Genomic DNA, 115,260 nt, shown 5'->3' with positions numbered 1-115,260 from the left:
CACAGGTCAAGGGTTGCGCTCGTTGCGGGACTTAACCCAACATCTCACGACACGAGCTGACGACAACCATGCACCACCTGTCTCCTCTGCCCCGAAGGGAAGGTACATCTCTGCACCCGTCAGAGGGATGTCAAACCCTGGTAAGGTTCTTCGCGTTGCTTCGAATTAAACCACATGCTCCACTGCTTGTGCGGGCCCCCGTCAATTCCTTTGAGTTTCAGTCTTGCGACCGTACTCCCCAGGCGGAGTGCTTATTGGGTTTCCTTCGGCACTGAGGTGTATCCCCCCAACACCTAGCACTCATCGTTTACGGCGTGGACTACCAGGGTATCTAATCCTGTTTGCTCCCCACGCTTTCGTGCCTCAGCGTCAGTCACTGTCCAGCAAGGCGCCTTCGCCACTGGTATTCCTCCACATATCTACGCATTTCACCGCTACACGTGGAATTCCCCTTGCCTCTCCAGCACTCAAGTCATACAGTTTCCAAAGCCATCCCATGGTTGAGCCATGGACTTTCACTCCAGACTTACACAACCGCCTACGCACGCTTTACGCCCAGTGATTCCGGACAACGCTTGCCCCCTACGTATTACCGCGGCTGCTGGCACGTAGTTTGCCGGGGCTTCCTCACTCGGTACCGTCTCCTAAGGAGCTTTCCACTCTCCTTATCGCTCTCCCCGAGCAACAGAGCTTTACAACCCGAAGGCCTTCTTCGCTCACGCGGCGTTGCTCCGTCAGGCTTTCGCCCATTGCGGAAGATTCCCTACTGCTGCCTCCCGTAGGAGTCTGGGCCGTGTCTCAGTCCCAGTGTGGCCGGTCACCCTCTCAGGTCGGCTACGCATCGTCGCCTTGGTGAGCCGTTACCTCACCAACTAGCTAATGCGCCGCGGGCTCCTCTTTCAGCGCTGCATTTGCAGCTTTCCTCACAAGAAGATGCCTCCTCGTGACCTATCCGGCATTAGCACCCGTTTCCGAGTGTTATTCCGGTCTGAAAGGCAGATTGCCCACGTGTTACTCACCCGTCCGCCGCTGACATCCGAAGATGTCCGCACGACTTGCATGTATTAGGCACGCCGCCAGCGTTCGTCCTGAGCCAGGATCAAACTCTCAATGAAATCTCACTATCCCGCATACGCGAGACAGATGAACTGGCGTGGTGTGTGTTTAGTTTTCAAGGAGCGACGCTGCCGTTCGAGGCAGCCCAATCAATATATCACATCTCACACTTCATCGTCAACCGGTAAGTTTTGCATCGCTCACTCTCTGGCGAGCTCAGCATCTTGACCGACTGGCCACCGGGCGTTGCCGTAGGGCGCCGTCCGCAGCGGCATCGACTACTATACTACGCAGGACGTTGGTTGTCCACTAGAAGATGTTGGTGATCCAACTCATCTTTGAGGAACCCCACAACGCGTAGTTTGGCAAGATGAGCGCCGCCATCACAGCGGCGAAAAGCATAGTAACACCCTTCGCCGCCTGTGTCAAGCGGTCGATCCTTTGTGCCAAGGCACTCGCGTCGCCGTTCGTCATTACAGAGAGCCGGTGCCTGTCTCTTGTTCTGGCTCCACCCCAATAATCAATGACACATCGTGCTCGCGACCATCGTCGGCAAGCACCAAGTAATCCGTGGCCAGACTCTGTCCATCCAAAGTCCATAGACCAGCCGCCACATGCGCCTCAACGCCCGCCTCACACCGCACCCGAATTCGGTACGTCGCACTATGGTATCGATACGCGATTGTAAACTCATCCCACTCAGGCGGCACACAAGGGCGTATATACAGCCGATCCGCCCGGCGAACAACCCCCAAGATAGCCTCCAGGCCAGCTTGATACATCCAACCGGCCGCCCCCGTGTACCACGACCACCCCGCGCGCCCCGGATGCGGGCTTGCGGTGTAGATATCGGCCGTCATGACATATGGCTCGTTGCCGTATGTTTCGACCTCACGCCTGGTCTTCGTGTGGTGGATTGGATTAAGCATCGTAAACAACTCGTACGCCTTATCGCTTCGACCCAACCTCGCCCAGGCAACAATGCTCCAGATTACGCCATGGGTATATTGGCCGCCATTCTCGCGAATGCCAGGCGGGTATCCCTGGATATAACCTGGACTCGGATCTGTCGTATCAAACGCCGGGGTCAAAAGTCGCGCAACCTGCAAGCTCCTATCGACCAATTCGCGGTCGAACGACCGCATCGCTCGCTGTTGACGCTCTGGCGGCGCCGCACCTGAGATGACAGACCAAGATTGGGCGATGGCATCGATTCTGCATTCCCTGTCCACGATGGATCCGAGCCACCTGCCAGCATCGGTGAAAGCTCGGCGATACCACACGCCATCCCACGCGTGTTCGTTGACATTGTGGGCCAATTGATCGCGCGCGTTCCGCAGGCGCGAGCGAATATCCGCGGTAAACACAGGGTCGTGCAAATCGAGCATGCGGTTGATCACGTCGATCAAAAACCACGCAAGCCATACACTTTCTCCGCGTCCCTTGGCACCGACACGACTGAGTCCATCATTCCAGTCGCCGATGCCGATGAGCGGCAACCCATGTTCACCAAAGCGCAGTGCCCGCAGGACGGCACGCAGACAGTGTTCGGCAATCGTACCTGACGTATCACCGACCACCGTGTCCTCATACCGTTCCAACTCATCTTCGGCGAGCGGTCGACTCGTGAGAAACGGAACGCGCACGGCGAGGATGGAATTGTCCCCGGTGTGCTCCACATAACGCGAGACCGCATACGGTAGCCACAGCAAATCGTCCGCAAACTTCGTGCGAATTCCTTTACCCGTTTCTTCGTGCCACCAATGTTGCACGTCGCCCGCTTCATACTGATGGCCAGCATTAAGAACGATTTGCGCCCGCAGATACGACGGATCCGCATGTAGGAGGGATAAGGCGTCTTGCAATTGGTCGCGAAAGCCGAATGCGCCTCCCGCTTGGTAAAACGCCGTGCGCGCCCATAAGCGGCACGCCAGAGCTTGGTACAAGAGCCACCCGTTCATCAGAATGTCAAACGATCTATCCGGCGTCGCCACTTGCACTTTACCCAATGTCTCCTGCCAAAGCGCCGCTGTTTCCGCAAAGGCCTCTGCACACGCCAGCGGATCGCGATATGTCCGCACCAGGTTACGCACCTCGTCCACTGATTCCGCGCAGCCTAAAAGAACGATAATCGTCGCTTCGCCTCCAGGCTGTATTTCGATCTCGCGCTTAACAACGCCGCAGGCATTGGGTACGGCGCCACCCTTCGCCGAGAAGTGTCGTTCAACGAGGCCGGCGGGGCGTGCAAACGAACCGGCGTCCCCAAAGAACCTGTCGCGATCGGCCGTCCACTCCGGTTCGCCTAAGTGTTCACCCGCCATATGCAGGAACGCGATCGCGCTGCGAAATGCCTCTTGGTACGTGTTGCGGGCGACAAGTGTCGCACTTTCCTCGTCCCAATCACTGACCACGAACGAAGTCTGCCCCTCGCGTGTTACGCCCAGCACCCATTCCGCATAGTAGCTGATGGCCAGTCGCCTCGTTTGTTTGCTTGTGTTACGCACCACGAGGCGCATCAATTTGACTGGATCGCTTGTTGGAACGCCAATATCAAACGTCCATTCAATACTATCGGCTGTAGCAGCAAATCTCGTCCCACCAAAGCGGTGCGTCACCGTATATGTAAGCTGATTGCCCGCTGGCTTTGGCGTTGCGGACAGCAGCTGCCCTGTGTCGAGATCGCGAATGTACAGACACTCTCCGGGCGGGTCCAACACGGGATCGTTATTCCATGGCGTCAACTTACACTCGCGGCTATTGCGCCACCAGGTGTAGCCTGTCCCCAGTTCCGTGATCAAGCATCCGAAGTGAGGATTGGCGATCACGTTCGTCCATGGACGCACCAAATGCGCCCCTGGCTGTACGCGGATTTGGTAGGCCGTGCCGCCGTCGACAAACGCGCCATACCCGTTCGCAAATTCGCCGTCGACATGGTGTGACAACTCCTTGCGCCGTTCGCGCAAAGACAGCGGTTTTCCGTCCAGGCGTTCCGTTTTTCCATCCGGCACGAGTTCGCGCAACTGCGCCGCCACGCTCGGTCCGCCTGCGCGCAGCCAAACCCTGACCACGGCAGCCAATAGCGTACGCTCTGCGCTCGACAACTGCTCCGACTTCAAAAATGCTACCCGCGTAAGTGGCGCGATGCCGCGGCGAGCGAGTGCATCGCGAATTTGATCGACCAACGCATCATGATAGCCACCTTTCGTCTCGTCGATCACGGCGAGATCGACCGCTATACCTTGTCTGCACAAATACTGGTGCATGCGAGCCACGAGGACGACAAACGACAAATCGGCAGGCGATGTAAAGCTGACCGCCAGAATGGGAACGTCACCGCCTAAGCCGTGAGCCCAGAGGGCTGACTGACCCAACGGATTCGCCTCGATGGCGCGCTTGCGTGCAGCAGGTAATGCGCTTGGCCGCAGCAAGTGTGCCGCAATTCGCTGGGCGTCAATACTCTGCTTGACCGAAAGATGCGCGTGACGCAAGTCGATTTGCGCACGCACCCAGGCGAGTTGGAATGCACGCTCGGCCTGGCGCGCCTCCCGCAACGCCGAGGCCGCAGCAAATGCATGCTCGCGCGCGTTGGCGACACTCGTCAGCGCGTAGAGCACGGCGCTTTCCCCTGGTCCAAGATGCAGGCGACGGCGGATGACGAATGCGGGATCCGCCACCGAGCCGGTCGTCCCAGCGAGCCGCCCGGCGAGCCCTTGCGGTGTGTCGAGCCCATTGCCGCGACCGATGAACGCTGCCCGATCCGTCTCGAACTCATACGGCTCACCCTCGCGTTCCACCGCATACAAGGTATGAACAGCCCACACCTCGTCATCCTTGTCCGAACGACGGCGGCGCTTGGCAAACAAAAAGCCTGTTTGCTCATCGTGTCCGGTCTCGACAAATAGTTTCGCGAAGGCTGGATGAGCCAAATCCGCGGCTGGATCAGCAAGGCACAACTCGACGAACGACGTCACTTCCAAGGTGCGCGGCCGCTCACTCGTATTTTTTAATTCGAGGCGGCGCAATTCGACATCCTGTTCGGGTGCGATCACGACGTCCAGCTTGCTTTCGATGTCTGCGACACAGCGCCGAAATTGCGACTTATCCGGGCGGAAACACACGTCGATGGGACCGCCGATGACAGCCGGATAGGCGGTCGCACTCCAGGCGAGCTCGCTGTCGACATCGTGGATATACATTACCGGTCCGCTCAGTTGCAGATGACGGTCTTCTCGCCAGCGCGTCACGGCGATCCCCCGCCAACGCAAGCTGCTCTCTCCGCGCGCCGTCGTCACGACCGCCAGCGATCCATTTGCCAAAGCGTTGACTTCCCAGCCATCTGCTTCCGTAAGTCGGCGTTCACCATCTTGCAGCGGCTGATCGAAATTCGGCAGGTACACGGAATTGGTTGGCCGTTCCAGCAACGCCACCTTGCGCGGTATCCTCTCCTGCAGAATATAATCGGTTGCTTGTACTTCGGGCACCGCGTGGAACCGCCGGATCATCACATCATCCAGCAATGCGTTTGTGATGGCGAGCATGCCCATGCCTTGGTGATGCGCCATAAAGCTTTGAATCACTTCGAATGTCCGCCCAGGGGGCATGCGCTCTGGCGTAAAATCGACCGCCTCATAGTAGCCGTAGGCGCCTTTTGCACCAAGCTTGGCGAACTGCCGTAAGGATTGCAGGCTTGCCTCAGGCGCTAACGGCAACGCGAGAAGCGCAGCATATGGCGCCACCACCAACTGCCGCTCCAATCCCCTATCCAGTCCCAAACCAGGCACACCAAAGGCCCGATATTGGTAGTTCAATTGATAGTCGAACGCATAATACCCGCTTTCCGATATGCCAAGAGGTACTCTGCGCGCATCTGCGTACGACTGCTGGCGGCGAATGACCCCTTGATAGGTGTACGCCCAAATCGTGTTGCGATCATGCCGCATAATGAGGCTCGGCATGAGGTACTCAAACATGGTTCCCGACCACGACAACAACGTACGCCACCCATTGGCCATCGTCATCGTGCGACTGAGTGTGAACCAATGCGAGACCGGTATCTGCCCTAGCGCGATCGCGACAAAGCTCGCCTGCCGAGCCTCGGATGCGAGCAGGTCGTACAGGATGGACTCTCTTTCGTTGCGATCGACGTGAAAGCCAAGTGCAAAAAGTCGTTCCGCCGGACTGTAGAGCGGGCGAAAATCGGTGTCTTCGACGATCCGCCAAACCGCTTTGCGCAAAGCGTGTAATCGTTCGCGAAAAACGGCTTCCGACTCCGCCCATTCGGCGAGCGCCTGATAGACGACAATCAAGCTTGCCACGAAGTTGCCGGAATCGACGGTCGACACGTAGCGGGGCGGCAAGGGAGCCTTGCTCTGCGTGTCGTACCAGTTGTACAGGTGACCGTGCCACGTCTCCAAAGATGCAATCGCATGTAATGCGGATTCCAGCCGACCGACCATGGTCCCGGTGTCGATGAACTGCAGATCGCGTGCAGCGACGACACACATCAGGTACAGCCCGATGTTGGTGGGCGACGTGCGATGCGCAATGCGCTCGACTGGCTCAAATTGAACGTTATCTGGAGGCAGCCAATTGTCGTCTGCCGTCACGTAGCGCTCATAAAACGACCAGATTTCTTTGGCCAACTCACGCAACTCGTCGGCATGCTCTGCGATGCGCTCTGAACGCTGGTCAATTTGCGGCTTGCGGCTAAGCCAGGCGGCGAGTAGATGCCCGGGAAGCCACGCACACAGCAAAACCACGGCCAATGTCAATCGGCCCAGCGTGGGTTGCCAAAGTGCGGTTACGCAGCAAAGTACCGTCAACCCATACCCGACCGGCGCATACAACAGTGTGTGGCCGCGCCATCGCCCACGCTCCATGTGGGCAGAAGGAACCCACTCGAGCAGCTTGCGACGACTGATACACATGCGATAGAGTGCGCGCGCGACGGCGTCGATGTTCACCGCGGTCGTCCACGGCAACAGTGCAAACTGTACGAGGTTTTGCCCGCAGGTAAACGCCGCTGGCCGCCAATTGGGCGGAGCACTTGTCACGGTTGCCTCCAGTCCGCGAAGAAATGGTGCAAACAGCGATACCAATACGACGCCACCCCATGCCCACGCCGGGCCGGGCAACACGCCTCCAACCGCGAGCCACAACACGGCAAACAAGGCCGGCGGCAGTAAACTACGGCGTGCGTGATCGACAATTTGCCAGCGAGTCAGCCCACACAAATCGACTTTGCGACGCTGGCCACCGCGATCGCGGCAGATGCGACGCAACCAATACAACAGTTGCCAATCGCCACGAATCCAGCGATGCGCACGCCGTTGGTGTGCATACACGGTCGCCGGCTGATCCTCGACGACTTCGATGTCGGCGACGAGTCCAGCGCGCAAAAAGCCGCCTTCCAGAATGTCGTGACTCAGTACGCGATTGTCCGGAATGCGGTCGACAAGCGCGTGGTAAAACGCGTCGACGGCAAACACGCCCTTGCCGACGAACAGTGCTTGACCGAACCAATCCTGATATGGATTTGCCACCGCAAAAGCGTACGGATCGATGCCAGTTTCACCGGACCAAAGGGCGGCAAAACGCGATCTTTGTGTCGACGCATGGCTCACGCTCACCGCCGGTTGCAATACGCCGTAACCCGCTTCGACGCGGGTGCCATCGCGATTGAGTCGAGGGCGGTTGTACGGCAAATGGATGGTACCTACCATGCGGTTGACGACCCCAATGGGTAACTTGGTGTCGAGATCGACCGTAAACACGTAGCGCACAGCTGCGAGTATGGATGTATCGCCCAAAACGGTCGTGAAATTTGTGTCCCGTTTGCCTCGCAACAGCTCAACAAACTCCACAAGCTTGCCGCGCTTGCGCTCCCAACCCATGTACACGCGGTCGACAGGATTCCATGTGCGATCGCGATGGAACAAATAAAAACGATGCTGCCCGTATTCCTTTTGCAACGCCGCAATTCGTTCTATGGCACGTTCCAATAGTTCGCGATCCGTTTCGCACGTCCGCGACGAAGCGTCCGGATAATCGGCGAGGATCGCAAAATGGATATAATCCCCACGGTTGGCCAAGTGGTGCACGAGTAGCTGGTTCACCGCATCGTCGACGTCCTCGACACTCGACCATATGACGGGCATCACGACCATAGTTCGAGCTTCTTCGGGCAGGCCTTCGGAAAAGTCGTATCGCAACAAAGGTACGGGTCGAACACAGCGCACAATGACCTCGTGCACCAATACGACAACCCACTCGCTGACCGGCAACAAGAGTGCCGCAATGACTGCACAAATGGACGCAATAGGCAGCGAGAAGCCGCCTGTCAACCAATTGGATATAACGGCAAGCAGTGCAATGAACAAAACGCCTGCGCCTGCGAGGTAAGACAAGAGTGGCCGTTGCCTTGCTGCTAATTCCGGCAGTCGCCGCGGCTTGATGTGCTGTGCCAATGCGCGGCGAAGCATTGCGAGTCCGTGAGCATCCACGAGATAATGCCCAAAAAACGCTTCTCGATCCGCCAGGCCTTGGCTATTTGCGCGCCCTTCGGCAAGGCGCACGGATGTTTCAGCGATCAGCGCTTCCGGGATGCGAAGTCGTTCCGCCAGGCGTACGACACGATCGCGCAACACATCCTGGCTATTGGCATCTAGGCGAGGATAATCGCCTGTCGGATCGCACATAAAAATCTGATCGACGCGACAAATACGCGAGAAAATGGATCGCCATGCAAGGCGTTCGAGGCGGTGCAAACTTTGCACCAAATTTCCGCAGCGAACCTGCAGTTCAGCTTGTAGCTGATGTTCCAAAGAAACAATGCGTTCCAGACTCTCTGCGTTGTTTTCGATATGTAAGGTCAACCAATCGCGCACGACTTGAATATCTGGTTCCCACTCGCTCAAATGATGCACAAAATGAACAAGCTCGACAGGGGAGAGTGGCCTGCCCCCCGTGCGGCGCTCCAGGAGACGACGAACTTTTTGCTCGTCAGGCCCGGTTTTCCCCACGTCATCCAACAAGCGCTCAATGTCATGACACACTTCATGTCGTCGCCTGACTTCCGCCATACTGGCTGCTAGTCTTTCGATGATTGCGACGCGCAAAGCGTTGGGCAAGGTTGCGCATTCAACGGCTGTCAAAACGGCTACTTCCTGAAAGGCCTGAATGTAGACGACAAAGGTGTGTTCGTCGTAACGCCCATCGACACAATCTAAGTAATCGTCGCACAGAGCCAATACGCGCAGCCGCCCAGCTCCATGTAGATGCGGCAATCGACATAGCGTCTTACGGGGCCATTCGCGCTCCGCTACCTGTGCCTGCATCTCAATGAAAGCGACGTGATCGAGCAGCCAATCTTCAGCGGGTTGCGCACATGCTGAGCGCTTCTGCTCGAGCAAGGATGCGAATGACCGCAGTTGGGCGACGTGACGACGTACGTCTGGCCATAGCTGTGCGCCCTTGTTGCGCGAGCGGTCGATTTCATCGGTCAAGGCAAACTCGTGTGCACGCACTTGCAACTCTGTATCTGTAAGAATCATAAGTCCTCCTGGAGTTGCGGAAAGGATTTGCGGATCGCAAACCGCGACACCGACCCATGTTCAGGTGAGAACACGGACAGCATATGTAAACATTCCCTTTTACAGGCTTGTTTATAAATCCAGCCGGCAAACCCCAAGCTAACGCGTGATCGTGTTAAAATAGGAATAGGTGACATGGACGCCATGGAAAGCGCTTACGATCAAAGGCACCTCGATTCTCTGACGTCTAAGGCAAACTATAGGAGGATAACTAGTGGATCAAGGGATCTTGGGGACGAAAGTCATTGCCCAAATCGGAATTCTCGTACACGACATTGAAGCCACCAGCAAGGCTTATGCCGAGATGCTTGGCGTGGAGGTACCGACCTGGAACTGGACGGATACGGCGGATATAGCGAAGACAGAGTACTTAGGCCAACCGACCGAAGCACGCGCAAAACTCGCATTCTTCAACCTTGGTGGGCTGCAGTTGGAACTCATCGAGCCAGACCACAACCCTAGTACTTGGCGCGAGTGCCTTGACCGCAACGGCGAAGGTCCCCACCATATTGCCTTTTTGGTAAACGGCATGAAGCAGGTTGTCAAGCGTTTGGAAGACCGCGGCATGCCTGTACTTCAACGCGGCGAATACACAGGTGGCCGCTATGCGTACATCGATGCAGAACGCGACTTGAAAGTGATCCTGGAACTGCTAGAGAACGACTGATTGCCAACAGTCTGAACCATGTCGGCTTGCGTCGTATAACGAAGTCCATCAACCTCGTAGAAAGGGCCGTGCGTCAATGTCTTTTGCATATATCAAGGGAATGACGTGGGGATGGGTCGGTCACGCTGATACTTGGGACACACCCGAAGCGGAACACTCGATGCGCGAAATGGCGAAACTCGGGATCAATTGGACGGCCATCGCATTTCAAGGTCTACAGTCCGATCCGCACGCGACCACCATTCGCTTTAACGAGCCGCCGATGGTCAGCGACAAAGAAGTGACCGTCGCCATTGAACGAGCACACGCAATGGGGCTTAAAGTTTGTCTGAAGCCGGTCGTCAACTGCGCGGATGGCACTTGGCGCGCTCATATTGATTTTCCAGACGATGCACAAAGTAACGAGCCGTCGTGGAGCGCTTGGTTCGCCAGTTATAGCGAGTTTATCCTGCACTATGCGCACATTGCGGAGACGACAGCATGTGAGATGTTCTGCATCGGCTGCGAAATGGTGGCGGCGGATCGCAGAGCCAACGAGTGGCGGTCACTCATCGAGCGCGTGCGGGAAGTTTATCACGGCCCCATCACATATAATTGCAATCACCATCAAGAGGAGAAGGTTACTTGGTGGGACGCGGTCGATCTCGTCTCCACGAGCGCCTATTATCCGGAAACCGAGTGGAAAGAGCGAGTTCCTGTCCTGCGCGCATTCGCCCAAAGCGTGGGCAAACCCGTGTTCTTCATGGAAGTTGGCTGTCCAAGCCGCAAAGGCTCGGCACAAAAGCCTTACGATTGGACACATCCAGGCGCTGTCGATCTCGAAGAACAGGCCCAGTTCTATCGGACGATGTTTGACGCCATGGAAAACGAGTCTTGGTTCTATGGATTCATGTTGTGGGATTGGCCAAGTCGCCTCTACCCACGCGAGGAAGCTGCGCACAATCGGGATTACTGCATGTATGGGAAACCTGCCGAAGACATCATCCGGTCGTTTTACGCATCTCGATAAATTTCCAAGCAGGGTTCACCCTGCCCCGTTCGCATGTCGACGGCTCGCCGCTGCTGACGCATGGCGAGCCGCGCCAACGGCGGCCTCCTCACGTTCTTGCGACCACAATAAGCGCATACCAAACCGACGTTCAACTCGCCGAGCCAGGTGTGGGTTATTGCGTAATCCGTTGCCTGCCCCCACAATCCGCCATACTCTGCTTCGTATGTTCTGTGGAAGCGCGGCCCAGTAACCGTACAGTTCCTCGACAACGCCATCCAGCGTCGCGATCATAAAGTCGACAGGCGTGAAGTTATCCGCCGTCAGGTTGTCCATCCGCGCTTTCTCTGCCTCATCGTCTCGCGTGCCATAAAAGGTCGGCCGCAAACGAAGTGTACTCTCCGTTCTTCCCGCTTGTTCCGCAATCGTCAAAGCCTTGTCCATGGCGGCATAAAGCGATGCAGGCGGCTGAAAGCCAAACATATCAATGACTTGGCGAAAATACGACGCCAAAAGCGCATATGCCTGACCTCCGGCCAAAGTGGCACCAACCAGCAGCCCACCCCCGCCAGGAAATGGACGCCATTCCCAGCCCGGAGCGGTTTCCCCGACGTCTACTCGAACAGATAGCTGCGCACCCGTTCCAACATTGATTAACACGCAGTGATCACGATTACCCACCGCGCCGAAATAGCTCGCTTGGTTATCGCCAATCGCCGGGTAGACCGGAATCCCGCGAAAATGACCCAGGGGCCGCCCCACGTTCGAGCATCTGGGCAATATCGAGCAATCGATCCCTGCGCGCTCCAATGCCGCGTCGCGAAACGACAACGCCATCACGTCAAAACCGCCGAGACTCGCCGCCATCGATGGATCGAGAATAGGACTCGCCGTTCTCGTCAGCAGCAAAGCAACGGCATCTGCAAGCGTGCATAGTTTGGCGGCCGTGCGTGGCACTTGCCCCTGCACAACATGATAAAAATGTGTAGCCAACCCATAACCCGTTGGTACAGTTTGTCCCAACGCTGCCGAAAGTGCTGCACTATAAGTCATGCCGTCTCGATAGCTTGCGCCGGCGCGTCCGTCTTGCCACGTGTACAATGGGCTGACCATCTCGCCTTGTTCGTCGACATAGACGATACCGTGCATTTGCCCCGTTATACCGATGGCTTCGATGTCATCATAGCGCGCCACGAGTCGATCGACGATGGCCTCTGCCAGCTTGGCAATACCCCTTGCGTCTTGCAACTTGGCAAATGGCTCGCGGGCAGAGAGAGTAGCTCCATGCACTTGCGTTTCAAGCTCTATAACCCTTTCAAGATCCGAATCCCAGACACAAGCGCCAATCGACGTGGTGCCTAGGTCAAGCCCAATGGTTTTCATCCAACGTGCATCCTTTCCAAGGGATAACATGGCCGAAGTTTGCAGAACGTTAACGTTGATGAGCGTACCACGCCGAAACAGGAGGTGGGTAGATGGCAGACGAAACTCGTAAACCACACGTGGATAGAAAGTCAGGGGATGAAACCAAACTGGCACCGGGACTTGACGGTGTGGAAGGCTTGAATCGCGATGCAACCCGAGCCGAAATTGCACGCGGCGAAGCGACCCGCGTCGTCAAACTAGAATACGACGAATATGATCCGAGCGAGTCATAATGCGGCGTTCCGAAAAGGGGATGCTTCCCCCCTTTTCGGACGCGCACGCAATTCGCAATTAGCGATGAAAGAATGACAGACGTATGCCATCTTCGTCAAATCCGACGGGCCATGGCATGGGGCGTTCGCAACGCGTAGTCATCTCGTAATGGCGTCCGCTCGTGGACGACACGTGGATGCCCTCCATAATTTCAAGTACATGCAAGGCAAGTTCGCCGTTTGCCCGATGCGGCCGCCCTGTTTTGACCGCATGTGCCATGTCGGCAACCGCTAAGCCACGACGGTTCTCCGAAAATCCGAACAAAGGCGCAACCTCGGTCCACTCTTCAGCACCTTGACGACGCACGCGCAAGGCGCCGCCAAAGTAGTTCGGATCAGGCACCGAGAGCGTGCCTTCCGTCCCGTAAATCTCAATTCTCGGCAACTCCGAGTGCCACACGTCAAACGAGGTGACAATCGTCCCGACCGCACCTTGTTCAAACTGCAACAATCCCGTCACATGCGTTGGAGTTGACACGGGAATGCGTTCGCCAAATCGATTTGGGCCAGTGATCACGCGCTCCGCAAACGTCGTCTGCGCAATCCCGGTCAACTGCCGCACGGGCCCCAACAGGTGTACGAGCGCTGTCAAATAGTACGGTCCCATATCGAACATCGGGCCGCCCCCAGGCTGATAAAAGAAGTCAGGGTTGGGATGCCAACGCTCAGGCCCATGGCTCATCATAAATGCCGTCGCGGCTATGGGGCGTCCAATCCAGCCATCGTCAAGCACTTTGCGCGCCGTCTGAAGGTGACTGCCCAAAAACGTGTCCGGAGCCGCACCGATGCGTAGACCACGGCTGTTTGCAAGTTCGACCAAGGCCTTGCCTTCCTCGGTATTCAAGGCCAACGGCTTTTCCGAGTGCACATGCTTGCCTGCAAGCAGGGCCCGACGAGCAATGTCCGCATGGGCGTTTGGGATCGTCAAATTGATGACAATCTCGATCTCGGGATCATTCAACAACTCGTCGACCGAGCACGCCTTCGGCACACCAAACTGAGCCGCTCTGCTTTGCGCGCGCTCCAAATCAATATCGGCACAGGCGACGACGTCCATCCCAAACGTCTGACAATTTTTTAAATAGATTTCACTGATCACGCCACAACCAATCACACCGACTTTAACTTGTGCCATGTTGTCACCGTCCTCATCCTCATTATATCGCTTTCAGCAATCGCTTTCATATGTTTGCACCGGTTTGATCGCGTCAATTGCTCGCCGATCAAACTTTGTGCAACCTCATTGTGACACTCTGATAATCTCCATCCATCAACGGCATGTTCATGCCAACGCGCATGAGCAACTCTCCTAGAAAGACCTCCCCGGTCTCCTCGATTCGATAGTGTGCCGATTCCCGCAGGCCCCGGAGGCGCAAGCGCCTGACTGGCTGCAGCGGATCGGGAAACACGCGAAAATACGCCATATAAGCCTCGTCCTGCTGTGCAGAGACGAACATCCACGCCGCCTCGTTGCCTTCAAAAGGGCTCAGCAGACGATAGAAATCGCCAAACTGCACCAGGCTGCGGATGGACTTGTAGGCTGCCACTTGCTGTTTGGCCAATTCTTTTTCTTCCGCCGTAAACCTAGACAAATCGAGCTCGTAGCCAAAATTCCCAGACATGGCAACATGACCGCGAAACGACAAAGGCGTTAGCCGATGCATCTGATGGTTCGGCACGGCAGAGACGTGCGCGCCCATACTGCTCGCTGGATACACAATACTGGTCCCATATTGAATTTTGAGCCGCGAGACCGCATCCGTGTTGTCGCTCGTCCACGTCTGTGGCATGTAGTACAACATGCCGGGGTCAAATCGCCCGCCACCCGATGCACAACTTTCAAACAAGACGTCGGGAAATGCCGATGTGATGCGTTCGAGTACGTCGTACAACCCCAGCATATAGCGATGTGCCGTTTCACGCTGACGCTCCGGTGGCAAGGCAGCCGACCCAACCTCGGTCATCGGTCTGTTCATGTCCCACTTCACATAGCGGATGGGTGCGCTATGAAGCACATTGGATACCGCCTCGACAATAAAATCACAGACGTCGGGACGCGATAGATCCAAGGTCAACTGATTGCGGCGCTCGGAACGCGGCCGTTCGGCGACGTGCAAACACCAGTCCGGGTGTTGGCGATACAAGTCGCTGTCCGGAGAGACCATTTCGGGTTCCATCCAGATGCCAAATTGCATTCCACAAGCCTCGACGCGCTTTGCGACATCGGCAAGTCCTCCAGGCAACTTGCGCGGATCCGGATACCAGTCACCAAGCGAACAGTTGTCGCTGTCGCGCTTGCCAAACCACCCGTCATCGAGCACAAATAGTTCCACGCCCAATTCACTGCCAGCCTTAGCGATCTCGACCAGCTTGTCGGCGTCAAAGTTGAAGTACGTCGCCTCCCAATTGTTCACAAGCACCGGTCTCGGCTCGTCCCGATAGCGACCTCGAGCAAGGCGCGTTCGGTACAACCGATGATACGTTCGCGACATCTCACCGATCCCTCTGTCAGAATAGACCAACACGACCTCGGGTGTCTGAAACGACGCACCGGGTTCAAGCAACCATGAAAAGTCATCTGGATGGATGCCCATTTGCACACGGACGCTCTGCCGCATCGGTTCAACTTCTGCTTTCGCGAGAAAATTGCCACTATAGACGAGACTGAATCCATACACATCGCCATGTTCCTCGTCCGCGCTCGGAGCAACCAAGGCGATAAACGGATTGTGTTTGTGACCGCTCATACCGGAACGGCTGTACACCGATTGCTCGCCCGGGACAAGCTGTCTGCGCTCGACAAACCGCTCGCGAATCCACGCCCCGGAGAGTTGCAAAAACGCATAATCGGCTCCCGCCATGTCAATGGAGGCAGAAAGCGCGCGATGAAGCTGAAATGACTCATCGCTATCGTTGATGAAAGTGGCCGACCGCGCTATAGCACTGTGCTGTGCAAACGCCGTGTAGCGCAGAAGGACCCGCAAACGAAGCACTGGATCCAGCAGCTCGATTTCTAGCGTCTCCGCCTCTTCATCCGACTCGACGTATGTAGCCGGGAGTCCTGCCAACTTTGGCTTGCCAGGGACAATGCGATGACCCACATAGGTTAAGCAACTGGCGATGCTTCCATCAAAACGCTGCACCACGTAGGCAGGTGAACGATGATCGCCCATTCCGAATGCAGGAAATTCGTGAGGCCATGTCCCGACATCAGCGTTCGCGGGTTGCACGGGCCCTGTTAGCGACCCTCGATGGATCTGCAGAAGACCTCGCAAAGTACCTGCATCTTGAATCTCCTGTCCCCAGTACAAGTGTAGCAAGGTTCCTTCCGACGAAACCGCCATCACGTAACTTGTGCCCTTTGCCTGCACGTGAAAGATACGGCGTTCTTCGTCATAGTGAATGGTCATGCCAGATCCTCCTTGCCGCCGACTCTGTTTCGACTCTTGGTAACCTCGATATTCCGCAAAGGTCCCCTTAAGAAAGCACTTACCAAGACACTGATGCTAGTTTAATACACAAGGGGCTAAATTGTATTGGTGGTTTTTCAAACAAGTTGCCGCCGGAAAGCTCGTTTCGGATAACCAAACAAAGAAGATTTGGATGCCGAGAGGAAATTCCACAGCCAAGTGTCGAATCGTATATCAGACGTGAAAAGGCTTACCCTGGAGGTTGCAGTATTGGCGGACACCCTTAAAGTATGGATTGTCAACGCGTATCGTGGCTCCGAGACAGTCAACTTTCTGCAAGAACAATTGCGCCCCTTTCTGTCTGCTCATCCGTCCATACGAATCGAATGGCGTCTGTTGACGTTTGCCAATGCGCTTACGGAATTCGTTCGAGCCTACAAGCAGGGAACGCCCCCCGATGTATTCGAATTCGGCACAACTTGGTTACCTACGCTCGCGCGATTACATATGTTATCAGCGGTTCCGCACGGCATGATGTCCTCCCGACCGATAGCGCCTTATTTGGCAACGGCCTCCCGGTACGACGAGCGCGTGTACGGCGTCCCCTGGACGGCCGACACCACTTGTTTCATGGCCCGCAAGGATATCATCAAACAGTTTGCCATAGACCCTATGCGTCCACTTAGTTGGGATCAGTTCCGACACATTTGCCGCAAAATTGCGGAAAACCGTCTGTACGGATGCCAGGACGGGCGGGCTCCACGTCCGATTCATTTCTCATGTCGGCCGGAACGCGTGACATTGCACCGCATGTCTCCGTGGCTCTGGTCTGGTGGATTTGAGTTTCCACGGTTGCACGAGAAACCCGTTTCGATTATGACGTCGCCTAGATTGCAAAGCACCTTGGAGTATGTCGATGAACTGATGCACATCAGCGGATCGACGACCGAGGAGGCGCGAATGAGCAACTACGAAGGGAATCTCTCGTTCTTCATGTATGGTCATACCGCCTTCCACATGACAAGCTTGTTTGAGGCGATTCGCAACGTCGTATCCGGTCCCGATCCAGCCGTCAATCATATTCCTACGCAAGTGATTGCGATGCCTTGTGGTCCTTCGGGATCGATTCCATACGGGGGCGGATCCATGCTTGGCGTCTCCTCTGCAACAAAGAACCAAAATGCAGCTTGGGAACTGGTGGCAGCCCTGCAAGCACCGACGCTTGTCGCCGCATGGACGAGTTGGATTTATTCGTTGCCTGCGATCGAGTGTGATTTTTGGGAGCGCTATTTACAATGTCCCGATATTCAAGTGTTGTATGCCAACATGCAACGAGCCCGAACGTATCCTATGCATCCGATGTGGGGATCCCTCGAGCGGCGATTGGCCGTTGGGCTAAGCGAACTCATGTGGCACCTAGTCGAATTCGGAAAAAATACTGAAACCTTTGCCCGTGCGGCACGTATTGACAGCGAAATCAACGAAATTCTCAGTTTGTATTGGGAGGTGGAGATATGAACGTCGAGCGCACGCTTGCCACGATGGGCTATCGCATGGCTGCCCTCCTCTATGACGGAGAAGCATCTGACGAAACGCTGCGGCGGGCGTTCCAAACGATGTGGACTCAATTCCCATATGCTGCTCGCATTCAGCAGGTTAGCTGTTTCATCCGCGATGTCGACGGCATGTATCGCAGCGTCGTCGACGTTCAAAACGGGCAACTATACCTAGAGTCAAACTACATGTCCGAAGACCAAGTTGCATCGGTTCTCGGCGACAATCAGGACATCGTGCGCAGGCATCGAAGCGGCCGTTACGAAATCTGGATTCCTGTGACATCCGACAAGCTGCTTGGCTTTGTGACAATTGCGGCGCAATCCGCTTTGCCTGAGCTGACCCTGGCGGCACTCACTGCGTTCCAGCAGACCATTTCACTTGGCATTCGCCATTATGTCACCTATCGTCCGCTTAAGGAGCGCCTGTCTTTCTTGCAATCATTAACCGACTTATCGCGACTAATCACGGTTTCCGACAACACGGAAGCCATCTTGCTCAACCTGGTTCGAGCTGGAGTCAACCTACTAGGGTTTGACCGTGCCACATTGTTTGTATTTAATGCAGAAGGAACTTCTATTGAACGAACGATCTACGCCGCGGTAGGATCTGCGCCGATGGAATTGCATCAAGCCCCACCCCTGCCTCCGTTTGGCGACGAACCTATGGAACTGCCGAACCTCGAGGCGGTATGGGTACCCATTACAGCGCATGGACAACGGCTGGCGGCCTTACTACTTGACAACGTCTATTCACTGGATAGGCCTCCACAAGATGCACTCCAAGCCGTGATCGAACTCGGAACACAAGTCGGATTGGCCCTGCAGAAGAGCCGACTGATCGAAACATTGAACGAGAAGGCGACCAAGGACGACCTAACCGGGTTGCACCGCGTTGACTACTTTTACGATTCTGCAAATGCTCAATTGGCTCGCCATGCCGATCTCGGCATCCCGTGCAGCCTTATCATGCTCGATATCGACTCATTCAAAGAAATCAATGATTCATATGGCCATCCTGCAGGCGATGCCGTGTTGGTACAAACGGCACAGATCATCCGCCGCACCATTCCGCCTAACGCAATTGCGGGACGCATTGGTGGAGATGAGTTTGTCGTGCTCGCGCCAGGCGCGAGTGCTGTCGTGGGAGAAGCCGTCGGCAAAGCCATTCTCGACGCATTGGCTTCGCCGTCAGGAGTCTTCTTGCCCGGCGACCGTCCTTTGACTGCGTCGATTGGCGTTGCGGTTTCCCCCAGCGATGGCGTGACGGTGAGCGAACTGATTCACGCCGCGGACAAGGCGATGTATCACTCCAAACGATGCGGTAAGGCGCGTGTCAGTGTGGCCAAGAGATAGCGGATCGTTCCCGGGGCTATTTCGCGTGCAATCTGCTATGTAATGCGCTAGGATCAGGTGGGAGCTGAGAGAAACATGCGTAAACTACATCTGGCCATTGCATCATTTGTGACAGCAGCCTTGGCCATCCTCGTCACTGCCGAGCCCACCGCGCGCACGCCTGCTGGTGCATCGTTGACAAACGTATCGCAGCACCTTTCGTCCGTGCGCGTGATGGCAATTGGGGGCTCTATTGCCCACGGGTGGGACGATACCCCTTCCTCAGGAGGATACTTGGCACGAACATTTCGGTCCTTGTCACAGAATCAAACGGCGTATGTGTTTACAAACGAGTCATCTGAAGGCAAAGGACCTTCCTACTATGTGACGCGCATGAACGCACTTTTGGCGAAGGACAAACCGAATCTCGTCGTCATCTCATTTGGCATGCTCAACGACTTATTTGACCACCATCCAATATCGGAGATCAACCAGGACGTGGTGGTAGAAGTTCGCGACGCATTGGCCCACGACGCCCAGGTCGTTCTCGTCACGCCGCCAGTGGTCGGCGCATCCTACGTCGAATTTAAGACGCAAGAAGGCCCGACGCTCACCTCTGAAATTCGGGCCGTCGAAGCGCTGCGCAATCCGAACGTGCATGTCGTCGACTTGTTTTCGCAGATGAAAACCTATCTCCGCGTACATCATCAAACGTGGGAGATGTATGCCGCCGACGGTTGGCATCCAAACGCTGCCGGCCATGCCTTAGCCGCTTCCATCCTAACGGCTGACCTGAAACACGACCGCTGGCTCAATCAAACGCCAATCCCGCCTCAAGCATAATCTCGTAATTTACGAAAGTCCGCTTGCAATCCGTGTACGTCATATGGGTGTTTCATGTCGAAAGCATACGGGGATGGCCCCTCCTGAATGAGATAATCCATGCGACGAGCTCCTTCATCGACAATGGCACGCTCGTCATCAGGATAAGCGTCGTCATCGAACCACCATAACACATCGTAGACGGCTCTCCCGTTAGGCATCTTCTCATACGCGTCTGGCAACTCGCGCATCGCACGGCGATGGAGGTGCGTTTTATACGTAAAATGAAAGACAGACTCGAGATCCCGCCACACAGTCATCGTATACGTTAGGAAACCGCTTTCAACAGGGACGTCGGGTGTCGGTGGGCGATAGCCAGCAGGCATTGCAACGCGCAAAAGGCCTGGTTCCTCCTGAACCTTCGCCAAAAGTGTCTCGCGAATGAACTGATGGTGGTTAGCCAGAAGTGGGGACTGTTCACTGATAAAGCCGACCGTATAGACGCCGAGACGATACCCCATAACTCATTCCTCCCAGATGTCCGGTATTGCCGCCAGTTCGAAGACGCCCCGGCCGCCGCCCTAAGGCGGCGACAGGTTCCAACCATATGACGAAATCCCGCCGATTATGCTCGAAACAGCCTATTGACAGTGTTATTCTGCGAAGCGCTTGATCTCGTCGCGCCAATGATAGATCGGCTGCCAGCCCAGCAATTCTTTAGCCTTGCGATTCGAAAGTAACGTTTCATAACTATCGAGATTGCCCCGTATGTCCTGGACGTCTGGATATGTTGCTTGCAAGAGTTCACGATTGGTCATGTCCATGCTTGACCAATCTGCCGCGATGTTCAATTTTACGGACCCTAGGCCGTCCTTCTCAATGGCGAGCCGATACGCCTTTGCAGCGTCCCGAGCGTCGATGTACGACCATAGAATTGTCTTGCGAATCTCGGGATCCTTTAAAAAGCTTGGAAAGTTTTGATACATATCAGGCGTAATCACGTTGCCCATGCGGAAAGACACCACTTGCATGCCAGTCCGACGATGAAACATGTCTGCTGTCAGCTCATTGACAACCTTCGACAACCCATACGCATCCTGGGGCAGTTGCGGATGGTCTTCGTCAATCGGCAGGTAAGCTGGTGAAAACGGGTGCCTCGCAAAAACCAAACCATACGACGATTCGCTCGATGTGATCACGGCTTTCTGAATACCGAGTGCAGCCGCAGCTTCAAGCACGTTGTATGTGCTTACGACATTCGTTGTAAACGTCGCGGCATCCGGACGAATACCAACGCGCGGAATCGCTGCGACATGCACCAGCGCATCTGTACCCTGCAATACGTCAAATGCTTCCCCAAGGTTTGTCAAATCGGCCAACAGCGTGGGACATAGCGGGTCATCTGGATACCGTGTATCGACGTTGAGTACATCGTATCCGGCTTCCACAAATTCGCGAACGACCCACGGTCCAAGTAGACCACTGCCTCCTGTGACAACGACTTTCATGAGCAGACATCATCCCCTGTTAAGTGGTAAGCAGACCATAGTAAGCATCTTCATTGTACACCCAAGTTGCGAATCGAGCAGCATTCGTGCATCAAAAAGCCGGATTCAGGGGACGATGCCAAACGAGTACACATGACGCTCAAAAAAGCCAGACACGCGGATTTACCATACAGGTTCACAGAGGAGGATGTTCTCGTGGAACATTTCGAGGAGCAATTGACGCGCATTCGCGACCGATCCGAATCCCTAAACGCGGCTTCTCACTTTGTCACGAGCCAAACGGAAGTCAAAGAAAACCTTGTTCGGCTGTTCAACGAAATCGCCAGAACATTGCATGAGACCGACCCGAATCTCGAAGCGAAAGTCATTACGACCAAGGACGTGGAATTGGCAGTCGCCTTTTTGAACTCCCATTTTTATTCGCCACGCTGCAAAGTCACGGCCAAGTACGACGGCGACAACATCGACGTACGGGCGATCGACGAGTTCTGGCAGCAGTCTCCAAACGCAAACGGACTGTGGGGAGATTGGATTGACGAGCAAATCATCTATCAAGGACCGTTTTCTGATGGACAGATCCGCAACGCCATGGAGAAAACAGTTCTTGCTTGGTATAAGCGCCTTAAGGAAAACGGGGATCCTGGCCTGGCGCCGCAATGACGGCGACAGGCCACATCACCGATACGTTCGTGGCGTTCCAGATCGTCGACCCAATCTGACAGTCCGCCACGCCATCATAAAGAATCTTATCCTTCGATGCGAATCACTTGACTGACACGGCCAGCTCGCGGGCCGGCAAAGGACACGGTCAACTCTGTGCCCACTGCCGCCCGGATCAGCCATTCTGCATACCCGCGCTGTTGCGCAGGCGGTGCGTAGCGGCTGCGCACGCCGTATCCATCGAGGTGCCCAACCGACTGCGGCGACGCTCCAGCGATCATTTCGTAAGATCCGCTCAACTCCGCGCGAATCCCTTCAAGAAGCAACTGCTTTCCCTTGTCCGTACTTGACGTCGGCAGAAAACCAGCGTTCGCCGCCTCCGCAACGATCCGATACACACCGTCTTCTACGCACTCGCACGATATGCTTGTGATAGTCAACTTCGCTGTGGAAAGACCCAGTTTCGTCAAAAACGCGCTGACCTTTTGGCATTCTTCCGGCAATAGGCGCAAAGGCGGATTCTGAATGATAAATTTTGGATCAAGCCCACCAATTTCTACAGGTCCGAAATCCGGGTGGTCAAATGGTTTCCAGTCGAAGTATCCATCTGCACCAAATTCCCTTGTCACGTATGCATACACCTTGCGTTCGTCTTCCAGGATCTCTTCGGGCGACAGTGCGAGCAAGGCGCGCATCCCATGTTGGCCGTAACCGCGAGCCCCAGCCCGGCCATCCAAGTCCCAAATTTCAATGGTGAAACTAAGAACGCCGAGGTGGTCGTACATCCAGTCGTCAGCCGCACCAGGCATCAGAACCTTCTCGTGCCCCGTCGCGAATTTTTCGTAGTTCGATCCGGAGAAATATCCGCTCACCTGTTCCCCAATTTTCGCGACCCGCGTAAACAAAGCGCGATCGACTTCTGAAAGAACCGCATCATCACCCGTCGACGGCTGGCGCAAAATGACCCCGCCCGAAGTATGCAGTGCGGCGTAAGCCGAGATGTTAGGATGGCGATGGACGAAATCGGCAAGCGCTCGCAACTCTGGTTCCGAAAGCGGATACGGCCCAGCTCCGCGCTGCCCAGTTTCACCAGCCCAACGAATCGGGAAGTTGCGGTTAAAATCCATACCATGCCGCCGTGCCGCCTTCGCCGTCGGCAACGCAGGCAAGGGACCGGTCTTGGCAGCGCGATCGATCCGCCCCTCCGGAAATACATGGTAGTACTTGCCGCCGAACTCGCCCGGTCGTCGCGGGCGCATGATGCGCGGATCGATCTCGTCGATCGCGTAGCCGCCGTCTTCGGCAGGTACGCGCATCATGAGCACACGGCCGTCCCCGTTCACATCGTCTTCCACGAATCCATCCGGGGTCTGCGAATGGGGATAAAGATGTGGACTGGAGCGAAAACGAGCTGGCGTCGTCAAATACAGTTCGGCCCCGTCCACAGCAATTCGTGGTATGACATACACCGTATGACTGCGAAGCAATTCTGTCGCCTCTGGATGTTGGCCGTATTGTTCAATACACCATTGAATCCAGTACATGGCTACGGCGTTACCAGAAACCTCGCCGGCATGAATATTTGCGTCGACGAGCACCGCTGCCTTGTCGTCGGAGTTGCCAAAAGCCGCATCGGTGAGCGTTACCGCCGCGATATCCCTGCCCTGCCGGCTCTGACCGATGACTTCTACACGCATCAGCTGTGGATTTGCCGCTTCCAGTCGGCGCAATTCAGCCCAGATCTCGTCATGCGTCCAATATCGTGCCTGCATATCCCCATCCTCCTAACCCTTGACAGGACTTAATGGTCGACGCTCGAGCTAAGCCCGTACGACGTCATGTGCAAGGTCAGTCCTGCATTTCGTTCCAGCATCCAGTTGATTGCAAACTCTGTTTGAAACAGCATGACGGCGCGATCGTCCTGGTCCTTGACGATGAGACTGGCATACCTGTCAAACTGCAGTTCATCGATGGGCAGTTCGGTCTCCACCCAACGCGCATAGGCATATGGCAAGCGCAAGAGCTCAACGTCCACCCCGTACTCGGCGCGCATGCGGTGCTGAAAGACTTCGAATTGCAACTGTCCGACTGCCCCCAGGATCATATCCTCTGTGCGGTTGGCCTGACGAAATACCTGAATCGCTCCCTCTTCGGAAAGCTGTGCAACGCCCTTGTGAAACTGTTTGTACTTTAGTGCGTTGGGCACGGAAACGCGGGCAAAATGTTCAGGCGAAAACAGCGGCAACGGTGGAAAGCGAAACGATCCGCGCTCGCAAAGCGTATCCCCAATGCGAAAATTGCCGGGATCGAAAATGCCGATGATGTCTCCGGCGTAGGCTTCGTCGACCGTCTCGCGCTCCTGACCAAAAAACTGTTGCGGCTGGCTCAGGGCGATGCGCTTTCCCGTGCGTACATGTTGCACGCTCATGCCGCGCTCGAAGCGCCCCGAACAAATGCGCACAAACGCCACGCGATCGCGATGTGCGGGATTCATGTTCGCCTGGATTTTGAAGACAAAGCCACTGAACCGTTCGTCCTCGGGGCGTACGACACCTTGGTCCGTCTCACGCGGCCCTGGCGGCGGCGCGAGTTCGAGAAAAGATCGCAAGAACGACTCGACGCCGAAGTTGGCGATCGCGCTGCCGAAATAGACGGGCGTCAGCTTGCCGAGAGCAACCAGGTCGGGATCGAACGGATCGCCGGCGACATCGAGCAACAGCACATCCTCCTGCAGCCGCTGGTGCAAGGACTCGCCTAAGATGGTGGCAACAGCGGGATCGTCCAAATCCGGCATGGCAATCGAAACCATATCGTCTGTGCGACTCGTAAAGCGCTCGAAACGCCCTTCATGACGATGATAAATGCCTTGAAAATCTGGCCCCATGCCAATGGGCCAATTCATCGGACAAGAACGTATCCCCAGCACGCGCTCGATCTCTTCGAGCAACTCAAGCGGCTCCTTGCCTTGGCGGTCGAGCTTGTTAATAAACGTAAAGATGGGAATGCCCCGCATGCGGCACACCTCAAACAACTTGATGGTTTGAGGCTCGACGCCTTTGGCCGCATCAATGAGCATCACGGCGCTATCTGCGGCGGCCAACGTGCGGTAGGTATCCTCACTAAAATCCTCGTGACCGGGTGTGTCGAGAATGTTGACCCGGCAACCTAGATAATCGAACTGCAACACGGTAGATGTCACTGAAATACCGCGCTGTTTTTCGATTTCCATCCAGTCCGACGTCGCGTGCCGGCGTGCCTTTTTACCCTTGACCGCGCCAGCCTCGCGAATGGCACCGCCAAACAACAACAGCTTTTCGGTGAGCGTCGTTTTGCCTGCATCCGGGTGCGAAATGATAGCAAACGTGCGGCGCGTCATGCAGACGGGCGCACTGTGAACATCTGGTTGTGTCATACAGCAACTCCTGTGTGGTTACGGTTTTGTATCAACGGGCGACGCCGTGTTTTCACGCCTACATTCGCGCTGAAACGTCGTGTGAAATAGCCATGGCCAAACAACACGAGCCATGTACCATGCATGATACATACATTGTACAAGAAGGGGGGCGTACGATGGATAGAGAATCGGTCACCCCAAGCAAAAAGCGTGGCAATGGACGAGCGCTGGCGATTGCAGCACTCGTCGCAACGGGAATCAATATTGCCGCCACCATGATCAACACATGGGCAACGGTCGTCAACAACATCGTGACAGCGCAAAATACCAAAGCAACGCTGAAAAACACAAAATCCGGGGGCCGCAACGATCCACCCAAAGCGCCAACAAAGTTGCATTCATCCCGCCGTCGTCAACGAAAACCTAAAACCGGATGAGGCACGTATGGCTCCTCTAAAAACGCAATTTCTTCCTCGGTCAGCTTCACGTCGAGCGCCGCAACAGCGTCTTCCAGATGGTGCATCTTTGTTGCCCCGACGATAGGCGACGTGACAACCGGTTTCGCTAGCACCCAAGCAAGTGCGATCTGTGCACGTGGCAACCCACGTCGTTGCGCCACTTCTCTAACGCGCTCGACGATCCGCTTGTCGGCATTTGCTGTTTGTGCGTACAAGCTCTTGCCAAACTCGTCCGTTTCCGATCGCGCAGTCTTGTCGTCCCAATCTCGCGTCAAGCGTCCACGCGCGAGAGGGCTCCACGGGATTACGCCAACCTTCAAGTCTTCACACAGAGGCAACATTTCGCGCTCCTCTTCCCGATACAAAAGGTTGAGGTAATTCTGCATCGAAACGAACTGGGTCCAGCCGTGTTTCTCGGCCGTATATTGAGCCTTTAAGAACTGCCACGCGTACATCGAAGAAGCGCCGATATAACGAGCCTTACCGGCCTTTACGACGTCGTGCAAAGCTTCCATCGTCTCCTCGATAGGCGTCGTGTAATCCCAGCGATGAATTTGATACAAGTCGACGTAATCCGTCCCGAGCCGACGCAGACTGTGATCGATTTCTGCCAGAATCGCCTTGCGTGACAACCCAGCGCCATTTGGCCCTTGGTGCATACGGCCATGCACCTTCGTCGCAATCACAATTTCATCGCGCCTGGCAAAGTCGCGCAAAGCACGACCAACAATCTCTTCGCTGGTCCCATCCGAATACACGTTAGCGGTATCAAAGAAGTTGATACCCATCTCAATCGCTCGGCGAATAAACGGTCTGCTTTGCTCTTCGTCGAGCACCCAGCGATGGTTGCCGCGTTCCGGCACGCCATAACTCATGCATCCCAAACATATGCGCGAAACTTCGAGCCCTGTGTTGCCAAGCTTCCTGTATTCCACTACCCATGCGCCTCCCTGATTCCTATAACATAAAAGGGCGCCAAGCGCCCTCATATGTGCTGTGATATGAATCCGATTCTATTGAAGGGGTATAGGACGATATCGGCCTCCCCCACAATGGCCGACCGGCTTACATATTTATGTACCCACATCCGGCTGTCGTCAGAAATCGGCCGATTGTCTCCCAACATGAAATAGTGTCCAGGCGGCACTTTGTACGTGCCTGTTTCTGCACCGTTTGATTTGGCAATGTCCGGATTGGTCTGCTGCAACTTCTTGCCGTTGATGTACACCGCGTTTTCCGTCACCGTGACGGTGTCGCCAGGCAATCCAATCACGCGTTTTACGAACAGCTCTTTTGGATCATCCGGCCAATGAAACACAACAACTTCCCCACGGTGTATCGGCCGCAGTTCGGTTGCCAGTTTATTGACGACGACGTACGCAAAGTCGCGCGAACTGGTCGCAGGTATGGTCGGGTACATCGATGCGGACGGGACGCGAGCAGGGCTCACAACCCATTGGCGCAATGCCAATGCCAACGCGACGCCCACCGCAATGGGAATCACAATTCCGGTAAACCAGTTTTGCCTCTTCTTCTGCTCCTCCAACCTGCTGCCACATCCTCGCTTGTTCTTTCACCGGCACGCTGCGGTTATGCAACCATACGGCGGTACATCCAATTATACGATAGATTGTCTGGCTTGACATCCGCATCAATCGACAATCACGCGATACGTATTGCCCCGGACGAGCAAGATGTCATGGCCAGCGAGCGTAAAATGTGCGCCTCGAGGTGCCAACCACGTCAGCCCTTGCGCGGGTGCCGTCAAGGCATCGTGTGACATGATGTACACTTGTCCAGCGTGATCGATGGCAATAGCGGACGGGGCGACGGGATGTTGCAGCGTGACGATGGTGTGCCAACGGCTGCCGTCGTACGATTTCACCGCAAGAGCCTGCCCCCGTCCATCCAGGCTGGCACAGTAAAGGGTGTTCCCGCGGCCAGCAACGATGGCGACATCGGTGGCAATTTGCTTCATAAACCCTGCCCGCCATTGGTACAAGCGATTGGACACATCGCTCAGATACAGGGTAAGCGCAGTCGCGCTGTAATAGGCGCGCCGAATGGCGAGATCGCTAAAACTTCGCTCGTACATATGCTCGTTGGTGTCAAACTGAAATACCGTGTTTCCGGCGTCGCTGGCGTAGATGACAAACACGTCGTTTGTGTATGTGCTAAAGGCAATTTGGCGCAGACTCTGCCCCGCCGGCACATTTAGCTGTGCGATCGCGCGGACGCGCTGATTGAGTACGTCGTCTGTATAAAGAACATTGTCCGCAGTCACCAAAAAAAGCAGCCTATCGCTAATCCAAGTGACGTGCACGATAGGGGCGTGCACCTGCACGCGATCTAGGACATCGCCAGACTGTGCGGCAACCACCTGCAACTGTCCGCCTGTAGTTAAGATGGCAAGCATGTTCCCTGATGGACTCGCAGTCAATGCTCTCGCATTCGGCAGATCAGCCATCTTGACGGCCGGGCGTAAAGGCAGGGTTGGGTATGGCGCTGGCTCGCGCACATCGACCGTCTTCCAAATGACTTCTGCTGGGCGCGCCAGGGCGGCGGCGCGAACGCCAACGATGGCTGCCGCCGCGACGCCAAGCGAAACGATGATGGATAAGGCCGTCTTGGATTTTTGTCGGATCATCGTCTTACCTCACGATGAGCGCCGTACCCACACTGCGCTCTCCCAAAATGTCAGTCGGTTGATTTACAAGTTTGCCATCGAAGACCATGGTCGCGGACGATCCACCGTCGAGATTGGCCGCTGTCACAGCGCCGTAGGCCAGCATGAGATGTTCCATATCGCCAAGGCTTGCACCGATGTCATTCGGCCCTGTCAACTCGCGTCCGTCGGTGACAATCATGATGACCGTGCCATCTGCACGTTGGCCAATGGCGGTGCGCGGCGCATATCCCCAGTCACCGGCACCTTGAATCTGTCCGACACCGTTTTGCACGAGTGTAGGCCCAAACATCAGCGCTTGCGTCACGTTCATGCTCTTTAGTTGCGCCAAGGTGTACGTGCCAGATATGAGTTTGCCGGCCGCGGTAAAGCCAATCACACTCTCGGGGCGCACAGCCGACGAAATGATCTTGCCATCGGAAATGACAATGCCCTGCACCTGTCCCCCAGTACCCTGCCAGTTGGTATCTGTAAACGATCCGCCGTTAATCCCCGCGACAGCGTGGTGGTCATCGACAAACTGCTCGACTGTCTCACCGACGTCTCCCATATATTTTGTCGCGACGATAGAGATAAGCCGTGGATCCGCAACCGTCAACACATATGCGTTGTATGTAGCGAAATGGCGTACATCCAGATGAATACCTTGAGGAACCGCCTTTGGTTTGACCACAATGGGCGCAAAGTTGGGCTTGTCTGGTGGCGGCTCGACGCGCGGCGGCGACGCCACATCCTGAAGGCGTGTGCGCACGACAGGCGGCTGCTTGACATACGCAAAAATCCAAGAGCAAATAGAGGCTAAAACCGCTATATATAGGGCCGCAACTGCAATCGACGCTCGCCGAAAATGGCGCACCCACACCAGTCCTTTATCTCATCCTGCACCTAACATGATCCATGTCCGAAAGGGGTGCCCCTTTCGGACAACTCATTCACCCTTATCTTCGTACAAGATGGGCCTAAGGTCTATTGGAATTTTTGCATTGCGCTTAGCGCAAACGCCGCCCATCACTTTTTGCCTTTTCCCGACTGCGAACGCTGCTTTTCACCTTGCACACGCTCGACATGTTCTTCAATCGGCAGCGTCTTGTTTGCATCATTGTGCACAGGCTTTGGCTGTTTGCCCATAGCTCATCCCTCCCACACGTAGTATCGGAGAATCCCAACAAAAGTATTTGTCTTCTTGTGCATTTGGCGTGCATGACGGCGCAATAGGCTGTATAATCAGAAATTACGGATTGGACTAGGAGGTTTCTACAATGTCTTTCAAACCATCACCGCATCATGAATCACAGGCCAAAACGAGCAACGACGTGCATCACGAACTAAAACGTACGCTGTCCGTGTGGGATCTCATCATCTATGGCATGATTTTCATGGTACCCATCGCCCCTATGGCCATTTATGGACAAGTCGTCCAAACGGCAAATGGCATGGTCGTACTCACCTACTTCATTGGACTTGTCGGCATGATTTTTACCGCATTCAGCTATGCGCGAATGTCCGAGGCGTTTCCTGTCGGCGGATCGGCCTACGCCTATGTTCAGCGCGGCTGGAACCCCATGGTCGGTTTTATGGCAGGGTGGATGATCCTGCTCGACTACATCCTCGTTCCTGCCTTGCTCTACCTTGTAGCCGCATCTTGGCTGACGCAGCTTGTCCCGAGCATTCCGACGACGGTATGGATCGTCGCGTTTGTCCTTTTCAACACCGCAGTCAACTTCTTTGGTGTGCAAATGACAAACCGCGCCAACTGGATCATGCTCGTCATCGAACTGGCCACCTTCGTCCTGTTTTGTGGCGCCGCACTGGTGTATGTAGCCGGGCACAAAGATGGTACTTCATTCACCATGGCACCCGTTTTTCAAAAACAAGGTTTCAGCCTGAGCATGGTCGGCGCCGCGACATCCATCGCCGTGCTCAGTTTTCTTGGCTTCGACGGAATCAGTACGCTTTCTGAGGAGACAAAAGGCGGTCGCAAGACTGTGGGACGTGCCACCATTTGGGCGCTGATTTTCGTCGCCGTTCTGTTCATGATCCTGACGTATCTTGCGGCTGTCGCGTATCCAGATTTTCGCCATTTCCCAAATGCCAACGTCGCGTTTTACTTTATCGCCGAACGCGTGGGCGGTACCTGGTTAAAAATGTTGTGTTTGGTCGTCACCGTGCTTGCCTCCGGTATTGCCAACGCCCTCGCCGCACAAGCCGCCATTTCGCGCTTGTTGTTCAGCATGGGGCGCGATCGCGTGCTACCGCCGGTGCTCGCGAAGATCCATCACAAGTTCCGGACGCCTTACGTGTCAATTCTGCTCGTCGCCGTGGTTTCGCTCATCGTCAGTTCGCTGTCATCCATCGATGCGCTCAGCTCGCTGGTCAATTTCGGCGCCCTTACGACATTCATGGCGCTGAACATCAGTGTCATCATTCACTTCTTCTTCCGCAAGCGCTCAGGTCGTTGGTTTAGCCACCTTGTCATGCCGCTACTTGGCTTCGCGGTCATTTTGTACGTGTGGATCAACTTCTCGCATACGACGTTCTACTTTGGCATCAGCTGGTTCGTGATTGGGCTGATCGTCTTGGCCATCACGACGCGCGGCTTTCGCAAATCGCCAAAGGTGCTGGACATTGAGTGATACCAACTAGGAGGTCTGTCCTGTGGCCAAACACAAACTCGCTAAGTCACATCTTATCTACGCGCTCTCGCCTGATGTAGATCCGGCTTTGCGCGTACAATCCGGTGACACAGTCGAGATCGAAACCTGTGACTGTTTTGAAGATCAAATTCAGGACGAGACACAAGATTTCGGCACGCTCGACTGGAATCGTATCAATCCTGCGACTGGGCCCATCTATATAGAAGGCGCAGAACCTGGAGATTTGCTCGTCGTCGACATCTTGGCCATCGAACTGGCCGAACGTGGCGTGATGACGACTGGCCCCGGGCTTGGCGTGCTTGGCGACGAATTGCAACACAACGCCATTCGCATCATTCCTATTGACAACGGCCAGGCCGTATTTGGCAAAGGCCTGCGCTTACCACTGCGGCCGATGATTGGCGTCATTGGTACGGCGCCCAAGGACAACGCCATACCTTGCGGCACGCCGGGCGATCACGGGGGCAATATGGACTGCACGCGCATTGGACCTGGTGCACGCTTGCTTTTACCCGTCAATGTTCAAGGCGCCCTGTTTGCCTTGGGCGATCTCCACGCCGCCATGGGCGACGGCGAGGTCGGCGTGTCCGGCATCGAGATTGCTGGCAGGGTCACTGTTTCCTTTCACGTGTGGAAGGGCTCCGCGTGGCCTTGCCCGATGCTTATCGACCACGAAGATGTCATGACCATCGCTTCCGCAGAGACGCTTGATGCGGCCGCCGAACGTGCCGTCAAGCAGATGGCTAGTTTGCTCGTTCGCGAGACGGGCATTGCGTCTGCGGATGCTGTCATGCTGATGAGCGCCGCCGCCAATCTGCGCGTGTGCCAAGTTGTCGATCCACTGAAAACTGCACGTGTCGAACTGCCGAAAAACCTTGCAGAGCAACTTGGACTAAAACTCCCCTTGTTCGGATGATGCAAACGCATGCCGGGCCGCTGCGCCCGGCTTTCCTACATTCGTGATTCCGCCGCAAACCCTCCACAGCCTGATCCAACCCAACGACACGAGTCGCACAAGCCTTTGGTAAAAGAATCGCAACAAGGCTACAAAGGAAATCATTGACTGACCCAAGGCGGTTGCCTATGATATAGCCAAAATACTCAATGGGGCGAAGGTGGGCATTTGTGTTGCAGGGTAAACCTGGTGTCTTCCGCTTGCGAAATTTCTGGATACTGCTGATTGGTTCGTTGTTCTCCGTGATGGGAGACAACGCCTATTTCACGATTCTCGGCTGGTTTGTCTTAAGTGTGACTGGCTCGCAATTAGCCCTGGGCACCACCATGACCTTCGCTGCGATACCTAGAATCGTGTTCATGCTGGTCGGCGGCGCCATTGCGGATCGCATCAGCCGCAAACTCATCATGTCGATCTCGCTGTCGTTGCGCGCAGTCGTCTTGTTCCTCTTTGCCCTTCGCCTTGTCACAGGTAGCGCCCATCCGAGTCTGTGGATGATTGAGACGATGGCGACCCTGTTTGGCGTGATCGACTCGTTTTACTATCCTGCAAGTGGTTCGGTGATCCAAGCTGCAGTGGCCGAGCCGTTCGTGCCCCGTGCGACGAGCATTCTACAAACCGTCCAGCAGTCTTGTACCGTGCTTGGCCCCCTGCTTGCCGCCGGCTTGCTGTCCATGCACCGCTATGGACTGATGTTCGTCACGATTGGTGCCTTTTTCGCCTGTGCTTCGTTGGTCGTGACGGCGTTGCGCTTGCGAGCGCTACTGCCGCAAGGCGACGTGCAGAAAAAGGCGGAACAAGCAACAACCACCTCCGTGCTTCGGGATATCGCTGAAGGCTTGCGCTATGTGCTAAGTATCCGGCTGTTACTCATCGTCATGTCCTTGAGCCTATGTATCAACCTGTTGTGCACGGGCCCGCTCAACATCGGCATTCCCGTGCTCATTCGATCTCGCGGTTGGACCGGCACCACCTTTGGTGTGTACGAAGCCGCACTTGGCATCGGTGCTGTTCTGGGTGGGGTATTGGTGTCCGTTTTAAAAGGATTTCGTGGCAGACTTTTGTGGGTTGGCGCCTTTGGCGTGGTCATGGGACTGCTTATCGCCTTGCTCGGCTACATCCCGGCCCGGGTTGGGGGAGTGCTCGATATGGGCGTCATTGGTCTCGCGATCAGCGTGGTGAATATACCATTTCTCGCATTTTTACAAGAATTCGTACCAGGCGACAAACTTGGGCGAACAATGTCCGTGCTTATGCTTGTTGCAAATGGATTTACCCCCATCAGCTACACCTTATCCTCATGGATCCTTCAACAACACGTGCCCGCACCAGCGTTGTTGTTTGGATGCGGTATCGGGATGTCGGTTGTATTTTCACTGCTGTACGGCTCTCGTGAATACAGGCGGATCGATTCAAATACACCTGCGCATGAACCTGATCCCACCCACCCATCCGAAGTTTGACAGGGGGTCAGGCGACAGGAACCGGACCGCATGGGTTCGTCGCCGACCTTACCCTTACCTTTCAAGATCTTGTTTCACTTCGTCAAGCTTTTGTGCAGCCGCCTGATAATGGTCAGTCAACCGCTCCACTGCAATTTGGTTCTCGGATTCCAACGTGACATCGATTGCGTTCTGCGCTCTATCCAAGGCGTTTTCGGCCTGGTCCACCAAGGTATCATTTGGGTATGAAACTGCTTGTTTGACGGCGTTTTCTGCTTTGTTGAGCGAATTCGAAGCATCCGTTAACGCCGTTTGGACATTTTGACTACGTGGACGCTTGGTCATGCGGAGCAACCCCCTTGATTACAATTTCCTCGTTTAGGTTGCCCAAGCACCGTCGGGACATGCCAAAGGAAAGAGACACTCCACGTTTTTAGCAAGGAAAGAGACACTCCACGTTTTTAGCACCGAACGCAAAATTTCATTCCCTACGAACGCAATTGGGTGTTTGAAGCTTTTTTAAGAACCTTGCCCTATATTCCTCATATGGCCAGTAGCTAGCCAAATCTAGTATCAAGGGTGGGATTCGGGTGAAGAAGGTACTTTTAACAACCTTGGCAACCATGACTTTATTTGCAGCGCCGTCCATCGCGTTCGCTGGTACATCGAAAGATGCGCATGCCACCACAACGCATGTAGCTACGCATGCGGCTAAGAAAAAGACGACAGCCGCTAGCAAGGTGAAGCCTGGCAAAGTGAGCTCGAAGAAAAAGGTCACGGTGAACAAGAAAAGCACAACGAGCAAGAAAACAACCGTCCATAAAAAGGCGGCAAGCAAGACAACCAAGGCGAAGTCGTTAAGCAGCAAGGCCTCTAAGAAAAAATAAGGTGTTCGGCACGAGCGAGTGACCCGGTCATTCGCTCTTGTGTTGTCATGGCGATTTTTCGTAGCGATGCCGATATGGTACGGTTAACCTAAAAATCAATTAAGAGAGGTTAGCCATGCACTCTCCGCACACTCTTTTTGCAGAAGCTCGCACCTTTATCGAGCAATGTTACACTGAACTGGGCAAATCCAAGGCCGATCAGGCACTGCGCCTTGAACAAATTGCATCTGAACTTCGTTTTACCGGAACCTATCACCACACGTTTGAAGAATTGGAACATGGCGCACGCATGGCATGGCGCAATAGCAATCGCTGTATTGGTCGTCTATTCTGGAAATCGCTAACGGTTATCGATGCAAGAACAGCCGATACACCTGAAACCGTGTATCGTTCCTTGCTCAAACATATTGAGTACGCGACAAACAACGGAAAAATTAAACCGACCATAACGGTTTTCCGGGCATCTACCGCCAACGACGATGTGCGCATTTGGAATCATCAATTGATTCGATACGCCGGATATGAAACAGGCTCGAATGGTATTGTTGGCGATCCACATTCGGTACCGTTCACTCGCGTCTGTCAGAGATTAGGCTGGACCGGCAGCCAAGGCGCCTACGATGTCCTGCCCATCGTTGTCCAAGTTGGAAACCACGTTCAATGGTTTAGCATCCCGCCGTCATCCATTTTGGAAGTTCCAATTCATCACCCATCGATTCACGACATTGCAAAATTAGGCATGCGATGGTACGCGGTGCCTATCATCAGCGATATGGCTCTCCTGATTGGCGGAATACGGTATAGTGCGGCACCGTTTAACGGCTGGTACATGGGAACGGAAATCGGAGCGCGGAATCTAGCGGATGCGAAACGCTACAACATGCTTCCTGCAGTGGCTGATGTTATGGGACTATCACGAACCTCAGATTCCACTTTGTGGAGAGACAGGGCACTTGTAGAACTAAATCTCGCCGTGCTTCACTCGTTCCGCGAAACAGGAGTCACAATTGTCGATCACCACACAGCAGCACGGCAATTTGCGTATTTTGAACGAACAGAAGTCGATGCGGGTCGACGAGTTACGGGTGACTGGAGTTGGCTGATTCCGCCCTTGTCGCCAGCTACCACGCACATTTTTCACAGCCAATATCACAATGACTTTCAACTTCCGAATTACGTCCGCCAACCGTGTCCATATACGCACCTTTTATAACTGAAAAGAAAAAGGCGGACTCCGTCATGGATCCGCCTCTTGGGTCTTACTTTCGCATCACATCCGCCACGATCTCGTACGAGCGAACACGCGCGGCGTGATCGTAAATTTGCGTTGTGATGATGATTTCATCAGCCTTAGTCGCATCGCGAAAAGCCTCAAGCTTGCGCCGAACCGTATCGGATCCCCCTACTACCGCAAGGCGGCTGCGCGTTTGGATGGCCTGCCATTCCATTGGCGTGCACCAATCCTCGATGTTGTCCACAGGCGGCTTCAATTGTCCCGGACGCCCGCGCAAGAGACTTAATTGTTGCAACTGCGACGAGGTTGCCAGATATTCAGCTTCTTCGTCGGTCGAAGCCGCGACAACCGCAGCCCCAACCATTGCATAAGGTTCGGAAAGCCATTCTGATGGCTGAAAGTGCGTTCGGTAGACATCAAGGGCAACAAACAGGTAATCCGGTGCAAAATGGCTCGCATAGGCGAATGGCAGTCCCAATTCAGCGGCCAGTCGCGCACTGAAATCGCTCGAGCCAAGGAGCCAAATCGGTATGTCGATGCCTTCCCCAGGCACGGCGTGCACGGACCGCGGTTCACCAGCGGGCGGATGGAAGAACGACCGGAGCTCAGCCAACAAATCCGGGAAGTCCGCCCCGTGCCGATCCGGTGTGCGCCGCAACGCGCGAATTGTCGGCGTATCGGTGCCCGGCGCACGACCTAGACCAAGATCGATCCGGCCTGGATACAATGACGCCAGCGTACCGAATTGCTCGGCCACGACGAGCGGTGCGTGATTCGGTAGCATGATGCCACCCGATCCAACGCGAATGTGCTTAGTTCCACCCGCGATGTGAGCGATGACGACGGAGGTCGCCGAACTCGCAATCCCCGGCATGCTGTGATGTTCGGCCACCCAATAACGACGGTAGCCAAGATCTTCTGCACGGCGAGCGAGATCGAGACTGTTGCGAAGCGCATCGGCGGCTGAAGCCCCTTCGACGATAGGCGCGAGATCGAGTACGGAAAGCGCAAGCCCGTCTCGCGCCAGTCCCATATCCTGATTCAATGCCATGACCCTCCCTGCGGGAACGAAACCACGTAAGACGACAATCGTCTCATTATAGCGCGTTCGCAGGGTAAAACCGAAACGTCACTGAGAAACATCACTGAGAGAAACATCCACGGACGCCGGCTGCGCTAATGTAGCGTGATCGTCCCGGTCCAGTACATAGGAGGCGCACACGCCGCCCACCAGTCCCCAGAATGGAGAACCGATGTGCAACACGCTCACGCCGGAAACCGTGATTAAGAATGAAAACAATGCACTCTTCTTGAAGCCGCCGCCAAAGCTCATTTTGAGTGCGTCCGTCAGGACGCTGATCATGGCGATCCCGCCGAGCATTGAGATCGTCGACTGTGGGACGGCGTGCGGTATCGAGGCCGCAATCGGCGCAAACAGGCCAAACACAATTGATAGGATGCCTAGAACAACGGCGGCACTGTATTTCTGATCCGGCTCCCCCGATTCTTCCCCCGTCAACAACGCGGTCATGGGCCCCGCGACGCACGCCGTATGTGCGCCAAACAATCCATTGATGATGGAACCAATGCCACTCCAACGCGTCATGCTATTGACCGGCGGCTGATAACCCTCGCTTTGTAGCACGGCAATGCCTTGTGCATTTTGAATGGCAACCACCGTCAGCACAAGCGGCAGCACGAGTTGAGAGATGGCTCCTCCGTTCCACGCGGGCAAGTAAAGATGCGGCGTCGCCAGCGAAACGGTGGCCCCCGCAAAATGCACCTGACGCGCGACGACAAGTGTCAGCGCGGTAGCGAGGATGGCTGCCAATATGGGTGGGAATTTTTTTGCCAAGCGCGGCGTTAAGTGAAAGACCATGAACACCAGAAGTGGCACGCCGTTGACCAACGGATCTGTGCGAACCGCTTGAAATAAACCAACCCCAAACGGAAGTAAAACGCCAGACACCATCCCCATCATGACCGGCATGGGCAATACGCGCATAAGCCGATCGACCACACCCGTGATGCCAAGGATGAAAATGACGGCGCCCGTGATCAAATATGCGCCAATGACCTGGGAAAACGAGTGATGTGCAAGCGTCTGCCCGACGAGCACCGCTCCCGGGATTGAAAACGCAAAGCCGATCGGTTGACGAAACAACAACGCCTGTAAAAGCGTCAAACAACCCGGAATCACGTAAATGCCAAAAATCCAGGAAGTCGTTTCTGTTTCCTGTAAATGACCTTGCGCCGCGGCTTGGAGCACAATCAATAACGGACCCGTGGCCCCAAACAGCCAAGCGATCAGGCCATTCGTAAAACTCCCTAGCGACAAAGCCTTTGGCAACGCTAAAACATTGCGAAACAAACAACCTCACCTCGTCTGTCAGCAGTTCTGCTCTCAACAGGAGACCAAGAATCAACTTACATCGAGGTTTGCCTATATGTAAAATATACATTGCAAATAAAACGCATATATTTTATGTATGGGGGCGATGTGGTGGATCTGAAAAAGCTCCAGTACTTCGTCGCGATCGTCGAAGAAGGACAGATTACGAGAGCGGCCCAGCGACTCCATATGGCGCAGCCTCCACTTAGCCTGCAGCTACAGGCGTTGGAGCGAGAACTTGGGATACAACTGCTTGCGCGAAACCGCGGCAAGGTCGAACCGACTGAAGCAGGTTGGGCGCTGTATCGGCGTGCGCAGGAGATTTTGCGCTCGGTAGACAGCATGGTCAACGAAGTCAAGGAGCTTGGCGCCGGCGTGCGTGGCAAACTGACAATTGGCACCGTGATGTCCTGTGTGTCGTATTTGCCTGACACCATACGCAAGTTTCAAGCTCGCTATCCGCAGGTGACGTTTGAATTGTGGGAAGGCGATTCATATCAAGTGGAAGAATGGCTGCGAACAGGGGTTATTGAGCTTGGCATCACGCGCCTGCCAGTGCTCTCCGACGTTGAGATCATACACTTGCATACGGAACCCCTGGTCGCCGTACACCCCCCAGGCTGGGGAGCCAAGCACGAGCGCCGCATCGGATTGTCAGAGTTCGCCGACAAACCGCTGCTCGTTTTACACAGCCATGGCGGCAGAGGCATTTATGAGATGTTCATCGAGATGTGCCAGGCACAGGGAGTCCACCCGAACATCATCTGCGAAAGTCCGGATGTGGCGACGCTCCTGACCTTAACCGAAGCAGGCATCGGCGTCGCCATCGTCCCTGCACTGGCCGTGCGTCTGCGGCCAGAAGGCGCTTTGCGTTACGGCGTAATCGAACCGACCATCGAGACCGACACGGCCGTGATCTGGTCAAAACAGCGCGCCCTAACCACGGCCGCAACCCATTTTCAAGAGATGCTCGTAGCGCACGTCACAGGCTCTTGACGCAATTGTCGCGCTGCCATCACCATCGCCTGCAAAGCCGCCAGCGTCTCTGCCTCGCCACGGGTCTTCAGGCCACAATCCGGATTGACCCAGAGTTGCGCCGGATCGATCACGCTGGCCGCCTTGCGCAACAATCCGACCATGTCATGGACATCGGGCACGCGCGGGCTGTGAATGTCGTAGACGCCGGGCCCGATGTCGTTTGTGTACTGAAAGGCTTCAAACGCCTGTAACAATTCCATGTGCGATCTCGACGTTTCAATCGAAATGACATCGGCATCCATGGCTTGAATGGCAGGCATGATATCATGAAACTCGGCGTAACACATATGGGTATGGATTTGCGTCTCGTCTTTCACACCACTGGCCGCGATGTGAAAACATTCGACTGCCCACTCAAGGTAGGCGTCCCAGTCTGCCCGCCGCAAGGGCAAGCCTTCGCGCAAAGCCGGCTCGTCAATCTGAATGACACGAATCCCTGCCGCCTCTAAATCCAACACTTCATCGCGAATGGCGAGTGCAATCTGGCGACACACCTCATGGCGCGGCAAATCGTCGCGGACGAACGACCACTGCAGGATCGTGACAGGACCGGTCAACATCCCCTTGACAGGCCGCTCTGTCAGCGATTGCGCATAACTCGTCCAACGGACAGTCATCGGCTCGGGACGCGCCACGTCGCCGACGATAATAGGAGGTTTCACACAGCGCGATCCATAACTCTGCACCCAACCGTGCCGCGTAAACAAAAACCCGTCCAGCTTTTCGCCAAAGTGCTCTACCATATCGGTACGCTCAAACTCTCCGTGCACAAGCACGTCGAGACCAAGTTCTTCCTGAATGACGATCCAACGCATAATCTCGCCTTGCAAGAACAACTCGTATTCCGCATCTGAAATTTGCCCCTTGCGCCACTTCGCCCGCGTGTCGCGCACAGATTGCGTTTGCGGAAACGAGCCGATGGTTGTCGTCGGAAACGGTGGCAACTGCAGACGCTCCTGTTGCTTGGACTTGCGCTCTGCAAACGACGATGCGCGTGCCAATTGCAAACCGCTCAACTGCGCCATCCGTGTGGCGACAGCCGAATTGCGCAAGCGTGGAGACGCCGTCCGTGCCCTGCGCGCCTCACGACTCAGAGCCAAATGCTCCGCAATCGCATCCTTACCGTCGTTCGCCCCGCGCTTAAGCACCCGCAACTCAGACAGCTTTTGCACAGCAAATGCCAGCCACGACTTCACCTCTGGTTCCATGTCGCTTTCCAATTCCACATCCCAAGGCGCGTGTAACAGGGAACACGACGGCGCGACGTGAACCTGCTCAAGCCCGGCGATAGAAGCGGCCTGCTCAACGAGCACCAGAGCCTCGTGCAAATCGGCCCGCCATATATTGCGACCGTCGATCACGCCGACAGACAGCCGTTTCTCTTGAGGCCAGCCATAGCGCGCCAGCTCCGCCAACTGCTGCGGTGCACGAACGAGATCCAGATGCAGACCCTGTACCGGTAGTGACAAAGCCGTCTCCAAATTGTCAGCGATGGAACCAAAATATGTGGTGAGCAACATGTTGGGCACCGACTGCGCCGCGAGGTACGTATACGCCTCGTGCAAGCTTGACCGCTCGCTATCCGTCAGATCGAGAACCAGGCAGGGCTCGTCGATTTGCACCCACTGTACCCCGGCATCGTGTAGAGCGTTAAGTAGCTCGCCATAAGCAGGTAATAGTTGGGCCATCAGGGACAAGGGCTCCACATTTTGTTCGCGCACCTTGCCAAGGCGCAAAAACGATACAGGACCTAAGAGCACCGGCACGGTCTCGATGCCCAGTTGCCGCGCTTCCAAATACTCGGCCAACGGTTTATTGGCTCGCAGCCTAAAGTTTTGTTGCGCTGAGAATTCAGGAACGAGGTAATGATAATTCGTGTCAAACCACTTGGTCATCTCAAGCGCTGCCACGCCCTCAGCACCGCGCGCCATGGCAAAATACTGCGCGAGCGAGCCATCTGGTAGCCCACGAAAGCGGTCAGGCACGGCGTCGAATAAAACAGCCATGTCGAGAACGTGATCGTAAAGCGAGAAATCGTTGGATGGGATCCAGTCGATGCCCGCCTCCTTCTGCAGTTGCCAGCGCAGGCGCCTGATGTCGGCAGCCGCTTTGCCCAGCTCTGCCTCCGTCGACTTGCCTTGCCAGAACGATTCGAGTGCCCGCTTGAGTTCACGGCGCGGGCCCATGCGCGGAAATCCTAGTGTTGCTGCAATCGCCAAAGTCGTGTCGCCTCCCCAGATGATGTGATGCTAAACTCCCGAGCGCGAGCGGAATCAAAAAGCCCCCACTTCCACACGGGAAGCGGGGGTGCATGGAGACTGGATATATAGGCAAGCGTTGCAGCCGACGTCAACACACACCGGCCAAGCAAACAATCCTGCTTCGTTCCTGCCCCAATCCCAAACCCACGTGGGATACACAGAGCTGCTTCGCCTGGCAGGTCTTCGGACTCGGATGTCATCCGCTGTCGCACAGCCTTCCCCGCATCCAAGCGAGTGGCTCGCGGCCGATAAGCCGCAACGTCAACAGCGTCGTTCCTCACCGCGGCGGGACCGTTCCGGATTCGCACCGGATTCCCTTTTCATTCACCGTCGTAGTGAAACCAAGCGAGCATATCAAGTTGTGGGGCTACTATATCACTGCCTTATTATTTTCGCAATTGCCCAGCTAGACAGAAGCCTCTGCGATCACGCCTGACCTCGATCTTGCTGCTGCAACTGCTGCAGTGCTGCAATGAGTCGATTGGCAATCGGACTACCAAGGCCCGTGCACGGGTCCCAACCGGGCCCCGCCGCATAGACATCCCCTGTGCCGGCGATATCGTTGTTGCCCTGTGTAATGTCGCGAAATGCCTGCGCCGCTTTTGGCAAGCTATATAGCACTGGGTTGAGATAACCCACAGGCTGACCGATGGTCTTGTTTGCAATGGTGACCAGCCCCGCCCACAAGGGTGCCACGGCACTCGTCCCACCAATTGCCGCAGTTTCGCCGTCGACCAATACCTCGTAGCCTGTCGCAGGGTCAGCATCTCCCGCGACGTCCGGCACACCGCGTCCAACCGTGCCGCCGGGGTTTGAAGACGGTGGCACCTGTGCGTTTTGCTGCCAGCTGGGAAGCGCAAATACGCTACTCACGCCGCCCCCGGTGCTGCCACCTTGTGCGCCGTCGTTCCAGACGGTCTCACTCGCAATCTGACCATTTTCCACTACCAAACGCGTCCCCCCGCAAGCCAAGGCATAGGGTGACGATGCGGGAAAATCAACATGGTACAAACCGTCGTTCTCGCCATCTGTGGATCCGCTGTCCCCGGCCGCGACACACACGGTCACACCAAGCGCAGCCGCGTCCTGCAAAGCCCGATTCATCGCCTGGATAGAGGCCGGCGCCCAACCGTTCTCAGGACCGCCCCAACTGATAGAAATCACCATAGGTTTGTTCGTCGTATCGTGAATAGCCGTCGTGATCGCGTTCAAAAACCCAGCGTCCGTATTTGGCGCAAAATAAACAGCGAGCTTTGCACCTGGAGCGACGGCGCCGGCAACCTCGATATCGAGCTCGACTTCGCCGTCCGGGCCATTCGGATCGCCGGTCGGTTGGTTGACTGCTCCATCTACCCCTACCGCAACAAGAGGTGGCGGCGCCATACCAAGTGACGCGAAATACTCGCCGATATTTTGATCTGAATACCCACCGCCAAGCTCAATGATGCCGATACACTGCCCCGTACAATCGACGTTTTCCGGAAAGGCATAGGCCGCTGCAACCTGTGGCGGCGTGTAGGCAACCTGTTCAGTTGCTGTGGCGCGCATCGCCGCCCCCGCAGGTTGTCGCCGAATTCGAAAGTGTGGAGTCGCTTGCGGCCGTGTATCGAGACCAAGTACCGCCGTCACCACGTCAGCGATGTCCATCGGCACATGCACATCGCCGCTGTGTCCCCGATACGAGAACTCAGGATGTTGATACGTGCGAAGATCGATCCGAAACGCCTGATTCACATCGGCTACACGGCCCGTAAGCAATGCCGTGCCAGCTGCGACGTGCACCTTCTCCAGCACCAGCCCGTGCGCATCGGCGAATGCCCGTACCTTCTCGATATCCTGCGAATCGGCGCCGTGGCGAACAGCAAACTCGTCGTGTGTGAGATGCCTGCGTTGGCTGGGCGGCAACGATTGTAATGACTCAATCGTCGCTTCCAGTTGCTCAGGCGAACGCCGCCGCAATACGAGTGTGACGGATACGCGCTCGTCGGGATCCGCTGGCCCGACATCCGTCGCGCCAGCCGCGAGCGGCCGGACATGCCCAGGTAACGGGACAAAGTGGCTGCCTGCCTGCGTTCCTGTGTTTGACACGAATACCTGCTGATCCATACACATCATCTCCAATTCGAGCGAGAGTGTAGAGAGTGCGACGGGTTCACGGTCAGTATAGCATGGATACATTTGGTTGTCCCTGGATCGGGCGAAAAATCCGCTTTTTCTCCATCTTCCCGGGTGTTCGTCACCTATGGCCTTGCAATCAATCGACATACAGTAAAATAAATCCGTGGGAGGTGACATCTCTTGATCCGCAACGCCTGGTATGCCGTGCTGACAGTGGACGAAGTCAGCGCGAGGCCGACGAAAGTGCGGCTCTTCAATCGCGATCTCGTCGTGTTCATGGACCAAACGGGCCATCTTCGGGCCGTGCACGCATACTGCCCACATCGTGGGTGTGATTTATCTCTCGGCTCTATCGTGGACAATCTCCTTACGTGCCCGTATCACGGGTGGAAATTTGACAAAGATGGCGTGTGTAGGCACATACCAGCCAATCATAAGGGCGGGTCCATCCCGCGTTCCGCCCACCTGCAAACATTTACTGCCCGCGAGGCAGCCGGTTTGGTTTGGGTCTCGCTCGCTGCGCCGGATGGTGCCGCATCTATACCAGGCCCAGCCGCCGCACCCGAATTGTCTGACCCAAACTGGCATTGGCTGTCGTTTCACACCGTGTGGAAGGCCAACATGTGCCGCGTTGCAGAGAGCGTATTAGACATCTCACACTTGCCGTTCGTGCATCCCGAAACGACAGGTGAAGACGTGTCGCCCATTGTCGATGGACCAGAATATGTCATGCAAGAAAAGAATATTCGAATTTACCCACGCCCCTTCACACATCCAATGGAACCGCCAAATCCCGAACACTTGGCGGACGACAACGACCTCCGGACGGAAATCGAAATGTGGTTTCCAAACCAGTGGATCATTCGGACGCCTATTGGCCTTGAGCGCCGGATGTCCACCTATTTGACGTTTACGCCGATAGATGCTGAAACGACCGTCATTTGGGGACAAATTGGGCGCAACTTTGACAGCGACTCCGACTTTCTGGACGTGTTTCATCTGGAGCACACACAGTTTGTCATGCACCAAGATCAAATTATTGTAGAGAGCCTGCGGCCTGTGCTGCCGCCAAAATTAAAAGAAGAAGCACATGTGCCGTCTGATGGGCCGGCTATTCGTTACCGCCACCTTTGGCTACAAGCAATCGCACAAGAAGCGGCGACCTAAGCCGCCGCTTCTGCACCGATTTCATGTGTCGTCGTGCTCCTGATGGGGATCGAGCTTCGCCAAGCGGAACTGTGGGAACAAGTCTAACTTGCGATACAACATGTATGGCGGTGATACGGGATTTTCAATAGACGGAATTTCCAATTGGGATCCGACATCGGCTCGATAGGGCGGCAGCATGCGATTTGCTTTAGCCAACTGTTCGGCTGTCAACTGATAACGCTCGGCAATGCCGACAAACGTTTCGCCGCGCGCCACCGTGTGCAGCTGGCGCAGTTTCTCGATGCGACATGCGCTTTGCTTGTAAACCGGCTGTTTGGAAATCGGATCGACAAGATCTACGGTCAGCTCATTGGCGGCCTGATGTGCCTGCCAACTGCCAAAGTGGAAAGGAACAAAGACGAGACCGGGCCGGATGGTGTCCACAATGCGCGCCGGAACGACAATGTCGCCGCGCGGCGAGCTGACGCGAACCAACTCGCCAGGGAGTATACCAAGCAATGTTGCGTCGTCGGGGTGAATTTCGACATAGCCCTGCGAAGTGGCCATGTGTAAGGCCGGTGCACGCCCTGTTTTTGTTCGCGTATGCCAGTGCCAAACCACGCGGCCAGTCGTTAGCCAAAACGGATAGCGCGCACTTGGTTGCTCAGCGGACGGATAATAGGTCAAGCCATATAAAATAGCTTTCCCATTTGCACCTAGAGCTTCAAATTCTTCACGCGTCCTGGCTCTGCCGGTTTTCATGTCAAAACCGTAGGTTTGCGCGTCATCTACCTGTGTATGAAACACTAAGTCTTGGTAGAGTCGCGGCGTGCCGTTCGGGTGTTCCGCGTCTGCGGGCCATTGCATGCCATTTTGCGCCTTGATCTTCTCGTACGTCATGGCAGTCATGTCGCAGGGCCTGCCTTTCGACACCCGTTTCCACTCCTCAAAACATTCACGAGGCGTCGTGTATTGAATGAGCGGCTTGCCATCCTTATCCCGAAAATCCATGCGCCGCGCATAATCGAGCAAGATGTCAAAATCGGATCGCACACCTGGCGGCGGCGTCACAGCCACTTCACTTACATTGATCATGCGATCCGCATTTTCCATCAAGCCTTCCTTCTCGCCCCACATGGCCGTGGGTAAAATGAGATCGGCCACTTCACATGTCTCCGTCAGAAAGCAATCCTGGACGACGACGAATGTCCGTTCAAACGCGCGACGTGCCCGCAGGCGATTCGGTAAGGAGACCATTGGGTTGGTGTGAATGTTCCAAAAGAGTCCTAACTGTCCACGTTCCATCTTATCAATGAACGATTCGATATCCTTTTCGGGGCCAACCTCTAGATGAGCCGGGTCGACATTCCACAAGTCGGCCATTTCTTGGATGTGCTTCGGGTTGGATGGGTTCCGGTGAGCCGGGTACGATCCAACGCCGCCTACCGTCCGATTCGTCGACGAACTGGGCTGTCCGGCCATGTGCAAAGGTCCGCATCCTGGTTTACCAATGAGCCCACGTAACAAGTGAATGTTGTTGATGGCGATACAAGTGGCCGTAGCGTCAACGCTTTGGTACGCTCCCTGCAATGTGGTGCAGACAAGCCTTGGCGTGGTGCCGATCCGCTTGGCCGCCTCAGCGATCTGCGTCTCCGGCACATCCGTCTCTTTTGCGGTGCGCTCGAGTGTCCAATCGCTCACCGCCTGTTCGACATCCGCAAAACCCACCGTGTGCTTGGCAATAAAATCGCGATCGATCCAACCATTTTTCAGCAACAGGTGGGTGATCCCGTTTAGCAAAGCCAAATTGGCACCCGGCAGAATTTGCAAGTGCAGATCCGCAGCCTGCGCCGTCCAAGTGCGCCGCGGGTCCACGACGATGATGTATGGCTTGCCTGTTTTCTTTTTGCGGGTCATGATGCGCTCAAAAAGGACCGTTCCCGTCTCTGCCACGTTGTGCCCAAAGAGCATCAGCGTGTCGGTGACATCGATGTCCTCATATCCCGCAGGCGTTCCGTCCGCTCCAAACGATTGCAAGAGGCACCACTCAGTCGTCGCCGTACACAATCGCGTATTGGCATCCAGGAGGTGGGAGCGCAAACCTGCGCGCCCAATCTTCGCGATCGTGTAATAATCTTCAAGCATGCCCTGCCCTGTAGAGTATATGGCGATACCTTCGGACCCGAACTTGCGCAGCGCCTCTTTACTTTTGTCCACCAGTACCGCCATCGCATCGTCCCATGACACTGGCCGCAAAACCCCGTCGCCGTGTCGCAACAAGGGTGTCAACAAGCGATCCGGACTATTGTTTGCGTGCCATTGGTTTTCTCCCTTCGGACCGAGCCGCCCACGGTTGACGGGATGTTTCGCATTTCCTTTAATGCCAACGATGCGATTGCCGTTCACCGCAATGTAGCAGCCACAACCGACGGAGCAGATATTGCAAGTACTATAGACCCATTTCTCCACTTCACCTTGGCTGTAGACATTGATGTCGGTCCTTTCGGAATCCCAAGCCACCACTTACACCCCCTTCGCCGTCTGCGGACGATAATCGACAGGCACAATGTACTTTGTTTCCTGCTCGCCATATCGCGCGACAAGCGCAGGAACAGATGCCGACAGCTCACGAAAAACCGTATGAAGCCACCGTTCCACATCCCGCCGCTCCGTGTACGACCCCTGGCCACGCTCCCATGCGAGCCAACGAACCCATTGTTTCCCCAACCGTTGCGTCGCCTCGTCCGCATGATACAAGGCTGTCATGCGCTCTTTCAGATTTGCCTCAGCCAAAGCCTGCGCCTGTGCGAGGGTCAATACCTGATGGATGACGTTGTTTTCTTCGCACACGCTCGCGACGAGTCGTGCAGACGGGGTGCCCGGTACCCGTGCCACGACACGCCGCACCTGTGCGAGCAAAACCTGGACATGAAGCAATCGACGAACCACATCGTCCATGCTTGCAGACACCTCACTCTGCCGTTTTGCTGAACCATATGCGGTGCGCACAGTCATCATGCGAAGGATCGTAATACGATACAACACAGCAACATGTTTTCATGACGAGGTGATGCACAATGCATTCGCAAGGCGGGAATCACCCGCCGCGACAGAAGGGCAAGCGGCGCCTATCCGAAGCACTCAAGACCCGAACCGAGACGACGCGACGACTGCTGCGCAACCTGCACGGTGGTTTGCAAGGCGTCAGCGTCAACCAATTAGAAACAGCCCTCCGCTCGCTGGAAGGAGCGCCCGATGGATGGTGGAAGGACACCAACATGGTGCGAAAGATGGCGACACAATTTGCACAGAGCCTGCACATGTCCATACCCGAAGATCGTCTCAATGCGCTGATCCAGACGTATGAAGCCGCCTTGCGCAATCAACCGCAAACCATCGATCCTGTTAAGCTCGCGGAAATGTACGGTCAAGGCAAAATCGACGTCGACAAGCTGCGAGACATGAAGCGTCAAATCGAACAATCGAGGAGGAATTCGTAATGGACGAGATGGAGGTCAATGCGCCACAAAGTTCATTTAATCCATTGAACCCAAACGACCCGATTCTACCCAACGGGGTGCCAACTTCGGACCAAAAGACGCTTACTCAAATCGGCGCCGCGTTGTATTTGACGATCTGGATTCTTGCTTTCGGATTGCCGTCGGAAAGTTTTAAGCGCAAGCACAAACCGGCGATCATCGCTTACGCGATATTCCAGATCCTACTTGTTATGTTTGTCATCTTGCCAGAGAAAGAGCGCGAAGCAGCCGCATCATTCAAGCGCGCAGTTGCGAAGGCCAGACGATCAGGAGCCATTTACTGAGGAGCACTAGCAGACTTTATGGGAGGGTGGAGACATGAGCGCAACAGCAGACTCTGAGAGCCAAATTGGGAAACTTGCCACAGAGGTCTGGGCCATCGTCTTTCTGATCGTGCTTGTCGACGTGGCACTGTTAAAGCCGTACAAGAGCCATTACGAGAAGCGGATCGACGGAGACCTAGATACGTAAAGATTTTTCTTGAAGACTATGGACACAGCTAGAGGGGGCCTGCGAGCCTCCTCTAGCTGTTGTGTCCTGCATCACGATGTTTTGCAAACTGCACCCGATTACAAAAAGAGCAGGTGGAACGAAAGGTCCCGCCTGCTCTTTTTGTTTACATACCATAAACGACGTTCCACATGCGCATCTGATGCAGTGGATTGCGCGGATCGATGCGTTGCGCCATCAGCCAGTTGACAGCACCGGCGCGTTCCGCCGGCGTGATCGGCACAGCGAGAACGGTCGACAAATGGTCGACCAAAGCGCCTGCTCCTGCTGGATTCGCAAGGTCTTCTCGACGATACGACATCAGCACGCGATGTACGCGCCGCCAATTGAGTGGATTGGCAATTTTGGAGCGGAAGATTGGTAATAACCTTGGGTGCAACCCCATGATGTTCACCCCCCTTCTCGGAAATCTTTGCCCTCGATAGAACGCTGAAAGTGCAATAGCGCCGACGTGGGCCACATCTTCGGATAGATGTGATAGGTGATATACAGCGCCCCCGGAAATGCGGATCCGTTAGGACAGGTATCAAACCATCCGTCCGCCGTCCGGTGATCGAGCAACCAATTCACCGCCATGGACGCAGCTCTGTAAATGGCGGATTTGACGGCTGTGTCGGTTGTGCAATCGTAAAGGTGAAGCAGCGCATCCAACCCCCAGGCCGTTTGCGTGGGTTGACCTGTAAAGGCCGGGCTATATCGCCCGAGCATGTCACTTTCGCAGCGCTCGCCAAAGCTCCCGTCTGCTTTCTGCACGGACAATAGCCAGCGCAGTGCACGCATGAGGCTGGGACTTGACGCTGGCAGGTTTGCTGCAACGAGCGCTTGCACCGCGCACCAAGTGCCATACAGATAGGTCGTTCCCCATCTTCCGTACCAACTGCCGTCGCGAAGTTGATTGGCTTGCAACCAAGCAATCGCCCGCTTTATGGAGGAATCAGTCGGACTTAACACGCGCCGGCGCAGGAGAAAGGCGACGACCCGCCCCGTGATGTCGGCTGTGGAGGGATCGCACATGGCGCGGCGCATATCGTTTGCCGGCAGTCGCTCAAGCCAACGTTTGTCGCAGTTGTGCTCAAAGGCCGACCACCCACCGTCGCGATTTTGCATAGATAAAAGAAAGGACACACCTTGGTTGATGGGGATGGCAGATGGCTGCATAAACCCTCGTAACGCGTCTAAACATGCGACCGTATCGTCGCAATCTGGATGGTTTTCGTTGTTACTCGAAAACCCCCAGCCGCCATCTGGCCTGCCCGTTCTTCGTTCCACCTGCTGTTTCGCCAGCAAGTACGACTTGGCCTTTTGCAATTGCGGATGGGATTCCGGGATCCCTGCATCGAGCAACACGCGACACGCCAAGGCTGTATTCCAAATGTGGGCGTTTGTCGTTTGTTGGTGTGCATATCCGCTATGTTCCTCGACAATGAGATTTTGTCGCATGGATGCGATCGCGCAACGGATGATGGGCGCATCAAAGTCAATGCCGAGTGCGTGCAGAGCAAATAGACTAAGCCATGTCGACGAGTGATAACCGGCCAAGGTTCCGTCTTGGCCCATATGCGTGCGCAAGAAGACAAGACAGCGTTCTGCGCACCAAGAGGCAAGCTTTGTGCGCATTGGGCTCGGGCGATCATCGTCCCATTCCCGTTCATCGCAATTTACGAGCTCCCGCAAAATACGTGCAGCATAGCGCGATCGATAGCGATACAACGACAGGACCAACATCGCTGGAACGTGTACGCGTGTGAAGGTAGCGATGTCTTCGATAGAAAAAGGCGAGCCTTTCATGAACATGAGCGTGTACAGCCAAGGACTGGGCAGCCAGGACCACGGAATCTCGCCGCCAACGGCGAGAAACATTTTCGTGAGGTTGCGACACCTACGCACGCCACCATGCCGAGCAATCCACGCTTTGGCACGAACCCTCGGTGCATCGTCGGGCGCCCAAGCCTTCATGAGTTCAAGGGCATAGAAGCATTCGACCGTCGTCGACAGATCGCCAGCACCACCGGGGAACAATCCCCATGATCCGTCCTCTCGCTGATGCTTACGAATGGCCCGAACGAGCGGCGCAGTCCATGTGGCATCGCGATAACCAATCAGGTAAAGGGAAATGACCGTTTGTGCATTGGGCATCATGCCTGTGTCAAAGCAGTCGGTCCACGCCCCATCCGCACCTTGATGCTGCAAAAGTTGGACGCACGCGGATTTCACCGCTGCATCGACGTCTTCGCACCCTATTCTTGGATACGCCATCTCCATGCCCATGCCCCCGACCTTATGCAGTATTGCGATACATATTCGTATTCATAGCGGGACTGGCGGCTTGTCGGCACCTGTTCAGATCGGGGAAATTCAAGCTGTGACGCCCGGAGATGATGCGGATAGGAATTCATGATCCTTCAGACACTACCATCGAATATCCGCAGGAGGTGGATGGAATTTTGATGAAGTCAAGAACCGTCGGGAGAATAGGGCGGGATCAAAGGGTTGGCACGCGGGTGCAGACCAAGCACAGCATGTCTCTATTTGAGTTAATTTTGGTGGGAGTCGGCGGCATTATTGGCGCAGGATACTTTCTTGGCTCCGGACAGCCCATCCGCATGGCAGGACCCGCGGTGCTTTTGGCATTTGCGATAGGAGGAGCGATCACGGCGCAAACGGTCGGTGCCTTAAACACACTCGCTTTGGATCATCCGTCGCCCGGCGCGTTCAAAACGTATGCGGACGCGTACCTTGGCAAATTCACTGGCTATATGCAGGGGTGGACCTACTACATCACAAGCATTTTGACCATTGCCAGCGAAGCGGTGGCATCCGCGGTTTTCGCCCGCCTTTGGTTGCCAGGTGTGCCCGTCTGGATGTTGGCGGCGGCTTTTGCGCTGATCGTCCTCGCCATCAACGCGTTTGGGGTGCAAAACTTTGGCCTCGTCGAGTCTGTGATGAGTGTTGTGAAGATCGCCGCGCTTGTGGGCTTCATCGTCACCATCGCCATTGTCCTGTTCGGCGCCCATTCGGCAACGATGGGCCGTATGATCTCCGGACCATCTGCGTCACTTTTTCCAAGCGGCTTCTCAGGCCTAGCCCAGTCTATGTTGATTGTCATCTTCTGCTTTGCCGGAATCGGCGTCTTTGGAACGGCGGCCGTCGAATTGAAAGAGCCCAAGCATCTCGATCGCGGCGGCATCGCTGTCGTGACCATCCTGACGGGCCTGTACATACTGTCGATCGCGGCGCTGTTGTTGACGCTTCCCTATCGTACGGTGAGTACGACGGCCAGCCCGTTCGTACAAGCGCTGATGGCGGCACATCTGCATACACTGGCCGGTATCCTCAACGCCGTCATCCTGATCGCATCGTTCAGCGTCATGGCTGGATCTGTCTTTTCCGCAAACCAGATTCTTGTGAGCCTGGGACGGTACGGCGAAGCCCCGGCCTTTGTCAAACGCACCTTTGGCAAGCGCGCGGTCGCCTATGGCGCACTCGCTTTCACGACAGTGGGCGTCGCCATCTGCATCGCCCTGTCTTACGTTTTACCATCCACCGTCTACACGTTTCTGATTAGTGCCTCAAGCTTTCTCACGTTTTTTAACTGGTTCATCATGTTGTTGACCTTACTTGCATGGAAACGCAAAAACAAAGACAAGCCGATTTCGAAATTGGCCTTCGGACAGCCGGTCGGCACCTACGTGACCATGGCTTTGATTGTGGTTATGGCAGGCTATGCGCTCGTCGAAAAGAGCCAGCGGTTAGGGTTCTTTGCATGCCTAGGGATAGCAGCCGTGATCGCCATCGCGTATCTGTTCGTACGCAAGCACGCCCATAGCCCCGAAGCATAAGAAACCTTACGACCGATGGCCGCGCGGAGTGTGGCTTTGGTCGAATTGTGTCGGGTCTTTCTCTAAAAAGTTGCGGTGAGACAAGCCCAAACGCCCTAGTTCGCTAAGGTGCAAGACTGTCAGTTTATCAAGCAACTGCTTGCCGGCAGGCGTAAGGTGTATCAGGACGCTGCGCTTATCCGCCGGATTCCTCTCCCGTTCCACCAAACCAAGTTGCTCGCACCGCTGGATCAACCCAAGGCAACTGTGGTGACGCAGTTGTAACCTTTCCGCTAGCTCTGTCGGCGTCGCAAAGTCCCGTTCAGGAAACCCAGCCACCGCCAGAAGCAACTGATGCTGTTGCGGCGTGATGCCTACCGATCGCGCCGCTTCCTCGCTGAAATGCATAAATTTGCGCAGCCGATAACGGAATTCCGCCAATTGCACGTACTCCTGTTTGGACGGAACTCGGTCCATGCTATCCCCCCGTTCGTTGCATTTTTCATCGCAGTACGATATAAAATGTACCTGTGCATACGCACAACTAGCTGAGTATCCCTGTCTATCACAATACTTTGAAAGGAGCCTTATCCGTCATGCAAGGTCACACCACGCGAGCCGGCGATTTTACGACCAACGGACAGATTGTCCGACTGTCAGGGGCTGCGGTGCTCGTCGGTGCCGCCTGCGCGGTCATTGCGATCGCGCTGTTGAAAGCCATCTACCTTGTCACCAATATAGCATTCTTTCAGCGCCTGTCGTTTCAATATGTAACGCCCACAGACAATCACTTAGGCGTCTTCACATTGCTGCCACCCATTATCGGGGCTCTTGCCATCGGCTTCATCGCTCGCTTTGGCAGCGAAAAAATTCGGGGTCACGGCATTCCGGAAGCCATTGAAGCGATGCTGGTCAACGGTAGCAAAGTGCAGCCAAAAGTAGCCTTTTGGAAGCCGATATCTGCCGCTATTTCCATCGGTTCAGGCGGCCCGTTTGGTGCGGAAGGCCCGATTATCATGACTGGTGGATCGTTTGGCTCCCTGCTGGGTCAATGGCTGCACACGTCGTCTATTGAACGTCGCATTCTGCTTGTTGCCGGCGCTGCGGGAGGCATGTCCGCAACGTTTTCCGCCCCCGTTTCGGCCGTCCTCTTCGCCGTCGAACTGCTCGTGTTTGAATTTAAGCCGCGCAGCCTTGTCCCGATTGCACTGGCCAGTTCGGTTGCCGACGTCATTCGCATCGCCTGGATTGGGCCCGGTCCAATCTTCCCTGTGCCCTCCCTGCATACCATACCGTATATCGGCTATGGCGCGTCTGTAGGACTCGGGTTTGTGGGAAGTCTCGCCGCTATCGTTTTAACGCGGGCTATTTACGGTATGGAAGACTTGTTTCGCAAGCTGCCGTTGCACTGGATGTGGTGGCCCGCGCTCGGCGCAATTGCCATTGGCTTAGGCGGTATCGTCTCTCCACGTGCACTCGGCGTTGGCTACGATACCATCGCGGCCGTGCTCAATACGCAGTTATCGCTTCATACCGTACTCATCCTCCTTGTCGTCAAGACTCTCATTTGGGTCATCGCGCTTGGCTCCGGCACTTCCGGTGGCATTCTGGCACCCATCCTGATGATTGGTGGGTGCTTGGGCGAAGCATTGGGCGTTGTCATGCACGCGCCACACCCGGGACTATGGGCCCTACTTGGCATGTCGGCCGTTTTTTCTGGCGTCACGCGCACGCCGTTTACGAGTGTGATCTTTCCCATCGAATTAACGCACGATTTTGGCGCTCTATTGCCCCTCTTAATCACATCGTGCATCGCCACTGGCACATCCGCCTTCGTTTTGCGCCGCTCGATTTTGACCGAACGGATTGCTCGCCGTGGGTTACATCTGACCCGCGAATACAGTGTCGATCCGCTGGAGATGCATTTTGTTCGCGAGATCGTGTCGAGATCGGACGTCAAAGTGTCCGTTCAGGCTCCCGTCGGACATGTCGCCAAGCTCATTCTCGAAAGCCAGATAGATCTGCCAACTTGGATTGAGCTTGTCGACACGTCCAATCATTTCGTTGGGGCGATGCAAAGCACGGCCATCCTGCGCAGTGCCAAACGCGACCCCAGCCGCACGATTGGCGCGTGCATGGGACGCGTCGTCGAAATGGCTGCCGACTTGCCCGTAAAGCGCGTCCTGGACTTTATGATTCATGAGGATCTCGAGTGGGTTCGCATCAATGATGAGCAGCAACCGATAGGCTTTGTCTCTGTGCAACAGCTTTTGCAACTGCGCGAACGTTACCTACAGGAGGAACAACATCGCCAGCGCACATTCAGCTTGCCTTGGTGGCAACCAACCATTGGTGATGGTTCGACGGCCCAAGACGCTTAAACATGGGAAAACGGCAAAGCTCACTTTGCCCTCTTCCAAATCATCATTCTATCCTTGCGACTTTGGGGATTGATGCCTTGCGCACGCAGCCATTTGGCTGCTTCTGTTTTTTCTTCCGGTGAGAGAGGGACATCCAATTCGGCGGCCAGCGTCGAAATGAGGTGTTTGGTGCGCTCAAGACTTTGGAGATCGGTTTCTGAATAACGAAGAAATACCTGATTCGCCTTGCGCCAATGAAGCGGATTGGCCATTTTTCGCCGAAAGATTTTGAGCGCCTTGGATTCCATATGCGTGTCTCCCCCTGCTTCCTGCTTTTCTGTTATCGGCAGTAGGTCTGGTTGCCTTAAGGTATGTATGACCCGGGTGTGGGTTGTCGGCAACCGCCCCAGAACTGCGTCCGTCGCTCGCGCAAAACGTGATACCATCCGCCCGCAAGGCGGACACGCCATGCCAATCTGTCGTTGCGAGCTCACGGACGAGTCGCATACACTGTCACATCTTTGCAACCAGGGGGTGAAATCCATGTACGACGGTGGAACATTCGGTGGCTACACGCGCTGGGCAGTGGTGTTCCTCATTATTTTCGTCTTGTTCTTCCTCCTTGTCCCAGCCTATGGAGCAGCTGGCGCCGGCTACTAATGGGGTTACAAGACACAGGGTCGCTCCCGACCCTGTGTCCCCATCACTCTGCTGCCCCTGTCACATCTGGTTCCCAACTTCGGACGCTTTGGCCGCATTGAGAACTTCGAGCATGCGCCCTTTTGTCCGCGGCCCGAACCAAGCCGTGATGATGGCCAATAAAATCCATGCCGCCGCGATGTAGATGAACACACTCTGGTACCCGTAGTGGTTGTAAATGGCGACGACAATCATCGGCCCAAACACGTTGGCCAAGCGGCCAACGCCATAAACCAAGCCAGCACCGGAATTGCGAACCTCGGTTGGATACAATTCAGGCGTATATGCGTACAACAGTGGCGCAAATGTCTGCAGAAACATTGCAACTAAGAAACCAAAGACAATGATGATGGCAGTCTTAAACGTCAGGCCGTACAACAGGCCACAGATGGAAATCGCGATCGCGAAAATCACGACGAGCCATTTCCGGTCCAGCCGATCCGAAAGCAGATATGCGATAAATGCGCCCGGTACGGCGCCAATGGACATTGCCGAAGACCAAGCAAGCGAATGAACCAAAGAAAAGCCGTGGGCCACGAGCAGCGTCGGCACCCAAGACATAAATCCGTAAAAGCCGAGCGTCTGCAAAATCCAGACGACGAGCAGAACCAAGGTACGGCCGAGGTATTTTCCGCTGAACAACTCGCCATAGCCGCGCTGACTGACCGCCGGCTCCACTCGTTCGACAGGATCAGGCAACGGACCTTTTTCGCTCTCGACTTGACGTTCAATGAGGGTCATCACGCTGTTGGCATCGGCCAGACGGCCTCTGTTCTCGTACCAACGCGGAGATTCATACATCCGGCCAGCGAGGATGGCGAAGATGAATCCGAGCGCTCCCCAAATGTATACAAACCGCCAACCCCATGGTGCGACGGGTACCAAAAAACGCGCGACGTAGGCCGTAATGGGAATTCCACACAGGCCAATCGTCATGATGAGGCCTTGATACGTGCCGCGCTTCTTGGCTGGAAAGACTTCGCTGATATAGGTGATGCCCACTACCGTCATAGCCGAAAGTCCGAATCCCGTGACCAGCCTCGTGACAAACAACATGGTCATACTCATGGCAAACGCATTCAACAGCGAAAAGATGGAATAAATCAGGATTGTAAAAATTAAACTGCGCTTGCGCCCAATCCGATCCGACACATACCCGATGACCGACGCGCCTAGAAACATGCCAAGAAACGTCGCAGAGGTCACGTTTCCAATCGCGGAAAGCTGTAAATTCCACGCTTTTTCGATGGCAGGTGCCGTATACGACAATGTGTTGATGTCGCCCAATTCAAAGAAAAAGGCAAACGCGAGCACCCAGATCACATACCGGTGAAACGACGAAATAGGCAACCTCTCGAGGCGCGCGCCAATGGAAGCCGTCGATGACATCGTCTTCCCTCCCAATCCTGATTTTTGAAAGCGCATACACAAGGACCGTCATAACCGTTTTGCCGCCGCCTCACCACCCTTCAGATCCACGCCAGACCCGCGATCAGCGGACGCGCAGTGCGCATGAGTGTCACTTTTGTCACACTTGGAACGGCATCATCTTCAACCTCGGCACCCACTTCCAGGATGCCTGCCGGATGGCCAATGCGAATCATCCCAGGCGCTTTCCCAAGTTCGCTCACACGGTCATATGCCACCGTGCCTGGCAGTTTGCACGCGACAGCCAGCGCAATGGCGCCTGTTACAGCGTATGTGGGATGCAGCCGTCCCATGGTGAGGGCGCGCGCCGAAATATCGTATGCACAGGCTTCTACTGCCGAGCCGCTGGTTGTTTGGTAGGCAACCGATGTGTGCACAAGCGCAATCTTAGGTAACGCATGGGTTGTCGGATTGACGTCCTCGTGCTCTCCGTAGAGCCCCAACATCCGCCCTACCTGCTGCCGAACCCATTCGATGGTCGGCCAAGCGTGCTGCATGTCGACCTCCCTCACCTCACTGCCAAGCAGCCCCAGTTCCTCTGCAGCCATCAGCACAGTCAAATTGCCAGCGTCGATGACGGTCACGCGAAACCGGCGCCCATCCTGCATCACCACCTCGTCGACTCGCCGCCCCGTCGGCAACAGGCTGCCACTGACCCCGCCCCCAATGCGGAAGAAGTCGAGATAAATTGGCGAGCCCGTTCCCGGCACCCCTGCGATGCTGGTATCGCCCTCCGGAGCAAAGCGTCCGTCCTTCACGGCAAAATGCGCCACAATAAGGGCATCGGTGTTCGTGTTGTAAATCCGCACCGTGGCAATGCCGTCGTGCTGGACGTCTACCAGCCCACTGTTGACCGCAAACGGCCCCACAGCAGAGGAGATGTTGCCACAATTCGGACGATAATCGATGTACGGCTCGTCGATACTGACCTGGCCAAAGGTGTAGTCGACGTCCGCGTCCGATCGCGAAGAAGCTTCGACGATAGCCAACTTGCTTGTGGTCGGCGTCGCCCCACCCAACCCGTCGATCTGCCTCGGATCGGGACTGCCAAACAGGCGGAGCAGAATGCGATCACGCTCAGTCGGATCGGCAGGCAAATCGCGCCCGCGCACCATGATCCCTTTGCTCGTGCCCCCGCGGTAAATGGCACACGGAATCGTACGCAACGCCATAACCATCGCCCCCTTTGCGCACAAAAAGCCCAGCACAATCCGAATGTCGGACCATGCTGGGCTTCACGCGATACTTCGCCAGAGGATGTCTGGCGACTCGACACTGAAACAGCAGTCGGTTATTTGATTACCCTTACCATAATGCGGCCATGTCACTGTGTCAATGGCCAGACAAGCGGTGCGTCCGCTCTTCTTCTGCGTACCGCACCAGCGCCAGACAGCGATAAATGAAGTGACCAAACTTCGAATATGGCGCAGTAAAAAAGAGAGCCGCCACGAAACTGAGATGGATGACCAGTACTGGGCCCATGACCGAAGTTTTGCGCAAGACGAGCAACAAAAGCCCACTGGCAGCCACGAGCAACATGGACCACAGAAAGGCTCGCCCAGACCGATACGCTCCCTCGTCAACCGTATCCCGATTCACACCTACCTTGACAAACAACAATCCGGCGCATCCAACAAGCAAGCCCACGCCACCGATGATGCCTAACAAAACGACCGGACTCGCGACGGGATAAGGGGCTTGCTTGTGCAGGATATGCGATTCGTATGCCGCGAGGCACGTCGATGCGAAATCGAGTAGGAATCCGTAAAAGACACCATGATGAAACCACTTTCGCCATCGCGACAGAGGTTCGTCCTCAGTACCGCCAAGATGGCGCAAGGACAGCGCATACCGCACGGCCTGCAGAATATCGCGCACCTGTACGGCGCTCGACCCGGGCGTGCGTATGTCGCGCCAGAATCGCCATGCCCCAAGTCCCCAGCCGCAGACCAACCATAAAGCCAGGGCTCCGAAAACAGTTTCGAGCACCACTTCCGACAAAACTGCGTAAAACGATCCGCCCGCAGTGCCAAATACCCTTCCTTTTGTCGCAAGAGAAATCACACAAAGCAGAATGCAGGCCCCGATGACAGCCCACATAAAACCCCAGCCGCCTTGGAGTACCCGGGCGAACGATCCCGGCCACACATATTTGCGATAGGACGCCTGGCGCAGTGCGGCGAACAGCCGCGGCGGATTGACACCAAATTCGTGAGGCGGCGCAAACGGACACGCAAAGACACATTCCTTGCAATCGTGGCAAAGGTTTGCAAAATAAGCGAGATCGCCGTCCTGATAGTCGCGTCGCCACTCGATGGCCCGCCACACCGCACAAAAACCCTCACAATAGCGACAGGCGTTGCATACGCGCATCTGCCGCTTGCCCTCTGCAAACCATTCAACGTGCGACACGAGCTGCCCCCTCCCCCGCAATCCGGCCAAAAACTGCGCCCATCGTCAGGCCAAAGCCCGCGAGGTAGCCGCGGCGCAAAATGTTCCCCGCCACCATCTCGCCGGCCGCAAACACATTGTCCATGGCCCTTCCGTCACTCATCTGCACGCGCGCATCGCGCTGAATACGCACGCCGCGATAGGTGAAGGTGATGCCTGCGCGCAATGGATAGGCGTAAAACGGCGGTGTGTCGATCCGCTGCGCCCAGTGGGATTTGGGTGGTGCAACACCCACCGTATGACAGTCATCGAGATCGCCCGGGCGAAAGGAGCCTGGTTGTACCGCTTTGTTGTACGTATCGATGGTCGTTTGCACACGCTCGGCATCCAGACCTAATTGGGTTGCGAGATCGGCAAGGGAGTGCGCCATAACAGGTGGAAAAACAGATGGCATGAACTTGTCGATCACCTTGCTGTCGATGATGGAATAGGCCACTTGGTCAGGCTGACGCGCAATCAGGCCGCCCCAGATGGCGTATCGCTTTGGCCAAAAATCCTCGCCCTCGTCATAAAAGCGCTCACCACACCGATTGACCACGATACCAAACGGCACACTGTCCAGACGCGTGACAATGCCTCCGTCAAATTGCGGTGCCCGGCCATCCACAGCCACCGCGTGAAAGGCACGCGGATGTCCCACAGCTTTTGCACCCCTCGCAAGCAACAAATCGATGACGTTGCCCTGGTTGTACGGCGTTCCGCGAATGACAAAGTTGTTCGCCGCATCTCCCCAATGCTGGCGCAGCCAATTAATGTTGGCCTCATACCCGCCAGATGCCAGCACCACCGCGTTTGCACGCACCTCTACCATCTCGCGACGCCGCTCTACCTGTGCCCCGCCAAAGACGCCATTGACAATGTCGATATCCTGAACCATGGCGTCATACCAAACATCAATACCCTTTTGTAGTGCGGTCCGATAGTACGCATTCATCATCGCGCGACCGCCGCCAAGCATGAACATGTTGGTACGGGCCAGGTGCAACGTGCCGGCAAGCGGTTCCTGCCAGCGAACCCCTTGCCGAGTGAGCCAATCCGGCAACATCTCCGACTCCACCACAACCAGCCGGGCCAACTCCTCGTCGATCTCGCCGTCTGCCACGCGGCGCAAGTCAGTCAGGAATTCTTCATCTGAATAGGCGCCAAACATATGTTGCGTAGGATGCCGATGCATGATCCGAAAGTCTCGCGTATGCCTGCTATTGCCTCCACGGTAAAACTGCGGCGCCCGCTCGACGACAATCACGCTTGCCCCACAATCGCGCGCGGACAACGCTGCGGCCAGCGCGGCATTACCGCCGCCCACCACCAGCACATCGCAAGCAACGGAAGCTGTCATGACATGTCACCTCCAAACGACCGGTGCGCATAACAAAAAGACGCACCCCGGCCGCCCGACCGACTGGTGCATCTTTGATTCCTTGCTCAACGGAGAATTGAGCAACTCAAACATGACAGTCTCGCTTCGCTTTAAAACTCGGATACTTCCATCCTATGCTCGTCTTGCTCAAATATGACCAACTCAAAGATCAGCCTGACGCGTGTATTCGGCCTCCAAATCTTTGAGCGCGGCAATAATGGCCGCTTTTGCAGCACCATGATAGTGCAGTTTGACCTGCTGAATCAGCGGATCGATCCCGTCTTCCAAAGACCATCCGCGCAACAAACGACAAACAAAGTCGCGTCCGACTTGCGTCGCCAACGTGCATTCCGCCGACAAAATCACACCCCGGTGCGTCTCTATCTCCACAACCACAGCGAGTGTATCAAATGCCGTCTTCGCGGCCGATCCCGTTGGCAACTTGCCGTGTCCCGCAAGAAACGCTGTATTGACGAGTCCCATGATGTCCCCCCAAGCCAGAATGTCCTTTACACGAATCTATGACGGACAGGCTGGGAATAGGACATGAGGTTTGTCGGTTTGAGGGAGAATGACTTGACGGCGTAGGAAGTTTTAGGGGCTTAGTTTTAGGGGCTTATTAGAAGCTTTAGCTAAACAGTTTACGGTAGCGGCTGAAAGGGGTATAATGTAAGTAACTAGAAGGAGGAGGTATCACTCCATGAGTAATCCTAAGTCGGAAAAGAAAAGTAAGATCGTTGGATACTCCTCGATGGATGACGGTGGCCCAGGAGGAAAAGGCTTCGCGATTACAGAGGATGACCTAAAACGTGCCCGGGAGATCTACGATGAACTTTCTCGCATAGTGAAAATGGCGAAAAATAACCGTCCGGAAGAGTCATAGTTCCCTCGCAAGCCTCGATGTGGTATGATACTGTTTTTTCGTGATAGCTGAACGAATCTGTCATAGTTCCCTCGCAAGCCTCGATATGGTATGATCGTTCGATCGCTGATCGGTGCTCGACGAGGGTCATAGTTCCCTCGCAAGCCTCGATGTGGTATGATCAGTAGGCGTGCACGTTAAGCCCCTGTTCAGTCATAGTTCCCTCGCAAGCCTCGATGTGGTATGATATATCCCTTCCAAAGGCTTCATAATCAAAAGTCATAGTTCCCTCGCAAGCCTCGATGTGGTATGATTGTGTTCCCAATTGGGTAGCTGGCGTATGAGTCATAGTTCCCTCGCAAGCCTCGATGTGGTATGATGACCACATCATCAACGGGAATTGCCATTCCGTCATAGTTCCCTCGCAAACCTCGATGTGGTATGATTCCAGCTTATATGCACGTCTTATACAGGTAGTCATAGTTCCCTCGCAAGCCTCGATGTGGTATGATCCTGGCTACTCTACACAATTCCTTCAGAGACGTCATAGTTCCCTCGCAAGCCTAGATGTGGTATGATCGTCAAGGTGCCGATCCCGGTCTGGAGACAGTCATAGTTCCCTCGCAAGCCTAGATGTGGTATGATATAGACTGTCCCAACAGCGGGACAGTCTATCAGTCATAGTTCCCTCGCAAGCCTCGATGTGGTATGATACGCGAGCGGCACACGAGAGGTCGATGGCAGTCATAGTTCCCTCGCAAGCCTCGATGTGGTATGATTAGGTGAGACGACAGCGATAGCCATGTGTGGTCATAGTTCCCTCGCAAGCCTCGATGTGGTATGATGAATCATAAGGGGAGTTGTTGGGTTTATGAGTCATAGTTCCCTCGCAAGCCTCGATGTGGTATGATCTTATTTTATTCCAGATATGTTTATTTTCGTCATAGTTCCCTCGCAAGCCTCGATGTGGTATGATAGAGTCAACAGAAGTAAAGGACAAGCCATCGTCATAGTTCCCTCGCAAGCCTCGATGTGGTATGATACCGAGTCAGCATGGCGACAGAAATGGGAGGTCATAGTTCCCTCGCAAGCCTCGATGTGGTATGATACCGAGTCAGCATGGCGACAGAAATGGGAGGTCATAGTTCCCTCGCAAGCCTCGATGTGGTATGATCCCCCAGCGTGGTATACGTCAACCCGGAACGTCATAGTTCCCTCGCAAGCCTCGATGTGGTATGATCGAAGATAGCAACATGCTATAATGGTTGTGGTCATAGTTCCCTCGCAAGCCTCGATGTGGTATGATGGAGAGTGGAGAGTCTCGCGGCGACGCTGGGTCATAGTTCCCTCGCAAGCCTCGATGTGGTATGATGATGGAAAGCTTCAACCACAGCAAATCATTGTCATAGTTCCCTCGCAAGCCTCGATGTGGTATGATACGGCGGTCGTTCGCTGGTTCAACCAAGCAGTCATAGTTCCCTCGCAAGCCTCGATGTGGTATGATGATGGAAAGCTTCAACCACAGCAAATCATTGTCATAGTTCCCTCGCAAGCCTCGATGTGGTATGATACGCGAGCGGCACACGAGAGGTCGATGGCAGTCATAGTTCCCTCGCAAGCCTCGATGTGGTATGATCCGGAGGGGCGCTCTTTTTACGTCTGAAAGGTCATAGTTCCCTCGCAAGCCTCGATGTGGTATGATCCGGAGGGGCGCTCTTTTTACGTCTGAAAGGTCATAGTTCCCTCGCAAGCCTCGATGTGGTATGATACAACACTGGTGCAGGCAAACAACCTGAGTGTCATAGTTCCCTCGCAAGCCTCGATGTGGTATGATCCTTTGCAAACGAGGAACGCGCAGCCCGAAGTCATAGTTCCCTCGCAAGCCTCGATGTGGTATGATCCATCACATGGGATAGGGTCATCATTTTGCGTCATAGTTCCCTCGCAAGCCTCGATGTGGTATGATTATGGTCAAGATTTAAGGGTTAAACAAGGTGTCATAGTTCCCTCGCAAGCCTCGATGTGGTATGATCAAATACTACTTTGATCAGGAGCAGGCCGGGTCATAGTTCCCTCGCAAGCCTCGATGTGGTATGATAACATGTTACGACACGTAGCGGCATCCAAAGTCATAGTTCCCTCGCAAGCCTCGATGTGGTATGATATCCCGCGAATAATGGCCTCGCGACGCTTCGTCATAGTTCCCTCGCAAGCCTCGATGTGGTATGATCAGTACGCTGTCATTGCGCGAATACTCGGAGTCATAGTTCCCTCGCAAGCCTCGATGTGGTATGATGTTCCTCCTTCAGTTGCGTAGCAATCTTGAGTCATAGTTCCCTCGCAAGCCTCGATGTGGTATGATCGCCGCCAGAGGGAACGCCTTCCCCGGCATGTCATAGTTCCCTCGCAAGCCTCGATGTGGTATGATATACCTTTCTTTTTGAACCCTTCTGCCCACGTCATAGTTCCCTCGCAAGCCTCGATGTGGTATGATCTTGCACTGTGCTACGCTGTTCATATGAGGGTCATAGTTCCCTCGCAAGCCTCGATGTGGTATGATTGACAGGGTGGAATTGATCAAAGAAGGGCCGTCATAGTTCCCTCGCAAGCCTCGATGTGGTATGATCAACAACTCCGCGACCTCCACGTCGAAAACGTCATAGTTCCCTCGCAAGCCTCGATGTGGTATGATCGCCGCCATTGGCACATGGGGCAAAAACGCGTCATAGTTCCCTCGCAAGCCTCGATGTGGTATGATACAGTACCATCAAAAATGTCGAAGTGACCTGTCATAGTTCCCTCGCAAGCCTCGATGTGGTATGATAGATCCTTCCGTATCAAACGGCCACGTTTGGTCATAGTTCCCTCGCAAGCCTCGATGTGGTATGATTAGGGGGTGATGATCCGTGAGTGTCAATTGGTCATAGTTCCCTCGCAAGCCTCGATGTGGTATGATAGGGTTTGTTACAACCGTTCAAGCATGAAGGTCATAGTTCCCTCGCAAGCCTCGATGTGGTATGATGAGGATGAATATACATGCGGCGTTTAGACGGTCATAGTTCCCTCGCAAGCCTCGATGTGGTATGATACACGAACGGCACCATTTCGGATGTGTCTGGTCATAGTTCCCTCGCAAGCCTCGATGTGGTATGATGCTCGCTTTTGACGCCATGACCCAAAACGTGTCATAGTTCCCTCGCAAGCCTCGATGTGGTATGATTTCGGATATGGAATCTATCCAGTGGAGTAAGTCATAGTTCCCTCGCAAGCCTCGATGTGGTATGATTGTCTGTTACGACAAAAGATCGGGCGTCCAGTCATAGTTCCCTCGCAAGCCTCGATGTGGTATGATATAATTTTTCCACCAAGTTCGATAGGTACTGTCATAGTTCCCTCGCAAGCCTCGATGTGGTATGATCAACAGTCGACGGCGATTCGAGTACCGCGTGTCATAGTTCCCTCGCAAGCCTCGATGTGGTATGATTCGGATACTTGCACAGTTCCACGACCGCACGTCATAGTTCCCTCGCAAGCCTCGATGTGGTATGATTAATGGGAAGGTGAATCATCCATGCGTGCAGGTCATAGTTCCCTCGCAAGCCTCGATGTGGTATGATACATAACCGCTGAATCCTAAGTGCCATAAGGGATTCGGCGGTTATGTTTTTTTGAAAAAGAAATCCGCAGGTGGTTTCGAACTGCTTCATTGTGTTGTTTTTAGAAAAGCACCAACTGCTCACTTTGCATTCTCCGTTCGTTTGGCACGTAGTTACCAACGAGAATTTTCATGCGCATAAACTGTTTCTCCGTCACAAGAAGGGTTCGTACAGACCCTTTCTCAGGAAGATGTGATTGCAATCGCCGCTCGTGTTTTTCAGCCATTTCATAGCTGCCGCAGATGCGGCAATAACAGGAGTACTGCATCATATAGTACCCATCGTTAAGCAAGAATTGACGGAATTGCGTTGCAATTCTTCTTTCAGCCTTGGTCGTTACGGGCAAATCAAAAAACACCATCAGGCGCATAATTCTACTCATAGACCCCCATCTCTACCTCCGTCAATTTTGGTAATTGTAAAGCGCTCGTGTTCTCTGTCGAAACCGCATTCGAAAAGCTGGAAACCATCGCCTCAATGCTTGCGGTAAGATCATACCGTTCATTTTCCAACCACACCATTTGCGTTAGAATCTGCATGAGGCGCCTTTTATGCAATTTCGAAAGCACAGGCGAATCGACGTCTAACTCTGAAGCCACCACAAAGTCGACGATTGGACGATATGGTTCCATCAAATCATCCGCCAGATTGAAATTATTGAGTTCACTGTGATGTTGCAATCCAATGGATGGTTGGAACCCAAACGCACACAAGCTTCTCGCGACTTGTCCACGCACTAACGCATATCCATAGTTCATGGCCGCGTTGATAAAATCATCCGACCCACGTTTGAAGGCCTTTCCAAACAAGTGTTTAAAATATAGCCTCGCAGCTTGTGATTCCATCGAACCTTTGTCTCCTGACGCTACCCTGCTGGCCAACGCCAGCAGGGCCTCTTCACCGTCACAGCCACATAATTTGAGACAAGCGGCTTGATTTTCAATTTTGCGCCGCACGATGTTCTGCCATAACCGTTTCGCAAGCGGTCGCTTCATATCGAGCTGAGACTGCATAATTTTTGGGCCACGTGAATGCTGACAGTAGGGCAGCAAAACGCCGTTTGGCAGATGTTTTTCATCGCACGTATAAACCGCAACTCGATATTCAGCAAGTCTTGCGAGGAGGGCCGACGTAATTATTGTCTGTCGATCCTCCAACATAATTGAACGTATATCCTCAAGCGGAATGGTGTACTCACACATTTCCCCAGAAGCCTCGTCCGACTGGCGAACCACAAGTTGGTTGTTACGGCAACTCAGCTTGGCCGAGCGAGTCACCATCACATGTCTGTGACTCAATCATTTCTCCTTCCTTCTTTGGTAAAATGGCATGCGTTTTTCCTTTCGAACAGGTCGAATATCTCCCAGCACATCCACCGTGTATTTATCAAATATATGAACATTCTGGATTCCAAGTCCTTCCAACCTTCCAAAACCATCATGAGTTCGTAACTCTATATTGGCCGCCGATATATTTGCACCAACAAAATACATCAGCCTACATCCAACCTCCTCCTTCTTTCCGTCATTATATTTTATTTCCACTTTCCTGCCTGGTTTAATCATCACCAGATCATTTGGATAGAGACTAAATTTAAAACGGTAAGTGTCGTCTAAAACTCTCCATTCCGAATAGGGTTTGTGAGCAGTGGCCAAACGGTTCGGAAGTTCCTCCTTTAAGGTATCCGCGACATATATAGGGACAAAGAAATGTTTCCCGCCTTTCTCGAAAATATCAATCCTCACCATTCCACCGTTCTCTGCAATCCCCCTGCCACCGTGCACCGAAACGCCAAGTGTCAGCTTGTCCTGAATCTTAACTTTCTTGACGGGAGTGCGAACACTGCCATCGCTAGATATCTTATAAACCGGCTCCTTGAAAGCTTCTTTCGCATCCCCACCAAATTGGATAAGTCTTGCCCGTAAAGTCTCATACAGTCGTCTGTCGTCCTCCGGACGGAAGTAATCCTTAATTTCACCGTCCTTCAATTTTAAGTCGGTCAAATCAACTTTTGAGACAACAACCTGAATCTCTGTACCCTTTTTGTCATCCAGACGGACAATACGCGGACTACGCACAGTTTCCTTGTGGGCGGCGCCTGTGATTTTTCTCGTTGGCATCCTGGAAATAAAGATGGAACGAACCTGCTCGCTTTCCGGATACGTGGAAAGGCCAATTGCGCGAATGTTCTTGTCAGCATCATCACTTAACCGTGCTAACAATTCATCTCGGAAAAATGGCCAAGGCTCAAAATTTTCTTCTGGTAGAAACCGTCGCTCGTCAAACGAGCTCCACGTAAACATTTCGCCGGTCTCGCGGTCTACAAACGTCGAAGCATCTCCAGCTTCACTGACCTGTTTCACATAACGGCTGCGGTCCGCGAGTGCATTGCGTTTAAACTTATCGTACTTCGTTACCCGCTGGATCAGTGCATCTCCGATACACGCAACAACCACCGCATCCGCCGCATGGTGCTTATCACCAGCCCCCCTGTCCTTTGTCAATCCCCATCGAGCCCTCATATAGGCGGTAACAGCGCCATTGACGCACACGACGCGCTTTTTTCGTTGCAACGGCGTCTCAGCGAAGAGCAGATGTTCTTGGATGTGATTCATTAAGGCTCTTGTAATGTAGCGAGTGTCCGACAGGTTTCGCTCCCGAAAATCCTCAAGTTCGAGGTCAACCGCACACTTATCGGTCAATAAGTGGTTCTTTTTCTTATGTGGGAGTTGAAGGCTTTCCACCGTCGATAAAAATTTTGCTCTCTGCTCAGGCTTGTCGTGCAGATATTCCAAGGGGGTTCGATTGCCCTTTTGCCGGTTTTGCTCTGCTTTGACAAGCACCTTGTTATCGTAACTGTCGTCAAATGAAACCCCATATGGAATGATATGATCTATCTCTGCATATCCAGGCTCAAAGAGCCGACCTATCTCCAGTGATTCTCCGGAATACATACAACGGCCTTGCTGCTGTTTAAAAAGCTTGTACTTCACGATGTCGCGGCCAGACACGTTGGTTACCTGTAGAATCTCTCGAATCTCCTCCTTAATCTTTTCGTTATTTTTTTGATTCTCTGTCTGAGCTTTCTCGATTTTGCGGCGCTCATCCAGCGTTTTGGACATCTCACGAGCCATCTCAATATGGATTGACTCGGGAGAGCCATATTTGCGAATCACCGCGTTGATAACCTTAATGGCTTGTGAAACACCTCGGCGCACAACTGGATTGGTGATTTCGTCTGCCGAAATGGGCGGCAAGAATTTCTGCCTCTCATGCACCCGTTTCGCCTGAAACTGATATCCGGCCATCGCACATGCTTCGTCGTAGTCGTGCCCAGACTCCATAAAAGGGATGATCTTTCTGATTGCCTTTAAGGAGAGGTGACCAAACTTCGACCCGTTAAGCGCTAACAGCTCGTCAATTACATCGTCAGCCAACCCTAACTTCGCAAATTCAATCTTTCGATTATCATCACTCTTCCAAACAGACAAAACCCATCCTATCTGATCAAGGAGTTCGTGAGAAACGTCATGTACATCCATACCTGCACGTTGAAATGCCTTCTTTACCTCGTGGTAGAATTTCAACTCGACAAAGACAGCATCCTCGGTCTTCGAAGCGGCGCGACTGGTACTATATGTAAGGCCCGCAAAGGTATCGGCGTCTTGCATATTTAGTAGTTTTCTAAGCTTCTTATACGTGATCTTCCCCTGCTCATACGCGCAATCGATGACACGAGCCCGCTCATCCTCCGTGAGCCTGCATACTACTCTGCTTCCATCTTCACTTCTTCGATATACCCTAAGATTTATAACCTTGGTGAGGAGTTGAAAGCGTTCGAATGAATACGAGCTACATGGAGCACGACGTTCTCCCGTTTCGCCCTCAAATGTACATAGGCCTACCATTCTCTCGTAAATGCTCTGCCTTCTACCATCCGGAGTAAGCCTACCGGTGCCATACGGGCTATTACCACCAGGCCCATCGTCGTAGTTGCGTTGAGAACATAAGATCTGCAAATACGCCTCTTCGAACTCCTCGCTCATCAATTCATTTCCGAACATCCGCTGTGCTTTGAATATTTGCCGAACTTCATCCACAACAAGATGTCGCGAGACGGTACGGCGATATTCGCCTGCTTTGTTTCTTACGTTAGACGTGTATTCATGTCCTGGCCCGTATAATCGATGACCATCCACGTCCCTGGTCGCCGACTCAGAAACAAGCATTTCAGCAACCGTTCGATACCCTTTGTCCCGCATCAGAGACTCATTTTCCTGCACTGCTTTCAGTAACTTTCCGGATTCTCCATCTTTGAGCTCAGATTTTCGATTTGACTGAAAACCACGGCGATGCGCAATATGAATGAGAACTCTAGCCAATTCTTCAGTAGTAAGCGCTTTATCCAGAGCAGCAACGCGAAGCCGATACACGTCAGGAGATGGTGCCTGCTGTGCATAGAGCCTTTCGATTTGCTCGGCGGAGATCAGCCCTTGTGACTCAAGTAGGCGCTTGACGCGAGAAATACGATGCCTGCGCCGACGTAGACGGCGTCGTGCGGTGCGCGCTTCACGCCGGGGAAGAGCCAACGATGCACCTGTCTTACTATCTTCCGCCTTGTCAAAAATGCGCACACCAAGGTCTTGGATGCGAAACGGCCTAAGCATACTTTCATCTTGCTCAAGCGCTAGAACCGCCCATCCGACGGATGTGATTCCAATGTCCAAACCAAGTCGATACAGCATCAACATACCTCCTAATGCTTCCTAAATGAAGATGACCCGCATTCGTTGGAATGCGGGTCAGAGCTTTGCGGCCTGTTGCCTTATCATAGCAACCTCGCAAGCCTTGATCTGGTATGATGTCCCTCGAGACTCATTATATACGCAGTAAAGAAAAAAAGTCAAGCCGTGTCTACTTGTTCTTTTTATCACACATTCATGAATCGTCACCCAAGTCTCCGCTTACTCGACCGCAGACGCCACACTCAACCTCGCCAGCTCCTCGCTGCGCCCTGCCGACCAATCCCGCCAACGGCCAGTCAACGGATTTAAACTCGCCAAGCGCAACCAACCGCCATCCACTTTCCGACAAAACGCAGGATCTCTTTTGAAAAGCTGCTCCACCGTCGTTTCCGGTGCCTCGATGACGACCCATAGGCGCAGTGGCGCATGGTAAAGCACTCTGTCATCACTCGCCACAGATTGCCACGGCAACCCGGCAAGCAAGTCGCTCCCGTTGCCTTGCATGACACCAAGGCCACTGGTCACCGTTTGCGTCGTCTTGTTGCCACTACCATACACATCAGGAGCAACGGTCGACGCGTAGTATTGAAGATTGATCCATTGCGCAACCGTCACAGGACCGGAGATGATACTCGCGAGCAAGTCTCCGTCCGGATCAAGCCGCCAGTCATAGCTATGAAGAAATGCCTTTGCAGATAGAGACGTCCCTTGTGTCAAACTCCGGCGCCCGATGATAAAAGCGCGGTTGCCAGCAAGTCCCCACTCGGGCCGCACCTCACTCCAATCATGAGCCCGCCGACGGACACTGCGCACCGCTTGCCTGACAAGCCTCACGTCAGGAAGTTGCTGCAATCTTTCCGCAGCCGTCCACCGTTGCGCATGTTGCACAGCGGATTGTACAAGGTCCCACGCTTCCTTTGCCGCCCCGGACAACGCAGGCCTGTCGATCCAAACCAGTTCATCGGTCGTTGTGACGTGTTCCGCTGCGATAAAGATGGTTTCGTCCGGAATCCAAATGCCAAACACTTGCCCAAGTTCCGCTCGTACGTCGCGTCGATTGCAGATGGCCGCGAATACCCGAGCATTCCAGCGGCCAGCGGCACCGCCGCAAGCGCCGCAATCCAACGCCGCCGCGTGGGCATTGTTCGTACTCAAACTTTCATGCCCACAAATGACAACCAGTGGCGCAAACTGCGTCAGCCCAATGCTCCGCAAAAGCCCGCTTGCAATCTCGGCCATTTGCGGTACCGTCCATCCCCCAGGCAAATCCTCAGACTCACCCGGCATCTGAACACGCTCGACGACCAGCTCCGTGTTTTCTGGACACTGCCACCTGCGTAACCAGCGCTCGACGAAAGCCCCTGTCCACGCTGGAGCAAGCGTACGGGCAAATGTGTAGACGGCGAGCCACGGCCCTGACAGTTCCGGCAGCGCCAGCGAAGCCAAGACATGCTGTTTGACTTTTTTAAAGAGGGCTCCCACCAAGCGCACACTATGTTTACGTCGGCGATGCGCCGCAAGCAATGAGCGGGCCATGGACTCTTTCACTTCAACCGTCGGTGCGACAATCGCCGGGCACGAAGGATGCGCATAGGCGCTGTCAAGAGCGCGCGTCTTCATTGCGAGATTAAAAAATCCCGCACACCCATACGTCGCAAATGGCCCCGCCGCCTCCAGGTTTCGACGAAAAGGCTCGGAACGAACATCGATACAGAACAGGAATTGCGCCGCCACCGTTTCTGACTGTGTGGCGTGCGAGGTGTTCAACGCCAAGGCCATGCGCTCTGCCAACGTATCCTCCCAAGCTGTCAACCACAAATGCCACCAGTCCACGCGGCGAAATCTGTCAACGCTAGCAAGTACATCTTTGCGCAAGTTGGGCGAGAATTTGCGCCAGCCGGATCGCGTTATCCCCCCATGGCGATGCAGGACCGCCAGGCTGAAAGCCGTGTCATCCATGACATCGCCATCCGTTTTCATGACGGGATTGCGAGCGACGTCATCACACAAAGCCCATTCAAGCGACAGGCGCAGGGCAAGATAATCGACCAACGTTTCGATCTCGCGACCATGCTCACGCCCTTGCCAACTCAAGAGACCCGCCCACCCGGGCAAGGCCGCAAGGTGTGCCCGTAGATATGGCACGACTTCGTCCTCCGCGACGTGAAGCAGGTTTAGTGCCGCGGTGATCGCCGCCACGGACTCCGTTGGCCAACCGGCTAAGCGACGTTTTTCCGCTCGACGTAAGGCGGGATCGCACATGATCAGATGGCGCCAGGCCACATAGAGCCCTTTTTGCTTGCCGGGTAGCGACCACGCCGCCTGACCCGCATCCAGATACAACTTGCACCACTTGATGGTCTGCTGCGTCAGACGCGCGCTGGCTTCTGCGCTTTGCGCACTACGTATGACCATTCTTTGTGAGCGACGCGGTGCTTCCCCCGCCGCCACCACCTCTTCAGCAAATGTCCAAATATATTCCGGGATCTCGAAATCTTGTTCATCTGGCCAAAGCAGTGCCTGAAACACGGGTTGCAGGCGAGTTCTCAGCGAAGCCGCAACATGTTGATTCATCCAGTCCTCGAGCCGCTTGTGCACAAGCGGCAAGGCAATGTCTCCACGCTTTAGGGCGGATCGAAAAAGCGGCATTTCCGGATGCAGGTGGACATCCTGAATGTCCCCCATCTGTGCCAATGCGTCGGCAAACGACAGGTGTTCCAAGCTCGGCCATGGATGACGCGCAACAAAAACTTGCAATGGCCATTGTGGTGCCAAGACGTCCATCGCTTGCCGCACCCACGCCAACACCTGTTCACCGCTTTGTCGAGCGCCCTGTGACGAGACCACTGGGCGCTGCATGGCTTGACTTTGGCTCACCGCAAAACCGCCTCCTTGGCATATCGATGAAGATGACGTGGATGGGCTTCCATGGCAACCGCTCGCGGTTCGCCCAAATTGAACAACCATAGATAGATCCGCCTCGCAAAGGCTGTCTCGGACTTCATCATGGCGAAAGCACCGACAAGACCGAGAACGATCAGCAAAGCGACAGCGGTGACCGACCAGCCAAAGGCCACCCCGTCGGAAGGGCTGCTTGATGACGCGAGCAAAACCTCCCTCGTCAGCCATGCGCGAACCCCTTCTCCAATGACCGCGGCCAACACGACGGCAATCATCCCCAGCCAGCGACCTTCCTTGGTCGATCGCGCTTGCCGCCCCAGCAAAGCCATCCCCGCGCCCAGCATCAGGGCACTCATCATGCCGGCCGATGGATGCGGGAAAGCTGCGTAATACGCAAGTGCAAACAATCCACCCATTGCGATGGGCCACAGAGAAGCGCGTTTGTCCTCCTTGTGTGCCCCCAGCACCTCTTCCGGATGCGGCAGGGCAGAACCTGCGCGAAGAAACAGCGTGGCTTTAAACACGCCGTGCAAGATCAAGTGGACAATCGCCGCATCGTAAGCGCCGATGGCGCATTGCATAAGCATGAGCCCCATTTGTGCCATCGTTGAGGCGACCAACTGCCGCTTGTAATCCGCGTGCACTAACACCATACCTGAGCCCATCCCCACGCTCACCCAAGCCAGGACGAGCAACACGGCGTGCGGCCATGCGCCCGCTAGACCAAACAAAGGCGCCCAGCGAGTCAGCAACAGCCCCCCCGCATTGACCACCCCAGCGTGCATGATGGCAGACACCGGTGTCGGTGTCACAGCCGATTCGATGAGCCAGCGGCCAAACGGCCAACCTCCAGCTTGCACGACGGCCGCCACCACGAGCAGCAATGCAACTCCCAACCGCACGTAAAGAGGCAAGGTGCCAGCTCGGGCCAGCGAGATCGCGATATCTCCGCTGTGCGTGGCCACGCCGTACCAAAAGGAGGCGATCCCGATGGCCAGCGCGCTGATGGCCAAGCGCCGAATCGTGAGCTTCGTGACAGCGCGCACGGGTGCACTCTCCCAGCCGAGTGCAATGAGTGCAATCAATCCGGCATCCATCGCCAGCCAGGACGCCATTTCCATCCACAACGTTCGGCTCATCCACGTCATGCTTGCCGCGGCGGTCGTCCAGGTCAGCCAACCAAAATAACGGCCATAATGGCGGTCTCCGTGCAGATAGCGAATGGTAAAGCGCTGAATCACCATGCCGAGTAAAGCGATGTAGAAGGCTACGACCCATCCCGTTCCAGCAGTCTGCCACGGGCCCAGTGCAACACCATTTGCCCGCACGAACAGCCCCGCCCCCGCCACAAGCACAAGGAGCGCAAGCGCACCGACGTGCCAACGCGCAAAGCTTGTTCTGTTGTTCATGAACGCTGTCAAGAACCCCGTTACACCGACCAAGGCCCAAGTGCAAAGCCAAATGGGCAATATCCAATGCGCTACATCAGGAATGAACATCGTCGTCTCCTCTCCGGTATGTATTCGACAGCATGTAGCCAAAAACACAAAAAACCGACGTGCCCTGTACAGCTCAAGATCATTGGTTTAGCCAATGCTTGCTGTACGAGGTCACGCCGGTTTTCCCATCGCCATGGCTTGTGGCGAAGAACTCCCATGCGTCCTTGATCTGCCCGACTGCTCCCCGCCACCGAATTCCATCGGCGCAGGTCAACCTCCGAGCCCTTCAGATATATGCGTAGATTTCGTCAGTCTGCTGTGGCAAACTTCTTTTCCAAATCCTCAGATAACCGAAAGACCATGATGCGCTCGCCCGTGCGGGTGCTTAAATCGGTGAAAAAGCTCGTTACCTCTTCGCCCGTGATGCGGTGTATGATGTCTTTTAACTCATCAATGCCCGACTCCACCAAGCTGGTCCGCGTTCGCTTGACGGAGAGCATGCCATCGCGCGTTTCGCATAGCGTGTACTCCGCCGTCGAGAGAATGCCGCGCAAAGAAACAATAATCATGTCGCGCAAAACATCCGTCTTGACCGATACAGACCCTCGCCCGAGGTAGTCCTTCTCCCATTTTGTGAGAGCATTACTAATTTCAGCTTCTATACAGCCCTTTAGCTTTGCCACTGCCGCGTTCTCTCCTTCGGCCGCGAACGCCGCACGGCCTCGCTACAGGTCAAGAGATATTGTAGCAATAAACGGCCACCTCGGGCAAGTATATGTGATAGCACTTCAAGTTTTCACACGGTTACACAGTCGACGTGTTGTTCTCAAGTGGCTCTAGCCCAGTCAACGAAACTGATAGGTCGTCGGCAAGCCTTGCCCAACAAAAACCGTGTACATCGCGGTATGTTTCGGATCCGCCACAGGGCCAAGTGAAACAGGGCCTGCAGCAAAGTCCTTCGCGTAAATTTCATACGTTGTGCCCACGTCGTTGCTCAAGGTTTCCCCTGTGTCGACGAACGCGTGTAACCACGCCGGTTTTCGGCCAGCGGCATCGTAAGCGACATACACTGTGGCGTCTTGATTTAATGTGAAGGACACGCCGGAGTTCGAACCGGCCACCGTTTGCACAAACGGATCGCCAACTAAGTACGGCGGCACCCATGTGAATGTATAGGGTTTGCCGACATACTGCCGCGCGTCAATCTGTAGTCCGTCACCATCGACGGCCCCGCCGCCCGTCAAGTTCGACACCTGGTACCCCGCAATAGCCAAAGGTGATGCAGGGTAGTTCATGACGGTCACATCCTTAATCTGGCCGTCAAAGTTGCCCTCTGCGGAGCCCCCAACCGTCATGCTACTCGCGATGGCAACCGGATTGACTTGCGGCAAAGCCACAGTCGGATCGCCATCGACCGTCGTTGCCGGCGCGACCGTCGCCGATTTGACCAATGTACCATCGACGTAGAGATTCGCGTCCCCCGCATTGTCCCATGTCGCCGTCACCCGATGCCACGCCCCATCGTTGTACGCTTTGGCGCTGACCAGATCGATAACCTGCGATCCCGCGTGCAATTGAAACTCCAACTGATGTTGTGCATTGAGAAACACACGTACACCGTTAGCATCTGTGCCTTCGCCGTCGACAATCGGCAGATTCGCTGCCGTATCCGCGGACGACACAAACGACGCCGAAATGGTCCCACCTACGTTTGTCACGATCCCGCCCGGCAGCGACACGGGCGTGGCATTCGGCCCAAAGGTCGTGGCACTCGGCAAAATACCTTGATATGACAAGTCTTCAATCGCATTGACACCATCGAACATCGGCACCCCATCGATGGAGACATTGTTCATCTTCACGCCCTCGACGTTTGCAGCCTGAATGCCGCTTTTGGCACCCGTGATGGAGACGTTGTCGAAGGAGATGTTCTGAATAGGCAGCTCTGCGAGCCCGTTGAAATACATGGCTTGATTCGCGCCATTCACCGTAATGTTATCGAAATTGAGGTTCCGAATTGCCGGCGTGGCATCCGTAACCGGGCCGGGCGGTAACGCTGATCCGTTCGATGCATAGTTTTCGTCGATGATAAACGCCTGTGCCTGGATGTTGTTCATCGTGACGTGATCGAACGTGATATTCTGGACGATCCCGCCCCGACCACGCAGGGTCTTGATGCGAAGCCCGGCGTTTGTACCATTGAAATCGCAGTTTTCCACCCATACATCGCGAACGCCACCCGACATCTCGCTACCAATCGAGACTCCGTGGCCATTTTCCATGTAGCAATTGCGAACGACAATATTTTGACTGGGAATGCCAATCCGTCGGCCTTGGGCGTCCTTTCCCGACTTGATGGCGATGTCATCGTCTCCAACACTGAACGTGTCATGGATGATTTGCATGCCATCGACCGAGTCGGGATCGACGCCGTCGGTGTTGTCTGAAGTTGGCGGATTGATGACGTGCAAGTCCGCCAGGGTCACGTGATCACAGAAGACAGGATGTATGGTCCAGGACGGTGAGTTTTGTACCGTAACTCCTTGAATGAGGATGTTGCTTGCATGCAGAAATTCAATCAGGCTTGGTCGCGCATAGGGCAATCCTTTGTTGTAGTCCGGCGACTCGACGAGCGAGATCGAAGGATCCGCGAGCGGTTCCTTATACTGCTTCGACCACCAATTTCCATACGTGTGACCCGCATTATCGTGCAGTGGTGCACCACCGTTACCGTCGATCACGCCTTCACCTGTGATGGTCACGTTGTGAACATTCTCACCTGTCAACAGGCTCATATAGCGATACATTTCGATGCCTTCCCAACGGCTCCAAATCGGGCGGTAATCGTCAATGTTGCTACTCCCGAGAAGCTTCGCGCCTTTGGCCAGGTACAACGTCATATCACTTTTCAATTGCAACGGAGCCGTGTAATAGGTACCTGCTGGGATGTAAAGCGTACCGCCCTTGGGCACCGCGTCGATGGCCCGTTGCAATGCCTTCGTATCATCGGTGGTCCCATCACCAACGGCGCCAAACTGCTGTGCGTTGACAATTTTGCCTTGTGCTCGGGTCCTCACAACGAGCGGGGCACTAGCGGGTGACACGCTACCCGAGGCATCCACGGCAGCCACTTGAAAGGTGTAGCGATGATTCGGTTGCAGACCGGAAACGCTAAAGTTGGAATCGGCAGTCTGGCCAATGACGGCCCCGTTCTCGAGCACCTCATATGTCATCCCAGTCTTGTATTCGGATTGCCAGATGAGGTCGACGAGCGACGGCGTGATCGCGTATGTTTGCAGACCGACTGGGGCATCGACTGGTTGGGTGGATGCATCGGCAAACACCATGGCTGGCGCCAAACCAAGCAAAACAGAAGCGGACATCAGGGCCCCCGCAACGCGCGCACCTCGACGTTTTCCTCGTTTCATAGCCATCTCCTCCAGCCTCGTGAATTTTGCATGTTAGAGAGAACAGATAACCCTCAAAAGCCGAACCTAGATGTTAACGCCTTCACATATACACTTGACGGCTTGCAGCTGATCTACGTTGCGCAGCATCATATATACGAATCAAGATGCAAGCTATGACATGTGAATTCACGTGTTAATGCATCCTTGGTGGCTGGACCAGGGCTACCGTGGCGTTGCTGACGAACGATTGGCTGTGCCCATCAAGAAACCCGCTTCGCGGCACTAAGCTTCCTAGACGATGGAAGGCACAGCTGCGAGCGGGCTTATGCGTTAGACAATGAAACGTTGGACGGCGTCGAAACAACAACGGCGGACAAAATTACAATATGGCCATTCAGTGAAATAGGCCTGCCTTGGCCAATGCAACAGCAAGGGGTGTTGCGCACCCCTTGCTGACGTTTCCATCTGCTCTTTAACTCTCCAGACTATTAATAGGGTCCGCGAATCCAGTCCTTCACTTCACGCTCATAGAATTCTTCCAACCGGCGCAACTCCTGAGCCGTGAACGATGGAACGTTCAACGCTTCCAAATTGTCGCGGACTTGTGCGGCGTTTTTAAATCCAGGGATGGCGCAACTCACTTCGTCATGATCCAGAATCCACCGAATGGCTGCACGCGCCATATTACCGCGCCCCTGCGCAATCCACGGTAGTTGTTCAGCCAGTTCCACCCCTTTGGCAAATCCGAGCCCCGCAAACGTCTCACCTACATTGAAGTGCTCGCCATGTTCGTTAAACGCGCGGTGATCATCTGCCGCAAAGCGGCTCTCTTTTGTGAACTTGCCAGTCAGAAGCCCACTTGCCAGCGGCAGGCGAACAAGAATGCCGACACCTTGCGCTTTCGCCTTGGGCAACAGCTCGTGCAACGGCTTTTGCCGGAAAATGTTGAAGATGACCTGAAGCGCTCGCACATTCGGATACTGTAGGCAAATGAGTCCCTCTTCCACCGTCTCGACACTGACACCGTAATGGCGGATTTTTCCCTCTGCCTGTAACTTGTCAAGCACTTCGAAAACTTGTCCATCGCGCAAAACGTCTGTCGGCGGACAGTGAATCTGATACAGGTCTATCCGATCCCGCTTCAACCGCCGCAGGCTTCCCTCGCAAAAGCGGCGGATCGAATCTTCCGAATATGTGAGTGGATCATGGATATCGCCAGCACGGCAGAACTTTGTGGCAATGTAAATCCGGTCTTCCTTGCCCGCGGTTGCCCGCGCCAACAGTTCCTCACTATGGCCATCGCCGTAGACGTCTGCCGTATCGAAAAAATTCACACCGGCGTCGATCGCGGCCGCCAAGCCCTCAAGCGACGCCTTGTCATCGACTTTCCCCCACGCTCCCCCGATGGCCCAGGTGCCAAAACTGACTTCACTGACTGCAAGCTCTGTCGAACCCAAATTGCGATAGCGCATCTGATCACTCCTACTCCCTTATGCTCTTACCATTATCCATCATGTTGCGCCCATGTACTAGTTACAAGACCAACCTTGATGACACCTGATTGTCCGGCAAGGTGTGGTATGCTGTGAGCAAGTAAGGAGGCTTGTGTTGTTGAAACTTGTGTCTTGGAACGTCAATGGGTTGCGGGCATGTGTAAACAAGGGCTTTCTGGATTATTTCCGCGCGATCGACGCAGATATGTTTTGCCTGCAGGAAACGAAGTTACAAGCGGGCCAAATTGACTTGGTCCTTGGTGAAGATTATCAGACGTACTGGAATTACGCGCTTAAAAAAGGTTACTCCGGCACGGCCGTGTTTACAAAGATGCAGCCACTTTCGGTGCGTTACGGCCTTGAGGAAAACGCAGAACCGGAGGGGCGCATCATCACTCTGGAATTCGACAAGTTCTATCTTGTTACGGTCTATACGCCGAACGCAAAGCGAGATCTGTCGCGGTTGCCTTATCGGTTGGACTGGGAAGATCGATTTCGTGCCTATCTGCTTGCGCTTGACGCAACCAAACCTGTGATCGCGTGCGGCGATTTAAACGTGGCACACGAGGAGATCGACATCAAAAACGCGAAATCGAATCGTGGTAATTCGGGATTTACAGATGAAGAGCGTGCAAAGATGACGCAACTGCTGCAATCCGGATTCGTGGACTCGTTCCGTTCTCTGTATCCGGATCGGACTGATGCTTATACATGGTGGTCAAATATGCCAAGGGTTCGCGAGCGGAATATTGGTTGGCGTATCGATTATTTTTTGGTGTCGAATCGGTTGCGGGATCGCATCGTCGATGCACGCATAGATGCGCATGTCATGGGTAGCGATCACTGCCCAATCATCCTTGAACTCGCGGAATGGTAACGAGTGGGCTGCGCTTCATAAAGCGATGTCGTTGGAGGTGCAATCAGGATGGAGACACGCATTGTATCTATGCAAGTGGGTATGCCAAAGCGTTATCAGACTGGAGCGGGCGGAATCGGAGAAGGGAACCACGAATGGTACTCTGCCTTCGGCAAGCAACCCGTCGAAGGACAGCGCTACGTGCACGCCCACAACATCGATGGCGATGGACAAGCTGACTTAAAGAACCACGGTGGCCCTGACAAGGCCGTGTTGTGCTACGCGGCCAGCCACTATCCAAGATGGCACGCTGAACTTGGGCGCCGTTTGCCCTATGGTGGTTTCGGTGAGAACTTCACCATTGCAGGCCTCGACGAAACCACGGTTTGCATCGGTGATGTGTTTCAGGCAGGTACGGCAACGTTTCAAGTGAGTCAGATGCGCGGCCCCTGCTGGAAGATATCCGCGCACTGGGGTATACCCGAGCTTCTTGACAGGGTCAAGGCGACAGGGCGAACGGGTTGGTATCTGCGCGTTTTAGAGGAAGGCTATGTAGAACCCGGTCAATCCTTTTGTCTTGTGGAAAGATCTCATCCAAAGTGGACAATTGCACGTGTCAACGACGTTTGTGAAGGGCGGCTTGTTGAGACCGATGCCGTGCGCGACCTGCTTGACGTGGCAGAATTGTCGTCGGCTGCTCGAAGGGTCGTCGAAGTGTGCTTACGCCGACTCGACGAGACCGACGATGTGTGAGAGCTGCTCGTGACGAAAGTCGCACCGCTACGTCTGGTGCCCAATCCTCTCGATTACCAATACCCACGGCGAGAGCGGTGCTTTTGAAGACATGCAAGCAAAAGGGGTGGATGACACCCCTTTGCCATGATTTCGTGCTACTTCTTTTCCATCCACCACGTCAGAAATTGTTTTTCGGCATCACTTCGCGCCGGGCCACGTCGGTCCGCCGAGCTGCCTCAGCGACCGCATCCGCAACCCGTTGCACAACCGCTTGGTTGAAGACAGACGGAATGATGTAGTCCTCGCGTAACTCGTTTTCACGAATGGTTGAGGCAATTGCCTGTGCCGCCGCGAGTTTCATTTCTTCATTAATTGTGTATGCCCTCGCTGTCAATGCCCCTTTAAAAATCCCTGGAAAACACAGGACGTTGTTGACCTGATTCGGATAATCGGATCGCCCAGTTGCGAGAATGCGTACATATGGGGCTGCCACGTCCGGCTCAATTTCCGGCGTGGGATTAGCCATCGCGAACACAATCCGATCCGGAGCCATTTTCTGCAGGTGTTCGACCGTCAGCACCCCCGGGCCCGAGACACCGATGAACACGTCTGCCCCAACCACGGCGTCGTCGAGCGATCCGGTGATGTTCTCCGGATTCGTGTTTTCCTTGTACCAGTTCCAGACCGCGTTGTCGTACTCTTTGCCACGATGCAAAATACCCTCCAGCGTCACGCCGATAATATTCCTCACGCCGGCCGAGAGCAGCATCTTGGTACATGCAACACCCGCCGCGCCAATGCCGACAACCACGACTTTGAGTTTCTTCAACTCTTTGCCGACCAGCTTTGCAGCGTTCATCAGACCTGCCAGCATCACCACTGCGGTGCCATGCTGATCGTCGTGGAAAACGGGAATGTTCAGTTCTTTCTTAAGCCGCTCCTCGATGTAAAAGCAGCGTGGAGACGCTATGTCTTCCAGATTAATGCCACCAAAGGCCGGCGCGATGCGCTTCACGGTCTCGACAATCTCGTCAGGGTCTTTTGTATCCAGACAGATTGGAAACGCATCGATACCTGCAAACTGCTTGAATAGCATGGCCTTCCCTTCCATAACCGGCATCGCAGCGTATGGACCAATATCGCCCAACCCCAGCACAGCCGTGCCGTCCGATACCACGGCGACCGTGTTGCGCTTAATGGTCAACTGAAATGCTTTCGATGGATCTTCGTGGATGGCCTCGCACACTCTCGCCACATGCGGCGTATACACGCGCGACAAGTCGTCGCGGTTTTTGACCTGAATCTTGGGTGCCACTTCGAGCTTGCCGCCCAAGTGAACGAGAAAAGTGCGATCGGATACTGCCACGACATGGATGCCCTCTTCGGCATCCAACAACTCGGCAATCTGACGGCCATGCTCGCGGTTGGCCACATTGATGGTCACGTCGCGCACCACAGCCTCCTGTGTAACGCGGATCATGTCGACCGCGGCGATGTCGCCCCCGGCATTGCCCACCAGACTAGCCAACTTGGCGAACATGTTGCCTTGGTTGGCGATCTCGAGGCGATAAATCAGGCTGATACCACTCTGCTGAAATTCCATGCTCGACCTCCTCGTGTGCCGTCGCGATCGAATAAGGCAACCTTTTAGGGTGTGGGAATCATGCCGCTCCACACGTGTGCTTGTAGAGTTACTAAAATCCCCAGGAGAACCGTTAGTACGAGACTATGCCAGAATGTGCGCCGGATCACGAGACCTTCTTTGCCACGCAGTTCGCCCGTCGACACACCGGTCGTCACATTCTGTGGGGAGATCATTTTGCTCATCACCGCCCCGGACGAGTTGGTCGCCGCCATCAAAACGGGATTAAGGTGCAGCCGATTGGCAGCCACCACCTGCAAGTTGCCAAAGAGGGCGTTCGACGACGTATCGGATCCAGACAGGAAGCACGCAATCCAGCCGAGGAATCCGGAGAAGAATGGGAACCAGCTGCCCAGTGCCGCGACCGCCACACCAAGCGTATAGGCCATGCCTGAGTAGTTGTACAAATACGCGAGCCCGACGATAAACATAACTGTCAAAATGGGAAACACGAGTTGTTTCCATGTGTCGGCGGCGGCGAGCCAGAACGTCTTCCATCCCGCGCGTAGAAACAACGCGGTGAGGATGACGGCGACGAGAATAGCCGTGCCCGTCGCCAACGGCTGAAATGCCCACACAGCATCGTACGGCTTCTGATACAAGGTCAAATAGACTTGGTCATTCAACCCGGGCCAGTTGATCTTTCTTTGACCGATGTCAGCGATTTTCAGGAATGTCCAAACGATGACGACGCCCGTCACTGTCAGCCAGGGTACCCAGCCCCGCCACAGCGAGCCTGTTGAACCGCCTTCGACTGTCGCGGCGGTCTCGTTGTACGCCCCTGAATGCACAAACGAGCGGAAGAGATTCGTGTCCTTTGGCCGCCACACGCGCGTGAATAGCACGATACACACCAGTGAGACGAGTGCGGCGAGTACGTCAGGGAGTGCCGGGCCAAGAAAGTTGGAAACTGCAAACTGAGTGACAGCGTATGAGAGTCCACCCACGAGCGCCACCGGCCAGGCTCCCTTTAAAGCCTTCCATCCACCCATGACGACAATCACGTAAAACGGAAGTATGAATGCAAAGATGGGCAACTGGCGACCGACCATTGAAGATAAAGCGTTTACATTGAGGTTTGTCACAGAGCCGAGTGTCACGATAGGCACACCCAGTGCGCCGAAGGCAACAGGTGCGGTATCGAAGATGAGGGCGTACGTGACAGCTTCCAAGACGGGAAACCCAAGACCCACCAACAAGGCGGAAGCAATGGCGACCGGCGTGCCAAATCCCGCAATCCCCTCCATCAGCGCGCCAAAACCGAACGCAATGATGAGGAGCTGAATACGCCTGTCGTCCGTTGCGTACCGATACATCCAGTCGCGAAACTGTGCAAATGCGCCCGTTCGCTGGCTGAGGTTGTATAGCCACATCGCATTCCAGACGATCCACATGACAGGCCAGACCGCAAACACCATGCCCTCACCGATAGAGCTCATCGCGAGATGGAACGGCATCTGCCAGCCAGCAATGGCTTCAATGAGACCGACGATGAGACCTGAAAGCGCCGAAATCCAGGCAGGTGCACGCACCACGCCAAGGAGAACAAGCACGACAGCAATCGGAATGACACCGACAAGAAATGACAGTCCTGTCGAGTGGCCGATAGGCGTTAACAGTTGGTGAAACAACCCATTCCCCATCAGACTCCCCCCATTCGTATGCATAACCAAAGGCACAGCCCAAATCGTAGTACCAAAACGCGAATCCTCTTGGCCGGTCGTCTCACCTCCTATCGCTTAAGAAGCCCCTCTTCTGACGTCATTGTAGTATGGCACCCACCTTATGAAAACGGTTTCTAAGGCAGGTCTCAAAAGATTCCGTATACCAGAATGAAGTTACGAAAATTTGACGCCAAAGACTTCTTCATCCTTCTGTGCGTTCGCGTTCTGTAATTCAGAACATTATTTCTTATTACACAACAACGTGCTATCATGAAAGCGTATCCAGGGATATGAGGGAGGAGAGATCGGGATGACGGAATCGTACAATTGCCCACAGGGTGTGCAGATCACGGGTGAATACAGACCCGAGTTCGCCGAGATTTTGACGGTGGATGCGCTGCAATTTGTCGCCGAATTGGAACGCCGCTTTGGTCCGCGCCGCAAGGAATTACTCGAGCTGCGCAAACAGCGCGAAGCGCGGTTATTCGCTGGTGAATGGCCGGACTTTTTGCCAGAGACGAAAGAGATCCGTGACAGCGAGTGGACCGTGGGACCCATCCCGGCAGATTTACAGGACCGCCGCGTCGAAATCACCGGGCCGAGTTCGGATCGAAAGATGGTCATCAACGCGCTGAACTCAGGCGCAAAATGCTTTATGGCCGACTTTGAAGACGCGTGCGCGCCCTCGTGGGAAAATGTGGTGCAAGGCCAAATCAACATGCGCGATGCGATCCGCCGTACCATCAGCTTCACAAGCCCTGAAGGCAAGCACTACAAGCTGAACGACGAGATTGCGACGCTGATTGTGCGCCCACGCGGTTGGCATCTACCCGAGAAACACATTCTCGTCGACGGGCGCGAGGCAACGGGAGGCCTCGTCGACTTCGGACTCTACTTCTACCACAACGCCAAAGAACTTCTGGCGCGCGGCTCCGGTCCCTACTTCTACCTTCCGAAAATGGAGAGCCACCTGGAGGCTCGGCTTTGGAACGACGTGTTCGTCTACGCGCAAGAAGCGCTTGGCATCCAAAAAGGCAGCGTCAAAGCCACAGTCCTCATTGAGACCATCCTCGCGACATTCGAGATGGACGAGATTTTATATGAATTGCGCGATCACGCCGCTGGCCTGAACTGCGGCCGTTGGGACTACATCTTTAGCTATATCAAGAAATTCCGCAATCATCCCGAAGTTATCCTACCGGATCGGGCTCAGGTCACGATGACGGTTCCTTTTATGCGCGCCTACACCCTCCTTACCATTCGCACATGCCATCGGCGCAAGGCGTTTGCAATGGGCGGCATGGCCGCACAGATTCCTATCAAAAACGATCCGCAGGCCAACGAAGAGGCACTCGCCAAGGTTCGCGCCGACAAGGAGCGCGAGGCCCAGGACGGACACGACGGCACGTGGGTGGCGCACCCGGGGCTCGTGCCCATCGCCATGGAGGTATTTGATCGCCTCATGCCGACGCCAAATCAGGTGCATCGCCTGCGCGAGGACGTCAACGTCAGCGCGGCCGATCTCGTCGCCGTGCCGGAGGGCACCATCACAGAAGCGGGACTGCGCACAAACGTGGCGGTTGCACTCCGTTATATCGAAGCGTGGTTGCGCGGATCAGGTGCAGTCCCCATCTTCAACCTGATGGAGGACGCGGCGACTGCCGAAATTTCGCGCGCGCAAATCTGGCAGTGGATCCACCACCCAAAAGGCATACTGGACGATGGCCGCAAGGTGACACCCGAACTCTTCCGCCAAGTTCTCGACGAAGAGTTGGCGCAATTACAGGCTGAACTTGGCGAACAAGCGTACGCCAACAGCAAGTTCCCGCTCGCCACACAGTTGCTCGACGAGACTTCCACTGCGGAGGACTTTGCTGACTTCCTGACACTGCCCGGCTACGCGCACCTTGCGTAATCCATCCCATCCACAGATTGCGTTTCTGGACTCATGATCCATCCCCATATGAAACCCCGCCTGCGTGGCGGGGTTCTTTTTGTTCTGCCGCTTCGATTGTGAGCTTTAAGGGACGATGTATGCACTCTTGTAGCCGAGCCGTTCCGAAATCCGCTGCCCTGCGCGCTTTACCAAAGGGACAAGTTCCATCATCCGATCGCGCGTCATCCGCAAGCCCGGTCCCGACACGCTTACGGCCGCAACCGCGCAACCGTCGTGGGCGAAAATAGGAGCCGCGACGCAACACACGCCCTCCTGATGCTCCTCGATGTCAAACGCGAAACCGGTCGAGCGCGTCTCGTCAAGCGACGCCCAGAACTGATTGACATCTGTGACGGTATGCGCTGTGAGCCGCGGCAATCCATAGCGGCGGACGATATCCTGCACCTCGCGTTTGGGCAAAAAGGCCAAAATGGCCTTGCCAAGCCCAGTCGCATGCACAGGCACGCGCGTGCCGACGCGAGAGTGCATGCGAACGGTGTTTGGGCTCTCTACTTTTTCGATATACACGACCGAGCCTCGATCCAACAGGGCCAAGTGCACGACTTCATTCGTCGCAAGGGCCAACTCTTGCAGCGCCGGCATCGCCTCGCGGCGCATGTCGATGGAGGACAACAGCTTCATGCCGAGATCGAGCACGGTATAGCCCAACTTATAGCGCCCAGTCACGGGATCCTGCTCGATGTAGCCACGGCGCATCATGGTGCCTAATAGCCGGTGCACCGTGCTCTTGTACATGCCTACCTCCTGCGCCAGCTCTGTGATCGCGATCCCATCGGGATGCTCACTCACCATCTCGAGCAACAGAAGCGCTTTGTCGACCGATTTGACCGTATAGTCCTCCAATCGGTTCACCTCATCCTTGTACACTCGTCGTTGGCTTTGCGGCAGTCTTCTCTGCCCGCGCAGTGCGCACCTGCACCTCTGCTTGATCCGGAAACGAATTGAGGATCTGCCAATGGTCCTCAATGATTTCGCGAGCGTGTTTGACTTCGACACAGCGTCCTGGCAACGGTATCAACTTTCCCGCGTTGACGATGCCTTTGCCGTCAAAGCAGGCTTTTACGGCGCGCTGTACTTGAAGTTCATCCTCGGAAAACATGTAGGCCATCTCGCCAATCTTCTCAATCCCCACGCCGTGCTCGCCCGTGATGCTCCCACCTGCGTCGACACAAGCGCGCAACACCTCAGATCCGGCCTGCACCGCGCGCTCGGCCTCGCCTGGCACGCGGCTGTCGTAGAGCACAAGCGGATGCAAGTTGCCATCGCCCGCATGAAACACGTTTGCGATCCGCAGGCCATATCGTTGGCTGATGCCTTCAATCTTCTGTAAAACCTCGGTCAGGCGCGTGCGCGGGATGACGCCGTCTTGCACGATGTAATCCGGAGACAAGCGCCCCATGGCGCCAAACGCCATCTTGCGACTGGACCACCACAGCGCGCGCTCCGCATCTGACTGTGCAACCCGCACCTCGCGGACATGGTGTTTGCGGCATAATTCCACGACGCGCGCCATCACGTCGTCGACCCCAGCAGTCAAACCGTCGACTTCGATTAGCAAAACAGCCTCGATGTCGTTTGGGTAACCGACGTGGTAGTTGCTTTTATCGACTGCCTGCATCGCCAGCTGATCCATCATCTCGATGGCTGCAGGAATGATACCAGCCACAATGATGTCCGTCACGGTGTCGGACGCATCTGCGACGCGATCGAAATAAGCGAGCGCCGTGCGCAGTGCCTGCGGCTTCTTCAAAATGCGCACGGTGATTTCCGTTGCAATGCCAAGTGTCCCTTCGGAACCCACGAGCAGCCCCAACAAGTCGTAGCCTGGCGCGTCGCCAAACGGCGCCCCCACGTCGATCACACTGCCATCTGGCAACACGACCTTCGCCGCGACGATATGATTCGTCGTAACCCCGTATTTGAGACAGTGACTGCCGCCGGCGTTTTCCGCAAAATTGCCGCCAATCGTACACACGGACTGACTCGACGGATCTGGCGCGTAATAGCAATCTTCGTGAGCGATCCGCCGCGTCAGCGTGAGGTTGACCAACCCAGGCTGGACAATCGCGCGCAGGTTCGCAAAATCGACGGCGAGCAACCGATTCATACGTGCGAGGTTGATGACCACCTGTCCCCCCGTCGGCGTCGCTCCCCCAGACAGCCCCGTGCCTGCGCCGCGTGGCAGATATGGAATCTCGTGCTCATACAGATAGCGACAGATCTGCGCTACCTCATCCGTCGATTCGGGAAACACAACCGCGCGGGGCAGTCCAGACTCCGCCGTATACCCGTCGCATGCGTATGCCCGAACCTGATTTGGCTGCCACAGACAGCGGCGCTCGCCTACAATCTCCACGAGCGCGTCAATATGCGTGTCTCTCATGGCGTCTCCTCCCTTTGATAGGCGAGATCGAGCACTTCGACGGTGTGCATGACGCGGAGTTGTTGGTTGCGCTTTTTCACGCCAAGGCGAATCTGCATCATGCAGCCCGGGTTGCCCATGACAATGGCCTCGACCCCCGGAGGAACGTCGTCCATCTTGCGCTCGAGCAGCTCGCCGGCCATGTCTGGATGTGTAAGGTTGTAAATTCCAGCACTCCCACAGCACCGATCCGAATCTGGCATCTCGCGAAGGTCGACACCTGGAACGGACGTGAGAAGGGATCTGGGTTCACGGCGGATCTTCTGCGCGTGACACAAGTGACATGCGTCGTGGTAGGTGATGGACATGGGGAGTTCGGCTTTAGGCGGATCAAAACCAACTTCGACAAGCAGTTGCGTGATGTCGCGCACCCTGGCGGAAAACTTGACCGCCCGCTCGTGCCAAGCGGGATCGTCATGAAACAGCTCCGGGTATTCTTTAAGCGCCGCGCCACAGCCAGCCGCATTGATGGCGATATAATCCGCACCCGCTCGCTCAAACACTTCGATGTTTTTCTTCGCCATCTCACGGGCCATGTCGCGATCCCCCGCGTGCACCTGCAGCGCGCCGCAGCAAATTTGCTCGCGTGGTACGTGCACCTCCACGCCGTTGCGAACCATGACGCGCGCTGTGGCCTCATTCACGTCGGAGAAAAAGACGTCCATGACGCAGCCTGTAAACAGCGCAGCCGTCGCCTTGCGTTCACCCTTGGGCGCAATCACGGGCGGCAGCACGTCCATAGCGGGACCGCGGCCAATCTCCGGAATGACGTCTTCCATCTCGCGCACTTGCGGCGGCAGCACGCGCATCACCCCGGTCGATCGCGCGAGCGAACGCAAGCCGGATTTCTGGTAGAAACGCATGAGCCGGCGAATGGTCTTTAAGCGGCCCGGCCGCGGGAAGATACCGCGCAAAAAGAGCCGCATCAAGGGATCGCTTTCGCCATGCTCGCGGCGCGCGTGGAAAACTTGCCCCCGCGCTTCTTCGACAAGAGCTCCCACCTGCACTCCAGACGGGCAGACCGTCTCGCAAGCGCGACAGTCCAGACATGTAAAGACCGGATCGATCACGCTTTCATCCAGCGGCAACTCCCCTTCGGCACAAGACTTGATCAGAAATACGCGGCCGCGCGGAGAGTGATTTTCGTCGCCCCAAGCCTGATAGGTGGGACAGACTTCGAGACAGAATCCGCAGTGCACACAGACCGAATACTTGTCTTCCTCAGGCGCGTCCGGGTAACAAAAATCGGATAGACGTGGTGCCATCGATGACGAATCCTTCACCATCTCACATCCCTCCCAGAAAACGACCTGGAGATAAGAGATGCTCCGGGTCGAACGTCTGCTTTAACCGCTTCATGACAGCGGCTGCCCCAGGTGCCAATGGGGACGCAGCGCTTTGTGCGCGAATCGCAATGGGCGCGCGCTCCACAACCATCTCAAGGGCAGATGCGCTGATGACGTCCCGCAGTTGTTCCCAACGGGACGAATCTGTAAGCGATGCACGTGCGGGATCGAAGGCAATTCGGGCAACACCCGTCACGCCTCCGATGGTTGTACTGATTTCATGTGGATTCTCGGCGAGTAGAGCGACCGTTTCCATCACTTGCTCCATAGACGCAAAGAGCTTCGTCGGCTGCCCTTGTAAGCGGATACAAACCGTGCCTGCACAAAGCGATTCGCGCTGTTCCGACCACCAGGTATCGGCTGCATGCTGTTCCAACGTCTCCACCGTCAATCCGAGATCGCGCGCCATCGATTCGAGAATCTGCGTCTGCGCCTTCGCGGCGCGCTCATGTTCATCACAGTCAACGGCCAGTACCCAGTTCCGCGTCTGATCTGGCGTGCTTTGCCAGACAGCTTCCAAACGACTCGGCTGCAACGCCGACTGCACGATGCGCTCCCGAAGCTGACCGAGCGCATGAAGTGACCCGCCGACCAGCACCGTTTCCCGATGCATGGGCAAGGGCCGCAACTTCAAGGTGATTTCCGTGATTACGCCAAGCGTCCCCCAGGCACCGATGAATAGTTTCGTCATGTCATAGCCAGCGACGTTCTTGACGACCTTGGCGCCCGTGCGGATGACGCGACCATCGAGCAATGCGACGCGCAGGGATATGGCCATGTCGCGCAAAGACCCGTACAGTGCACGCCGCGGTCCGCTCAGGCCTGCACTCAACAAGCCGCCAAGCGCCGCATCCGCAGGTGCGGGCGGATCGTAAGGAAGCATGAGGCCCGCCGCGGCCAGAGCCGATGCCAATTCCGCCATCGTGAGCCCGGGTTCTACAGAGACGATGAGATCTCCCTGAGACAAGTTGACCACATGATTCATGCGCCGCAGGGACAGCCAAATATCAGGCGCCTCTGCCTGAGGGCCGTATGCGAGCAAGCGCCCGGCACCATAAGGAAGCACACTCAGGCCGCAATCACGCGCAAAGGCGAGAACGGCCACCACTTCCTCTTCGTTCAATGGCTCCACCAAACAAACATCTCGTGAGGATTCGTGCAGATGCAGCGTGCAGGCAGGTACGACGCGCACGTGATGAAGGCCGATCACGTTTGCCAAATGTTCCGCCGTATCCGCAGGTTGTGGCTTCGACTGAAGCGGCACGATGGGATCGCCTCCAAGTTTCCCACGCTGGGGAAGACTGTGGTTCTGCATAGTGAAATACAGTTCTGAATTGTTATATTCATTCTACGGCAAAGAAATGCCCGAAAACAGGTAGAGAACGATTTTCCCTTTCCCATTTCGTCGGACTGGTTGATACCCACGGCGTTCACCTTGTTCAAATGGCGGTATCCCGTGCCACATCGCGTCGTCTGACGATATGTAGGCTTATGTAAATCGCGGACAATAGCAGAAGAAGGACTATCATGAGCCCGAGCACCATCCGCAGAACCTGCTGCGGCAGCAAGTGGTCCATTGCATAACCAATGAAGGCCGGACATAAAGCCCCACCCACTCCTGCGAAAGCCGTGACAGCACTGGTAACGGTGCGTTCCATCCCTGTAAAAGTGTGATTTGCGTAAACCATCGTGATCGAATATACAGCCGACAGGGACAAGCCGACGCCACAGATGGCAAGATAAGCGAGCCAAAGCGTGTGCGAGGCCATGAGCGCAAGAAAAAACACGCTTCCCATCATGACACTCGCGAACAAGTAAAGCTCATAGCGAATGCGCCGGGCTATCCATCCGATGGCCAGCCGACCGACCACCATAGCTCCCCAAAATATCGTGGAACTTAGGGAGGCGAGGTATGGTTGACTCTTTATGTAAAGAATCAATAAGCTTGGCAGGAAGCTGTTGATGCTGCCCTCAACGCCAACGTAGATGAGGATGATCAAAAGAAAGAGTGCAAGCACGCCGTACTTGGAAGGGCGACCTCTAAATCTGGGCGGGGCGGCCGTTGGCGCATCCCTTTCCCCACTGGCCGTTGTTGAAGAATCCTGCACTTGCCACGCGTACGAAACAGATTGCCACACGAGGCATAGCACGAAAGCGATGATAGCGATGCATATGGACGTAACCCGCCACGCGTGAGTAGCAATCAAAAGACTGGCGAGAGCAGGGAGAGACAGTGCCCCAAGCCCAAACGCCACTTCCAATCGACTCATCAATATCGCTCGTCGACCTGGAAACCGTTCCATGATATAAGACGCAACAGCCGTCTCTAACGACGAAGCGCCAATTCCATTCAGAATGACAAAGACCCCTAAAAAGAAGAATGGGGGTAAACAGAAAAAACCGATTTGTCCGATCGCTACAACAAGCGCTGCCCCGGATAGAATCAGTCGATAATGAAACCGCTTCATGCAACTTGCCGTAAGAGGGACACCTACAATAAATCCGATTGAGCCGAGAAGAGCGAGCATGCCTCCAGCCGTATAAGCTGTGTGATAATGGGCCAGCAAGTTTGGCATGATGGCTCCGAGAAGGACACTACTCATGCCACCTAACAAGTACATGCCGTACGAAGCCCAGAGAAAACGAGTCAAGTTGCCATTCCTCCACATTCCATTCTTGCCGAAGCAACGAGGGAGCTGAGTCCGCTGTTATTCAGCCTAACACCACCTGACTGTACAGCATACAGCCGCGTGTTCACTCTTTCGACGTGCGCGGCTTTGGCTTCCTGCACGCTTCAGGCATTGTCTCTGGCATAGAGCGTTTGCGGCATCCACTGATAGGAAAGGGTGTGGAGGATTGATTGGCTTTATGGTCCACCCGTCGACGCTCACCAACACGGCGATGTCGATCCGCGCGACGATGGATGTGCCACAGTAAAGGGGGGCCGCCTCTCGGGCCCTCGTTCGGCGACGATTCGGGCGATGGCCAAGTGAGAGGTGCCCCCTATTTAAGCGAGAGCCCTAACTTGCACGACGGCTCACGACAAACAACTCGTCATAAGAGGTGTTATTTCGAGGGCTTTTTTACATCAATGAACGTAACCAGACCGACCATATGGCCCGCGCTGTCCACCACATGATCGACGATATGGCAATGGAACAACCATTTCCCCAGGTTGTCCGGATGCAGACGAATGTCATATGTGGTTCCGGGCGCCGTCGATAACGTATCCATAGTCACCGGCTGTGAAAGCGGATCGCCATCTTGTGCAATCTCCTGAAAGTGCATTCCGTGCAAGTGCATCGGGTGTTCCATGGTACCGACGTTCAGCAGGTGGATGAGCACGTTGTCCCCGATTGTCGTCTCCAATGTCCGGGTCGCGGGAAACGATTTGCCATTGAGATTAAATCCCAGCTGTCCGGAATCATCAATCACGAGGGTATACTCCTCGTTGTACCCGGGGCGCACGTGATGCCACGGCGTACCTTTGGGCTCAACGATCACCGGCCCCCAAAGCCCCATCTCATTCTGATCCGCCATATGCACCGAAGGCTCTGCGCGGTAAATGTATGCACCCGGATTGGCGTCTACGGTGAAGGTGTACGTCCAGGACTTCCCGGGCGCAATGTCGGGTTGGCTGATACCGCCGATGCCCGTCTGTTGAAACGGCACATCCAGTCCCATCCAGTGCACGGTTGTCCCTTCTGGGAGATCGTTTTGCACGACCACCTTGACCTTATCGCCGACGTCCACCTGAATCTCCGGTCCAGGCGCCGTTCCGTTGTAAGCCCATGCCTCGACCACGAGGCCACGCCCGTTATTCCACCAAACAGGCCTTGCAGTCAGGTGAAACACCTTGTAACCGCCCTGCATCTTGTAGGGCAGCAACCGCAATCCGTCTGGCAACAGCGGTTCACCCTCGCTGCCCGTGTTTGCCGGCGCCACATTGTACGAATTTGCTGACGACGCAGCGACAGGCATGATGGTGGACGCCATCAACACGCAGAGCGAAGCGAGAGTACTCGCAATGGCGCGAAAGACACCAGACAGACGTCCGCGGCTTTTAAGGCCAAACACCTTGTCACGAAGCATCCGTTGAATCAGGATACCCATGTGCTTTGTCCCCTCCTTACCGGTTCCATTCACCTAGATACGTCGAAGATGGCGGCCATGCCGGACATCTGGCCCGCCGCCGACGTCATCTGATCCGGGATGGAGGAAGCCAAAAGCCACTTTCCAACGTTATTCGCCTGAATCTCGATATCATAAGTCGTCCCCGGTTGTGTATCCAAGGTATCCATCCAGACGGGGGCCGGAAGCGGATAGCCATCTTGCTCAATTTCCTGAAAATGCATTCCATCCAAATTTATTGGATGATTGAGTGATCCCATGTTGATGATGTGCACGAGCACTTTGTCGCCCAGCTTCGCCTTGAACACCGGCACTGCCGGGTAGAGCTTACCGTTGATGTCATTGCCAAACTGCGGTGAGTCATTCAGAAACAGCGTATATTCACGCTGGTATCCAGGGTGAATGCCGCGCCATGATGTGCCCTTTGGTTCCACGATAAAGGGCCCGGACAAGCCCAGCTTGTCTTGTTTCAGCATGTCGTTCATCGGGTGTGCGTGATAGATGTACGTGCCGGGGGGAACGTGTACAGTGAAGGTATACGTGTACTGGTGACCCGACGGGATGTCCATCTGGCTCTCCCCTGTGCCATCTTGTGAAAAGGGCACATCCAGCCCATGCCAGTGCACGGTCGTGCCCTCCGGGAGGTCGTTCGTCACAATAATTTTCACTTTGTCACCCGTGTTCACGCGAATTTCGGGCCCTGGAACCGTCCCGTTATAAGCCCACGCTTCCACTTTGTGCCCGGCGCTGGTCTCCCACCACACCGGCTCCGCCGTCAGATGAAACACCTTGTATCCGTCCTGCATCGTGTACGGCAAAAGCCGCAATCCATCCGGAAGTACAGGTTCTCCTTTGGTTCCCGTACCCATCGGGGCAATGCGGTCCTGATTCGATCCATACGGCCCATACGCACCCCCTGCATTTGTCGCCGAGTTGCTCCCAGACATGTTCATGCCGCCCATCGAATTGCCCATCGATGTCGTATTGTTACTAGGCAAGCTGGATGTTGTCTGGCTTGATCCCTGCGCCGTCACGACGACCGTGCCCGACATCGAATGGTATTTACAGTAGTACGGATACGTTCCCGGCTTCGTGAAAGTATAGGAGAAGGTGGCAAACGGGGCGACATCGTGATCGAACAAGCCCGATGGCTTGCCGCTGCCACTCGTTACACTGTGCACAACCAAGTCGTTGTTCGTCCAGACAACCGTCGTCCCGACCGGTACCGTGATCTTGGAGGGGCTGAAACTGTAATCGGAGATGCTCACCTGAACTATGTGACTGGGCGCATAGGACGATCCTGTTGACGAGGCGGCATTCGATGTTGAGGCAAAGGCATGCGTTTGACCAGCTAAAAATGGAATAGACATTAGAGAACAGGTTGCTGCCATGGCCATTCCGACGATCACGCCGCGCTTATACAGTATCGATTTGCGCGATGGTGCCGATGAAGTTTGTGACTTGTGGTTCATCCGTCTTCCTCCTGAAACGAGGTACAAAGGCATGCAAGGTGGCAGAAGGAACTGCATCTGCCACCTTGCCAATGTCTTTTGCGCGTTGGGTTCTTTGCGTTTCACCAGGCAGGGCTACTTATTTCTTCGGAAGGACATGGATAACGGCCGTCATGTTCATCATCGCGTGAATGAGACAGCTATAGGTGTATGTGCCCGGTTTCGTGAACGTCAGCTGGTACGACTGCCCAGGCGCTAAATATCCGGAACTGAAATAGCCATGACCCGCATATACGTGTCCGCCGGCCGGCTTCGTTGGATCGCCGACTTTCATGCCTTTGGGCACAAACGAGATGGTGTGCTCTTCATTCGGACCCATCTGTGTCCATACCACCGTGTCCCCCTGGTGAATGGTGAGATTTCCCGGCAAGAACCGTTCATAGGCAAAGGAAGGATAATCGATGGTGCCACTGCTGACTGCCGTGGCGCTGCCGGATGCCGTCACGTCCAGCACCCATACGCCTTGGGGTACCGCGAGTGTGTGCACTGTACCGCTGAACTCGGCTGTCCCATTCTGGGCCGCCTTCACCTTTGCAAAGTGCGCATTGGACACGGCCTTGCCGCTGTCGCTCACACCCCACTCCAGTTGCGGAGTATACCACTGGCCCGCCTTTAGGCCGCTCAGCTGCCCGGAGATGTTCCACACGCCTGGCTTCACCATACTGATTTTCGCAGCACCCATGGCGCCCCCCGGTCCAGCAGGTGCCAGGTTGAATTGATATGCAGACAACTCCGGCAAATCTGTCTGGATGTGGTAAACGGTTGTACCATGCGGACCCGGTGTCGTCTTTACCTGCACGGCTGTTAGTGCCGTCTGGGCCGCTGCCAAATCTTCCTGTGCTTCCACAGCACCGATTTGATTATATTGCGCCTGTGTCATCGGATACGCAGTCCCGGCGGGTTGAACGATGACGACGCCTGCCATACCCGGGTGCAGACCGCAATAGTACGGGTAAACGCCCGGCTTCGTGAAAGTCAGTGACCAGGGTTTCCCCATGAGCAGACCGGAGCTGACAAACTTTGTCCCATCATATGTTTGGTCGGTGGTTGGCTTGAACATCAGAGGGCTTCCGATGGGTGGCATCTGGCCATTGCCCGGAAACGCGATGGTATGACCGCTGCCGACAAATGTTACCGTATCACCCGCGTCAACAACGATGGAATTCGGGAAAAACCCCATCGCCATAAATGACATGTCTGGCGTCGAGCTACCGACCTGAACCGTCCAGGACTGTGGGGTCCCGTTCGATGTATTTGTCGTTCCGGAATCCGCCAAAGCGACGGGCGTGGATGCGCCGAGCAACGCTAGCATCGCCGCGCCTGCCATACTGCTTTTCAACATGGATCGCTTCATATCTCTTTCCTCTCCTTGGAGCATCACAGCCTCATCACTGCAGCTCTTACCCAAGTTTGTTTGACATCACTGTTCAGAATATCTGAGGACGAAGACACAAAGCGTCCCATGTTGTGTTCCATGTGTCCCATTCTGCCTTGGAACCAACCTGTCGATTGATTTAAGGCAGTGAGTTAAGTCAAGAGAGTGGATAGAATAAATCAGAAATAGGGGAATGAGGGTATTGGTATTAAATCCAAAGGGTAGGCATCCCAGAAGAGACATTTCAAGTATTCATGTTTAGAAGTGATATACTGGCCCCGTCAGATCGGGCCGTATTGCCACACAGAAATCTACTACCACCTGGCCGTCACTTTGGTACGCTCCCGCTAACTTGCGCAGATGCACGAACGCAACCAAAACCGTGAATCTCCCTGTCCTTCGATTCAACGATTCGGCGTTATCCGTTAAGCATCTCGTTTATCGGTTCGGCGCCTGCGCCTGTGTTAGAAAAATGATATGGCGGTTCGTACATCCAGCCAATGGTGTCAAGGATATCCGCGGTCTCTATGGTCGAGTAAGAAAGTTTATCCGTCAAGTCTCCCTTGGCCACCTCTGTTAAAATCATACGCCCTCTCGACCCGACACACCCTGGTCACAAAGCTCTCGTACCACTTTTCACGGCCGATCTTTTGCGCTACGAGGTGCCGCCCATTTTCCTTCCATGCTCGAATCGACTCTTCAGAATCCCAATAGGACACCGTGATCCCAATTCCATCGGCATCTCGGACGCTTTCAATCCCAAGAAACCCGGGTTGGTTCTGCGCTAGTTCCACCATTTCATCAGCCATATCCGCGTAACCGTTATCACCGGGTGTACGAACCGAGGTAAAAATTACTGCGTAGTATGGTTTCTCCGGTGTCTGTGCCAGTATGGTTTCTGAATGAGGACGTTCCACTTTTTCTGCCATAGTCAATCTCCGTACAAACTGCACCCGCCTCTGACCATGGCCATCGTAATCCGTTTTAACCTGTACTCCATCGACTTCTCCATCACCCGGCTCAATCTCGAATCCCATCCTGGTGTGAAACGCAATCGACCCCATGTTCATAGGCGATGTTACGACATGAACCTCTGTGCACCCCCGTTCCTGCACCGCTGAGAAGAACCTCTCGTATAGTTCCTTGACCAGCCCTTGTTTACGCCGGTCCGGATGAACGCCGACAAAGTGTATGTACGCCTGTTCGGGGTGTGTTTGCGACACGAATCCGACCAGAAAGGCGACAAATTGACCGTTTTCTTCGACCGCAAAGCTAGTTTCTTGAAAGTGTTGAAAGAATAGTTTCGGCAGCATATCGGGCGTGGGTCGACAACCTAACCAGTCTTCAATCACGGTGATGATAGAGGCATGATCTTCTTCTCTAACGTTGCGAATGTGCAAATGAATACCCCCTTGTCGTCACTGAAAATACTCTGGACACCTTTTCCGGATATTCTTCAACGCCTTCGCCATCGCTTGTTTCACATGCAGTCACTCATCCATTTGCAGGATTTTAAAGATATCCCTTACCTCGACAGCATATGTGGCCCCACCTGCTGCACTAAAGACCATAGCGACACTCCACCGAATCTGCTCATCACCCGACTGAACCCACCTAGGGCAAGCACCTCGGCTGGATAGTATTTCATAATCGCACTTCCGATGTCGAATAGCCCAAGGTTCTGACGTGCTTCGATCGGTTCGAACACAGAATCTCCACCACATTCCATATTGGATTGGCAAACTTGGAATTTTGGCTTCTTCCGATGTACATCAGTGCCAGGACCACTACTCTGCGGGTATTTTCCATATTCATCCTTCATCCGCGACGCCATCGTGGGTTAGAAACTTTCAAAGTGACAAGAGAAGCGTCTCGACGCACCCGCGACCCGCTCCCGAACCTCCCAGTTCGTGCTGTCCGCCATGTTACGATGTACATTCTCTGCTGTCGATGGGTCAAACCTCATGACATAAGGCCAACAACTGCGCTCCAACTTCTTCCGCAGTCGGATTGCTGCTTCGGTACATCTCGAGAGCTGTTAGGAAGAGAGCGTCAGGTTCGGACTCGAAATGCCGCTCAATGGTTTTGATAGCATTGCGCTCCACCTGTGCATTGGCAGTACCGACATGCGTCGTTGCCGGAGATTCAAGAGCATCGATCATGCCGGTCACGGATCTCTGAGTGAGAGCGTTAGAGAATTGCGTTTCCCATTCCTCTATGCCGACGTGATCATTCAATGTACCTCCGCAGTTGCTTACGACAATTCCATTCTAAGGAGTTGTACCAGTCTCTCGATCTCAGCAGTATCGATGTCCCCCGGCCATGCAAAAACTCGAGGACCACGGAACTCGATCGGATCATCTTCCATACGAGGCACAACGTGAAAATGTATATGTGAGCAGTCTGCCGACTCTGCGAGAAGAATGGTGTAGACCTTGGCTGGAGGTCGCGGAAGGCACTTACGAAGCGCTGAAGTCACACGTTTGACCAGCAGGCCAAATTCCTCGGCTTCTTCTACGGTCAGATCATCAAAGAACTCCACATGCCGGACGGGTTTCACGATAAGCCACCCCAGAGTTGGGCACGGATGCACTCGGTGATCAACCTGCCACAGTCCATTGTTCCAGATGACGCCACCTGGTGGTTGCCGTCCCCCCAAATTCACAAGACATGCTAGACATTCCGCCATTTCCGATCCGCTCCTCCAATCATCCCGATTCAGCTACAATCCATTCCCCATCGCAGATTTGAACACAATTCCATCCTCGTCGACCATCAGCTCGGCCTTGTACCCACTCTCGATTCTCCGAAGATGTGCGCGTTTTCTCCCGGTCCAGTATATCGTTGTTTCACTGGGGTAACCTGAAATTCCGGAAATCACAGCCAAGCGGCTACGAGTTCGCCTAACTCTCCAACTTCTAAATGAGCCGCCGAATCGGTTCGAATTTGTTGCCGGCGTGACTCCCATATCCACATTCAAGCATTCCGCAAGATCTGGCGTTCTCATCCGTTGACCGACCAAAGCCCGCTTTTCTCGTCATGCCTTGCAAATAAATCTTCATTCAGTCCGTTCATCTGGACACACACGAAGTTGGTTGTGCCATATGCTGCACACTCAACTTCATAACCAACCTTGCCGAAAATACCGCCGAGATCCCCAATCACTTATCAGGAATTTCTGCTGCAATGTTTAAAGCTAAACGTACCAAGATTCAATTGATTCCGTCAATACAATGTCAAATAATTGGCTTCATGACTTTATTACCTCAATTACCAACCTCCTAAATTGCCCTCTAATACGTCATCGGTTGGGCACATGTCGTCAATTCGATGGTGTATTCTTCAACAAACCGTCCAACGTTGCTTGCAAGTTCCCCCACCCGTACCCAATCTCTCTTAGGGACTTCCCGTCAATTTCCACATCCTGTTCTATTATAGGAACACCACCCAGTGACTCGTAAAAGTGACAAGCTGGATTGTCAGCCAGAACCCATATCAGCATCGAATGAAAATCGGTACTGACAAGATGCTGAACGATTCGATGAAACAGTTTCTGCCCAAGCCCCTGACGTTGGTGAGATTCGCGCAAGTAAATCGAATAGAGTTCTCCGTCGTAGTCGGTGTCTCCTGAGCGTTCTTTTCCACCGTTTGCAAACCCAACGATTTGGCCGACTCCATCTTCCGCCACGAACATAGCATAATCGGGGCCATTTTGCGCAGATACTCGACGCCACCTTGCCTCGCTCGTTTCGTACGACAACTCATCAAGATAATTATCCGGTACGATACCTTTATACGTCGTTCGCCAACTGTCGACGTGAACTCTTGCGATCTGTCCGTAGTCGCTGTCGCTTACCCGTCGAATGAGCCACTGACTCGGCACATGATTGCCTCCTTCTTCACCGGTTAGACACCGAACACTTCGCACTGCAGTATACAGGGAACCAGATCAGACCTCGGAATGTTTATACGCCCGTGTCATTTGAACGGCCACATACTCTAGCCAACCCCCTGCACGTCCCTCATTTCGTTGCGAATTAGAATCAGAATCCGTTTCAATTGGCGCAATGCGTACGCCACGTTCCTTTGCAAAACACAATTGCCAACCAGTATGGCCGTTTGAAGCCCACGTTTCCGATATGATGGACGCGTGCTCGTTGCGAACCATGCTGCGACTTCGGCACTCAATGCTGATACCCCATCCGCAGCAAGTGCCCACTCATGTCGATTCTATCATGGCCTTCTACAGCGGTTTGACGGTGGACGGTGAGCGCGGGTTGCTCGTCTACCGCGGCTACTTAGCAGGTGAACTGGTACGGTCACGAACGTTTGAGGAAGTGGCGCATCTGCTCTGGCACGGCGCTCTTCCATCACACCAACAACTCGAGAAGACGAGATCATATTTGACTGAGCACCGTTCCTTGCCCGTGACGGTGCGACGTGTACTCGAGGGACTCGGTGCAGAGCATGATATGATGAGCGTTCTCCGAACCGCCGTCTCAGCCCGTGGGCCGAGTCAGGAATGGCCGCCGACGGTGGAAAATGCTGATGTTCACTGCAATGTTGCCCACTGTTATCGCATACCGATGGGCACTACAGTCTGGGCGTGCGCTCATCGAACCGGATCCCGAGTTGTCTCATGTCGCCAACTATCTGTACATGCTAACCGGGAACCGGCCTGATCCGGCGATTGCCCGTGCTCTCGAAGCGTACATGGTCATCACCATGGAGCACGGTTTGAATGCTTCAACCTTTGCAGCGCGCGTCGTTACCTCTACTCAATCTGACATAGCGTCGGCATTGTGCGCTGCACTAGGTGCTATGAAGGGTCCCTTGCACGGCGGGGCGCCTTTGGAAGTCATGGTAATGTTGGAGCAGATCGGGGCCATTGAGCATGCAGAACCGTGGCTTCGGAGGAAGCTTGAGGCAGGCCGAAGACTGATGGGATTCGGGCATCGTGTCTACAAGACACAAGATCCGCGTGCGGTGGCATTGCGGTCGGCGGTAGAGTCGCTTCGGACCGGAAATCCCTGGTTCGACCTCGCGGTGCAGGTAGAAGACCTCGCCATCCGCTTACTAGAAGAGTACAAGCCGGGCCGTCACCTTTACACAAACGTTGAGTACTGGGCTAAGGCAATTCTGGGTACGGTAGGAATACCCAAAGTACTGTACACTGCAACGTTTTCGGCGAGCCGGTGCGTAGGATGGACGGCGCACATCCTGGAACAGGCGGAGGACAATCGATTGATCCGACCTCAATCTGTGTACATCGGGCCGATGCTCTCTTGACCGCTTCACACCGGATGCAGACGGGGTGAACCACCGCGCGACGGTATGGCGCGGCGGGTGGTCCACAGGATCCGCCTTTAAGCGAGTCTACTGATTCGGTTTGACACTCCATAGGGTACATGGATATCAATCATGTCAACATCGCTGTATACGGACCCGAGAATTCCTTCGGCATATTCATTCCATGCATTTTTGTCCTTCGCTCTGCTCGCAGGAAATGTCGTTTTTGGGCTTAAATGAAATTGAATGTTCACTCCGTAGTGGCTTCGGTCTGGTAAAGAGTAAGCCTTGCAAGGTCCAGAACAAAATTCCCCGCCATGAGCAAATCCAGTCCGATCAATCCACTGATTCCGTAATCAAGCCGTCCAAAATCCACCTGGAAATCACTCGCACGAAAGGTTCCCAAGTTCACGCTGTCGATGCGTTTACGATTGGCAATGTCACGACCACCAATACCAAAGGCCGTGACAATATGATCCCCATCCTCCGGTGCAACATCCACATTATCCTCAACAGCATCAAGGTTAATCCAGGTGTGTGCCGACCCCGTATCAATAATCATGTTGTCTAAAGTTTTGGTGGTTCCCTTATGCGTGATCATCATGGAGGTCATCAAAATACCGCCAACAATTTCGACCTTCATGAGCGCACCGCTCGGACCATCGGCTTCATTACAACGTCCATGACAACTTTCTCGTTTGACGTATGATAGATAAAGCGATTGTCTTTGGACTCTTTCAGCGCCTCAAGCGTTTCCTTTGAATCTAGCAACGGACGGATCAGCGCTACTTCCTCTACGTATAGTTTCCCCCCTTCGATTTTCGACTTCAAATCTTCCACGAAAACATACTGATCCGGGAAGAGCTTCCGAACCTCGGACCACTGCATATCACCCACCGTCCTCGTCCTTTGCCACGATTGTACCATCAGAGCTGGAATTGCTTCATCATTGACGCACTGCGGGCTTCGCAGAAACTATCTACCAGTCATGCACCACAGCACTTTTTGTACTTCTTCCCACTTCCGCATGGACACGGTTCATTCCGACCGATCTTCTTCTTGGGTCGGGTTGCCATCGCCTTCTCGAACCGCAACCTTCGTTCAAACGCTTCATCGATTTCATCGAGGGTTTCCTTCCATTGTTGGACTTCCCGATTATCGATTCCATTGATCACGCAATTTGCATACAGGACTTCAAGCAAGTCCAGGTTATGATCTGTTTGCTCAAGTAGCTCTTTCATGGCCGGAATTTCTGCGGCGGAAGTCAGCCTGCAAAGTGTATCGGCAAGCATTACTTGCTCTTCAATGTCTGTGGCCTTCTGAAACAGCCGCAACGTCGCCGCTTCCGAGTACGATGTTTTGATTCCAGCAAGTACGCCCGTAGCGTAGTTGTGGAAACCCCACTTCGACTCGCCGAATCGCTTCTCAACAGCATCCACGACGAAAGGTGTACCAATTCTCACCAAGGCATACATGGCACGTTCCTGCAAGATGTCGATATCTGAATCCAGGACGTCGAGTAAAGCAGGAACCGCCGATTCATCCTTCAAATACCCCGCGAGGACACACGCCATTGCATCTTCGTAGTCTTCGTACCAGGCATTGGGATCGCCATCCTGGTACTTCCGAATGGTTTCACTCAACGCCAATTTCGGCAAGTCACTTCTGCGTGATATCTCACGTGCCATTGCAATGACAAACGAAAAATCGACCGCCGAGTATTCTTCGGCCCGAATTTCTTTGGCAATCCTCCGCCATTCCTCAAGGAGAGCCGAGGTTGTCAAACTGACGAGACTGATACGCTGCTCAATCTTTCGACGTAACGTTGCAGGGATGCTCGACAAACTATTATCGGCTCCCACAAGGACATGAGGATGCGCTGAAAGGAGGATTCGCGCATAGTCCAGTTGGAGTGCGGACTCGTCCTTTATCCGGCGGAATAATTCGGAAGCCATTATGGGTGACACGGCAAACTCTCGTGCGCCGTATAGCAACTCACGACGGGCGTCCGTTTGATCTCCCATTTCACACGCCTTCAAAACAATGGGCAGGAGCTCTTCATCGTCTGATTGGGCTTCTTCGAAATAGTCCAAGGCGAATAGACGGATTCTATGTTCTGGGTGAAGGATAAACTGCTTCATTACATCACGAGTTCTCACGTCTGGGCACCTCAGTTTGGGAGTATGTGCTACCTTACAGCTTCGCCACAGCATGTTCCGATCCTATCATTATGCACAACAGTCCTCGTTGGGGCGAAGTTTCGAATCTGAATGATGATGAATTCCAGGCGACACCACCCAGATCATGGATGTTCCCTCGCGCTAAGGCCTCGTCAAAATTGTCATACCGTCGTTGATGAACTGGCACGCCCGTTCCACACCGGCTCGTAGGACTCGTTTTCGATTTCGACGTCGAAAATCAGATACTTTTTAGCCGCCCGCTTCAGGTGGCGAATGTTCCCTTTCAAACGACTCAGCCACGTAAAGTGCATTCGAACAGTGCCTGTCCGAACCCTCCCCCGCTTGAAATCAACATAGCCGGATTTTTATTGTATTGGTCTGTGTACTCTCTTTTAGCCGTATAAAGGCTGCACCAAGATTGGCGCAGCCTTTATAGCTAAAGTGGCAGCCTAGTTAGCCAAGGTGCTGATAGGTACACCCATCGCCATGGGTACTACGTTATTTCCTTGGCCATCTTTGATGTCAGCTTGGGTCGATTCAAGGTTGATAGCGTCTGCTGAGCTAATTTTCTCACCGCTCAAGTCCAACACCAACGTGTTTCCTTTCGAACTACTATCCACCGTAACGGTGCCCAATGTGTTACCTGATGGACACATGAGGTCAAAATCCTTTGCTGCCACACTCGACGCAGAAACCGGCTGCGTGAACGTGAGAGTTAGTTGATGACTCCCTGCATGATAAAATGCACTCAATAGCAGCGTCCCTGTCGTTTGTTCGCTTGCTGGCAAGCTATCGCTGCTGGTAATCGTCACAGGCGTGGCAGCTGGCAACGCATCACTACCGTCACCGTTTGTGATGTCGGTTTGGGTGGAGACTAGGTTAAATGTATCTCCTGAGCTAATTTTCTCACCGCTTAAGTCCAGAATCAATGTACAGTCCTTCGAATTATCATCAACCGTGGCGGTACCCAACGTGTCCCGTGAGCCGCCCCGGAGGACAAAATCATTCTCGGAGACACTCGACGCCGCCACCGGTGCATTGAACGTGAGCGTCATCTGGTGGACAGACGCGTTATAGCTCGCACTTTCAATTGATGGACTGCCTGTAGTTGGAGTATTGGATTGTATCGGTTGAAACAGAATCGAGTTAGTCTGATACTGTATCGGCTTCACACCAAGCGCAGTTGCTAAGTTGTCAATCGGTAGACACTCGGCGCCATTCCGATTCACGATTGGAGCGCCAAGTTGGACCGAATTACCATCAACGGTCACCGTGTCGCCGTTGGCCGGGATCCCGACCAGGTGTCCTCCGTACGTGAACCACGTGTCTTTGCCGGACCGATAGGTTTGGACATCCAGGCTCTGTGCAAGATCGTTCACATCCATATATAACTGTCCGTTTTTCGTGAACGGGGTAACGGACGCGACTGGCTCACCGGTATTCGGATCGAGGAACACAGGCGGATTGTAGTAACCCGGATTAAAGTCGAACATGTCGTTGAGTGAGCCCGCAAACTCATCAAACCCTTGATTTCCGAGGCGTCCAAGGTTCCAGTTGTCCTCGACGAAACGGATAATGGAAGATTGGTCTGCAATCGAGTTGATGACCTCATTGTGCTTGGCATACGGTGAAATTACGATAAGCGGTAACCGCGGTCCGTATCCAGCGCGGTCTTGATACCCTCCAGCAGGTGGGTTTGTTCCCGAATTTGTTCCGTCCAACGCGTCCTCACTCGGATCGTCGGATTGATTTACAATCGGAGGCATAACGTGATCGTACCAGCCATCAGAGTCATCATAGGTGATGAATATTGCAGTACTCTTCCAAGTCGGTAACGATTCTAATTTGTTGACGGTTTGAACGAGCCATTGCTGCTCATCAAGGGGATCTGAGTATCCAGGATGACCGTCCTCGTAAGCAGGCGGCTTCAAAACGGCAAAATTCGGAACGTTCCCTGCAGCCACAGCTGTCCAAAAATCGGTCAGATCATATTGATGATTCGCTTGATCCGTATGTCCAATCATCGCGACTGACGACGGTTTTACATGAGTGACGTTGGAGGTTTGATCGTAATACTGATACGGTTCGTGATGTGCGACATAATCCGTAACTTCTTTTCCGCCAATATTCGCGTGCTGAGCTGTAGTATCATCATATCCTCCTTGAAACCAGCCCCACGTCAGTCCCGCTTGGTTCAGTACATCTCCGATGTTTGTGCCCGTCATCGCGATGGTTTTACCACTGGATGCATCATCGTAGTACGGGTCTTGATCATTGTAAATTGTCCCATTCCCATTAACAACGGAACTATCGTGACCTTGTGGTAGCGGAGTTCCACCTTGTTGTTCGTTGGCGCTGTAAGCCGTGGCACCGTGCGTCTGACCTGAGATGAGGTTGAGCGCACCTGGTGTTGAGGGACCATCGTCTGTGCCAAAGAAGTTGTCGTTTAGAGCATAGTGCTGTGCGTAATTCCACAACGCGGTTACGGTGTTTCCATCGAAATAGTCCATAACGTCCGGGTAACTGTGCCCTGTACTCTGAACGTATTTGTCCACGAGCCCACCGTCAAGCGCTTCCTGCTCGGAGGTATACCCATGGTCATTATCTCCCGTTAGTGCCTGAGAGCGATCCAATCGCTTTGGATTGGTGAGATTCGGATTATCAGTCAACAACGCTGCCGTTAGCCCATTGACGGTTGGCGTGCCAGGGGCCGCATAAAAAGGCGGTTCACCTACCGGATTCGTGGCGTTCGGGTAAGTACCAAAATAGTGATCGAACGAAACATTTTCATCGTAGAGGACAATGACATGTTGAATGGGGGTATTCGCTTTTGCACCGCTGATTACTGGCGTACTTGTAGTTGCTGGGGGAGTAGAAGTTGCCGCACTTACCGACGAAGTCATGGAACTGCTAGCAATCGATGTACTGAGTGCCGCTAGACCAGAAAGAAGCGCAAAGGGTCTCCTTTTCCGACGTCTCATCGTCTTTAACCTCCCTATTCGTTGTGTAGATTACAATACAATCCCATGATGTAAATTCTGTAAAATCAACGTGAAAAGTAAGTAAATAAACATTAAGAAAGTTCAGAACGCTAAACTCATTACTTTCCGGGCTATAGAAGAGTTGCGTTTTAATGCGACGTCAAAGGAGTATCCCTATCAAAAGTTATAAGTGGATTCCTTTCGTGGCACCCACCTTGAAACTTATTAAAATCGATGAAAAACCCAGCCGCCGCAAGGCAAGCTGGGTTTCTCCACGATGGTTGGTCGTGGTCTCATATGGTGGAGGCGAAGCTTCACCCTTAAAAAACCTGTCAATCACGATTGAAATCCGGTATCGAAAATAAATTTTTCAAATCAGGCACTTTTAAACCAAAGGGACCCACGGTGAGCATTTACTGCCTCAACGTGAGTCCCTAACCTTCCCGCGTGCTTTAACACTTCATATGGAAACACCTGTAGATGGTCACGATAGAATCGACATTAGTGGCCATCGACAGTCTGAGAAGCCGGAGACTGCGGCCGTTGCGGGTCGTCATCTTGTTTGATAAGCCGGTAGGCAGTTGCTTTGCCTCGTTTACCGGGTACTCTCTCTATGATTCCTCGGTTCATCAACCGCTCGAACACACGCTTCATGACATTTTCTGACCCAATGTGGCAGATGGAACGAGCCACGGAGTTATTGATCTCTGCATGTTGCCGCAGATATTCAACCACAAGCTCTTCGGGAGATGCCAAGGGTTCATGGCGAATTATGACTATGACTGAGCTATCCGTTTCCTGGATGATGGGGTCCTTCAACTTGAGCTGACGCATTGCATCGAATGCTGTGTTAAGCCCTTCTCCCACATCTTTATTTGGGGCATCCGGAAACTTGTTTATTATCCGTACGACTGAACCGTTTCGTGCAAACTGCTCATTCAAGATGTTTTTAACGGTCACGTGACCAGGCAATTTCCCCGGACTTTCGACCTCTATTCGGTTGTCAAAAATCCTGATCTGTATATCGGCTGGAATACTGTAGTCCCGATGTAAAACTGCATTGGTAATGATCTCGTGCAGTGCTTCAAGCGGATATTTGACCTCAGAGAATCCGGCTGCACCCAGCATTCGAATACCTTCTACCAATTCAACAGTTTTTTCAACAGCTTGTCTTATCTGTTCATAAAGACAGCCCTCGATGGTGATAGGGTCAAAAGCCAACCCTTCTCGCAGTGGTTCAGCCGTTTTATATCTAAAGATCTTGATTGCGCATCGCTTGGGCAAAACCGCTTGCGGCTCATCATCAAACAATAGTATTCCAGCAACCGTAGGCTTGTTGTTTTTTATAAGAAGTTGTTTCTTCAACCATGTTTCTGGCTCGTTCGTTGGTATAATGGCTAACATGAAGTTAATGATGACCAGTGAGTTGGAAATACGTTCTTGCGGAATGTCGACCACTTCTGTCTCAAAGCTGACAACACCTTTATCCATATCCAGACGTCGCAATTGGTCATCGGTAGTCAATTTGAGTTTCTGGGCTCCCCTGCGTATGTAAACGTGTCCGTTAGATGCCCGCACGACTCCTGGCGATTTGTGTATATCGATCTTCAAGACGTACCCGTCACACCCCTCGCACTCGAGAAAGGTATACTGATATCCCTCACCGAGTGGAAAAAGTTGCTCGAAGATTTGAATGTGTCCATTGGCGGATTCGAAATCGGAAAACCCCCGCCACTGACGTACTTTCCTGCTATCGACTACCTGTTCATCTATGCCAATAAACAGCTCTCCACCATCTGCATTAGCAAAGGCAGCAATGGTCTCAGTCAACTTACCCGGACCAATGTCAATAGACTTTAAATCCAAGAAATGCCCTTCTTCATAATCCAAAATATTGTCACGCTGAAGCGGACTGACAGCTACTGTCTCAATCGGCACAGTGAGCCCTCCCTACAAATTTTCCACAAAACAGTCTATCATCATTCTATAATAATATCCATACAATTCCGTTTTTTGGATTCGAAGACTGCCATTGATATGAAAGCCCGACCTGCAGTGACTCCGGCAGTTGTATGTGTCGTCCAATTCATTGCCAGAAGGGTTTACCTGACAACGTTGATTCTGCATAATTCGCTCGCAGTTGATCAAGACGTCATCGGTCAGGTACCTACTTGCTGCTGGTTCAGAGTGTTCGTTCAGATGCTATGTTCAGAGAAGTGGGCAGATGCTCTTGTACACCTCGCCCAACATCCACTCCGAAACCGCAGAACGCACTCCGGAAACGTTAAATATCCTGGCGAGGAGTTCTTCGTTCAGGCCCATCCGGTCAATGCCCTTTTGCAAAAACACTTCTTCAAACGCATAACGGAAATTCTCCATTGTGTTGGAGCATGCTGCCTTGATGATCATCGGATCACTTTCAACTTCCGCTTTCCACTGGTCAAAAATAACCGATCCGCTTCCGTGAAGTACGTGCCGAACGCCTTGTTGAGCACCTCGATGATGCTTGACAACGGCGCCTCTTTCTTTGAGATTACACCGGTTCCGGACTCCGTGATCCCGTCCAGAACCCCCGGCGTCTCCCGTACTAGGTCGATCCTTCCTTTCAACTTCTCCTCAAGTCGGTAATATCGGTGTTAGGCTTAAATGGTGGACACAACGAACTGAGAATGTGAAAATAAGTAAATCGATTCGAGGCGTCTACATATGGCGAATAAGTATGACAACAATTTTAAGCTGAACACAGTCAAGCTGGTTCTGGAGGAGGGGCGAGTAGCGTCCCAGGTAGCGCGTGATCTCGGTATTTCCGAGAAGACGCTGTACGGCTGGATTGCTAGATACAAGGACGATCCGAACAACCCATTTGTGGGCAGTGGAAACTTAAAACCGGAAGCCAAGGCGGCACGCGATTTGGAGCGCGAGAACCGTGAGTTGAGGGAGGAGAATGAGATCTTAAAAAAACGCTCATGACCCCTTGGGACGCAGGCTATGATGAAAATGGTCATGGCTTTTTTATTTGCGAAGAATCTCGCATAATGGAGCTGAATCCGACCAGTTCGGTTGTGCTTTGTGGTGGTTTGACCCCGATAAAAAAACTGAATGGACAACCCTTGAAGCACAGGATATTGGACTGAGAGTCCGGGTAAAAAATCTTCATTGTCGGGTTGTCTTCGGATTCATCATTCTGTGAGACGGAGGTGTCACATATGATGGAGGCCATTCTTGAGCGGTGCGCCGGGCTGGATGTACACCAGGAATCCGTCGTCGCTTGTGTGCTAACCGGGCCGTTGGATCGCTCACCCAAGTCGGAGGTTCGGACGTTTGGAACGATGGTAGAAGATTTACTAGCACTTTCGGATTGGTTGACTGACAACGGATGTACCCATGTTGTCATGGAGAGCACGGGGGTGTATTGGAAGCCCGTTTGGAATGTGCTTGAGGCTTTTGATTTTGAATTGCTTCTCGCCAATGCCCACCATATTAAGAACCTCCCTGGGCGAAAGACCGACATGAAAGATGCCGAGTAGATTGCCAAACTTCTTCGATCTGGCCTCATAGAAGGCAGCTTTGTCCCATCCCAAGAAACACGCGACTTACGAGATCTGACTCGATACCGAAAGAAACTCGTACAGGACGCCACTTCCGAGAAAAACCGAATTCACAGGCTCCTCCAAGATGCGAACATCAAGCTAACTACACACATGTCTGATATCTTCGGGGTTTCCGGACGAATCTTACTCCAGAAAATCATCGACAGTGAAGTGATTACCATGGAGTTCTTAGAATCGGAGATGAAAGGGGCACTGCGACACAAGTCTGCCAAGTTGCTGCAGTCGCTCAACGGTCGATTGCGGCGACACCACCGGGACATGCTCAGTTTTTCCTACGGACACCTTCAATTCACTGAGAAGGCCATTCTAGAAGTCGAGGAAGAGATTCGCGCTCACATTGCGGACAAGCAGGAGGGGTTTGATCTCATCACGACCGTACCCGGAATTAACGAAAATGCTGCGGCAATCATCCTGGCCGAGATCGGTACCGACATGGAGCAGTTCGGTGGTGACAAACAATTGGCCGCATGGGCCGGGCTCAGTCCTGGAAACCATGAGAGTGCAGGTAAAAAAACGGGTTCGGTCCCGAAACGGGAACAGTGCTCTAAAAGCAGTGCTTTGCGAATGTGCTTGGGCGGCAGCCCGAACCAGAAGTACCCGTCTGTCCGCTCGATATTGGTCATGGGTCAGTAAGATGGGAGTCAAGAAAGCGCTGGTCGCCTTGGCGCATACATTGCTTCGAATCGTCTACCACATCCTACATCGCAAAAAACCGTATGCGGAGCTTGGTCCAGATTATCTAAGCAGTTTCAAACAGCGCAATGAAGAGCGTCGTGAAGCAGCCATGATTCGCAGGTTAGAGGAAAAGGGATTCCAGGTTTCCAAACCCTGATTGCGATGTCACCATCCACTCATTTCCAGGAGACTGTCAACGGCAGCCTCTATTTGCATGTGAATACATTTCTACGAGGGCTCTGCTGCATCTACGGACTCATTTTCGTAAAAAAGCCGTAAGTGATGTCGGATCAACGTCCTTATTCGCAAGACGAACTACTAAACTATATGAAGTCTTCTGCCGACTTAGTTCCACTAAGGTCTCAGACGGGTAGTATTCAATGCTTGACATGGTTGGAGCCTCCGTTAGCAACAATAAGCAGGCGGAACTCTAACTCCGTAGGTTCGCCTACCGCTAACTTGATCTTTCGTCACGGCACAACAGAATCCTTCAAACGGTGGAAATAAAAAACCCAGCCGCCGCAAGGCAAGCTGGGTTTCTCCACGATGGTTGGTCGTGGTCTCATATGGTGGAGGCGAATCGACACCCGACATAACCCTAATTGACGAAACCCATCAATTCTTTGTGCGAAGGCCTCGACGTAAGCGGTTGGCTCTATAACATCCGCTCCATCCGCTTGCGGTTCAGGAACATCTCTGCCGCGCTCCTGGTCGACTCGCGGAAGTGCTGGTCGACGTACTCCTCGAGGACACGCACGCACAGCTGCTTCGCGAGGTCGCGTCGCTCTTGAGCATCCACCTCTCGGCCGGCTTCGATGTACGCGACCTCCTCAACGAGCTGCTCGAATTTTCGAAATACGACCTTGGGCACGTCTATCGCCGGATCGAAGAGACCCATTTGCCATACCTCCTGTCGATGGCGTATCGGCTGCGCGGTCTGTACATCGGTGCGACGGCGCGCACCACGCGCTCATCATGCAGACCGAGAATGAACAGCGCTGCAACCGCATGTGCGTCCGGAGCGGCAAGCGCCATCACGATGTCGTCGATGAGCAACCGCTCCTGCGTGGTCATGCGCAGGGACAGGCGCTCACATCGCTCGTACGGATACTCGATAAGTTCTGACAAGTTGCGCTGGTCGTCCAGGTGCCCGGGCCAGATATGATCGCCGCGCACCAGCGGCCTCCAGAAGTACGGCGCCAACTTGCTGATGATGGCCGTGTGCCGGGATGCCTCGATGACAATGTCGCGTGCCGTGTCTCCGACCGGCAACCGACGCTGGGCGGCGATGTCGGTGACAATCTCCTTCTGCCATACGGGCACGTATGGCCGGAACTGCGTCCGCTTCTCCACCTTCCCCACCGCGTCACCTCCCTCCCGATTGGCGTCGATCCCACAGGGACTCTGTCGCTGCGGGCTCTCCCCTACTGTCTCTCGATCACTGAGTGGTCAGTGAGTAGTCAAGGGCTGGTGCGGGACTCCCTGAGTGGTCAATGAGCACTCCCTGAGCGAGCAATGTTCCCTGAGTGGTTAATGAGTGCTCAGGAACTACAGCAACGAGCTTGCGCTCTCCCAAACGTCGTCCGCAACTGGTTGACTATCCAAGGGCTGCTGCACGGCTACATCCACTGCGCGCGAGCTGTTGTCTCCTTTTCCCCGCTCCATCTCAGCGGCGATTAGACGCTTAGCTGCTCCAGAGAAATTGATCCAGGCATCCGTGTATTGAAATAGCGCGGCTTGATACGGATCGCTCAGGTTAAAGCTCACTGTGCGATTGACGATGACGCATTTGTCACTGTCTCGTCTCGGCTTGCGTGTGTTGGCGCGCATGTGCAATCACCCCCAGTTCGCGGAATGCGACGGCGTTGGCAAACAAAGCGTCAGGATGCAATTCGACGTTCGCGTGATATTGACGCAGATGTGGTAACAAAGATCCCCTGCCTCCAACCAATACGATTAGGCCGAGCGGCCGCAAACGAGTGGACAGGTCGGATATCACGACGCGGGCAAACTGTTCCTCCGTTCCGCGGAATGTCTCGAACCCGTAGTCGAGCGAATCGCTCTCGCGATCGCGCCAGCGTCCGTCGACAGCAGTCGCGTAGTTGACAGTGCGCGAGCCGACGTCGAGCACATGGAACCGCCCTGGGCGACGCTGGGCAATCGACCATGCAGCCGTTGCGCCCTCCGCGGCGACTTCAACGCGCTCAATGTGGATCGTCTTCGTTACGCCGTGCACACCAATGGTATGCGTGCCGAGTAGCAGTTCCCGCATGCGTTGCTTGTCGTGGTCGTTGTGGAACGCCAGCGGCAATCCGGTGACAAGCATCACTGGTTCGTCATCCGTGACCAATCGATGCAGAGCGGCTAACGTGAGAATCTTCGTGTCGAGGTGCGCCTTGTACGCCGTCATCATCTGGGCCCCGTCTTCCGCTTCCTCGATGGCCACGCGTCCACCGAAATACCGCTCGCCGGCGAAGTCGATCACCAGGTCTTCGACGCCCATCTCACGACCGTTTCGCAGTTGCCGCCACGTGCCCAGGGTGGCAGGGAAATAGACGCGTTCGTGCGCGCTCACGGCCTTCACCCCGCTACGGCCACAATCTACACTGATTACCTGCATCCACATCGCCTCCTGAGTAATCATGGAGTTCTCAGTGACGATAAGAGATATATGGGCTCCCTGTTTGTCCCTATTCCCACGTTTGAAATATTTCGCTTTTGGGAAAACAGACAAACAGGAGGTGCGAATCGATGAGATGGTTTGCCGGTATGGAACGCAATCGGAGCAAGTTCGGAGAATGGTTGGAGAGGCATGGGGTATCTCAAACAGACCTGTCCAAGATGAGCGGCGTGCCTGACTCCACCATCAACAACCTCGCCACCAGCCGCGCACAGCACCCCACGCGTCTGACCGCGCGCAAGCTGATGGAGGCGATACGGGAGATCGACCCCGAGGCGAGGTTTGAGGATTTTTGGGGTTAGATACTATGCGTCGCCCTATACCTGTCAAGCGCTCTTTGGATAATCCAAGAGTCGTTATCGTCGATGAGGCGAACATCTTTACCTAAGGGTTGGATATACTGTTTAATAATATTATCAAGAATCGCTTGCTCAGCTAGGGCTATCCCTGCCTCTGACATTGGAAAACCGTTTACACCCCACAAATTTTGAGCAGTAAGCTGTGCTCCGAGAGGTACAATCACCAAATCCTCTTGTCCGTTATTGTCAAACACATAGGTGTGCGCCATAGGCAGATTGG

General features: G+C 54.4%; 90 protein-coding genes, 1 rRNA gene, 2 pseudogenes, 1 CRISPR repeat array and 1 riboswitch. Of the genes and pseudogenes, 29 read left to right on the top strand and 64 right to left on the bottom strand.

The features are described from left to right. Both QMF38_RS12350 and QMF38_RS12345 read right to left on the bottom strand, forming a co-directional pair. Positions 1 to 1,115: ribosomal RNA gene (locus tag QMF38_RS12350) — 16S ribosomal RNA — on the bottom strand; the annotation flags it as partial. A 414-nt stretch (positions 1,116 to 1,529) separates the two neighbouring features. Then, positions 1,530 to 9,608: a GH36-type glycosyl hydrolase domain-containing protein gene (locus QMF38_RS12345; protein WP_281759618.1), complete on the bottom strand. Its 8,079-nt coding sequence runs from the start codon at positions 9,606 to 9,608 to the stop codon at positions 1,530 to 1,532. A 253-nt stretch (positions 9,609 to 9,861) separates the two neighbouring features. Between QMF38_RS12345 and QMF38_RS12340 the strand changes: the two genes are divergently transcribed. Beyond that, positions 9,862 to 10,314 carry a VOC family protein gene (locus QMF38_RS12340; protein WP_058094983.1) on the top strand — a complete coding sequence of 151 codons (453 nt, stop codon included), beginning with the start codon at positions 9,862 to 9,864 and terminating at the stop codon, positions 10,312 to 10,314. A gap of 76 nt (positions 10,315 to 10,390) precedes the next feature. Then, positions 10,391 to 11,323 carry a glycoside hydrolase family 113 gene (locus QMF38_RS12335; RefSeq protein WP_058094984.1) on the top strand — a complete coding sequence of 311 codons (933 nt, stop codon included), beginning with the start codon at positions 10,391 to 10,393 and terminating at the stop codon, positions 11,321 to 11,323. Between the two features lie 15 nt (positions 11,324 to 11,338). On the opposite strand, the gene QMF38_RS12330 is transcribed toward QMF38_RS12335, so the two are convergent. Beyond that, positions 11,339 to 12,685 carry a sedoheptulokinase gene (locus QMF38_RS12330; RefSeq protein WP_058094985.1) on the bottom strand — a complete coding sequence of 449 codons (1,347 nt, stop codon included), beginning with the start codon at positions 12,683 to 12,685 and terminating at the stop codon, positions 11,339 to 11,341. A 92-nt stretch (positions 12,686 to 12,777) separates the two neighbouring features. On the opposite strand from QMF38_RS12330, the gene QMF38_RS12325 reads away from it, so the two are divergent. Continuing rightward, positions 12,778 to 12,960: a hypothetical protein gene (locus tag QMF38_RS12325; RefSeq protein ID WP_058094986.1), complete on the top strand. Its 183-nt coding sequence runs from the start codon at positions 12,778 to 12,780 to the stop codon at positions 12,958 to 12,960. A 58-nt stretch (positions 12,961 to 13,018) separates the two neighbouring features. Here QMF38_RS12325 and QMF38_RS12320 read toward each other — a convergent pair whose 3' ends face one another. Then, positions 13,019 to 14,134, bottom strand: a complete 1,116-nt coding sequence (locus QMF38_RS12320) for a Gfo/Idh/MocA family protein (protein WP_058094987.1) — start codon at positions 14,132 to 14,134, stop codon at positions 13,019 to 13,021. Between the two features lie 88 nt (positions 14,135 to 14,222). Next, the gene (locus QMF38_RS12315; RefSeq protein WP_058094988.1) at positions 14,223 to 16,409 is read right to left on the bottom strand and encodes an alpha-galactosidase; all 2,187 of its coding nucleotides are present in this window, start codon (positions 16,407 to 16,409) and stop codon (positions 14,223 to 14,225) included. A 270-nt stretch (positions 16,410 to 16,679) separates the two neighbouring features. Here QMF38_RS12315 and QMF38_RS12310 point away from each other — a divergent pair, with 270 nt between their 5' ends. The 3 genes from QMF38_RS12310 (at position 16,680) to QMF38_RS12300 (ending at position 20,140) form a co-directional block, all read left to right on the top strand. Beyond that, entirely contained in the window at positions 16,680 to 17,927 is a 1,248-nt protein-coding gene (locus tag QMF38_RS12310) for an ABC transporter substrate-binding protein (protein WP_058094989.1), read from the top strand. Continuing rightward, entirely contained in the window at positions 17,924 to 19,318 is a 1,395-nt protein-coding gene (locus tag QMF38_RS12305; RefSeq protein ID WP_058094990.1) for a sensor domain-containing diguanylate cyclase, read from the top strand. The genes QMF38_RS12310 and QMF38_RS12305 overlap by 4 nt, the downstream gene beginning before the upstream one ends. Before the next feature lie 75 nt (positions 19,319 to 19,393). Beyond that, on the top strand, positions 19,394 to 20,140 hold the full coding sequence (locus tag QMF38_RS12300) for an SGNH/GDSL hydrolase family protein (protein WP_058094991.1): 747 nt from the start codon (positions 19,394 to 19,396) through the stop codon (positions 20,138 to 20,140). Here QMF38_RS12300 and QMF38_RS12295 read toward each other — a convergent pair. Continuing rightward, on the bottom strand, positions 20,131 to 20,640 hold the full coding sequence (locus QMF38_RS12295; protein WP_058094992.1) for a DUF3291 domain-containing protein: 510 nt from the start codon (positions 20,638 to 20,640) through the stop codon (positions 20,131 to 20,133). The genes QMF38_RS12300 and QMF38_RS12295 overlap by 10 nt on opposite strands. 132 nt (positions 20,641 to 20,772) lie before the next feature. Next, positions 20,773 to 21,627, bottom strand: a complete 855-nt coding sequence (locus tag QMF38_RS12290; RefSeq protein WP_058094993.1) for an NAD-dependent epimerase/dehydratase family protein — start codon at positions 21,625 to 21,627, stop codon at positions 20,773 to 20,775. A 195-nt stretch (positions 21,628 to 21,822) separates the two neighbouring features. On the opposite strand from QMF38_RS12290, the gene QMF38_RS12285 reads away from it, so the two are divergent. Continuing rightward, positions 21,823 to 22,287: a hypothetical protein gene (locus tag QMF38_RS12285; RefSeq protein ID WP_058094994.1), complete on the top strand. Its 465-nt coding sequence runs from the start codon at positions 21,823 to 21,825 to the stop codon at positions 22,285 to 22,287. 86 nt (positions 22,288 to 22,373) lie between these two features. Here the strand turns inward: QMF38_RS12285 and QMF38_RS12280 are convergent, their stop codons facing one another. Both QMF38_RS12280 and QMF38_RS12275 read right to left on the bottom strand, forming a co-directional pair. Then, the gene (locus QMF38_RS12280; RefSeq protein ID WP_058094995.1) at positions 22,374 to 24,059 is read right to left on the bottom strand and encodes a M14 family metallopeptidase; all 1,686 of its coding nucleotides are present in this window, start codon (positions 24,057 to 24,059) and stop codon (positions 22,374 to 22,376) included. Positions 24,060 to 24,088: 29 nt separating this feature from the next. After that, positions 24,089 to 25,699, bottom strand: a complete 1,611-nt coding sequence (locus tag QMF38_RS12275; RefSeq protein ID WP_058094996.1) for a peptide chain release factor 3 — start codon at positions 25,697 to 25,699, stop codon at positions 24,089 to 24,091. A gap of 158 nt (positions 25,700 to 25,857) precedes the next feature. Between QMF38_RS12275 and QMF38_RS12270 the strand changes: the two genes are divergently transcribed. Next, positions 25,858 to 26,118: a hypothetical protein gene (locus QMF38_RS12270; RefSeq protein WP_157057242.1), complete on the top strand. Its 261-nt coding sequence runs from the start codon at positions 25,858 to 25,860 to the stop codon at positions 26,116 to 26,118. On the opposite strand, the gene QMF38_RS12265 is transcribed toward QMF38_RS12270, so the two are convergent. The 4 genes from QMF38_RS12265 to QMF38_RS12250 all read right to left on the bottom strand — a co-directional run bounded on the left by QMF38_RS12265 (position 26,094) and on the right by QMF38_RS12250 (position 29,681). Further along, positions 26,094 to 27,074: an aldo/keto reductase gene (locus tag QMF38_RS12265; protein ID WP_058094998.1), complete on the bottom strand. Its 981-nt coding sequence runs from the start codon at positions 27,072 to 27,074 to the stop codon at positions 26,094 to 26,096. The genes QMF38_RS12270 and QMF38_RS12265 overlap by 25 nt on opposite strands. 50 nt (positions 27,075 to 27,124) lie before the next feature. Further along, positions 27,125 to 27,685 carry a signal peptidase I gene (gene lepB, locus QMF38_RS12260; protein WP_006446598.1) on the bottom strand — a complete coding sequence of 187 codons (561 nt, stop codon included), beginning with the start codon at positions 27,683 to 27,685 and terminating at the stop codon, positions 27,125 to 27,127. A gap of 105 nt (positions 27,686 to 27,790) precedes the next feature. Beyond that, positions 27,791 to 28,786 (bottom strand): hypothetical protein, encoded by a 996-nt coding sequence (locus QMF38_RS12255; protein WP_281759617.1) that lies wholly within the window; start codon positions 28,784 to 28,786, stop codon positions 27,791 to 27,793. Between the two features lie 4 nt (positions 28,787 to 28,790). After that, positions 28,791 to 29,681 (bottom strand): phosphodiester glycosidase family protein, encoded by an 891-nt coding sequence (locus QMF38_RS12250; protein WP_281759616.1) that lies wholly within the window; start codon positions 29,679 to 29,681, stop codon positions 28,791 to 28,793. A 403-nt stretch (positions 29,682 to 30,084) separates the two neighbouring features. Here QMF38_RS12250 and QMF38_RS12245 point away from each other — a divergent pair, with 403 nt between their 5' ends. The 3 genes from QMF38_RS12245 to QMF38_RS12235 all read left to right on the top strand — a co-directional run bounded on the left by QMF38_RS12245 (position 30,085) and on the right by QMF38_RS12235 (position 33,897). Further along, complete coding sequence (locus QMF38_RS12245; protein WP_232302289.1) at positions 30,085 to 31,458, top strand: APC family permease; 1,374 nt, start codon at positions 30,085 to 30,087, stop codon at positions 31,456 to 31,458. A 22-nt stretch (positions 31,459 to 31,480) separates the two neighbouring features. After that, entirely contained in the window at positions 31,481 to 32,395 is a 915-nt protein-coding gene (locus QMF38_RS12240) for an acetamidase/formamidase family protein (RefSeq protein ID WP_281759615.1), read from the top strand. A gap of 209 nt (positions 32,396 to 32,604) precedes the next feature. Further along, positions 32,605 to 33,897: an MFS transporter gene (locus QMF38_RS12235; protein WP_281759614.1), complete on the top strand. Its 1,293-nt coding sequence runs from the start codon at positions 32,605 to 32,607 to the stop codon at positions 33,895 to 33,897. Between the two features lie 54 nt (positions 33,898 to 33,951). On the opposite strand, the gene QMF38_RS12230 is transcribed toward QMF38_RS12235, so the two are convergent. Then, positions 33,952 to 34,221, bottom strand: a complete 270-nt coding sequence (locus QMF38_RS12230; RefSeq protein ID WP_281759613.1) for a hypothetical protein — start codon at positions 34,219 to 34,221, stop codon at positions 33,952 to 33,954. A gap of 245 nt (positions 34,222 to 34,466) precedes the next feature. Between QMF38_RS12230 and QMF38_RS12225 the strand changes: the two genes are divergently transcribed. Both QMF38_RS12225 and QMF38_RS12220 read left to right on the top strand, forming a co-directional pair. Then, positions 34,467 to 34,763 (top strand): hypothetical protein, encoded by a 297-nt coding sequence (locus QMF38_RS12225; protein ID WP_058095003.1) that lies wholly within the window; start codon positions 34,467 to 34,469, stop codon positions 34,761 to 34,763. Between the two features lie 115 nt (positions 34,764 to 34,878). Beyond that, on the top strand, positions 34,879 to 35,976 hold the full coding sequence (locus tag QMF38_RS12220) for a nitric oxide synthase oxygenase (protein WP_281759612.1): 1,098 nt from the start codon (positions 34,879 to 34,881) through the stop codon (positions 35,974 to 35,976). Between the two features lie 46 nt (positions 35,977 to 36,022). Here QMF38_RS12220 and QMF38_RS12215 read toward each other — a convergent pair whose 3' ends face one another. Both QMF38_RS12215 and QMF38_RS12210 read right to left on the bottom strand, forming a co-directional pair. Then, positions 36,023 to 37,048, bottom strand: coding sequence for an LLM class flavin-dependent oxidoreductase (locus QMF38_RS12215; protein WP_281759611.1), 1,026 nt, complete (start codon positions 37,046 to 37,048; stop codon positions 36,023 to 36,025). A 78-nt stretch (positions 37,049 to 37,126) separates the two neighbouring features. Further along, complete coding sequence (locus tag QMF38_RS12210; RefSeq protein WP_281759610.1) at positions 37,127 to 38,368, bottom strand: benzoate/H(+) symporter BenE family transporter; 1,242 nt, start codon at positions 38,366 to 38,368, stop codon at positions 37,127 to 37,129. Between the two features lie 132 nt (positions 38,369 to 38,500). Between QMF38_RS12210 and QMF38_RS12205 the strand changes: the two genes are divergently transcribed. Then, positions 38,501 to 39,385: a LysR family transcriptional regulator gene (locus QMF38_RS12205; RefSeq protein WP_281759609.1), complete on the top strand. Its 885-nt coding sequence runs from the start codon at positions 38,501 to 38,503 to the stop codon at positions 39,383 to 39,385. Here QMF38_RS12205 and metE read toward each other — a convergent pair. Both metE and QMF38_RS12195 read right to left on the bottom strand, forming a co-directional pair. Continuing rightward, a complete protein-coding gene (gene metE, locus QMF38_RS12200; RefSeq protein WP_083496137.1) occupies positions 39,349 to 41,646 on the bottom strand; it encodes a 5-methyltetrahydropteroyltriglutamate--homocysteine S-methyltransferase in 2,298 nt (765 codons plus the stop codon). The two genes, QMF38_RS12205 and metE, sit on opposite strands and share 37 nt — an antisense overlap. Before the next feature lie 199 nt (positions 41,647 to 41,845). Continuing rightward, positions 41,846 to 42,048, bottom strand: a riboswitch (cobalamin riboswitch). Positions 42,049 to 42,114: 66 nt separating this feature from the next. Then, positions 42,115 to 43,794 (bottom strand): S53 family peptidase, encoded by a 1,680-nt coding sequence (locus QMF38_RS12195; RefSeq protein ID WP_058095008.1) that lies wholly within the window; start codon positions 43,792 to 43,794, stop codon positions 42,115 to 42,117. Between the two features lie 192 nt (positions 43,795 to 43,986). Between QMF38_RS12195 and QMF38_RS12190 the strand changes: the two genes are divergently transcribed. After that, the gene (locus tag QMF38_RS12190; protein ID WP_232302291.1) at positions 43,987 to 44,973 is read left to right on the top strand and encodes an aromatic ring-hydroxylating oxygenase subunit alpha; all 987 of its coding nucleotides are present in this window, start codon (positions 43,987 to 43,989) and stop codon (positions 44,971 to 44,973) included. Between the two features lie 21 nt (positions 44,974 to 44,994). On the opposite strand, the gene QMF38_RS12185 is transcribed toward QMF38_RS12190, so the two are convergent. Together QMF38_RS12185 and QMF38_RS12180 are read right to left on the bottom strand one after the other, a co-directional pair. Further along, complete coding sequence (locus QMF38_RS12185; RefSeq protein WP_281759608.1) at positions 44,995 to 47,475, bottom strand: molybdopterin-dependent oxidoreductase; 2,481 nt, start codon at positions 47,473 to 47,475, stop codon at positions 44,995 to 44,997. Positions 47,476 to 47,478: 3 nt separating this feature from the next. Further along, a complete protein-coding gene (locus tag QMF38_RS12180) occupies positions 47,479 to 47,913 on the bottom strand; it encodes a hypothetical protein (protein ID WP_281759607.1) in 435 nt (144 codons plus the stop codon). Positions 47,914 to 48,032: 119 nt separating this feature from the next. Between QMF38_RS12180 and QMF38_RS12175 the strand changes: the two genes are divergently transcribed. From QMF38_RS12175 to QMF38_RS12165, 3 genes are read left to right on the top strand one after another with little or no spacing between them, the layout of a single operon-like run. After that, a complete protein-coding gene (locus QMF38_RS12175) occupies positions 48,033 to 48,455 on the top strand; it encodes a hypothetical protein (RefSeq protein ID WP_281759606.1) in 423 nt (140 codons plus the stop codon). Next, positions 48,455 to 48,778 (top strand): hypothetical protein, encoded by a 324-nt coding sequence (locus tag QMF38_RS12170; protein ID WP_281759605.1) that lies wholly within the window; start codon positions 48,455 to 48,457, stop codon positions 48,776 to 48,778. The genes QMF38_RS12175 and QMF38_RS12170 overlap by 1 nt, the downstream gene beginning before the upstream one ends. Before the next feature lie 34 nt (positions 48,779 to 48,812). Beyond that, complete coding sequence (locus QMF38_RS12165; protein WP_281759604.1) at positions 48,813 to 48,965, top strand: hypothetical protein; 153 nt, start codon at positions 48,813 to 48,815, stop codon at positions 48,963 to 48,965. A gap of 145 nt (positions 48,966 to 49,110) precedes the next feature. Here the strand turns inward: QMF38_RS12165 and QMF38_RS12160 are convergent, their stop codons facing one another. Next, positions 49,111 to 49,389, bottom strand: coding sequence for a hypothetical protein (locus QMF38_RS12160; protein WP_281759603.1), 279 nt, complete (start codon positions 49,387 to 49,389; stop codon positions 49,111 to 49,113). 5 nt (positions 49,390 to 49,394) lie between these two features. After that, positions 49,395 to 51,266, bottom strand: a complete 1,872-nt coding sequence (locus tag QMF38_RS12155; RefSeq protein ID WP_281759602.1) for a prenyltransferase/squalene oxidase repeat-containing protein — start codon at positions 51,264 to 51,266, stop codon at positions 49,395 to 49,397. Between the two features lie 185 nt (positions 51,267 to 51,451). Here QMF38_RS12155 and QMF38_RS12150 point away from each other — a divergent pair, with 185 nt between their 5' ends. Beyond that, positions 51,452 to 52,843 (top strand): amino acid permease, encoded by a 1,392-nt coding sequence (locus QMF38_RS12150; RefSeq protein WP_157785457.1) that lies wholly within the window; start codon positions 51,452 to 51,454, stop codon positions 52,841 to 52,843. Positions 52,844 to 52,849: 6 nt separating this feature from the next. Here QMF38_RS12150 and QMF38_RS12145 read toward each other — a convergent pair whose 3' ends face one another. Then, positions 52,850 to 53,299, bottom strand: a complete 450-nt coding sequence (locus tag QMF38_RS12145) for a MarR family winged helix-turn-helix transcriptional regulator (RefSeq protein ID WP_281759601.1) — start codon at positions 53,297 to 53,299, stop codon at positions 52,850 to 52,852. Between the two features lie 119 nt (positions 53,300 to 53,418). Here QMF38_RS12145 and QMF38_RS12140 point away from each other — a divergent pair, with 119 nt between their 5' ends. Beyond that, positions 53,419 to 55,203, top strand: coding sequence for a chloride channel protein (locus QMF38_RS12140; protein WP_040289164.1), 1,785 nt, complete (start codon positions 53,419 to 53,421; stop codon positions 55,201 to 55,203). Between the two features lie 20 nt (positions 55,204 to 55,223). Here the strand turns inward: QMF38_RS12140 and QMF38_RS12135 are convergent, their stop codons facing one another. The 14 genes from QMF38_RS12135 to QMF38_RS12070 all read right to left on the bottom strand — a co-directional run bounded on the left by QMF38_RS12135 (position 55,224) and on the right by QMF38_RS12070 (position 79,605). Further along, positions 55,224 to 55,490 (bottom strand): hypothetical protein, encoded by a 267-nt coding sequence (locus QMF38_RS12135; RefSeq protein WP_006446575.1) that lies wholly within the window; start codon positions 55,488 to 55,490, stop codon positions 55,224 to 55,226. Positions 55,491 to 55,902: 412 nt separating this feature from the next. After that, complete coding sequence (locus tag QMF38_RS12130) at positions 55,903 to 57,270, bottom strand: MFS transporter (protein WP_040289162.1); 1,368 nt, start codon at positions 57,268 to 57,270, stop codon at positions 55,903 to 55,905. Between the two features lie 80 nt (positions 57,271 to 57,350). Then, complete coding sequence (locus QMF38_RS12125) at positions 57,351 to 58,481, bottom strand: 2-methylaconitate cis-trans isomerase PrpF family protein (RefSeq protein ID WP_006446572.1); 1,131 nt, start codon at positions 58,479 to 58,481, stop codon at positions 57,351 to 57,353. A 160-nt stretch (positions 58,482 to 58,641) separates the two neighbouring features. Next, complete coding sequence (gene tcuB / locus QMF38_RS12120) at positions 58,642 to 59,721, bottom strand: tricarballylate utilization 4Fe-4S protein TcuB (RefSeq protein ID WP_040289160.1); 1,080 nt, start codon at positions 59,719 to 59,721, stop codon at positions 58,642 to 58,644. Further along, a complete protein-coding gene (gene tcuA, locus QMF38_RS12115) occupies positions 59,708 to 61,099 on the bottom strand; it encodes an FAD-dependent tricarballylate dehydrogenase TcuA (protein WP_281759600.1) in 1,392 nt (463 codons plus the stop codon). The genes tcuB and tcuA overlap by 14 nt, the downstream gene beginning before the upstream one ends. 183 nt (positions 61,100 to 61,282) lie before the next feature. Next, a complete protein-coding gene (locus tag QMF38_RS12110; protein ID WP_281759599.1) occupies positions 61,283 to 61,603 on the bottom strand; it encodes a DUF3870 domain-containing protein in 321 nt (106 codons plus the stop codon). Positions 61,604 to 61,996: 393 nt separating this feature from the next. Then, a CRISPR array of direct repeats spans positions 61,997 to 65,599; the repeat unit is 36 nt; unit sequence GTCATAGTTCCCTCGCAAGCCTCGATGTGGTATGAT. 100 nt (positions 65,600 to 65,699) lie between these two features. Continuing rightward, on the bottom strand, positions 65,700 to 66,020 hold the full coding sequence (gene cas2 / locus QMF38_RS12105) for a CRISPR-associated endonuclease Cas2 (RefSeq protein ID WP_281759598.1): 321 nt from the start codon (positions 66,018 to 66,020) through the stop codon (positions 65,700 to 65,702). Continuing rightward, positions 66,013 to 66,936: a type II CRISPR-associated endonuclease Cas1 gene (gene cas1, locus QMF38_RS12100; RefSeq protein ID WP_281759597.1), complete on the bottom strand. Its 924-nt coding sequence runs from the start codon at positions 66,934 to 66,936 to the stop codon at positions 66,013 to 66,015. The genes cas2 and cas1 overlap by 8 nt, the downstream gene beginning before the upstream one ends. After that, positions 66,937 to 70,383, bottom strand: coding sequence for a type II CRISPR RNA-guided endonuclease Cas9 (cas9, locus tag QMF38_RS12095; RefSeq protein ID WP_281759596.1), 3,447 nt, complete (start codon positions 70,381 to 70,383; stop codon positions 66,937 to 66,939). It abuts the gene before it with no gap. 219 nt (positions 70,384 to 70,602) lie between these two features. Then, on the bottom strand, positions 70,603 to 73,260 hold the full coding sequence (locus QMF38_RS12090; protein WP_281759595.1) for a DUF2309 domain-containing protein: 2,658 nt from the start codon (positions 73,258 to 73,260) through the stop codon (positions 70,603 to 70,605). Continuing rightward, a complete protein-coding gene (locus tag QMF38_RS12085) occupies positions 73,257 to 74,783 on the bottom strand; it encodes an NADH dehydrogenase subunit 5 (protein ID WP_281759594.1) in 1,527 nt (508 codons plus the stop codon). Before QMF38_RS12085 ends, QMF38_RS12090 begins: the two co-directional genes overlap by 4 nt. Positions 74,784 to 75,031: 248 nt before the next feature. Next, a complete protein-coding gene (locus QMF38_RS12080; RefSeq protein ID WP_281759593.1) occupies positions 75,032 to 75,406 on the bottom strand; it encodes a DUF2294 domain-containing protein in 375 nt (124 codons plus the stop codon). Between the two features lie 162 nt (positions 75,407 to 75,568). Then, positions 75,569 to 78,151, bottom strand: a complete 2,583-nt coding sequence (locus tag QMF38_RS12075; protein ID WP_281759592.1) for a glycosyl hydrolase family 28 protein — start codon at positions 78,149 to 78,151, stop codon at positions 75,569 to 75,571. A 470-nt stretch (positions 78,152 to 78,621) separates the two neighbouring features. Then, complete coding sequence (locus QMF38_RS12070; RefSeq protein WP_281759591.1) at positions 78,622 to 79,605, bottom strand: aldo/keto reductase; 984 nt, start codon at positions 79,603 to 79,605, stop codon at positions 78,622 to 78,624. A 139-nt stretch (positions 79,606 to 79,744) separates the two neighbouring features. On the opposite strand from QMF38_RS12070, the gene QMF38_RS12065 reads away from it, so the two are divergent. After that, positions 79,745 to 80,503 (top strand): exodeoxyribonuclease III, encoded by a 759-nt coding sequence (locus QMF38_RS12065; RefSeq protein ID WP_281759590.1) that lies wholly within the window; start codon positions 79,745 to 79,747, stop codon positions 80,501 to 80,503. 48 nt (positions 80,504 to 80,551) lie between these two features. Next, complete coding sequence (locus tag QMF38_RS12060) at positions 80,552 to 81,235, top strand: MOSC domain-containing protein (RefSeq protein WP_281759589.1); 684 nt, start codon at positions 80,552 to 80,554, stop codon at positions 81,233 to 81,235. Between the two features lie 160 nt (positions 81,236 to 81,395). Here the strand turns inward: QMF38_RS12060 and QMF38_RS12055 are convergent, their stop codons facing one another. Both QMF38_RS12055 and QMF38_RS12050 read right to left on the bottom strand, forming a co-directional pair. Continuing rightward, the gene (locus tag QMF38_RS12055; RefSeq protein WP_281759588.1) at positions 81,396 to 82,820 is read right to left on the bottom strand and encodes an NAD-dependent malic enzyme; all 1,425 of its coding nucleotides are present in this window, start codon (positions 82,818 to 82,820) and stop codon (positions 81,396 to 81,398) included. A 44-nt stretch (positions 82,821 to 82,864) separates the two neighbouring features. Further along, the gene (locus QMF38_RS12050; protein WP_281759587.1) at positions 82,865 to 84,502 is read right to left on the bottom strand and encodes an L-lactate permease; all 1,638 of its coding nucleotides are present in this window, start codon (positions 84,500 to 84,502) and stop codon (positions 82,865 to 82,867) included. Positions 84,503 to 84,833: 331 nt separating this feature from the next. Here QMF38_RS12050 and aceB point away from each other — a divergent pair, with 331 nt between their 5' ends. After that, on the top strand, positions 84,834 to 86,438 hold the full coding sequence (gene aceB, locus QMF38_RS12045; protein WP_281759586.1) for a malate synthase A: 1,605 nt from the start codon (positions 84,834 to 84,836) through the stop codon (positions 86,436 to 86,438). Positions 86,439 to 86,543: 105 nt separating this feature from the next. Here the strand turns inward: aceB and QMF38_RS12040 are convergent, their stop codons facing one another. From QMF38_RS12040 to QMF38_RS11980, 12 genes are all read right to left on the bottom strand, one after another. After that, positions 86,544 to 87,323 (bottom strand): IclR family transcriptional regulator, encoded by a 780-nt coding sequence (locus QMF38_RS12040; protein WP_281759585.1) that lies wholly within the window; start codon positions 87,321 to 87,323, stop codon positions 86,544 to 86,546. Positions 87,324 to 87,333: 10 nt separating this feature from the next. Continuing rightward, entirely contained in the window at positions 87,334 to 88,863 is a 1,530-nt protein-coding gene (locus QMF38_RS12035; RefSeq protein WP_281759584.1) for an FAD-linked oxidase C-terminal domain-containing protein, read from the bottom strand. Further along, positions 88,860 to 90,188 carry a (Fe-S)-binding protein gene (locus QMF38_RS12030; RefSeq protein ID WP_281759583.1) on the bottom strand — a complete coding sequence of 443 codons (1,329 nt, stop codon included), beginning with the start codon at positions 90,186 to 90,188 and terminating at the stop codon, positions 88,860 to 88,862. The genes QMF38_RS12035 and QMF38_RS12030 overlap by 4 nt, the downstream gene beginning before the upstream one ends. A gap of 1 nt (position 90,189) precedes the next feature. Beyond that, a complete protein-coding gene (locus QMF38_RS12025; protein ID WP_281759582.1) occupies positions 90,190 to 91,512 on the bottom strand; it encodes an FAD-binding oxidoreductase in 1,323 nt (440 codons plus the stop codon). A 175-nt stretch (positions 91,513 to 91,687) separates the two neighbouring features. After that, positions 91,688 to 92,899 (bottom strand): MFS transporter, encoded by a 1,212-nt coding sequence (locus QMF38_RS12020; RefSeq protein WP_281759581.1) that lies wholly within the window; start codon positions 92,897 to 92,899, stop codon positions 91,688 to 91,690. Between the two features lie 415 nt (positions 92,900 to 93,314). Then, the gene (locus QMF38_RS12015) at positions 93,315 to 94,361 is read right to left on the bottom strand and encodes a multicopper oxidase family protein (protein WP_281759580.1); all 1,047 of its coding nucleotides are present in this window, start codon (positions 94,359 to 94,361) and stop codon (positions 93,315 to 93,317) included. Positions 94,362 to 94,390: 29 nt separating this feature from the next. Next, positions 94,391 to 95,851, bottom strand: coding sequence for a multicopper oxidase domain-containing protein (locus tag QMF38_RS12010; protein ID WP_281759579.1), 1,461 nt, complete (start codon positions 95,849 to 95,851; stop codon positions 94,391 to 94,393). A gap of 118 nt (positions 95,852 to 95,969) precedes the next feature. Then, a complete protein-coding gene (locus tag QMF38_RS12005) occupies positions 95,970 to 97,244 on the bottom strand; it encodes a cupredoxin domain-containing protein (RefSeq protein WP_281759578.1) in 1,275 nt (424 codons plus the stop codon). 566 nt (positions 97,245 to 97,810) lie between these two features. Then, positions 97,811 to 98,665: a GNAT family N-acetyltransferase gene (locus QMF38_RS14750; RefSeq protein ID WP_309298703.1), complete on the bottom strand. Its 855-nt coding sequence runs from the start codon at positions 98,663 to 98,665 to the stop codon at positions 97,811 to 97,813. 555 nt (positions 98,666 to 99,220) lie between these two features. Then, positions 99,221 to 99,502: a hypothetical protein gene (locus QMF38_RS11990; protein WP_281759577.1), complete on the bottom strand. Its 282-nt coding sequence runs from the start codon at positions 99,500 to 99,502 to the stop codon at positions 99,221 to 99,223. Positions 99,503 to 99,519: 17 nt separating this feature from the next. Beyond that, positions 99,520 to 99,825, bottom strand: a complete 306-nt coding sequence (locus tag QMF38_RS11985) for an HIT family protein (RefSeq protein ID WP_281759576.1) — start codon at positions 99,823 to 99,825, stop codon at positions 99,520 to 99,522. Between the two features lie 762 nt (positions 99,826 to 100,587). Beyond that, complete coding sequence (locus tag QMF38_RS11980; RefSeq protein ID WP_281759575.1) at positions 100,588 to 101,148, bottom strand: GNAT family N-acetyltransferase; 561 nt, start codon at positions 101,146 to 101,148, stop codon at positions 100,588 to 100,590. 184 nt (positions 101,149 to 101,332) lie between these two features. Between QMF38_RS11980 and QMF38_RS11975 the strand changes: the two are divergent. Continuing rightward, positions 101,333 to 102,554 (top strand): annotated as a pseudogene (locus tag QMF38_RS11975) (citrate/2-methylcitrate synthase). A 250-nt stretch (positions 102,555 to 102,804) separates the two neighbouring features. On the opposite strand, the gene QMF38_RS11970 reads toward QMF38_RS11975, so the two are convergent. From QMF38_RS11970 to QMF38_RS11935, 8 genes are all read right to left on the bottom strand, one after another. Next, the gene (locus tag QMF38_RS11970; protein ID WP_281759574.1) at positions 102,805 to 103,197 is read right to left on the bottom strand and encodes a retropepsin-like aspartic protease; all 393 of its coding nucleotides are present in this window, start codon (positions 103,195 to 103,197) and stop codon (positions 102,805 to 102,807) included. After that, on the bottom strand, positions 103,194 to 103,442 hold the full coding sequence (locus QMF38_RS11965; RefSeq protein WP_281759573.1) for a hypothetical protein: 249 nt from the start codon (positions 103,440 to 103,442) through the stop codon (positions 103,194 to 103,196). Before QMF38_RS11965 ends, QMF38_RS11970 begins: the two co-directional genes overlap by 4 nt. 98 nt (positions 103,443 to 103,540) lie before the next feature. After that, a complete protein-coding gene (locus QMF38_RS11960; protein WP_281759572.1) occupies positions 103,541 to 104,713 on the bottom strand; it encodes an SEC-C metal-binding domain-containing protein in 1,173 nt (390 codons plus the stop codon). A 182-nt stretch (positions 104,714 to 104,895) separates the two neighbouring features. Further along, positions 104,896 to 105,021: a hypothetical protein gene (locus QMF38_RS11955; protein ID WP_281759571.1), complete on the bottom strand. Its 126-nt coding sequence runs from the start codon at positions 105,019 to 105,021 to the stop codon at positions 104,896 to 104,898. A 162-nt stretch (positions 105,022 to 105,183) separates the two neighbouring features. After that, a complete protein-coding gene (locus QMF38_RS11950; RefSeq protein ID WP_281759570.1) occupies positions 105,184 to 107,715 on the bottom strand; it encodes an alkaline phosphatase family protein in 2,532 nt (843 codons plus the stop codon). 501 nt (positions 107,716 to 108,216) lie between these two features. After that, positions 108,217 to 109,653 (bottom strand): ATP-binding protein, encoded by a 1,437-nt coding sequence (locus QMF38_RS11945; protein ID WP_281759569.1) that lies wholly within the window; start codon positions 109,651 to 109,653, stop codon positions 108,217 to 108,219. A 270-nt stretch (positions 109,654 to 109,923) separates the two neighbouring features. Beyond that, positions 109,924 to 110,094: a hypothetical protein gene (locus tag QMF38_RS11940; RefSeq protein ID WP_281759568.1), complete on the bottom strand. Its 171-nt coding sequence runs from the start codon at positions 110,092 to 110,094 to the stop codon at positions 109,924 to 109,926. Between the two features lie 26 nt (positions 110,095 to 110,120). After that, complete coding sequence (locus QMF38_RS11935; protein ID WP_281759567.1) at positions 110,121 to 110,324, bottom strand: hypothetical protein; 204 nt, start codon at positions 110,322 to 110,324, stop codon at positions 110,121 to 110,123. Between the two features lie 97 nt (positions 110,325 to 110,421). Here QMF38_RS11935 and QMF38_RS11930 point away from each other — a divergent pair, with 97 nt between their 5' ends. The 4 genes and pseudogenes from QMF38_RS11930 (at position 110,422) to QMF38_RS11915 (ending at position 112,158) form a co-directional block, all read left to right on the top strand. Then, a complete protein-coding gene (locus tag QMF38_RS11930) occupies positions 110,422 to 110,685 on the top strand; it encodes a transposase (protein ID WP_281759566.1) in 264 nt (87 codons plus the stop codon). 236 nt (positions 110,686 to 110,921) lie between these two features. After that, positions 110,922 to 111,335 (top strand): annotated as a pseudogene (locus QMF38_RS11925) (IS110 family transposase); the annotation flags it as partial. A gap of 150 nt (positions 111,336 to 111,485) precedes the next feature. Continuing rightward, complete coding sequence (locus tag QMF38_RS11920) at positions 111,486 to 111,959, top strand: transposase (protein WP_281759619.1); 474 nt, start codon at positions 111,486 to 111,488, stop codon at positions 111,957 to 111,959. Position 111,960: 1 nt separating this feature from the next. After that, positions 111,961 to 112,158 carry a hypothetical protein gene (locus QMF38_RS11915; RefSeq protein ID WP_281759565.1) on the top strand — a complete coding sequence of 66 codons (198 nt, stop codon included), beginning with the start codon at positions 111,961 to 111,963 and terminating at the stop codon, positions 112,156 to 112,158. Between the two features lie 498 nt (positions 112,159 to 112,656). Here the strand turns inward: QMF38_RS11915 and QMF38_RS11910 are convergent, their stop codons facing one another. The 4 genes from QMF38_RS11910 to QMF38_RS11895 all read right to left on the bottom strand — a co-directional run bounded on the left by QMF38_RS11910 (position 112,657) and on the right by QMF38_RS11895 (position 114,621). Beyond that, positions 112,657 to 112,899, bottom strand: coding sequence for a hypothetical protein (locus QMF38_RS11910; RefSeq protein WP_281759564.1), 243 nt, complete (start codon positions 112,897 to 112,899; stop codon positions 112,657 to 112,659). Continuing rightward, positions 112,875 to 113,363: a hypothetical protein gene (locus QMF38_RS11905; RefSeq protein WP_281759563.1), complete on the bottom strand. Its 489-nt coding sequence runs from the start codon at positions 113,361 to 113,363 to the stop codon at positions 112,875 to 112,877. Before QMF38_RS11905 ends, QMF38_RS11910 begins: the two co-directional genes overlap by 25 nt. A 186-nt stretch (positions 113,364 to 113,549) precedes the next feature. After that, the gene (locus QMF38_RS11900; RefSeq protein ID WP_281759562.1) at positions 113,550 to 113,831 is read right to left on the bottom strand and encodes a hypothetical protein; all 282 of its coding nucleotides are present in this window, start codon (positions 113,829 to 113,831) and stop codon (positions 113,550 to 113,552) included. Beyond that, on the bottom strand, positions 113,794 to 114,621 hold the full coding sequence (locus tag QMF38_RS11895; RefSeq protein WP_281759561.1) for a ParM/StbA family protein: 828 nt from the start codon (positions 114,619 to 114,621) through the stop codon (positions 113,794 to 113,796). The genes QMF38_RS11900 and QMF38_RS11895 overlap by 38 nt, the downstream gene beginning before the upstream one ends. Before the next feature lie 131 nt (positions 114,622 to 114,752). Between QMF38_RS11895 and QMF38_RS11890 the strand changes: the two genes are divergently transcribed. Beyond that, positions 114,753 to 114,983, top strand: a complete 231-nt coding sequence (locus QMF38_RS11890) for a helix-turn-helix domain-containing protein (protein ID WP_281759560.1) — start codon at positions 114,753 to 114,755, stop codon at positions 114,981 to 114,983. Here QMF38_RS11890 and QMF38_RS11885 read toward each other — a convergent pair. Further along, a partial coding sequence (locus QMF38_RS11885) for a hypothetical protein (protein ID WP_281759559.1) occupies positions 114,980 to 115,260 on the bottom strand: 281 nt, incomplete at its 5' end. The genes QMF38_RS11890 and QMF38_RS11885 overlap by 4 nt on opposite strands.

The sequence above is a fragment of the Alicyclobacillus hesperidum subsp. aegles genome, from assembly GCF_027923525.1.
In the GTDB taxonomy this organism is placed as follows: Bacteria; Bacillota; Bacilli; order Alicyclobacillales; family Alicyclobacillaceae; genus Alicyclobacillus; species Alicyclobacillus aegles.
This window is presented reverse-complemented; position numbering and strand designations above follow the sequence as displayed.

Bases quoted from the DNA above. Each gene is read 5' to 3' on its own strand.
- QMF38_RS12345 (WP_281759618.1), bottom strand. From the start codon at position 9,608: ATGATTCTTACAGATACAGAGTTGCAAGTGCGTGCACACGAGTTTGCC.
- QMF38_RS12335 (WP_058094984.1), top strand. From the start codon at position 10,391: ATGTCTTTTGCATATATCAAGGGAATGACGTGGGGATGGGTCGGTCAC.
- QMF38_RS12330 (WP_058094985.1), bottom strand. From the start codon at position 12,685: ATGAAAACCATTGGGCTTGACCTAGGCACCACGTCGATTGGCGCTTGT.
- QMF38_RS12325 (WP_058094986.1), top strand. From the start codon at position 12,778: ATGGCAGACGAAACTCGTAAACCACACGTGGATAGAAAGTCAGGGGAT.
- QMF38_RS12320 (WP_058094987.1), bottom strand. From the start codon at position 14,134: ATGGCACAAGTTAAAGTCGGTGTGATTGGTTGTGGCGTGATCAGTGAA.
- QMF38_RS12315 (WP_058094988.1), bottom strand. From the start codon at position 16,409: ATGACCATTCACTATGACGAAGAACGCCGTATCTTTCACGTGCAGGCA.
- QMF38_RS12305 (WP_058094990.1), top strand. From the start codon at position 17,924: ATGAACGTCGAGCGCACGCTTGCCACGATGGGCTATCGCATGGCTGCC.
- QMF38_RS12300 (WP_058094991.1), top strand. From the start codon at position 19,394: ATGCGTAAACTACATCTGGCCATTGCATCATTTGTGACAGCAGCCTTG.
- QMF38_RS12295 (WP_058094992.1), bottom strand. From the start codon at position 20,640: ATGGGGTATCGTCTCGGCGTCTATACGGTCGGCTTTATCAGTGAACAG.
- QMF38_RS12290 (WP_058094993.1), bottom strand. From the start codon at position 21,627: ATGAAAGTCGTTGTCACAGGAGGCAGTGGTCTACTTGGACCGTGGGTC.
- QMF38_RS12280 (WP_058094995.1), bottom strand. From the start codon at position 24,059: ATGCAGGCACGATATTGGACGCATGACGAGATCTGGGCTGAATTGCGC.
- QMF38_RS12275 (WP_058094996.1), bottom strand. From the start codon at position 25,699: ATGACACAACCAGATGTTCACAGTGCGCCCGTCTGCATGACGCGCCGC.
- QMF38_RS12270 (WP_157057242.1), top strand. From the start codon at position 25,858: ATGGATAGAGAATCGGTCACCCCAAGCAAAAAGCGTGGCAATGGACGA.
- QMF38_RS12255 (WP_281759617.1), bottom strand. From the start codon at position 28,786: ATGATCCGACAAAAATCCAAGACGGCCTTATCCATCATCGTTTCGCTT.
- QMF38_RS12245 (WP_232302289.1), top strand. From the start codon at position 30,085: ATGTCTTTCAAACCATCACCGCATCATGAATCACAGGCCAAAACGAGC.
- QMF38_RS12230 (WP_281759613.1), bottom strand. From the start codon at position 34,221: ATGACCAAGCGTCCACGTAGTCAAAATGTCCAAACGGCGTTAACGGAT.
- QMF38_RS12220 (WP_281759612.1), top strand. From the start codon at position 34,879: ATGCACTCTCCGCACACTCTTTTTGCAGAAGCTCGCACCTTTATCGAG.
- QMF38_RS12215 (WP_281759611.1), bottom strand. From the start codon at position 37,048: ATGGCATTGAATCAGGATATGGGACTGGCGCGAGACGGGCTTGCGCTT.
- QMF38_RS12195 (WP_058095008.1), bottom strand. From the start codon at position 43,794: ATGGATCAGCAGGTATTCGTGTCAAACACAGGAACGCAGGCAGGCAGC.
- QMF38_RS12180 (WP_281759607.1), bottom strand. From the start codon at position 47,913: ATGGACGATGTGGTTCGTCGATTGCTTCATGTCCAGGTTTTGCTCGCA.
- QMF38_RS12175 (WP_281759606.1), top strand. From the start codon at position 48,033: ATGCATTCGCAAGGCGGGAATCACCCGCCGCGACAGAAGGGCAAGCGG.
- QMF38_RS12170 (WP_281759605.1), top strand. From the start codon at position 48,455: ATGGACGAGATGGAGGTCAATGCGCCACAAAGTTCATTTAATCCATTG.
- QMF38_RS12165 (WP_281759604.1), top strand. From the start codon at position 48,813: ATGAGCGCAACAGCAGACTCTGAGAGCCAAATTGGGAAACTTGCCACA.
- QMF38_RS12160 (WP_281759603.1), bottom strand. From the start codon at position 49,389: ATGGGGTTGCACCCAAGGTTATTACCAATCTTCCGCTCCAAAATTGCC.
- QMF38_RS12155 (WP_281759602.1), bottom strand. From the start codon at position 51,266: ATGGAGATGGCGTATCCAAGAATAGGGTGCGAAGACGTCGATGCAGCG.
- QMF38_RS12150 (WP_157785457.1), top strand. From the start codon at position 51,452: ATGAAGTCAAGAACCGTCGGGAGAATAGGGCGGGATCAAAGGGTTGGC.
- QMF38_RS12145 (WP_281759601.1), bottom strand. From the start codon at position 53,299: ATGGACCGAGTTCCGTCCAAACAGGAGTACGTGCAATTGGCGGAATTC.
- QMF38_RS12140 (WP_040289164.1), top strand. From the start codon at position 53,419: ATGCAAGGTCACACCACGCGAGCCGGCGATTTTACGACCAACGGACAG.
- QMF38_RS12135 (WP_006446575.1), bottom strand. From the start codon at position 55,490: ATGGAATCCAAGGCGCTCAAAATCTTTCGGCGAAAAATGGCCAATCCG.
- QMF38_RS12130 (WP_040289162.1), bottom strand. From the start codon at position 57,270: ATGTCATCGACGGCTTCCATTGGCGCGCGCCTCGAGAGGTTGCCTATT.
- QMF38_RS12125 (WP_006446572.1), bottom strand. From the start codon at position 58,481: ATGGCGTTGCGTACGATTCCGTGTGCCATTTACCGCGGGGGCACGAGC.
- tcuA (WP_281759600.1), bottom strand. From the start codon at position 61,099: ATGACAGCTTCCGTTGCTTGCGATGTGCTGGTGGTGGGCGGCGGTAAT.
- QMF38_RS12110 (WP_281759599.1), bottom strand. From the start codon at position 61,603: ATGGGACTCGTCAATACAGCGTTTCTTGCGGGACACGGCAAGTTGCCA.
- cas2 (WP_281759598.1), bottom strand. From the start codon at position 66,020: ATGAGTAGAATTATGCGCCTGATGGTGTTTTTTGATTTGCCCGTAACG.
- cas9 (WP_281759596.1), bottom strand. From the start codon at position 70,383: ATGCTGTATCGACTTGGTTTGGACATTGGAATCACATCCGTCGGATGG.
- QMF38_RS12085 (WP_281759594.1), bottom strand. From the start codon at position 74,783: ATGTTCATTCCTGATGTAGCGCATTGGATATTGCCCATTTGGCTTTGC.
- QMF38_RS12075 (WP_281759592.1), bottom strand. From the start codon at position 78,151: ATGAAACGAGGAAAACGTCGAGGTGCGCGCGTTGCGGGGGCCCTGATG.
- QMF38_RS12070 (WP_281759591.1), bottom strand. From the start codon at position 79,605: ATGCGCTATCGCAATTTGGGTTCGACAGAGCTTGCAGTCAGTGAAGTC.
- QMF38_RS12060 (WP_281759589.1), top strand. From the start codon at position 80,552: ATGGAGACACGCATTGTATCTATGCAAGTGGGTATGCCAAAGCGTTAT.
- QMF38_RS12055 (WP_281759588.1), bottom strand. From the start codon at position 82,820: ATGGAATTTCAGCAGAGTGGTATCAGCCTGATTTATCGCCTCGAGATC.
- QMF38_RS12050 (WP_281759587.1), bottom strand. From the start codon at position 84,502: ATGGGGAATGGGTTGTTTCACCAACTGTTAACGCCTATCGGCCACTCG.
- aceB (WP_281759586.1), top strand. From the start codon at position 84,834: ATGACGGAATCGTACAATTGCCCACAGGGTGTGCAGATCACGGGTGAA.
- QMF38_RS12035 (WP_281759584.1), bottom strand. From the start codon at position 88,863: ATGAGAGACACGCATATTGACGCGCTCGTGGAGATTGTAGGCGAGCGC.
- QMF38_RS12030 (WP_281759583.1), bottom strand. From the start codon at position 90,188: ATGGTGAAGGATTCGTCATCGATGGCACCACGTCTATCCGATTTTTGT.
- QMF38_RS12015 (WP_281759580.1), bottom strand. From the start codon at position 94,361: ATGGGTATCCTGATTCAACGGATGCTTCGTGACAAGGTGTTTGGCCTT.
- QMF38_RS12010 (WP_281759579.1), bottom strand. From the start codon at position 95,851: ATGAACCACAAGTCACAAACTTCATCGGCACCATCGCGCAAATCGATA.
- QMF38_RS12005 (WP_281759578.1), bottom strand. From the start codon at position 97,244: ATGAAGCGATCCATGTTGAAAAGCAGTATGGCAGGCGCGGCGATGCTA.
- QMF38_RS11970 (WP_281759574.1), bottom strand. From the start codon at position 103,197: ATGAAGGTCGAAATTGTTGGCGGTATTTTGATGACCTCCATGATGATC.
- QMF38_RS11965 (WP_281759573.1), bottom strand. From the start codon at position 103,442: ATGCAGTGGTCCGAGGTTCGGAAGCTCTTCCCGGATCAGTATGTTTTC.
- QMF38_RS11950 (WP_281759570.1), bottom strand. From the start codon at position 107,715: ATGAGACGTCGGAAAAGGAGACCCTTTGCGCTTCTTTCTGGTCTAGCG.
- QMF38_RS11940 (WP_281759568.1), bottom strand. From the start codon at position 110,094: ATGGAGAATTTCCGTTATGCGTTTGAAGAAGTGTTTTTGCAAAAGGGC.
- QMF38_RS11930 (WP_281759566.1), top strand. From the start codon at position 110,422: ATGGCGAATAAGTATGACAACAATTTTAAGCTGAACACAGTCAAGCTG.
- QMF38_RS11920 (WP_281759619.1), top strand. From the start codon at position 111,486: ATGGAGTTCTTAGAATCGGAGATGAAAGGGGCACTGCGACACAAGTCT.
- QMF38_RS11915 (WP_281759565.1), top strand. From the start codon at position 111,961: ATGGGAGTCAAGAAAGCGCTGGTCGCCTTGGCGCATACATTGCTTCGA.
- QMF38_RS11910 (WP_281759564.1), bottom strand. From the start codon at position 112,899: ATGGGTCTCTTCGATCCGGCGATAGACGTGCCCAAGGTCGTATTTCGA.
- QMF38_RS11900 (WP_281759562.1), bottom strand. From the start codon at position 113,831: ATGCGCGCCAACACACGCAAGCCGAGACGAGACAGTGACAAATGCGTC.
- QMF38_RS11895 (WP_281759561.1), bottom strand. From the start codon at position 114,621: ATGCAGGTAATCAGTGTAGATTGTGGCCGTAGCGGGGTGAAGGCCGTG.
- QMF38_RS11890 (WP_281759560.1), top strand. From the start codon at position 114,753: ATGAGATGGTTTGCCGGTATGGAACGCAATCGGAGCAAGTTCGGAGAA.